The sequence below is a fragment of the Winogradskyella rapida genome (assembly GCF_042675845.1).
Taxonomy (GTDB): Bacteria; Bacteroidota; Bacteroidia; order Flavobacteriales; family Flavobacteriaceae; genus Winogradskyella; species Winogradskyella rapida.
Window position 1 is genome coordinate 1,999,466 of record NZ_JBHTKM010000063.1, and the last position, 115,343, is coordinate 2,114,808.

Genomic DNA, 115,343 nt, shown 5'->3' on the forward strand with positions numbered 1-115,343 from the left:
AAAATTCTCTTTCCCTTACTCTTTAGTTAACGGTGTAGATTATGAAGCTTTAGCTGAAGAGCGTGCCGATTCTAATACTACAGATGAAAGAATCTCTGAAATTGACCAAGAACGTTTTAAATGGTTAGAATTTTATAAGATTAAATTCAAAGCGGATTGGTACCAAGCCTTAACGAAAAAGTTAGTCTTACGTCCTAGTATAGAATTTGGATTCCTTGGCGCTTATAACAGTGACCGTGGTGTTATTCCTTTTGAGCGTTTCTTCTTAGGAGGTGATGGTCTAGCGAACTACTCTTTAGATGGAAGAGAAGTGGTACAATTACGTGGATATCCAAACCAATCGTTATCCGATGCAGATGGGGGATCTATTTACAACAAGTTTTCTTTAGAACTTCGTTACCCTATTACCTTAGGAGCACAGGCTAAGATTTATGCTTTATCATTTTTAGAAGCGGGGTCTTCAGTTAATGATTTTAAAGATTTCGATCCGTTTAAACTTCAAAGATCGGCAGGTTTTGGACTTAGAATCTTTATGCCAGCATTCGGTTTATTAGGAATTGATTTCGGTCATGCTTTTGATGAGTCACCTTACGGAACAGCCGTTAAAAATTGGGAAACTCACTTCATCATTGGACAACAATTTTAAGTTTGGCACGATATTTTCTAATATCAAAATAAGGATTTCATCAGTTTGTTAAAATTTTTAAGATTATATTTCGTTAAATTTGAAGATTAGTATTGCTAAGTAGATAATCCATTTAGTTTTACGGTTAAATTGTCTCAAACTATGAAAATACAAATGATGAAATTTAAAGTTCTTTTTTTACTCACCATATTAGGGTTAACTAGCTTTAGCGCATTTGCACAACGTGGCGTTAGAATTGGTTATATCGATACCGAATACATCTTACAAAATGTACCCGAGTATCAAGAAGCCTCATCACAGTTAGATAAAAAAGTACTGCAATGGAAGTCTGAAATTGAAAAAAAGCTCAAAGCGATTCAGCAGAAGAAAAATGAGCTCGACAATGAAAGTGTACTTCTTACAAAGGAATTATATGACGAACGTTTTGAAGATATTTCTTTTGAAGAGGCTGAGGTTTTAGACTACCAACAAAAACGTTTTGGGCCAGAAGGAGATTTAATGATTCAGAAACGCCAGCTTATTGAGCCAATCCAAGATCAAATTTTTGCAGCGGTACAAGAAATTGCCGATACCAAAAAATACGATTTTGTATTTGATAAGTCTGCAGATGTTGTGATGCTGTATTCAGCAGAACGCTACGATATCAGTGAGCAAGTTTTAAGAACGATTACCAGAAGCTCTAAACGTACACAGGCGAAGAACAAGAAAGAACGAAAAGCTTTAGAAGAGGAAGCTGTTGTTCCTGATGTGGATAGTGATAAAGATGAACGTCAACAAGCCTTAGACGCTCGTAAAGCGGAACGTGAAGCACAACTCGCCGCTAAACGTGCAGAGCGTGAAAAAGCAATTGAAGACCGTAAAAAAGCACAAGAAGCTTTAAGAGAAGAGCGAAGAAAAGAGGCCGAAGAACGTCGTGCTAAAGCAGAAGCCTTAAGAAATGGAACGGAAACTTCTGAAGACACAAGTACTAAAGATGGAGAGGTTGCTTCTAAAACGGTGCAAACGGATAGTATTTCTGGACCTGTGAAGCTTATAAAATCAGACAGTACAAAAGTAGAGGCGGTTGTTAAAAAGGATTCTGTGAAAACAGAGAAACCAAAAACCGCTGCAGAGTTAGCCGCAGAACAACGTGCTAAAAAATTAAAAGAGCGCGAAGCACGCCAAAAAGCCTTAGAAGAGCGTAAACAAAAAATAATTAATCAAAGATTACAAGCGCGTAAAGAACGCGAAGAACAAGTAAGAATAAACGATTCTATAGCGAAAGCTAAGAAAAACGAAGACAATAATTAATAACAAGTAATACATTAAAATCAATTTAAATCAAATGAAACATTTAAAATCTTTATTATTTGCAGCAGTACTTTTTATCGGAGCTACAAGTTTTAGCTCAGCGCAAAGCAGTGTTGCCCATATTAATAAGCAAGAGTTAATAAAATCGATGCCAGCTTATGCTCAAGCACAAGCTGAGATTGAAAAATTAGGGAAAACCTATGAAGCGCAAATACAATCTTCAATTAAAGAATTAGATACGAAGTTAAAGCAATACAATGCTGAGGCAGAATCTAAGACTGAAGAAGAAAACATGAAGCGTATGCAAGAAGTTGAAGGGATTAAGCAGAGCTTAGGTGAGTTTCAACAACAAGCACAAAAGGATTTACAGGAAAAAGAATTTAACCTTTTAAAGCCTATCGTTGCTAAAGCAGATAACGCAATTAAAGCCGTTGCTAAAGCACAAGGAATTAAGTACGTTGTGGATGCTGCAATGTTAATCGTTGCCGATGGTAAAGACCTTATGGCAGATGTTAAAAAACAATTAGGAATGTAATCCTGATTAAAATAAATATTTAGAAAGTCGCTTAATCTTAAGCGACTTTTTATTTTTGTACCCATGAGTAATAAGCAAGCTATAGGACTATTTGATTCGGGCATTGGTGGAACCTCCATCTTTAAGGAAATCCATGCCTTATTGCCTTATGAATCTTGTATTTACTTAGCCGATAGTAAAAATGCCCCTTATGGTAACCGCTCTAAAGAAGATATTCTTCGTTTAAGTATTAAAAACACGGAATACTTAATAGATCAGGGGTGTAAAATTATTGTTGTGGCTTGCAATACGGCAACCACCAATGCTATTGCGTATTTAAGAGCAACTTATAAGCTGCCTTTTATTGGCATTGAACCCGCTATTAAACCTGCGGCGCTAAACACCCAATCTAAAGCTATTGGAATCTTAGCCACCCAAGGGACCTTGAGCAGCCAGTTGTTTCATAAAACAACAGATCTCTACTCTAAAGGGATTAAAATTATTGAACAAGTTGGGGACGGCATTGTTTCTCTTATTGAAACGGGGAGGTTAGAGTCTGACGAAATGAAAGGCCTACTAGAAATCTATTTAAAGCCCATGTTAGAGGCGGATATAGATTATTTAGTCCTTGGCTGTACGCATTACCCATATTTAATTCCTATGCTCTCTAAAATGCTGCCTAGCCATATCAAGATTATAGATTCGGGTAGAGCCGTGGCCCAACAAACTAAAGCGGTATTGGCCCAAAACGACTTATTAACAACTAATACCCAGAAACCAAATATTCAGTTGTTTTCAAATAGTGATACCGCGGTTTTAGAGGCTATTGTTAAGCATCAGTTTAAAGTTTCTTATTTAGATTTTTAGTAAGGTTTTGCTGCTTTGTAACACTAAGGGCGTATGACGTTACTTTTTGTTTATAATGCGAACTCCGGAAAATGGAATGGCTTATTTGATATGGGCCATAAGATATGGAGCCCTTCAACCTATTCTTGCCAACTGTGTTCCTTAACGCATGGCGTGTTTACAGAGCATAAGCTTTGGAAACGTTTTAGATCGGAGAGCCCTGTAGACATGCAGTTTTACCATAAGGACGAGTTTGAGGCTAAATATCCAAATTTAGAGCTCAGTTATCCTATTATATTACGTTATGAAAACAACGCCCTTCAGCCGTTTTTAGAGACAGAGCGTTTAAATGCTATGGCTTCCTTAGAAGAATTGATAGCGAGCCTTGAAAAAGAGCTTAAATAAGCCGAGGTGAAAGGCTTACTCTTCTTTAAACCAACTCGAGTATTTTATATAGTTATTAGCAATACGATCAATTTCACCTGAGATTAAAGCTTCGCTGATATCTTTTACTTTTTTTGCCGGAACACCAGCATAAATACTTCCAGATTCTACATGGGTATTTTTAGTCACCACTGCGCCTGCGGCAATAATACTATTGCTCTCTACAACACAATCGTCCATAACAATACTCCCCATTCCAATAAGGACGTTATCTTTAATGGTACATCCATGGACTAAGGCATTATGACCAATAGAGACGTTATTCCCAATAGTGGTTGGTGATTTTTGGTAGGTCGCATGGATTACGGCGCCGTCTTGTATATTAACTTTATTGCCTATAATAATGCTGTGGACATCACCTCTAATCACGGCGTTAAACCAAATACTACATTGTTTACCTAAACTAACATCGCCTACAATAGTAGCGTTTTCGGCAACGTAGCAATCTTCTGGAATTTGTGGGTGTTTCCCTTGAACAGGTTTTATAAGTGGCATAATGGGTAGGTTTTAAATATACCCTTAAAGATAAAGCTTAAAACCCAATTTTATTTCAATTTTAAGCAAAAAAAAGAGTAGCGTAGGCTACTCTTTTTTTTAAATGCTATAATGAGAAAACTATACGTTTTCTGCGTCCCTTAAGCCTTGGATGTACTCAGCTTTCTGAACTTCTCTTCTTCTCTTTACAGAAGGTTTAGTGAAATAACGAGACTCTCTAAGGTTCTGCATAATTTGCACATTTCTGTGTTTACGCTTGTAACGCTTAAGTGCACGTTCTATATTTTCTCCTTCTTTAATTTCGATTTTAATCATTATATCGATATATTTTTGTTAACTAATTCTTGCAAATGGTCGGCAAATATACTCTAACTATTTGAAAATAAAAAATTAATTGAAACTTTTAAACATTTATTTTCAAAATTGCATATTTCACTACAACTAAAACTTAAAAGCGTCGTAGTGAAAGTACTATGCTTAGGGTATGGGCTTCGTTTTCAGAGTTTATCTAAATAATGAGGCCAAGCCTATACTTTACCCTAAATAGGTCTTTAAGATTTTACTTTTACTCGCATGTCTTAATCTACGAATCCCTTTTTCTCTAATTTGTCTTACACGTTCGCGCGTTAGGTCGTAAATACTTCCAATTTCTTCTAAAGTCATTGGAGGTTGATCGCCAATACCAAAGTTTAATCGGATGACATCACTCTCTTTTTGTGTTAAGGTTTCTAAGGCACGTTCAACTTCAACATTTAAAGATTCGCGCATTAAATCTCTATCTGGTCTTGGAGACTCTCCAGAACTTACAACATCATATAAACTAAAGGTTTCACCATCTTTTAACGGTGCATCCATAGATAAGTGACGTCCCGAATTCTTCATGGATTGCTTTACTTCTCGAACACTAAGGTCCAATTCTCCGGCAATTTCATCAGCGTTTGGTGGCCTTTGGTTAATTTGCTCTAAATGTGAAAAGGCCTTATTAATTTTATTAATAGTTCCAATTTTATTCAACGGCAAGCGCACAATACGCGACTGTTCTGCTAAGGCTTGTAAGATGGCTTGTCTAATCCACCATACGGCATAAGAAATAAATTTAAAACCTCTTGTTTCATCAAAACGTTTTGCCGCTTTAACTAATCCGGCGTTACCTTCATTAATTAAATCGGGTAATTTTAAACCTTGATTCTGATATTGCTTAGCAACGGAAACAACAAATCGTAAATTGGCTGTTGTTAATTTATCTAATGCAGCTTGATCACCTTTTTTAATAAGTTGTGCTAATTCCACTTCTTCATCAGCAGTTATCAACGGGATCTTACTTATATCTTGTAAATACTTATCTAAAGATTTGTCTTCCCTGTTGGTAACTTGCTTGGTGATTTTTAATTGCCTCATGTATTCTTTGAAATTTTGTGAACCTTCAATGTAACCTAATTATTAAGAATTCCAAAAAATTATGGATTTATTAACATTTTTTGAGAGAAATTTGTTATTTTTTGCAACCATCAATTGGTTTTAGTGGTATCCTGAGCTGTGGTTGTTTTCTTACTACCACCTAAAAGTCCGCCTAAAATATTGCTAACACCCTCTTTTACTTTGTCTTTCGTGGTTTGGTCTTCAGTGGTTTCTGTTGCCGTTGCCGTAGAATCTGTTTTAGTGGCCTCGCTATTTCCGTTGGTCAATCCACTTAATAAGTCCTTAACTTTGTCTTTTCCTTGATCAATTAATTTCTGTTTTTCAATTTCAATTAACTGTTTGGTTAAATTGGTAACACCAGAAGAAAGGTCGGTTTGCACGTTAGGGCTAGAAAAAGTTCCGCCTATATTAGCCGTGACAGGGATGCTTAGGTTGCTAACTTCACTATCGTCAATTTTTCCGATTAACTGATTTACATCACTCCCTAAATATTTCGCAGGTACCTGTAAAACGGCATTATAGTTCATGGTGTTACTGAAACTATGTGATCCTGAAATTTCAATAGGAATGTCTTTATAGCTTAATGTAAAAGGTTTTACGGCTACATTACCATTTTCGAAACTTAAATTGGCTACAATGTCTTTTAGGTTTAAAGCCTCAAGGTCTATAAAATTTAATTTGCTGTCTAAGCTAGTGAGTAATGGACTGTTGCTTGTGTCTATCTCATCGGTTAATATTTTTGCTAAAGCACTACCAGAAATTGTGCTTAAATCTGGTGAAAAGCTATCATCTAAATTACCGCTGATATCTATAGTAGAATTAAATTTACCTTGTAATACCTTGGCAATCGGAGCGAGTGCTTTAAGCATCTCTAAGTCTGAAAAAGATTGAGAAATATCAAAGTTTTCCATTCCTAGTTTAACATCAAAGGTTGGTTTCTCGCCCTTCGTAGAAACATTTCCAGTAATCCCTAATTGGCCATTAAAAATATCGGTGGTCATATTCTCTAAGCGCGCCGTTTGATCTTTAATCACTAATTGCCCTTTTACATTTTTTAGATTTAAGTTATCGTAGACCACTGTTTTTGCATTAGCCGAAATGGTACAATCTAAAAAGGCAGGAATTTTAAGGGCTTCCGCATTTGCCGAAGTCGTTGTGTTGCTATTTTCTGAAGTTTCTTGTGTGGTGGTCTCTTCCGTCATAAAATCGGATAACGCGAAGGTATTCGAATTTAAGCTGAAATTTCCTTTTAGGTTTTTATCGCTTAGCATAAAGCCAAGTAAGTTGTTGATGGTTCCGGTCGCTGAGAAATCACTATCTCCAGTATAGGCATCAAAACTATTAAGACTAACGGTTCCGGGTTTAAAGGTTAAGTTAGCAGTGTTAATTTGAATGGGATTTAAGATGTCTTCCGAAGAAAATACAAAATCAGAAAGTCCTATTTCACCGGTACTCTTAATACGTTGGTAAGCGTTGGTCTCAATGGCTTCCATGTCAAACGAGGTACTCATATTGGCTTTTAAAATTCCGCTGAGCTCATTCTCTAATTCTATAGGATAAGCTTGAGACAGGTGACCTAAGTTTAAAACACCTTCTAACTGGGCCGCAACAAGCATGTTTTTAGTGACATCTTTAAGGGAAGCTTTGGCCTTAAAAAGATCCTCATCGATCTGAAAATTAAATTTATCGATATTCACAAAGGTGTCATCAACATTCCCTGTGCTGTTTTTTATTGAAACGTCTATCCCAATATTTTTAACGCTCTTAGGAAGTTGTGGAAACTTAAAGGATGCATTTTCAGAAAGTAAATTAATATCTAAGGTCGGAATGGTTTCTTCAGAAACTAAACCTTTAACGATGCCGTTAACAGTAAAGTTTCCGGTAGTACTAACATCGGCAACATCTTTAGCGTAGGCTTCTGGGATAAGCGCAAGGAAATCTTTAAAGGTGGCGCCTGGGTTTTTAAAACTCAGGTCTATTTGTTGTCCGGCTTCAACCAATTGTATATAGCCGTCAAACTCTAAAGGTAGCGCATTGATGAAGGCTTTGTTTTCTTTAAATGTGTATTTCTGTTGGTCTAAATCTAAATCGATTAAGGCGTCTAGCTTTACGGTGTTATTGCTTAAATAAGCGGTGCTGTCCATTACAAAACTAACATGAGCCTCTGTTTCGGTATCGAGCTCTGATGTGTTTCCTGAAAAAATACCGGTTCCAAAGTGATTAATTTCAGTAAGGTAAAAAGCCATATTAGACGTGTCATCTATATAGGTGAAGGCACTATTGTTAAGTTCGTAATGCTCAATATCAAAACTAAAACTTGCCGTGCTTTCAGGTGCTGTTGTAGTTGCTTCAGGGGTTTCACTTTCTTTTACAATATCGTAATTCACGGCTCCGGTATTATTTGTTTTAATTACCAAAAGCAGTTCATTAGCAATAATTTCATTGACTTCTAGTGGAGTATCGGTACCATTTAATAACTGCATCATGCCCATTTCAAACGAAAGCGACTGTGCTGTAGCTAAGGTTTCACCTTCAAAAGGCGCGCGGTTTGTAATCTTTAAATTGTCTACGCTGACCGAGGCTTTAGGGAAACTACTTATAAGACTAAGACTGATGTCATCAAATGATAAATCGGCATTTAAGTTTTCATCGGCATAATTTTGCACAATGCTGTCTATTTTAGACTCTAAAACGAAGGGTATTGCAATAAGAATGGCTAAAAATAAGACGGCTATAATTCCAATGATTTTCAGTAGTTTTTTCATAAGGTCTATTAAGTTGGTGAATTTTCGTTTGTAATATATACGCAAATTTCTGTACAAAAGTTGCTTGTTTTACGAAGTTTAAGAAGATTTTAATGATTTATTCGCCCTAAAAAGTATTTCGTCTTTAATATATAAGGAAATAAAAGACTGTGCTCTTAAAGTAAATCTATTTCTTGATTTGTTCTAAGGCGGAAACGCTTGCGGAAAAGAAACACACCTAAATACAGAAACGGTGTGTCTAATATAGCGACAATCACTTTAAAAAGAAAGCCACTAACCAGCAGACCTTTGAAGTTGTCCCAATCAATAATACCAAAGCTACAGAGTAGCGTAACAATGGTTAGGGTGTCTATAAATTGAGAAAACCAAGTTGAAAAATTATTTCTAAGCCATAAGTGCTTGCCTTTGGTAAGGCGTTTCCAGAAATGATAAATCTGAATGTCTACAAATTGAGCAAACAAATAGGTGAGCATGCTTGCAAACACCGCAATGGTGGTGTTTCCAAAAACGGTATGAAATAATTCATTGTCTACATAAGACCATTCCGTTGCAGGGACCTGAGCCGCCACATAAATGATGAGTAATGAAAATAAAGACGCAAATATGCCGACCACCACAATATCATTAGCGCGCTTTTTACCATAGATTTCGCTGATCAGGTCTGTAATAAGAAAAGTGATTGGGTAGGGTAGAATCCCCACGGAGATTTCAAATAATTTAGTGCCAAAGATTTCTATGTCTAAAGGATACCAATAAAAGAATTTCTGAAAAATTAAATTTGAAACCACAAGAGACGTAATAAACAGACCAGCAAGTAGCAGATATATGCGTTGTGCTAAAAGTTTGTCTCTTAATGTCATTCAGATGCTTTTGGGGTGAGGTGTAAATATAAAGAATTTGTTTGAGCCAACGCGCCTTAAGACCAAGCGACTCATGCGGAGTTCTTATTCCTTGGGATTAAATTCTAGGGTTGGAGGGTTTATCTTATTGATAGCCTTGTGTGTAGGGTTTAAAGTAGGTTGTTCTTTTTAATAGGTTTTAAAAGCCTTGTTGTTATTTTTAATTTTTTATTTGAAAGAACAGTGCTGAAATCATTAGCATAATAGGTTTAGTTTTAGTTATTTTGTCCCTCCCGATTCGTCATAGAAACGGCATCCATTTATGAAGCCAAGCAAAACCATTCACATCGCATTAGGAAGTAACAAAGGGCAGAAATTGCAGTATTTGCAACAGGCCATTGATGCTGTTTTTGAGCATGTAGGTGTGGTGAAAAAGATTTCTTCAGTATATAAAACCCCAGCCTTAGGATTTGATGGTGATGATTTTTATAATGCTTGCATCACGGTTGAAACAGAATTAAAGCCCAAGAAGGTTTTAAAGGCTTTGCAATCTATTGAAACGGCTTTGGGGAGACAATCTAAAACAACGGAAGGGTATGCTTCTCGTGAAATTGATTTAGATATTTTGTTTTTTGAAGATGAAATCCTTCAAGAAAACACCTTAACGATTCCGCATGCCGAGTTACACAAGCGTAAATTTGTGTTGCAGCCGCTACGAGATATCACTACCGATTTTCAACATCCTGTGCTTCAAAAATCATTAGAGCAATTATGGGAAGAATGCGAGGATCCTTCGGTGATTGAAGTACTTAATGTTCAACTTGAGAATCCTATAGATTCGTTCCGTTTTAAACGCTATAATTATATTGCTATTGAAGGCAATATAGGGGCCGGTAAAACCAGTTTAACACATAAGATTGCGCAAGATTTTAATGCTAAAATTATTTTAGAACGCTTTGCAGATAATCCGTTTCTTCCAAAGTTTTATAAAGAACCAGAGCGTTATGCCTTTACTCTAGAGATGTCATTTTTAGCCGATCGTTATCAGCAGATCAGTGATGATTTATCGCAGCTCGATCTCTTTAAGGATTTTATGGTGAGTGATTATGATGTGTTTAAGTCTTTAATCTTTTCTAAAATTACCCTAGCTGAAGATGAGTTTAGGTTGTATAGAAAATTGTTTTACCAAGTATATAAAGATATTGCCAAGCCAGATTTGTATGTGTATCTATACCAAAACACAGAACGTTTACAGGCTAATATTAAAAAACGCGGACGTAATTACGAGAAGGATATTAAAGACGATTACTTGGAGAAAATTAATGCAGGTTATCTCGATTTCTTAAAGAGCCAGCCAGAGATGAACGTGAAAATTATTGATATCTCTGATAAGGATTTTGTAAAATCTCGTGAAGATTATTTATGGCTTTTGAATCAAATTAGTGAGGCGGCACTTGTACCTCAATCTTAATAATCACGTTAAGGTTAGACTTCGTTTTGATATAGGAGGGTTACTATTTGTCCTTTTTGATTTGTGGGAAGGCTTACCGTGAGTTGCTCTACATGCTTAACGTTTAAATGAAACGGCGGTTTTAACAGGTTAACTCCACTGTTTTGTTTTAGTCGAATTCCCAAACTTGAAATTTTATCTTTGTTCGCTTCAAACTCACCTTGAGGGATATGTTCGGTTAAGATAATATAAGGGTAGCGTTTTAATTTCTGAACAATTTTAAGGATTTCAGCATTAGATAAATGTTGAAGCACCTGCCGAATGATAATGCAATCGGCTTCAGGTAAATCATCCTCTACAATGTTTAAACAGCGGAATTCTAAATTTTTAGCTTTAAATACGGTTTTGTTTCTTTCAATTAAGCTTTCAACAATGTCAATACCAATATAAGTCTTGCTGTATGGTATAAGCTGTTTTCCAATATTAAAATCACCACAACCCAAGTCGCAAACTGTTAAGTTGTTATGGTGTGCTTTTAGAAAGGAGGTCACGGCCTCTATATAAGGTTTGGTAATGGCGGTGTGATGTGAGCCTTCTCCAGAATAAAAATCAAAGTCTTTGCCGCCCCAAAGGTGCTGCTCGTAAATCTGTTCCATGACAGCTTTAGTGGGCCAAGGTGTTTTCATTTCTTTTGTTTAACGTCTTGCTATTTTGAACAACCAACAACCAACAACTAAGAACTCACTTTTAACTTCGAAAACACATCCCAAATCACTACACCACAACTCACCGAGATATTCAAGGAATGTTTTGTACCGTATTGCGGAATCTCTATAACAACATCACTAGCGTCAACAACGTCTTGGGCAACACCTTTAACCTCGTTGCCAAACACAAAGGCATATTTGTTTTGCGCTTGCGGTTTAAACTGATCTAACATTGTTGCGTTTTCGGCTTGTTCAATGGCACAGATTTGAACCCCGTCTTGCTTTAATTTTTCAATGACCTCTAAAGTGTGTTCGGCATATTCCCAAGCTACGGTTTCAGTACTGCCTAAGGCGGTTTTTCTTATGTCGTTGTGCGGTGGTTGCGCCGTAATACCACAGAGGTAAATCTTTTCAATTAAAAAAGCGTCACTAGTTCTAAAAACCGATCCAATATTGTTTAAGCTTCTAATATTATCAAGTACAATAATAATTGGTGATTTTTTAGCAGTTTTAAATTCTGAAACTTCTAATCGGTCTAACTCTTCGTTTTTTAGTTTTCTTTTCAATTGAGCTTAATTTTTTAATTTAATTTTTGAAACAAGCCTAAAGTCTTCTTAAGGGGTAATGGTTAAAACTACCGTTTGGATTTTTTTAATCGCAACAGTAAGACTGTTTCCAATAGGGAGCTTTAGGGTTGTCATTTTTCATTTTACGAGGCCCTACAGTTTTAAAAACCTAAGAGGTCTGAAAAGTGAAATTATAAACATCTGTAAATAACTTCTAGTCTTTCGGTTTCAATAAGCCTTAAAATATAAGTAATTTAGCAAACTTGCAATGTTCAAATATTTACAAGACAAAAATATAACTTAAAACCAGATTACCATTGGCTAAATCCGCAAAAAAAGTAACCCCGTTAATGAAACAATATAATGCTATTAAGGTGAAATATCCTGATGCTTTATTGTTGTTTAGAGTCGGCGATTTTTACGAAACATTTGGTAGTGATGCTGTTAAAGCGTCTCAGATTTTAGACATTATTTTAACCAAGCGTGGCGCTGGTAGTGAGAATGAAACCGCGCTAGCAGGATTTCCGCACCACTCCTTGAATACCTACTTACCTAAATTGGTAAGAGCCGGAGAGCGTGTGGCGATTTGCGATCAGTTAGAAGATCCAAAGCAAACCAAAACAATTGTAAAACGTGGGGTAACCGAATTGGTAACGCCAGGTGTGGCTTTTAATGACGATATTTTACATTCTAAATCCAATAATTTCTTAGCGGCAGTTTATTTTGAAAAGGACTGCATCGGGATTTCATTTTTAGATATTTCTACAGGTGAATTTTTAACCTCTCAAGGGCAGGCCGAATATATCGATAAGTTATTGCAGAACTTTAGTCCAAGTGAGGTATTAATCTCCAAGAAAAGCAGGAAGCTGTTTTCAGAAACCTTCGGAAATGATTTTCATACCTTTTATCTAGAGGATTGGGTGTTTCAAGCCGATTATGCTCATGAAACCTTAACCAAACATTTCAATACAAAAACCTTAAAAGGCTTTGGGATAGAAGATTTATACGAAGGGATTATCGCTTCTGGTGTGGTTTTACATTATTTGGGGGAAACACGTCATAGTAAATTAGAGCATATTGCTACGGTTTCAAGAATTGCTACTGATGATTATGTGTGGATGGATAAATTTACTATCCGTAATTTAGAATTATACCATTCTACTAATGCCAATGCGGTCACCTTAATTAATGTTATAGATAAAACAATATCGGCTATGGGCGGCCGAACTTTAAAACGTTGGTTGGCCTTACCGCTAAAGCATGCCGAAAAAATTAAACAACGTCATGAGGTTGTAAAATATCTCTTAGATAATGAGACCGTTCTTCAAAAGATTCAAACGCAAATAAAACAAATTGGAGATATTGAGCGTCTTATTTCAAAAATAGCTACGGTTAAGGTTTCGCCACGAGAAGTCATTCAACTTAAAAATTCTTTAGACGCTATTGTGCCTATAAAAGCGGTGGCGGAAACTTGCGATAATGAGGCTTTAAAAGTTTTAGGTGATAATTTGCACCGTTGCGATTTGTTACGCGATAAAATTAAAGAAACCTTAAATGAAGAAGCACCGGTTAATGTGCTTAAGGGACATACAATTGCTGTTGGTTTTTCAGAAGAGTTAGATGAGTTAAGAGGCTTGTCGCAATCTGGGAAAACCTACTTGGATAATATGTTGAAACGCGAAAGCGAACGCACAGGGATTACCTCCCTTAAAATAGCGTCTAATAACGTTTTTGGGTATTATATAGAAGTCCGTAATTCGCATAAGGATAAGGTGCCTGAAGAATGGATTAGAAAGCAAACCTTAGTTAACGCCGAACGCTATATTACCGAAGAGCTTAAAGAATACGAAGCAAAGATTTTGGGAGCTGAGGAACGTATTTTAGCCATAGAGCAGCAATTGTTTAGTGAGTTGGTAACGTGGATGCATCAGTTTATTGTTTCCGTACAGCAAAACGCACAGTTAATAGGGCAGTTAGATTGTTTATGTGGATTTGCAAGCTTAGCTAAGAGTAATAAGTATGTATATCCGCAAATTGACGATAGTTACGATTTAGAAATTAAAGAAGGACGTCACCCGGTTATAGAAAAACAATTACCAATTGGGGAGCCTTATATTGCTAATGATGTGTTTTTAGATAGAGAAACACAGCAAATTATTATGATTACCGGACCAAACATGTCGGGTAAGTCGGCCATATTAAGACAAACGGCCTTAATTGTTTTATTAGCACAAATAGGAAGTTTTGTGCCTGCTGGCGAAGCGAGAATCGGTTTGGTTGATAAAATTTTTACGCGAGTTGGCGCTAGTGATAATATCTCCATGGGGGAGTCTACATTTATGGTAGAAATGAATGAGACGGCTTCTATTCTTAATAATATATCAGATCGTAGTTTAGTCTTATTAGATGAAATAGGAAGGGGAACCAGTACCTATGATGGTATTTCTATTGCTTGGGCTATTAGTGAGTATTTACACGAGCATCCTTCTAAACCTAAAACACTCTTTGCAACGCATTACCACGAGTTAAATGAAATGAGCGAAACCTTTGGTCGGATTAAAAACTTTAACGTGGCTGTAAAAGAATTAAAAGACAATGTGCTTTTTGTTCGGAAACTGGTTGAAGGCGGAAGTGAACATAGTTTTGGTATCCATGTTGCAAAAATGGCGGGTATGCCACAACAAGTTATTCGTCGTGCAAATAAAATTTTATCGAAATTAGAAAAATCGCATTCTAGTGAAGAACTTACGGATAAAGTGAAGGGCTTAAAGGACGATTTACAGTTGAGCTTTTTTAACCTTGACGACCCCTTACTCGTTGAAATTAAGGACGAAATCATTCATACGGACATCGATACTTTAACCCCTGTTGAAGCCTTAATGAAGCTCAATGAGATAAAGCGAATGTTGATGAAGAAAAAGCCAGTTTAAAATTTTTTTAATTTTTTTTCGAAAAAAGTTTGGTGGTATGTAAATAAAGTGTAAATTTGCACCCGCTTACAGGGCGAAACGTTCATTAAAATTGCGAAAGTAGCTCAGGGGTAGAGCATCACCTTGCCAAGGTGGAGGTCGTGGGTTCAAATCCCATCTTTCGCTCTGAATACAAAAATATACCAATTGATTGCATTAATTTGTAATTATAATGCTGAAGTGGTGGAATTGGTAGACACGTTGGACTTAAAATCCAATGTCCATTAGGACGTACGGGTTCAAGTCCCGTCTTCAGTACTAAAGCCTTTATCGAAAGATAGAGGCTTTTTTTAGTTTTATACTTTTCCTTATTCTTGAATGCATTTTAATTTGTCTAAGAAAAACTCTTTGTAATCAATAGTTTCTAAATCTTCACGATAATCTGTACCTTGTAATCTTATCGATTGAATTGTGGATTTTTTTAATCTACTTATATCATCTGAGGTTAAGATCCCTTTCAATGTAAAATCAGCACAATCAATATCTCCGTAATGATAGAAAGTGATAATATCGTCGTTATCTAAATAAATTTTTACATACGATTGACTGTTTTTGTAGGAACTAGCGCAACCTAAGTCTGCATTCAGACTGAAGTATATATAATTTTTATTACCATACTTTTTTAATTTTACCGATAAGTAGTAATCAAGGGTTATACTGTAATATGTAGTTTCAATGACCTTAATTTTTTCAGATTCAATTTCTTTTAATTTTAATAACCTGATTTGTTTTTCTTTTTCTAATTCTTTTCTAAGCTTTTCAGCTTTAAGTTTTCTTGCCTTCTCTCGTTCTAATTTTCGCGTTTTTTCAAAGTCCTTCATGAAGATTCTCATTTCATTTGTAACGTTTAAAAACTCAGATAAGACGAATCCCGTTGCTTTTTTTGATTTTATTTTATAATAATTGTAACCGACATAATCAATAACAATACATTTATCTTTCTTGTTAAAATTGGCAATGCTTTCTCCGTTTAATCCAGGTTTATTCAAAATAACTCCAGACTGAATAAAATATGAGTCTATTTTTAAGTTTTGACTGAAGGTTTGATATGTAGATAGCAACAATAAAAATATTAGTTTTGACATAAGGTTTGTGTTAATTTATCTATTGGTGTTATATATTATTTTAATCGAAGCTAAACAACTTACACAATATAAATCACCTTTTCGTCTTCCTCAATACTATCATTAAATCTAAACGGACGTTTTATGCCTGAAATATCTACGATAACCAACGGAAGAACAGTCTTGTTTTTACTGAATTGGGTTTTTACCCACTCGCGAGTGGCAATTTTTTTATCACTCGTTACCTCCACTTCCTTATAATTTAAGTCTTGCGCCTTTTGAATCCAAGGCTGAAGATCTACTTTTCCTGAGAATAGAGTTGATGCTGATACGGATTGTAATAAGTTAATGCTACCACCAATTTCTGTAATGGGAGAAATCACAATATATTTTTCTGGAATGTAAAAGGTGTCATTCACCAATTGCGAGGCTAATAGATTTATTTCATTGTTGACCGTTAAGGCTAAAAAGGTTCTAAAGTCCTTAGCTGAGGCTTCTTTTAGTGTGGCTTCGTCTAAAATATTACCATGCACACAATTAAAACCTTTGTGCTTTGCATTTTCACAGATGCCTTTATTCGCATCAATAAAAACGACCTTATTGTGCTCTGATAAATGTTTTCCTAATAATAAGGCAAGCGGATTGGCACCTAATATTAAATAGCCTTCTCTAGAGAATTGTTTAACTAGTTCGCCGCGTTTCTTAAGCCAGTTGGTAGACCAGGTTAATAAAACAGGAACGGATAATGTGGTAATGATGGCCATAAAGACGAGGATAGAGAAGATTTCCTGAGAGATAATTCCTTTTTGTAGTCCAATACCGGCAATAACAATTTCTACGGCTCCACGGCCGTTCATTCCTGTGCCCACAGCTAAGCCTTCGCGCCAACCATTGCGACTAGGAAGATAGAAGATAACGGTACCTAATATTTTACCAGCAAAAGCAACGCCTACAATAGCTAATAGTAATCCTAAATCGGTTTGAAAAACATCTAAGGTGACATGAAAACCTGCCGTAACAAAAAATATAGGAGCCATAAAACCAACAGAAACATCGTGGAAGACATGAGTAATATCTTTGGTGATTTGGTCCTTAAAGACCCCATCTTTAATAAAGACCCCAGCAATAAAGGCCCCTAAAATTCCATGAAGACCTACTAGTTCAGCAAGTTCAGAAAGTCCAAAGACAATGAGTAACAATAGCGTGAAATAGGTGGTGCGGTTTTCTATATTTTTTTTGGCCATCCATTGTCCAATTCGGGGCAGGATATAAAGTCCAAACGCGGTAGAAAAGCCAAAAAACAGAATGATTTTTCCTATAATTAATAAGATTTCAGACATGTTTACCGCACCGGCATCAATAAAACTTGAGAGTCCGGCAAATATGATTAAAGCTAGGGTATCCGAAATTAGCGCGCCCGCCATAAGGACGTAAGCAATACGGGTGTCTAATAGGTTTAAGTCCACAAGAATCCGGCTTTTAGTCGCTAATGAGGTTACCCCAACGGCAATTCCCACAAATAGGCCGGCCATGCTAGTACCTCCAGATAAAGTCACCACGTAATACCCTAAAGCAAAAGGAACCACAAAGCCACCTACAGCAGCGAGAAGTCCTGCCCATGAGGCTTTTCCGAGATCCTTGAAATTAATCTCCATACCAATGTAGGCCATGAGTAGAATAACACCTGCTTCTGCTAAAATAACAAGGGTGCTAGAGCTCTCTACAAATCCTAATAACGAAGGGCCAATGATTACCCCGATAAGGAGTTCCCCTAAGATTGCTGGGTAGCCAATGCGTTTAATTAAGGCGCCACCTCCCCATGCGGCGAGAAGCACAATGAATAAGTTTAAAATGTCAAATCCTTCCATAGTTGTCTCGTTTAGTTCTAGTGTGTTGTTATAAATATCGCAAAATTTTCTTACAATACCGCACGAAATCAGTGATTTAGTCCTCGGTTTTACGCGGAATAGGGACGGCTTTTGGGCTTTTCTAGGTTTTGGGAAAGGTTGAGGTTTTTGACTTTCATTATTAGGACTTGAGGAGCATTAGCGTATAGCGGCACTTCTGCTTATCGATAAGTATTAAGGGCTTGCTACTCTTTTTTTATGGGGATCGAAACTTTTCAAAATAGGGGTTAAATGAGTTTCTTGACTTGTGATTTTAGTTGATTATTACAACCCGTATTTTAAACCATAAAGCTTCGGAGTAGTTGGTATTGCTGAGAAAAATATGATATGAGGAGTTAAAACCATGGCTTCATTTCGCTCAATTTTAGTATAATTAGTATACATTTATACCCTTTACTGTTATTCTGGATATTTTGAATAATGATAAATTGATTAATTTAACATGATATTTTCAATCTGCTTTTCATGCTTCTTCTAAAGAATTTTAAAATTTATGTCTACGGTCTTTGTGTGGCACTGTGTTGTAGTTTAGCTTCTTACGCGCAAGAAATTCCACCTATTCAAATATTTACCCCTCAAGATTATAATGCTGAAGATCAAAATTGGGCCATTTCCCAGTCAGATAGCAACTTTATATATGTGGCTAATAATCGTGGGTTATTAGAGTATAATGGGGCTTTATGGAAACTGTATAATTCACCAAACGATGGGATTTTACGTTCGGTTAAGGTGGTTGGAGATCGCATTTATACCGGTGGGTATATGGATTTTGGGTATTGGACCAAAAACAATAAGGGCACTTTAGAATACAGCTCTTTAAGTGAGAATAAAAACTTTTCTATTCGCGAAGATGAGGAGTTTTGGGGCTTGCTGCATGTTGAAGGGTTTGTGTTGTTTCAGTCTTTTGAGCGTATTTATATCTATAATATACACGAAGATCGTTTTGATATTATCAATTCAGATTACCGCATCAACAAGATGTTTAAAGTTGGTGAAACGGTCTATTTTCAAAAAACAGAAGTCGGTATTTTTAAGATTGAAAATGGAAAGAAGATTTTAATCCTACCCGAGGATGCTATTTTAGGTTACGAGTTGGTTAATATTTTTCCATTAGCTCAAGGCTTATTGATGCAATCTAAGGAGCATGGATTTTATAAATATGAAAATAATTCGGTTTCCAAATGGGCGATTCCGTCAGATCCTTTGTTATCCACGTTGAGTGTTTACAGTAGTATTCGGTTGGCGGATGGTGGATTTTTATTAGGAACCATCGCTAATGGAATCATTCAATTGGATGCGTCAGGGGCTGAGGTTTTAGCGATAGATCAATGGAAAGGTTTAAGTAATAATACCGTACTGTCTGTATTTGAAGATGGTTATGGCAGTGTATGGCTAGGTTTAGATAACGGTATTAATTTGGTGAATTTAAAATCCCCGTTTCGCGTGTATACTGATAGTCAAGGGGTCTTGGGGACGGTTTATGCAGCAGCCAAAACCGATCGTTTTCTGTATTTAGGGACAAATCAAGGTTTGTTTTATCAGGCTATTGATTCTAATGTGCCTTTTAAAATGATAGACGGCACTAAAGGCCAAGTTTGGAGTTTGTCTATGGTTCAGGATGATTTGTTCTGCGGACATGACAAAGGAACATTTATTATTGAAAATACCACCGCAAAGCAGGTATCTGATATTATCGGTACTTGGGGTGTTAAACCCATAAAAGGACGACCTGATTTACTGATTCAAGGAAATTATAAGGGGTTAAATGTGTTAGAAAAGATTGATGGTACATGGCAATATAGAAATCGAGTTGAAGGATTTAATATCTCATCAAAGTATTTTGAATTACTCAACCCTCATGAGGTTTTTGTAAGTCATGAGCATAAAGGCGTCTATAAAATCACATTAGATGCAAACTATAGAACCGTAAAGTCTACACAAAAGATGCCCGTGGCACAAGGTGTGAAATCAGGAATGGTGAAATATAACAATGACATCTTATACAGTAATCGTTTAGGGGTTTATAAATACAAGCCTTCTGCTGATGCCTTTCAAAAAGATTCGGTCTTAAGCGCGCTATTTACAGGCGATAAATATATATCGGGCAAACTCTTTAATGATGTTGTGGGGAATAAGCTTTGGGGCTTTTCTAAAAGTGAGTTGGTTTTTGTAGAACCAGGTAAACTCTCCTCTGAACCCAAGGTTAATGTTATTGCGCTTTCTAGTGAGGTGCGTAAAAGTAAGTCGGGTTATGAAAATATCCTCTACCTAGGACCTAAAAACTACCTTATAGGAACCACGGATGGATTTCTTAAAATAGACTTGGATAAAGTCGAGGAGCGTCCCTTAGAAATGCATTTAAACAGTGTAAAATACGGGGCGTATCCTGATGAGATGTCGGCTTTAGATTTCTCTAATACAGAGCCTTTAAAGAATAAGGATAATAATGTGCGCTTCAATTATAGCGTTACGAACTATAACAAACTGTCAACGTCAAAATTCCAAAGTCGTTTATTGGGCTTTTATGACGATTGGAGTGATTGGTCTACAGAGTCTGAAGTATTTTATAAGAACCTCCCTTATGGCGAATACACCTTTCAAGCGCGTGCCCTCACCGATGGCGTGCTGTCTAAGAATATTGTTTCTTATGCCTTCAGTATTAAAAAACCATGGTATTTAACACCGTTGGCTATTGTGTTGTATGTTGTTTTCGTTTTACTGATTATCTATGTGCTATACTTCTATAATAGACGTCATTTTAAAAAGCAGCAACTGAAAATTATTGAAAAGAAAGAACGCGAGTTGGCTTTAGAACAATTAGAAAGTCAGCGTCAACTGATTCAGTTTAAAAATCAGAACTTACAGTTGGATATCGAAAATAAGAATAGAGAACTTGGTATGGCAACCATGAATTTGGTAAAGCGAAATGAGTTATTAGGGAATATAAAGGAACAGTTAGCCAACAGTAAAAGTATGCCTGAGGTTAATAATGTAATCAAGTTAATTAATAAGAGCATTAATAATACGGGAGATTGGCAATTGTTTGAAGAAGCTTTTAACAATGTGGACAAGGATTTTATGAAGAAAATTAAAGCCTTGCACCCTTCGATTACGGCGAGTGATTTACGACTCTGTGCCTACCTAAGATTAAACCTTTCTTCTAAGGAAATAGCTCCACTTCTTAACATTTCTCATAAAAGTGTTGAGGTGAAGCGCTATCGTTTGCGTAAAAAGTTAGAATTAGACCACGATCGCAGCTTATCGAGCTATATTATTGAGTTATAGCACCTATACATCCTCCTTTTTTACCTATACATTACCTATACAAACGCTGTTTTTAGCTGCTGTAGGTTAAAAGTCCTCATTTTAATTAGAGAGCTATAAATAATGTTGAAACCATAAAATAAAGGGGTATTTAATGTGATATCTCTATTTTAGACCGTACTTTTTTGTGCTGTATGTTTTTTGTAGTGTTTGGTTTTAAGATAACATTAAGAATTTGTTATAATTTGCATAGTCTAAACTAAGAACTATGAAAATAAAACTTTTCGCGCTCTTCGCTTTCATTTTAACAATGGCAGTAAACGGGCAAAATGTAGATGTATCTGGTACGGTAATTGAACAAGGTTCAGGACAGCCTTTACCGGGTGTAAACATTATCCTTAAGAACACTTCGAAAGGAACAACAACAGATTTCGATGGTAACTTCACTCTTACTGATTTACCAATCAATTCAATTTTAGTAATTTCTTATATTGGTTTTGTACCACAAGAAATTACAATTAAAGACAGTACGCCACTAGCGATTACTCTTGTAGAAGATACAGAGTCTTTAAGTGAGGTGGTGGTTATTGGTTATGGAACACAGAAAGTCACGAATGTCTCGGGGGCTATCTCTACTGTGAAATCCGAATCCATTGAGAAATTAAATCCAACCCGTGTGGAAGAAGCACTACAAGGAAATGCTTCAGGGGTATCCGTGGTGCAAAGTGGTTCTCCAGGAAGTAAGCCAACGGTATTAGTTCGTGGTATTCCTTCGTTCACAGGTACCGATCCTGTAGTTATTATAGATGGTGTGCCTCAAACCTTAGACGATTTAAACTCTATTAATTCGTCAGACATTCAATCTTTAAACATTCTAAAAGATGCCGCCTCTACAGCGATCTATGGTGTTAAAGGGGGAAATGGTGTAATTGTAGTGACTACCAAATCGGGTCGTAAAAATGAAAAAGTACAGTTTTCATTCAATACCTATTCAGGAATCCAGTCGGTAGATAGAAAGTTAGGCCTATTAAACGCATCAGAATATGCAGCCTTATTAAATGAAGGTAGTGTCGTTGCTGGTGGAGAGCTTATTTTTCCAGATCTTTCCGTTGTAGGTAAAGGTACAGATTGGCAAGATGAAATTTTTAAAGATGCTAGTATTACCTCTTATGCGCTTTCAGCACGTGGTGGTTCAGAAAAAATTAGCTATTTCTTATCAACAGGTTACCTTAGTCAAGGGGGTATTGTTGGGGGTGAAGATAAATCTAACTTTAACCGTTTAAACTTTACGGCGAACGTTGATTTTCAATTGACCTCTAAGTTGAAATTTATTTTAAACGCGAGTTATGCAAATATTAAAAGCCAATCTATTGCTGAAAATTCTTTCAACTCTATCTTAGGTAATGCGATTAACTTTGATCCTACAGTAACACCGTATAATACAGATCCAAATGATTTTGCGACTTATGGTTATAGTAACTTATTGTTGTCAGAAATTTTTAATCCTGTACAACGTTTAGAAAACACCTATAACGAAAGTAATGGGAATAAGTTATACGGGAAATTTGAATTACAATACGACATCCTTAAAAACTTAAAAGTTACATCTCGTTTTGGATATACCAAGTGGGATCAGGTAGGGAAAAGTTTTACGCCTTTAGCGTATTACGGACCTAATAACGTGTCTAGTGATTATAATCCTGATGGAACTGTAAAAACAGAAGAAGTTGTCAATTCAGACGGAACAACAAGTATAATTCCTTCATTTCATAATAGTGTAAGTGAAAATACGGTGTCTAACTTTAATTATACCTTCGAGAATTTCTTAAGCTACAACTTTAACTTTAATGAGATTCATAATTTCGATGTGGTTCTTGGGGTTTCAACAAGTAAGTCTACAGGGGAAGGATTTGGCGTAACACGTCAGGATGTACGTGATAATTCATGGGTTTGGGCTGATATTAGTGCGGCAACCGGAATTAATACGGCTTTAAACACAAATGCCTATACAGGATACAGTTATCAAGACTTAGAGCGTAGAAATATGTCTTACTTCAGTAGAATTAATTATGACTACCAAGGCAAGTACTTAGCGTCATTCTCTGCAAGACGTGATGGTTCAATGGCCTTTGGTGATGACAACAAATTTGCCAATTTCTATGCGGGTTCTTTAGGTTGGATTGTGACTAATGAAGACTTCTTTAATGTAGAAGCGATTAATTTCTTAAAAGTAAGAGGAAGTTACGGTACTGTTGGTAATGAAAATGTAGATCCGCAGTATGTTGGTATTACTGTAGGAGGTCCAAGTTACAATTCTACAGCCAATAGTAATGGTTATACCTTTGGAGATGAATTTGTTTCTGGAGCTACAGTAAACTCGTTTAGTAACCCTACGTTAAGTTGGGAAGAGCAAACCCAATACAACTTTGGTTTTGATATGACCTTCTTGGATAATCAATTCTCATTAACGGCAGATTACTTTAATAAGTCGGTTGAAGGTTTATTATTTACCGATGCCCCTCCGCTTTATGCCGGAACTTCAGAGCCTGTAACTTCTAATATAGGGAGTACAGAAAGTAAAGGGGTCGATTTAAGTTTAGGCTATACCAATTTTGGTGCTAAAGAATTTAAGATTAATACCTCTCTAACGTTTACAACGTCTAAAAACTTAGTTACAGAAACTAATAGTGATGGTACAGCCTTTGTAGCTGGGGGTTCTTATTTTAATGGACAACCACAAGATGCCACACGTTTTGAAAAAGGTTATACACCAGGTTATTTTTATGGCTACCAAACCAATGGCTTATTCCAAAACCAAGCCGAAATTGATGCCCATGCTACACAGTCTGGGGCACAGCCAGGAGATATTCGTTTTGTAGATGTCAACAATGATGGTGTTATTGATGACGCAGATAAAACTAAAATAGGTGATCCGTTCCCAACGTTTACCATTGGATGGAATTTAAGTTTAGAATACAAAAACTTTGATTTCAATATGTTTACTTATGCTTCTGTAGGTAATGATATCTTTAAAGCTTACGAGCGTAATGCACAGTTTACGAACAAAGACAGAAGTGTTTTAAATCGTTGGACAGGGGAAGGCACAACAAATGATGCCAATAACCCAAGATACACTTTTGAAGATACAAATAGTAATATTAGACCTTCTGATAGATATGTAGAAGATGGAAGCTTTATTAAAATTAAGAGTTTAACCTTAGGTTATACCTTACCAGAAGATTTAAATATTTTCTTTAGTCAAGTCCGTCTCTATGCACAAGCTAAAAATTTACTAACGCTTACCGAATACACAGGGTACGATCCTGAAATATCAGGTGGAATTTTAGATACCGGTATTGATCGTGGTGCTTATCCACAAGCGAGAACATTTTTATTAGGTCTAGACCTTAAATTTTAACATCCAAAAAATATAATAGTATGAAAAATATAAAAAACAGTATTGGATTAATCATCATACTTTCAATCTTTATGGGTTGTTCTGATGTTGTAGAATTTGATCCGCATGATGAATACGAAGTTACAGAATTAGATTATCTACAAACAGAGTCCGATTATAGAACGATGGCTGTTAGTTGTTATACACCAACACAATGGTTAAATGGCGTTATTGTCCTTGGAGATATTGCTTCAGATAATGCCGTTGCAGGTGGAGAAAATGCCTCAGATGTGGTGTCGTTACAACAAATTGATAACTACCTTATTTTAACCAATAACAGTACGCTTGAAGATTTATGGGAGTCGGCTTATGAAGGCGTAAATAGAACTAACTATTTAATTGATCATAAGGATGTTAACCTTTTAGGAAACGTAGTCGATTTTGATGGGAAAGAAGCCCTTTACGGAGAGGTTTACTTTTTAAGAGCCTTCTATTATTTTAACCTGGTTAAGATGTTTGGTGATGTGGTGTTATTCACAGACCATAAATTAGGACTTACAGATTTCGGTACGCTACAACGTTCTCCTAAAGAAGAGGTTTATGCACAAATGGAACTCGATTTACTTCAGGCTATAGAAGTCTTACCAACATCACAATCGCAAGAAGGTAGAATTACCAAATATGCAGCGCAAGCCTTATTAGGAAAAATATACCTATATCAAGAAAAATTTGATGAAGCGGTTCCTGTATTACAAGAGGTGGTTGATGGTCCTTTTAGTCTCGTACCTAATATGGACGATATCTTTTTACCAGAAGGTGAAAATGGAGTCGAATCTGTGTACGAAGTACAATATTCAAACGGGCAACCGTATTACAATTGGGCGGGGCAAACAAGAGGTCAAGGAAATTATGCCGTACAACAATGTGGTGTAAGAGGATTGAGTGGTACTGCTGAAATGCCATACAACTCGGGTTGGAGTACTAACTTACCAACTCAAGACCTTGCTAATGCCTATGAAGAAGGAGACCAAAGAAAAGAAGCCACCACGTTTGATGTAGAAGCTTATGCTAACAACAATCCAAGTTTAAATGTTACTTACCAAGTAGCGCCTTATAAAAACACAGGTTTATACAATAAAAAGTATTTACCTAGAAAAGGACAAACAAGCGGACAAGTGGAGCTTAACTACGATAATAACCAACGTACCATTCGTTATGCTGAAGTGTTGCTTATGGCGGCAGAAGCTAACTTAAGAGCATCTTCAACAAATCAAGCTTTAGCACAGACCTATTTAGATATGGTAAGAGATAGAGCTTTTGGTGATCAAGACCATAGAATTACTGCAACCGTTCAAGCCATCTGGGAAGAAAGACGTTTAGAACTTGGAATGGAAGGTGACCGATTCTTCGACTTAGTAAGAACAGGACAGGCCAACAGTATTTTAAGTAGTAGAGGTTATAACCCTGCGACTAACGGACTTTTCCCAATTCCTCAGAGAGAAATCGATATTTCTAATTTGACGCAAAACGATGGATACTAAAAAAATAAAACTCATGAAAATATTAAAACATACTTTAAGATTATGTCTTCTAATGCTGGTTTTATTTAGCTGTTCAGAAGATGATTCGAATACCGATTTTGTAGATAGCATTGAAGCCCCAACTAATGTTTCTGCTCATGTGGTCGTTACACAAGACAATACAGGTTTAGTCACCATTACACCATTAGGTGAGGGCTTAACAAGCTTTGAAGTCGATTTTGGTGATGGATCGGAAGGTTCAGAACAACTTCAAGCCGGTGCAGGCGTGAGTCATACTTACGAAGAAGGAACCTATGAAGCTTCGATTACAACTTATGCTTTAAACGGACTGTCAACAGTGGTAACACAAACCGTTGTGGTGGCTTTTCAGGCGCCAGAAAATTTAGTGGTTACTATAGAGAATGATGCCGCAATTTCTAAAACGGTTAATGTTCAGGCTTATGCCGATTTTGCAACTTTCTACGAAGTGTCTTTTGGAGAAGATCCTGATGCAGAACCAACCATTCTTAATAATGACCAAACGGCGTCTTACACTTATCAAGAAGCTGGGGTGTATACCATAACCGTGGTAGCCTTAAGTGCCGCGATTGAAACAATAAGTTATTCAGAAGAATTTGAGGTGACTGAAATTGTTCAGCCTTTAGTTTCTGCGCCAACACAGCCTTCTAGAGTAGCTACCGATGTCGTGTCTATTTTTAGTGATGCTTATACTGACATTGAAGGGGTAGATTTCTATCCAAACTGGGGACAAGCAACAACCTTTAATCTTTTCGATTTAGATGGCGATGCAATGCTTCAGTATACCAATATAAATTACCAAGGCATTGACTTTTCTGGAACGCCACAAGATGTTTCACAAATGGAATATATTCATATTGATGTTTGGACCTCAGGGGAGAGCGAAGCAAAACTGTCTCCTATAAGTTCTGGTCCTAATGAAACCGCTTACGATTTAGATTTAACAGCACAACAGTGGTCGTCTTTTGATATTCCTCTGTCGTATTTCACAGATCAAAATCCTTTAGTCGATTTTTCAACAATCATTCAATTTAAACTTGAAGGGAATCCTAGTGGTGAAACCTTATTTGTAGATAACTTATATTTCTATAGAGAAGGTGAAGCGCCTTCAGATGGTGTAACCCCAATTACTTTTGAAACCGAATTTGAGTTAAGTAGTTTTGATGGTGGTGCCATAGCACTAGTAGAAAATCCTGATACCAACGGAAATGCCTCTGCAACAGTGGCACAAATGATAAAAGGTGGCGGACAAACTTGGGCCGGATCTAAAATTACAATGCCTGCTCCTTTTAATGTTAACGGATCAATGGTGGTCACTGCAAAAGTATGGTCGCCAAGAGTAGGCTTAGAGTTGTTAATGAAAATGGAAGATGATGTGGCTTGGCCAGATGTAACCTCTACAGTAGAGATTACAGCAACCACCACAGTAGCGAATCAATGGGAGACTTTAACTTTTGATTTTTCAGGCATTGATACGGCTATCAATTGGTATAACCTCGTGTTGATAATGGATAACAATATCATGGGTGATGGTAGTGCAGATTACACCATTTATATCGATGATATTTCTACAGATCCAATGTTAGATTTCGAACCCGATTTTACCTTAAGTAGTTTTGATGGTGGCGCAATGTCAGTCATAGCAAATCCAGATCTTAATGGTAATCCTTCAGCAATGGTTGCTGAATTAGTAAAAGGAAATGGACAGTCTTGGGCAGGGTCTAAAATCACTGTGCCAAGTCCTTTTGAAGTTACAAGTGCTTCAGTAGTGACTCTAAAAGTATGGTCGCCAAGAACGGGCTTAAACTTATTATTAAAATTTGAAGATGATGTCGCTTGGCCAGACGTAACAGCAAGTGCAGAGGTTACAGCCACAACAACTGTAGCCAATCAGTGGGAGACGTTAACCTTCGATTTTTCAGGAATTGACACCGCTATAGATTGGTATAACCTAGTGTTAATTATGGATAACGAAATCGTTGGTGATGGGTCTTCAAACTACACCATTTACCTTGATGATATAACACTAAATTAAAACTTAAAGACATATGAAAAATATAAAATATACTTTAATGGGATGTCTAGGACTCTTATGGGTTCTTTGGGGATGCCAAGAAGATGATGCAGAATTTGGAGACATCGTAGCGCCAACTAATTTAGTGGTAACCGCTGATATTGTAGGGCAAGATGATGCTAATCCTTATGGCGATGGAAGTGGTATTGTTAATTTTATGGCCGTGGCAGATCATGCACTGAGCTATAGATTTATTATTGATGGGGTAGAAAATAACACTCTTTCAGGAAACTACGAAGCACTATTTACAGACCTTGGTGTTAATACTTACGATGTTACTGTAATTGCTTACGGTACAGGTGGAGCCTCTACATTAACCTCTGTTTCTGTAGAAGTCTTTGCAGACTATTCACCACCACAAGAATTATTAGATAAATTAATTGGTGATGGTAACAACGTATGGCGAATGAAAGCAGAATCAGCAGGACATTTTGGTCTTGGTCCTGTAGGCGGAACCGTAGTGTCAGAATGGTATGGTGCCGGAGCTTATGAAAAAGTAGGTGTAGGGATGTACGATGATCGTTTTATGTTTAATGCCGATGGAACTTTTACGCATATCACTAACAATACTAATGACGATCCAACAACAGATACATCAGGTACTATTTTTGGTCGTGGAGGTTTAGTTACTGAAATTGCTTCGGGAGGAACAGAAAACGGTGCTGATGTTGAAAATGTACCTTATAACGATTATACTGAAGAGTGGACGCTTATAGCCCCAGGAGGTGCAGAAACAATTAGTTTATCAGGAACGGCTTTTATCTCTTACTATACCGGTGGAAATCATAGATATGAAATCTTTGACCGTTCGGTTCCTAATGAGATTACTTTAAAAACAACGGATGGTAATGGCGATTTTGACTGGTGGTTTATTTTAACAACGGAAGAAGAAGCTGAAGAAGATTCCTTTACAACCATTTACGATAATTTAGTGTGGGCGGATGAGTTTGATACCAACGGTGCCCCTAATGCAGCTAACTGGACCTACGATCTTGGAACAGGAAGTAATGGTTGGGGTAACGGAGAAGCACAATCGTATACTGATAATGCAGAAAATGTTAGTGTTGAAGATGGTTTCTTAAAAATCACCGCGAAGGAAGCTAACGGAAGTTATACTTCTGCACGTCTTAAATCTGAAGGTTTATTTGAATTTACCTACGGTAGAGTTGAAGTTAGAGCTAAATTACCAGCCTCTATCGGAACTTGGCCTGCAATATGGATGTTAGGTGCCGATTACCAAACCAATACGTGGCCAGCCTCTGGAGAAATAGACATCATGGAGCAAAAAGGACAAGATAAAAATACGGTTCTAGCAACCGTACACCATCCTGCCGTTTCTCCAGGAGCAGGAGATTCAGGAAGTATAGCATTAACAAGTTCTACAACAGAATTTCATAACTATACGGTAGAGTGGACCCCTGATGAAATTATCTTTTTAGTTGATGATACCGTATTTCATACCGTAGAAAATTCAGCAGACTTACCCTTCGAACATGACTTTTTCCTCATCTTAAATGTGGCAATGGGCGGAACCCTAGGCGGTGATATCGACCCAACATTTACAGAAGATAGCATGGAGATTGATTATGTAAGAGTATATCAATAATAGAGTTATCGTTGTTTTGTAATAGTTAGTTTGGAAGTGGCCCAATGCATTAGAAATCCATTGGGCTACCTTTCACCATCTACACATATTTTTTTTAATAAAAAGGTAAGCCTTGCACGGAGACGCTAGTTTGCAATAGTGCCGCTTACTCTGGAATCAATAATTTAGTAAATGACTAAAAATCCCATTTATATCGGAACCCAAAAGGCTTCATTACAAAGTACTGAAGTTAAAGGTGAATTAGTACGTCTTGACCATCAAGAATTCTATAAAATATCAAATAGTGATCAAATGAGACCCTTTTTTATGAGTCTCGTGAGCAATTCTAACCATTGGATGTTTATCTCTAGTAATGGAGGCTTAAGTGCAGGACGAAAAAATTCAGAATATGCCTTATTCCCTTACTATACGGATGATAAGATTACCGAGTTTGCCGATGTTACTGGGCCAAAAACTATTTTTCAAGTTCACAAAGCAGATAAAACATTTTTATGGGAACCGTTTTCAGAGGCCTATAAAGGCGTGTATGCTATTAAAAGAAATTTGTACAAAAACACCTATGGAAATAAAGTTGTTTTTGAAGAAATTAATACGGATTTAGGCTTAAGCTTTAAATACGAATGGAATTCGAGTACGCGTTATGGGTTTGTAAAAAAATCGACCTTAACAAATACAACCTCAGAAAAGGTTGAGGTAACCCTTTTAGATGGTTTACAAAACATTGTGCCATTTGGTATTGGTGCTGATATGCAAAACCAATATAGCAATCTGGTCGATGCTTATAAGAAAAACGAATTACAAAAAGATACGGGTATTGGCATCTTTGCCTTAAGTGCTGTTATAGTAGATAAAGCAGAACCAAGTGAAGCCTTAAAAGCCAATATTGTTTGGTCTTTAGGTTTAGATCATCCGAAGTATCTCATCTCTTCACTTCAATTAAATAACTTTAGAAAAGGGTTAGAAATTGAACAGGAAGAAGATGTTAGAGCTGAAAAAGGCGCGTATTTCGTGTCTTCAGATTTAAGCTTAGACGCCGGAGCAGAACAGACTTGGATGTTTGTGGCTAACGTTAATCAAACGGCAGGTCATATCTGTGACATTTCAGAACAAATTAAAAACGATTCTCAACTTTGGACTACCGTACAAAAGGATATCGATGCTGGAACGCAAAACCTTATTGAAATTGCTGGTGCTGCAGATGGGGTACAACTTGGAGAAGATCAATTAAGAAATACAAGACATTTTGCAAACACGCTTTTTAATGTGATGCGTGGTGGTATTTTTGATGATAATTACACCATTGAAAAAGCCGATTTTATAACTTATATCAACAAAGCGAATACCATTGTTGCTAAAGATAAAGCCGAAATTTTACAGGCCTTACCAGAACTATTTACGGTTGAAGATCTTAAGGCGCTTGCAAAAAAGGATAGTAATTCTGATTTTAAAAGACTTTGCCTTGAATATTTACCCTTAAAATTTAGTAGAAGACATGGAGACCCAAGTCGTCCGTGGAATAAATTCTCAATCAATACCACTAATGAAATTGATGGTTCTAAAATTTTAGATTATCAAGGGAACTGGAGAGATATTTTTCAGAATTGGGAAGCCTTAGCGCATGCTTATCCTGAGTTTATAGAAGGTATGATTCATAAGTTTTTAAATGCCACTACTTTTGAAGGTTACAATCCTTACCGTGTTACTAAAGACGGATTTGATTGGGAGGTCATCGAAGAAGATGATCCTTGGTCTTACATTGGGTATTGGGGCGATCACCAAATCATCTATTTACTTAAATTCTTAGAGTTTATAGAAAAACATTATCCTTCAAGCTTAGCAGCATCTTTTAAAGACAACGTTTTTGTGTTTGCTAATGTGCCTTATAAGATTAAAAGTTATGAAGACACCTTAAAGAATCCAAAAGATACAATTGATTTTGACCACCGTTTAAATCAAGAAATTAATGAAGAACGCGCAAAACTAGGTGTTGATGGAGCGTTATTAAAAGACCAAAATAAGGCCATTTATAAGGTCAACTTAATAGAAAAACTATTAGTAACCGTATTAGCCAAAGTCTCTAACTTTATTCCAGAAGGCGGGATTTGGTTAAATACACAACGACCAGAATGGAACGATGCTAATAACGCGCTTGTTGGTAACGGGGTTTCTATGGTAACCTTATATTACTTAGAACGTTTTTTAAATTTCTTTGAAAACGTGGTTTCTAATGCTAGCCTAGATACGGTTGAAATTTCAGAAGAATTACATGTGTTTTTCACTGAAGTTGTTACAACCTTAGAGCGTCATAAAGCGGTGTTAAGTGCTGCTATTTCTAATGCGGACAGAAAAACAATTTTAGATGGTCTAGGGCAAGCAGGTAGTGTATACCGTATGGCCATTTATGCATCTGGTTTTAAAAATGAAAAACAATCCATTTCTAAAAGCGATTTATTAGACTTTTTTAGAATTACGAAACAATATTTAGAGCATACTATAAAGGCCAATAAGCGTTCAGATGATTTGTATCATGCGTATAATTTAATGACGGTTGAAAACGATAAGGAAGTCTCTATCTCTTATTTATCTGAAATGTTAGAAGGCCAAGTTGCCGTCTTAAGTTCTGGTTATTTAACGTCTGAGGAAGCCTTAGAAGTTTTAAATGCCTTAAAAGCAAGTGCTTTATTTAGAGCCGATCAGTACAGTTATATTCTGTATCCTAATAAACAGTTACCACGTTTTGTAGACCGAAATAATATTCCAGATACTGCGGTTAATGCCTCTCAATTATTACAAGAATTATTAAAATCGAATAACAAACAAATCATTGAAAAGGATGTTTTAGGACAGTATCATTTTAATGGTAATTTCAATAATGCTAACAGTTTAAAAGCGGCTTTAAATGAATTGCCGGAAGACTTTAAACCTTTAGTAGACCAGGAACGTGCTCAGCTTTTAGCTGTTTTTGAAAAGGTATTTAATCATAAATCCTTTACAGGACGTTCTGGAACTTTTTATGGCTATGAAGGTTTAGGATCAATCTATTGGCATATGGTGTCTAAGTTATTATTAGCCGTACAAGAAAATTGTATTAAGGCAATTAATACTAACGAAGATGAAGCGGTAATTGGTGGATTATTAGACCATTATTACGAAATAGGTGAAGGTATTGGAGTTCATAAATCTCCAGAATTATACGGGGCATTTCCAACGGATCCTTATTCGCATACGCCAGGCGGAAAAGGGGCACAGCAACCAGGAATGACAGGTCAGGTAAAAGAAGATGTATTATGTCGTTTTGGAGAATTAGGTGTTTTTGTTGAAGACGGAAAACTCTACTTCAATCCAAGACTATTAAGAAAGGACGAGTTTTTGAAATCGGCCTCAGAATTCACATATACGACGATTGATAAGGTTTCTAAAACGCTTCAATTAGAGAAAGGCACCCTTTGTTTTACCTATTGTCAAGTGCCAATTATTTATCAATTAGCTTCAGAAAATAAAATTGAAGTGGTCTTAAATGATGGAACGGTAACAAGCTTCAACGCTTTAAAACTGGATGAAAATAGTTCTGATCACATTTTTAAGCGTTCAGGAAAAGTAGATCATATTAAAGTGGCTATTCAAAAATAAAAATAGAGACATGAATTCAATTATAAAATCAGCGGTATTTATTTTAATATGGTGTCTTGCGTATTCATGTCAGAATACAAAAAAGGAAAAAAGCAATTCAAAACCTGTGGAGCAAGTACAGGTTTTGAGTGCTAAAGATATTTTAGGAAATCCGGAGTATGTGGCTATTTCTTATGGAGGGTATAGAACCAATACGCGGGAGGTGCAACCAACACTTGCCGAGTTAAAAGAAGATATGCGGCTTCTAAACGCTATGGGAATTAAGGTGCTCAGAACCTATAATGTGCATTTTGATCAGGCGGCCAATTTGCTAAAAGCGATATCAGAATTAAAAGCGGAAACTCCAGATTTTGAAATGTATGTGATGCTAGGCATTTGGATTGATTGCAAAAATGCCTTCGGAACGGGAGATGGAGAAGCAATTCATACGGAAGAGAGTGCACGTAATGCTGTTGAGGTTAATACAGCTGTAGCTTTAGCGAACCAATATCCAGATATTGTAAAAATTCTGGCGGTGGGGAACGAAGCCATGGTTACTTGGGCCACGAGCTACTATGTAACCCCTAATATTATATTAAAATGGGTGCAGCATCTTCAAAACTTAAAACAAACTGGCGATTTACCGTCGGATTTATGGATAACAAGTTCAGATGATTACTCTTCTTGGGGAGGTGGCGATGCGAGTTACCATACAGAAGATTTAGAGCAACTTGCTCATGCGGTAGATTATATTTCTATGCATACCTATCCGTATCATAACTCACATTACAATTCTGAATTCTGGAAAGTCCTTGAGGCAGAAGAATCGCTATCAGATCAAGAAAAAATCGATGCTGCGATGTTACGAGCTTTACATTTTGCACAAGCACAATACGATAGTGTATCCAATTATATGAAAAGTATAGGAGTAGAGAAACCTATTCATATTGGCGAAACTGGTTGGGCTTCCATTTCTAATGGGCATTATGGCGAAACAGGTTCACGCGCTACAGATGAGTATAAACAAGGCTTGTATTATAAACATCTGCGCCAATGGACCCAAAAGGCGAACATCAGTTGTTTTTATTTTGAAGCGTTTGATGAGCCGTGGAAAGATGCCAGCAATGCCTTAGGTTCAGAAAATCACTTCGGTTTAATAAATCTTGAAAATGAAGCTAAATATCCGCTTTGGACTTTGGTTGATGAAGGAGCCTTTAAAGGTTTAACACGAAATGGAAAGCCAATTACCAAAACCTTTAATGGCAATGTTGAAAGTTTAATGGAAACCGTTTTAGTGCCCAACACCGATTATCCGAAATAAACGTTTACAATCATGAAAAAAATAGCAATACTTATGGTCTTTTTTATGGCTTTTGTGTCGTGTAAAAATGAGACCAAAAAAGAGAGTCAGCTTGTAAAAGAAGCGGTTGTTAATACTTCGGTTGTTTCTGTTTCAGGACGTCGGCTCTTGGTCAATGATCAAGCCTATTTAATTAAAGGGATCTGTTACCATCCGGTGCCAAAAGGCAGTCCTAATAAAAGAGATTTTTCCACCTTAAGCCAAGATTTGGAGTTAATGGTTGAAGCCGGAATCAATACCATAAGAATGTATGCACCAATCGCAGACAAAAATGTTTTAGATCAAATTGAAAAAGCAGGCCTTAAAGTCATCATGGGCTTTGGCTACAAACAAGGTGGGCGTTACGATATCTATTCAGGCACATTCATTGACCTGGTAAATACATTCAAAAATCATAATGCCATATTAATGTGGGAATTGGGGAACGAGTATAACTATCATCCGGAGTGGTTTGATGGCGATATTAAAAATTGGTACAAGGCTATGAATGCTGCAGCAGCCTTAATACATCAAAATGATCCGTCACATCCGGTTACCACAGCGCATGGCGATTTGCCAAATGAACTCGCGCGATCTATGAGTCCTAATATTGATGTTTGGGGGATGAATGTCTACCGTTCTATCCGACCAGAAACCATTTTTGAACAGTGGAAAGACCTCAGTTCAAAACCAATGTATCTGTCAGAAACCGGTGCTGATAGTTATATGCAAATTGCAAATGAAGGGTATACGCAGGGCGTCAATGAAAAAGCGCAAGCCGATGCTACAGCTATCATTTTAGATAAAACCTTTAACAATCAGGAAATCTGTTCAGGGGTCACTTTATTTTCTTTTACCGATGGCTGGTGGAAAGCCGGAAACAACGCGGTGCAAGATACCGGAGGTACGGCACCAAACAGTACAGGTGTGCCTTTTGATGGCAGTCCTAATGAAGAATTTTGGGGTATTGTAGATATCGATAGAAACAAGAAAGAAGTTTTTACGGTGGTAAAAAATCACTATACAACAGTAGAACATAAGAATAATTAAATCACAGAAATATGAAACGAACAAAGATCAGCCTTGTGGCGCTCTTAATTCTAACGGTAGTGGGTTGTGCTCCTGAGAAAAAGGACGACACTTTAAATGTTGAAGTTTATGAAACTTCAGAAGGTGGAAATAAATTAACAAGAATTACTGAATTTACAGATGTAGATTCTGCGGCTGTCGTAACAATACGACCAGAGCAAACGTTTCAAACCATCACAGGATTTGGAGGGTCTTTTACAGAGTCTTCAGCTTATCTATTAAACAAATTAAGTAAAAAGAATAGAGACACTATTTTACAGGCTTATTTTGCTGAAGATGGAGCACGATATTCTTTAACAAGAACACATATTGCCTCTTGTGATTTTTCTCTAAATAACTATACCTATGCGCCTGTTGCTGGTGATATGGATTTAGAACATTTTAGTATTGATGAAGATCGTGAAGATCTCATCCCTATGATTAAAGATGCTCAAGCCATTTCAAAAGATGGGTTTCATATTATTGCGTCACCTTGGTCATCTCCACCATGGATGAAAGATAACAAGGCTTATGTAGGAGGGAAATTATTACCTGAATATTACGATACGTTTGCGCTATACTTTTCTAAATATTTAGACGCTTATAAAGCTGAAGGTATTGATATTTGGGGGTTAACACCAGAAAATGAACCTCACGGAAATGGTAATAACTGGGAAAGTATGCACTTTACGCCAGAAGAAGAAACAGACTTTGTACAAAATCATTTAGGTCCTAAGTTAGAAGCTGATGGTAAAGGGCATGTTAATATATTAGGTTACGATCAGAATAGAGGCGGTTTAAAAGAATGGGTTGATGAGATGTTTAAAGACGAAGCTTCATCAAAATATTTTGCTGGGACAGCGATCCATTGGTATGAAAGTACCTATGAAGTTTTTCCTGAAACCTTACAGTACGCGCACCAAAAAGCACCTGAGAAATATATAATAGAAACTGAAGGTTGTATTGATTCTGAAATTCCAATGTGGCAAGATGATGCTTGGTATTGGAAAAAAGAAGCGACCGATTGGGGTTACGATTGGGCGAAGCCAGAAAACAAATATTTACACCCAAAATATGCGCCAGTAAATCGCTATGCGAGAGATATTATTGGTTGTCTTAACAATTGGGTAGACGGTTGGGTTGACTGGAATATGGTTTTAGACCGCCAAGGTGGACCAAATTGGTTTGAGAATTGGTGTCTAGCGCCAGTCATTGTAGATCCAGATGCAGATGAGGTGTACTTTACGCCTTTGTATTATACCATGGCTCATTTTAGTAAATACATCAGACCAGGTGCTGAGGTAATTGGTGTTGAAAATGGCGCTGATGCTATTATTGTAACGGCAGCTCAGAATCCTGATGGGTCTATTGCTGTAGTGGTTTTCAATGAAGAAAAGAAGGCGCAGAATTTTAGCCTTACGCTAAACGACAAGCACATCAATTTAAAGATTGATGGTCAAGCCCTACAAACTATTGTCATTCCAAAAGCATAAGGCTTTCGGATAAAAATTAATGTGATAAAATAAAAGTTATGTCCATCGCATCCCAAAAAGTTCCCTTAGGTCAAAAAATTGCTTTTGGCGCCGGAATGCTTGCTAACCAAATGTTTCCTGCCGTTATCGGTATATTTATAGTTGTTTTGGTAAAAGACCTAGGGTTTCCTGGGTGGATGTGGGGCGTGGTGTCTTTGGCACCGAGAATTTTTGATGCCATTACAGACCCTATCATGGGGTACATTTCAGATAATACCAAATCCCGCTGGGGAAGACGCCGACAGTATGTATTTATTGGGGCCATAATTATGGGGATTTCCTTCATTATTATGTGGCAGTTATTCAGAGATAATTCTCTAAATTATAATTTTATCTACTTTTTATTGACCTCCTTTTTGTTCTATTTGGGGTTAACAATTTTTAGTGTGCCTTATGTGGCCATGGGTTATGAGATGAGTGATGATTTTCATGAGCGTACCAATATTATGGCGGTGGCACAGTGGATTGGTCAATGGGCTTGGGTTATAGCACCATGGTTTTGGGTAATTATGTACGATCCGGAGTGGTACCCTTCTGCAGATGTGGCCGTGAGAGAATTGGCGATTTGGGTTGGTGTTATCTTTGGGGTATGTGCTATGTTGCCGGCTATTTTTATAAAAAGTAAGTCTACAGTCAATGAAAATTATTCGCCACTAACTATGGCTACTATTGGTGGGAGCTTAAAAGAGATTGGAAATAATTTTGTGGAAGCCTTTCAATCGGTACCCTTTAAAAAACTTTGTTTTGCGACTTTCTTTGTGTTTAATGCCTTTAATACCGTAGCGAGTTTTACCTTTTTTATCATCGTCTATTATTTGTTTAATGGAGATGCCGGAGCGGCAGGGATTTGGCCAACCTTATTTGGAAGTGTTGGAGCTTTAGTCACGACGTTTATCGTTATTCCTATTGTGGCTAAACTCTCTAAAATGCTCGGGAAGAAAAATGCTTTTATGGTCACACAAGGAATTTCCGTTGTAGGCTATATTATGTTATGGTTTTTATTTGTGCCTGGAAAGCCCTATTTATTTTTATTTGCCCTTCCTTTTTTCTCCTTTGGTATCGGAGGTCTTTTTACGCTTATGATGTCTATGACCGCCGATGTCATTGATCTTGATGAGTTAAAAACAGGAAAACGTAGAGAAGGTGTTTTTGGAGCTATATATTGGTGGATGGTAAAATTTGGTTTTGGTATTGCCGGAGGATTAAGTGGCCTTATTTTAACCGTGGTTGGTTTTGATTCTGCAGTTGAAATACAAACCGAAAGTGCCCTTATTGGATTGCGTTTATTCTTTTCAGGCTTTCCTATTGCAGGGACCTTAGTGGCTATGTATATTATGCGTAACTACGATATTACAGAACAACGCGCAGGTGAAATTAGAGCGGCTTTAGATCAGCGTAAGAAAGCTTCAGCACCGAAATCTTAAATTTATTATTATAATTAAATGCTAAACCTGTTTATAGTTTAGCAGCGGGCTTATATATTGCGAAAAAAAGCGAAGAATTTTAGATTTTGAAATAATAAAATCGGTGAATAACTAGGTTTTAAAATTTTTAAAAGTAATTTTAAAGAGCGTATAACATATGCTCTTTTTTATTTCATTAAATAACAATATCAATGACAACACTTAAAGAATTAGCGGCGCTATTAAATATTTCGGTTTCTACAGTCTCAAAGGCTTTAAATGATAGTCATGAAATTAGTGAAAACACTAGGATTCGTGTTAAAGAACTCGCCACAAAACTCAATTATAAACCCAATAGAATTGCCCAGCAATTAAAGACCAATAAATCCAAAACAATTGGGGTTATTCTTCCAACGGTTACAAATCCATTTTTTGCTGAAGTTTTACACGGTATAGAAAAGACAGCTAACGCTAATGATTACGATATCATTGTATGTCTTTCTAATGAGACCTTACACAAGGAGCAACGCAGTTTAGAGTTATTGTCTAACGGTAGTGTGGATGGCTTTATCATTGCGGTGGCTAGAGAGAGCCAAGTAGAACAACAGACTGAACATATAAAAGCGACGCTTAAAACGGATACTCCCGTGTTAATGTTTGATAGAGTGGTTCATGATGTGGATTGTAACAAGGTTATTGTCGATGATTTTCAATCGGTTTATGCGGCTACAGAACATTTAATTGTTCATGATAAAAGAAAGCATATCTTATTGGTGAGTAATATTGAAGAGCTTAGTGTTGGAAAGCTTCGTATAGAAGGGTATACAAAAGCCTTAAACGATCATAAATTAGAAGCCCAAATTCTAAACTTAGATCATGCTGGTGATGGCGATGTAGAACGTAAGATTTATGATTATTTAGAGGCTCATCCTAATGTAGATGCTATTTTATCTATAGATCATATTACGGGTATTGTGGCCATTAATATGGCGAAGAAGTTAGGGCGTGCCATTCCATCAGATTTGTCTGTTGTTGGTTTTGGCTATGAGCATACTCAAGTATTATCGAGTCCGAAAATATCGATCATTCATCAAAAAGCCTTTAAAATGGGCGAAATATCGACCAAATTATTAATCGATAATATTAAGGATAAGACTTTAAAATCGAGAACCGTGGTAGTTCCTAGTGAACTAAACCTTAGTGAATCTGTAGAGGTTCATCCTCAATTTTAAGCATAAAAAAAGCCTGATTCACATCAGGCTTTTTTTTTATGGTCAAGGTCAATTATAGGCCTTTTGTTTTATTCATCGCATCGCTTCCTGCTTGTTTAGCATCTTCAACGGCTTTGTTACCTGCAGCTTTCACTTTGTCAGCAGCATCGCTACTCGCTTTCTTTGCGTCTTCAACAGCTGTGTTAGCCGCGTCTTTAACGTCATCAGCCATTGTTTCTGCACCTTCTTCAATACTCTCAGCAGCATCGCTTGCAGCCGCTTCAGCATCTTCTAAAGCTTCACTTGATGCTTCTCCGGCATCGTCAACAGCGTCTTCAATAGATTCACTAGCCTCTTCCATTGCATCTTCTGCTTCATCCATTGCATCTTCTGCCTCGTTCATTGCATCTTCAATCTTATCTTCTGTTTTTTCTTTAGTATCTCTACAAGATGTAAATGATAATCCTAAAACAGCAACTAGAGCTAAACTTAATACAACTTTTTTCATTTTAATAGTTTTAATGTTAATTTATGTTAAGGTACGAAAATATTTTTAATGGAGAACTCCATAAAATTTTTAATGTATTTCGCGTACAGCTTTGATATATACGTTGATGCTATTGCCTTTGGATCATTGCAAGTTCAAATTTTTACTGTAAATTACAGAAGTCTATAAATCCAAGTAAATTTTTGTAGTGGTCCCGACCACCTTCACAGAAGGACCATAATAAATATTAAGACCCTTTTTAATTATGACTTTAAAATTTAAATATTTCTCACTCATTGCTATTTTATGTTGGTCGCTTTCTGGCTTCACTCAGAATCACAGAAACGAGAAAAAAATACTAAAAGCAGTTGACAAACATGTAGAGAACACTATTTCTTTATTGAAGACTTCCGTGTCTATAAATAGTGGTACTATGAATTTTGAAGGCGTAAAAGCTGTAGGCCAGTTGTTTCAAAAAGAGTTTGATGCCTTGGGATTCACAACAACATTAACCTCGGGAGAGGCTTATGGTAGAGCAGGACATCTCATTGCTAAAACCACAGGCAAAAAAGGACCAAAGGTCTTACTTATAGGCCATTTAGATACGGTTTTTGAGTTAGAGAGTCCGTTTCAAGCGTATACCATGCAAAATGACTCCATCATGAAAGGCCCAGGTGTTGCTGATATGAAAGGTGGTGATGTTATTATTATTTTGGCTATGCAGGCCTTAAGAGATGCGGGACTATTAGACGATATGTCTATTGAGATTATCATGACTGGTGATGAAGAAAGAAGTGGACGACCGCTGTATTTATCAAAAAAGGACCTTATTGATGCCGCCAAACGTTCCGATATTGCTATCGGTTTTGAAAATGGGGATAATAATCCAAAAACGATTGTGGTGTCTCGTAGAGGATCTACAGATTGGAAGCTTACCGTAAAAGGTAAACCCGCGCACTCTTCGCAAGTTTTTACCGAAACCGTAGGCGTTGGTGCTATTTTTGAAACGTCTCGAATCTTAAATGCTTTTTATGAACAATTGTCTACCGAAAAAGATCTAACCTTTAATCCTGGATTTATTTTAGGTGGAACAGATATTAAAGGCAATGCTACTGGGACTGGGGGAGAAGCGCTAGGGAAAACCAATGTGGTAGCGCAAGAAGCCGTCGTTCGTGGCGATTTAAGAGCCGTTTCCCTAAAACAATTAGCGCATGCGAAGCGTGTGATGCAAGAAATCGTTTCAGAACATTACCCGCAAACCTCTGCTGAATTAATCTTTTCCGATGGAGGTTATCCGCCATTGAGTTTAACTGAAGGGAATCAAAAATTACTAAGCTATTACAATACGGTAAGTGAAGATTTAGGGTTTGGAAGTGTTGAGCCTGTAAATCCTAGAAAAGCAGGCGCTGCTGATATTTCTTTTACCTCAGGATATGTAGATATGGCTATTGATGGCTTAGGCCTTACAGGTGGTGGTGGCGATCATACCATTAATGAAACCGGAAACCTAAATACTATTGCTACACAAGCTAAAATAACAGCGGTGCTCTTATACCGATTGGTGCATTCTAAATTTTAAGATTTTGAAGCTTTAAAATAAGCCATAATTTTATGTACAGCGCCACGATGGCTACGGATATAGGTTTGCGTAATATCGCCTTGATTTTGCCTTACAGTGTCGTTGTTAATTAAGTTTTCAAGCGTATTTGTAAATTCCTCAGGCGTAGCAACGCTCGTCACACCACCCAATGTAATAAGGGCTTTAGCTTCAGGGAATTTTTCGTAATTCTTACCAATAATAATAGGCATACCAAAAACGGCAGGTTCTAAAATATTATGTAATCCCGTAGCCCCAGCGCCACCACCAACGTAAGCGATGTCTGCGTAGCTATAGGCCTTACTTAAATAGCCTATGGTATCTAAAATAAAGACTTGATACTGCTCTAAATGGTCGGCGGATTCCAATTCAGAGTAGCTTATGGTTTTAACCTTCAGTTGTGCTTTTAATGAAGCGATATAACTCGGTTTTATATTGTGAGGCGCAATAATATATTTAACATCAGATGCGGTAGACTGGTTGATGAAATTGAGATATAATTTATCATCTTCAGGCCAAACACTTCCAAAAGTAACACAGCGGTTTTGAGCTTTAAAAGTGTCTATAAAATCAATCCTATTGTCTATATCTAATTGGTTAGAAACACGATCAAACCGGGTGTCTCCAGAAACAGAAGTGGCAGTATAACCGATGTTATGGAGCAAGGCTTTAGAATTTTCATCTTGCGTAAAGATATGGTTGAAGGCAAATAATGCCGATTTCATATAGGCGCCATACCATTTGAAAAATGCTTGATTGTCTCTGAATACGGCTGAAATTAAAACCGCTTTTAATTTGCGTTTTTTTAATTCGTGTAAAAAATTGGGCCATATTTCATACTTTACAAATACGGTATAATTAGGATGAATCAGGTCTAAAAATGTCTTAGCATTGCTTGGGGTGTCTAAAGGCATGTAAACAACAACATCTGCAATTTTAGCGTCCTTTCTTACCTCATAGCCCGAAGGAGAGAAAAAGGAAAGAACCACCTTGTAATGTGGGTATTGCTGCTTTAAAGCTTCAAACACCGGAAGGCCTTGCTCATACTCGCCTAATGAAGCGCAATGGAACCAAAAGGTTTGATCGGTAGATGAAATGGCTTGTTTAAGTTTTGAAAAAGTCTGTTTTCTTCCCTTAACGCCCTGATTTAATTTAGAATTGAATAGAGCAGCACATTTTATAACCCAACTGGCGATATAAATTCCTATGGAATAGAATAGTTTCAAAAAAAAAGATTTGTGCTAAAATACATTTCTTTCAATTAATTACATTGCCATAGCGCTTACAATTTCGTATTTTCGCTTAGAGCTTTTTGCTCATCTATTTAAGATTATAAATGTAAGCTTTACAATGAAAAAAATACAAATGGTTGACCTTCAAAGTCAATATGCCAAAATTAAAGATATAGTAGATCCATCGATTCAAGAGGTCATGGATAGCGCCACTTTTATTAACGGACCCAAAGTTCACGAATTTCAGAAAAATCTTGAAGATTATTTAGGGGTTAAGCATGTTATTCCTTGTGCTAACGGTACCGATGCTTTGCAAATTGCCATGATGGGCTTAGGTTTAAAGCCAGGTGATGAGGTGATCACTGCAGATTTTACATTTGCCGCTACGGTAGAGGTGATTGCGTTATTACAATTAACACCCGTTTTAGTTGATGTAGATCCGGTGACTTTTAACATTGATGTAGAAGCCATCAAAAAAGCGATTACACCAAAAACAAAAGCTATAGTACCAGTACACTTGTTTGGATTGCCAGCAAATATGGATGCTATTATGGATTTGGCTAAAGAGCATAATTTATTTGTTATTGAAGATAATGCCCAAGGTATTGGTGCGGAATATACACATCGTGATGGTTCTAAAACTAAAACAGGTGCTATTGGTCATGCGGCATCCACATCGTTCTTCCCTTCTAAAAACTTAGGATGTTATGGTGATGGTGGTGCTATTTTTACTAACGACGACGATTTAGCGCATACCATTAGAGGTATTGTAAATCACGGGATGTATGAGCGTTACCACCACGATGTGGTTGGCGTAAACTCACGTTTAGATTCTATCCAAGCGGCGGTTTTAAATGCGAAATTACCACATTTAGATACCTATAATGCGGCACGTCGTCGTACAGCTCGAAAATATAATGAAGCCTTTAAAAATCATAAGAATATAATTATTCCAACAGGTTTAACGACCTGCGAAGGCATTTGTGATACTTGCGATTGCCATGTGTTTCATCAATATACCTTAAACCTTGTTGATGTGGATAGGGATGCTTTAGTAGCGCACTTGCAAGAGAAAAATATTCCTTGTGGGGTCTATTACCCAATTCCTTTACACCGTCAAAAAGCCTATAAAGATGAGCGTTATAACGAAGCCGATTTCAAGGTGACGAATGCTTTGGTAACGTCTGTAATCTCATTACCAATGCATACAGAATTAGACGATGAACAAATTACTTTTATTACCGATACGGTTTTAAATTTTATCAATTTATAGGACACGTTTAATACCGTCATGATGTAACGATCATGGCGGTTTAACAGACTTAGGAATTTTACATTGAACGAACGCAATAAAGAAAAAAACATGAAAATTTTAGTTACAGGTGGTTTAGGTTTTATAGGATCGCATACCGTTGTAGAATTACAAAATGAAGGCTATGAGGTTGTTATTATAGATAATTTATCTAATTCTACAATTGAAGTTTTAGATGGTATCACCGCAATTACCAATAAAAAACCACTTTTTGAGAAATTGGATTTAAAGGTGAAGGCAGATGTTCAGGATTTTTTTAAGCGTCATACGGATATTCAAGGGATCATTCACTTTGCGGCCAATAAAGCGGTAGGAGAGAGTGTTGCTGAGCCTTTAATGTATTATGAAAATAACATTAGCACTTTAATTTATCTGCTTCAGGAACTAAAGGACTTAGAGAAGAAGAATTTTATTTTTAGTTCGTCTTGTACGGTTTATGGGCAAGCTGATGAATTGCCTATTACTGAAAATGCACCGGTTAAACCAGCCGAGTCTCCATACGGTAATACGAAGCAAATAGGGGAGGAAATTATTAGAGATACCTGCCGTGTTAATGGCGATATTAAAGCGATTGCTTTACGTTATTTTAACCCTATTGGTGCTCATGAATCTACCGAGATTGGAGAGCTTCCTATTGGAGTGCCTCAGAATTTAGTGCCTTATATTACACAAACAGCTATTGGAATGCGCGAGCAACTTTCTGTTTTTGGTGGTGATTACCCAACCTCAGATGGAACTTGTGTAAGAGATTATATTCATGTAGTGGATTTAGCGAAGGCCCATGTGGTAGCGCTACAACGCTTGTTGGATGTTAAAAATGACTCTAATTACGAATTCTTTAACCTAGGGACCGGAACAGGAAGTACGGTTTTAGAAGCTGTACAATCCTTTGAACGTGTTTCTGGAAAGGCCTTAAATTATAAGATTGTAGACCGAAGAGAAGGTGATGTTACTGCGGCCTATGCAGAAACGTCTAAAGCCAATAGCGTGTTAGGTTGGAAAACGGAATTAACATTAGATGACGCTATGGATGCGGCATGGAAATGGGAGCAAAAAATAAGAAGTAAATAAGACTTTCAACGGCTTTCCTTTTAAAATAGAAGAAAACCCATTGTGGCGACTTAACGTTAATAATTAAAAAATCTTAATTATTGAATGTGTAATGCAGCTCAGGGTTAACTAAGAATATGCTAAGGGTTATGGCGTCTCATTTTTGATGTCATAATCCAATAGCTTGTTAATCAGTATTTAACATTGATTTCTTGGAGTTGGTCATCTAAATCCGTTACTTTGTACGGAATGATAATTGAACAACATGAAATTGATTAGTATTAAAAGAGAGACCAAAACAGAAGGTCGATTCACCAGAAAAATGGGCGCATTACAAACTAATGTGACTTACATCAAGAAACAATTTTTAAGTATTCCTTACAAAACGCTTCACAAATATCGTGAAACGTACTACGGCGAAGTTAAAGACTGCGAAGACTGCCTATTAGCGCGTTAATCTAACGCTTTTTCTTTTTTCTTATTGGTAAACACACCACTGAATAGAAGCATAATCATCCCTGTTGTTACCGATAAATCGGCAACATTGAAGATTCCGGTTCTAAAGACACCTCCTAAATTAATGTAGAAGAAATCCGTTACTTGGCCAAATACAATACGGTCAAATACATTGGCAATACCACCTCCTACAATACAACAAAAGGCAATAAGACTCAGTTGGTCTAAGGATTTAGTTTTAAGAATGTAATAGACAACATACCCTAATACAAGGGTGGGTAAAATAAGAAGAAACAACAATCTTAGTGTTGGATTCATATCACTACCCATGCCTAAAAAGGCCCCTTTGTTTTCAACCCAAATAAGCTGAAAATAGTCTTTAATGACGTTGATTTGCCCTTTGCTACCTCTTATCATCGTGGTTCTCACAATGACCTTTGAGATTTGATCAATAGCAATATTGAAGATAATCAGTAGCGTTATAAAAAGATTCCTATTCAAAGTTTTAGGGTTTAGGCGTTTGTATCTAAGGTTGCAGAAACGGTTTCTGCTTCGCGATTTATTTTCTTAACCAAACCTTGTAGTACTTTACCAGGCCCTACTTCTGTAAATAAGCTAGCTCCATCATTAATCATTTGTTGTACAGATTGTGTCCAACGCACGGGAGCTGTAAGTTGTGAAATTAAATTAGCTTTTATTTCATTTTCATCTGTAATTGCAGATGCAGTAACATTTTGGTAAATAGGACAGTTTGGTTTACTGAACGTTGTGTTCTCTATAGCTGCTGCTAATTCTTCACGAGCAGGCTCCATTAAAGGCGAGTGAAACGCACCACCAACAGGAAGCACAAGTGCACGGCGAGCGCCAGCTTCTTTTAAAGCCTCACAAGCTTTATTAATAGCTTCTACTTCTCCAGAAATCACTAATTGACCTGGGCAGTTATAATTGGCTGCAACCACTACACCGTCGATAGTTTTACAAACCTCCTCAACTACGGCATCTTCCAATCCTAAAACGGCAGCCATTGTACTTGGTTGTAATTCACAAGCTTTTTGCATCGCAATAGCACGTTGAGAAACTAGCTTTAATCCATCTTCAAACGTTAAGGCTCCTGACGCTACTAAAGCTGAAAATTCACCTAATGAATGTCCGGCAACCATATCCGGTTTAAAGCTGTCGCCTAAAGTCTTCGCTAAAATCACCGAATGTAAAAATACCGCTGGTTGCGTAACTTTGGTTTCCTTTAAGTCCTCCTTAGAACCTTCAAACATGATGTCTGTAATATGGAAGCCTAAGATTGAATTGGCTTTTTCAAATAATTCTTGTGCTAATGGAGAGTTTTCATAAAGATCTAGACCCATTCCTGTAAATTGAGCTCCTTGACCTGGAAATATATATGCGTTCATTGTTATCTAAATTTATGATGCGAAAATAATAATAATTTATTTAAACAACTCCTATATAAACCGGCATTCATAGCTTTAATTTTTAACTATTGAAACGAAGAAATAAACGGGCGATTCTGTGGTGTAATTTGGATACGTAGAGCTTTGTTTTCGTTTTATTTCTGAAGGACTTCAGGAAAATTAAAGCCTTAAGTAGGTCGCTATGCTTGGTTTTAAAAGGAAGAACCTAAAGGGGTGTCAGGTATTTATAAAACGCTAAGGGTTTTATGTTGAAAAACTAGCGTTCACGATGTAGCAAATCTTTCTTAGGTAAATAATCTAAAGCGAGCGATGCCTTCTTATTAAATCTTATTTGTCCTTGTAAGAACAACTAGGAATGAAAACTGAGTTGCACGAGGATGATAACTTGAGCTGTGACAAGAACAACAGCAAGCGCTATAAATACCCCTATTAATAGAGAATTTTTTTTCAAAAGTAAGTAGGTTAAAGATTCTAAAACAATAATAAGGCATTGTTTAAACTCTTAAAAAAAAATGTCGTGAAGTGTGGGGTTTTGTCCGAGAAGAGTTTAAAAACCGATACCGTTCATCGTTTAATATAACCTAAGAACCTTAAAAAAGAGGATAAGTTAGTCGCTTATAGAGCGTTGTAAGCGTCCTTAAAAGCCGTCTTATAGGTGTTGGAGATAGGGATTTCATGCTCTGCAATATGGATTACAGCTCCTTTAACGCTGTCTATTTTGGTGAGTTTAACGGCGTAAGAGCGATGAACACGGCAGACGTCTGTAAGTTTATTGGCGGTTATAAAAGCATCAATAGAATCTCTTTTTAAATACTTTTTAATGCTGGTGTGTATTTCTATATACTTGTCTGAAGAGGAAATAAAAAGAAGTTCTTCTTCTTTAACCTTATGCAATTCATGACCTATTTTAATGGTGAAATAACTATGGTTAATGGCGTATCTGTTTAGGACGATATTTATTGTAGAAAAAATATTCGCTTCATTAAATGGCTTTAATAAATAACCATCTGGAGTAAGTTTTGAGGCTTCTTTTACGGTGGTGGCATCTGCAAAAGAGGTGAGAAATATAAAAGGGATCTGTAACTGCTCATTGATATATTTTGCAATCTCAAAACCTTGGTTGCTCCCATGCATATTGATATCTAAAATAGCAAGGTCTGGTGGGTTAGTTTCAAGAGCTTTAATGGCGCTTTCTGCATTGAAGGCAATAGCTGTAACATCATAGCCTAAATCTTCTAAAATACTATTCAGCTGTTCCGAGATGAAAACATCATCATCTGCAATTAAAATTTTGGATTTAATGTTATCGGGCATGAAAGGTGATTTTTAGGTCGAATCCGTCGGAATTATTAATGTCTAGCTTACCAAGTAATTGTCTAGTGGAAAGTGCATAAATTAACTTTAATCCAAATGATTGACTCGATTCAATAGTGGTACCTTCCGGTAAGCCACAACCATTATCCGTATATCGAAATGCAATGTCTTGCTCTAATTTTTCAATAGAGATATTTACTTGTTTTTGGTGAGGTTTAGACCAAGCGTATTTTATACTGTTAGCAATTAACTCATGTAAAATAAGGCCTAAAGTTTGGGCTTGCTCAACGTCTAACCAAAGTTGAGTGCCGTGAACGGTAAAGGTATCGTCATCAGTCTTTATAGGTTCTAACAAGAGCTTTACAATGTCGTTAAAATAGTCTTTAACGTCAATTTGTTTATAATTTCCTTTAAGATACATTTTTTGATGTGCGAGCTGCATGGCATCAATTCGGGTTTTACTATCTATCAAGGCTTTTTTAGCAATGTTATTCTCTGTGTTTTTAGATTTTAAATATAAGACAGAAGAGACCACTTGCATATTGTTTTTAACACGATGGTGTACCTCTTTTAATAAGATTTCTTTATCGTTTAAGGCGTTCTCTATAACGCGATTCTTTTTTGATAATACGGCTGCAATTTTCTTTTTTTGATGGTAAAAATAGGTGACGCATATAACGAGAAGAATAAGTATAATAATGCTAGAAAGGGCCGTGTAGTTTCTTAACCTGTTTCGCTCTTCTTTTTTATCATATTGATATTGAAGTAGTGTTATTTCATTGGCTTTATTGATACTATCGGCAAGGGACTTCTTCTGATAAATGTCTTGCATTTCTAGACGGATAATATCCCTTATCCCTTCCTCATTTCTTATTTGATTATTGTAGTTATTGTAGGCTTTGTAATAGGTGAGTGCTTTTGTTAAATCGCCTCGTGATTCATAAGCTAAAGCTAAACCTTCACTTGCTAGTTTTAGAGGTTGCAAATGGTGATTGTCTTTGGCTGTGCGGTAAGCTTTTTGGTAATACCTATAGCTCTCATTGTGCCGATTAAGTTTATGATCTGTTTTCGCTGCTATGATATAGGCTTTATCTAAGTCTTCTTTAATTTTTAAATTCTCAAGCTGTGTAATAGCGAGTGTAATATTGGCTTTGGCTTCTTTTAAATGGTTCTGCTGTAAATACACCTCGGCTAAATTGGTTCTTACTTTGGCTTCAAGTAAGGATGCTTCAGTAGTTAAAGCCACACGAAGGGCTTCCTTATAATTTTGTAAGGCCCGATCGAGATCATTAAGTTCTAAATTTAATTCTCCCAATTTGTTTAAAGACCTAATAAGTCGGTTGTTATTGTTAAGTCTTTTTGCGTAAGAAATGGCCGTTAAATAATGCTTTTGCGCAGTGCTGTACTCTTTTATAGAAAGATTAATATTTCCTAAGTTCTCATAGATCGACGATTTAAATCCGCCAAACTTGTGTGTCGTACAAAAATGCAAGGCCTCTTGAAAAGTGGCTATACTTAATTTATATTGGCCTTGGGCTTCATAAATTTCTCCAATATTAATTTTAGCACGGGCGTATTCTACATTGAGTTGGTGTTTATTGGCATAGTCCAAACACTTAAAATGATACTCTAAAGCGAGGTCAGAGTTACCTTGACTGTTTTTTAAATTCCCGAGGTCGCCGTATAGTGTTGCGACCCCTTCATACATCTGGTTGGCAAGGGCTAAGTCTAAACCTTCTTTTAAAATGTGCTCTGCCCGATCAATTTGGCCTAACATTAAATAGGAATGGCCCAAAAAATGATGGGCTTGTGCAATTTTATCGTATTGGGCTGTTGTTTTAGCTAAATCTAAATACTCCCCGCTAATTTTTAAACCTTGATTGAAATCTAAATAAACCGTTTTCCAACAACAATAACGATAAGCACTAAGCCTGTCGTCTACCGGAAGTTTATGGTTTGAAGCAATTTGGTAGGCCGAATCTATAAGCTGTTGTTTCTTAACAGGGACTTGACTGAATCCTTTTAGCGACCAACAGAGGGCTAATAAAATATAGATGAGTTTCATGGATTCAGGCGTTTTAATTAGCGCAATTTAAAAATTAGTAGTTGCGGCTTCTGCACAACGCTCACCATCCATCGCTGCAGAAATAATACCGCCAGCATAACCGCCACCTTCACCACAAGGATATAAGTTGGTGATTTCAGGATGTTCTAAACTGTCTGTCCTCGGAATATTAACAGGAGAAGAGGTTCTCGATTCTACACCTATAATATTAGCCTCTTCCGTATAATAGCCTTTCATTTTTTCACCAAAAGCTTTAAATCCTTTTCGTAAGGAGCCGCCAATTATTTTAGGTAATAAGGAATGTAATGGGGCCGATTTTAATCCGGGTTGGTAAGAGGTTTCATTTAAAGAATTAGACAATCGACCTTCAACGAAATCTGTAAGTCTTTGTCCGGGTGCAGACTGGCGTCGTCCACCAGATGTAAAGGCTAAGCGCTCTAAGTCTTTTTGGTATTCTAAGGCTTTTAACGGCCCAAAATGCTCGTATTTATGCAGGTCTCTTTCGGCTTTAATTTCAGTAACAATACCAGAATTGGCAAATTTATTGTTTCGTTTTGAAGGAGACATCCCATTCACAACCACTTCGCCATTGGATGTAGCGGCTGGCACGATAAATCCGCCAGGACACATACAGAAGGAATACACCCCTCTGTCATTAACTTGTTGTACCAAACTGTACGAAGCTGCAGGTAGGAGTTCATCGCGTTTCTCACCTTTACAGTGGTATTGAATACCGTCTATGATTTCTTGAGGATGTTCTACACGAACGCCCATAGCAAAGGATTTTGCTTCGAGTTTAATGTTTTTATCATTCAGTAAATAAAAAATATCTCTTGCCGAATGCCCTGTTGCCAAAATTACTTTTTCGGTATCTAATTCCGTACCATCAAGAAGTTGAAGGGCTACAATTTTCTGATCTTTAATGCTGAAATTAGTCACGCGGGTTTCAAAATGAACTTCACCACCGTAACGGATGATGGTTTCTCTTATATTCTGAACCACTTTAGGTAATTTATTCGTGCCAATATGCGGGTGAGCATCCACTAAAATTTGATCCGTAGCTCCATGATAAACTAAGTTTTCAAAAATTCGTCTCACATCACCTCGTTTTAAACTTCTTGTGTAGAGTTTACCATCACTATAGGTTCCTGCTCCGCCTTCGCCAAAACAATAATTAGAATCTTCGTTTACAAAATGATCCTGATTAATCGCTTTTAAATCTCTACGACGATCTTGTACATTTTTACCTCGCTCTAAAACAATAGGTTTATAACCGAGTTCTATACAACGTAAAGCAGCATACATTCCCGCAGGACCAAATCCAATAATATGTACTGGCTTGGCTTTAGAAACGTCTTGGTAATTAAATTGGTATTCAGAATTTTCAGGAAGCGATTCATTGATATAAACTTCAACCTTATAGTTAAACATAATTTGTCGTTTACGTGCATCAATAGATTTTCTTAAAATCTTGATTCCCGTTATTTCAGAAGGTTTCATACCTAGATCGAAAGCCGCTTTTTGGAGTAAGCCATCGGCTTGTCGTTCTTGGTTTAAATTGATGCGTAGTTGTAAAGCTTTTATCATGTTGCAAAATTAAATAAAAGAAACGTTATCAAAACCTTTTAATGAGCAATAAGTTGAGCTGTGGATTATTAAGTTTTTTCCATAAAAAAACCACGTTGTTAAAACGCGGTTTTTTTTTAAGAATGATTTCGAAATATTTAAGGTTTCGATTTAGGTTGATCTCTATTCATTTCTGTGATGTCTATCTCAGAAGGTTCGTAATTTAAAAAGTGTTTAGTAAAATGATCTGCTCGTAACCAAAATGAATACTCCGTCATGCTACCAAAACTGTGACGTTGTCCCGGCATAAGCATAAAATCGAAACGTTTATGAGCTTTTATTAAAGCATTAGCCATACGTATCGTTCCACCAGGGTGTACATTATTATCGACATCTCCAGTAATAAGCATTAAATGTCCTTTTAAATGCGAAGCTAAAGATTGGTTATTATCTATAAGATACTTGTACTTTACGTTACCATCATCATCCATTTCTTCTTGAACACCATGATGTGTTTCACTCCACCAACTGTTGTAGATATTGTTATCATGATTTCCGGCTGAAGACACAGCGGCTTTAAAGAAATCAGGATATACGAGCATTGCTGCTGTAGACATAAATCCACCTCCAGAGTGCCCATAGATTCCCACTTTATTAATATCAATAAAGTCATGTTGGTCGGCTAATTGTTCGGCAACATGTCTTTTATCGGCCAATCCGTAATCTCTTAAATTACCATATCCGTAGTTGTGGTACCATTTAGAACGGTCTGGATGCCCACCACGGTTTCCGGTTGTAACCACGATAAATCCAACTTGTGCCATACGATCTAAACGATCCATACGCACAGAGAATGATTTATTTACGGCTTCCGTTTGAGGTCCTGGGTAAACGTATTCTAAAAGCGGATAAGATTTGGTTTCATCAAAATCGAAAGGTTTATACATCACCCCATAAATATCCGTAATTCCGTCGTCGGCCTTTACTTTAAAGGTTTCAGGGAATTGGTAGCCAGCAGCCATAAGTTGTGATAAATCGGCCTCTTCTAATTCCATAATAAGTTTTCCGGTATTAGATCTTAATTCCGATTTAGGAACCGTATTCACTCTAGAATAATTACTGACGAAATAGGCATTAGAGTCGGCCATATTTGTACTCGTATTATAATCTCCAGGATTCAGAGCTTTTAAGCCTGTTCCATTTAAGTTTATCTTATATAAGTGTTCATAGTACGGATCTTGATCTTTAGGAATACCATGAGCCGTGAAATATAAGGTTCTGCTTTTTTCATCAACACCAATAGCACGTTCTACGTGATAGGATCCTGAAGTAATTTGGTTTTTAAGACGCCCTTCGGTATCATATAAATAATAATGTGCCCAACCCGAACGCTCAGCCCAATGTAACATTTCGGTCTCGTTGTTTAGTAAAACTAAAGGACGCGATTCTATATACGTATTAAAACGTTCTTCAATAAGCACTTTTGTGGCTCCAGTATTAATGTCTGCTACACAAATGTCGAATTTCTTACGATCTCTACTAATAGTATTGTAATAGATTTTACCTTTTTTAGATAAGAGAAGTGAAGGAGCAAAGTCGTCATCATAGCTCGATTTTAAACGAGGTTCACGGTAAACCTGAATGCTTTGTTGCTTCACGGTATCTAATTGTACTTGGATACTGCTTTTAGATGGAATATCAAAAACATGAAGTTCTGTTTTGTAATATTCATCTTCTCCTGGCATATGGTATTTATAAGTTTCTAAAGTAGGGCGTTTGCTAGAGGTGGTATTTATAACCCAAAGATCTTTTATGTGTCTAGAATCGGTTCTTTGGAAAACAAACTTTTTAGAGTCGTGAGACCAAATGCCACGTACGGCTTTACGCTTGTCCTTGTTTTTTACTTTGTCTTCATTGGTTTCTCCACGACCGCTACCTCCAAAACTGTAGTTTTCTTCACCATCTTGTGTCCATTGGTTTTCTACAATGGTAGAATCCTTTTCATTTTTAACGGCTTTTAAAAAGTTAGCCTTATCCATCCAATACAAGTTGTGATGCTTTGAGAATAAAACAATCGAACTATCTGGAGCAATGTTGGCCCATTTTTTCCAATGTTCTTTTTCCTTCTTTTTATGATCTAAAACCGTTAAGCCATTACCGCCTAATTGGTACTCAAAGTGGTAAACTTTATTTTCTTTTTTAGGCTTTTTCTTTTTTCGCTTTTTAGTTGAAGTTGTATCGGTTTCCTTTTCGGCATCCTCATCTGAAGGTTTGGCATCTACTTTTTCTGTAGAGGTCACATAGAAACGAATAGCGGTTTCGTTGTTTACAAATTCGAAATCAAATTTTGGTAAATGCTGAGCATCATACGGGTCTTTAGTGATTTCTGTAAGCCATTGTGCCATTTTTTCGTTGTCGAAAAGTGTTTTTTTACTACGCTTATCTGCATCTACGATATAATATTGAGAGCCTTCTGAAGTTTTATATTGGTACCAAAATCGGTTTCCATTTTTAAGCCAATGAGGACGTACTGAAGTTGAGTGTACAAGTTTGGCTAAGTTGGTCGGCGAGAATTTTGCTGCCGCTCTGTAGTTAGGTGTTGGGGTGGGGTTTTTAATGTCACTATTTTGAGCGTTTATAACACAAAGAAATAAACTAAAAAACAGGAGACTTAGTGATTTTTGCATGCTTTATAAAATTGTTTAAGAGGTCTAGATTTTAATTCTGACTAAATTACTTTGAATATTATAAAATTAGGAGATATTTAACATTAGCCTAACGAATTCTTTGGCTTAGTACTGTGCTTATAAGACGATATTAGTATCTTTAAATTTCTAAAAAGACAATAACATTGCGTTGGTTTAAAAAAGATCCCCTTCAGATTATCGGTTTTCGAAGTTACGGAACCGATACCCATTTTTATGCTAGAGGTCGTGCTCTAGAAGATGAATCTATTGATTTAGAAGATCAACATATTTGGCACCTTATTGTGAATACCTGGAAGCGTTTTGAAACGGATGAAATTAAAGGTGTAGGCTTAGATTTAAAATTACCTGATAACAGTATTATTAAGGTTACAACCGATGATAGTGGTTATTTTATTGCGCAAGAAAACATCAAAGGCTTAAAGGCTTTAGCCAATGATGAAGGGTGGTTGTCCTTTGAATTATCTTATAACGATGCAAGCATTAAGCGTACCATTCAGAATCGTAATCGATTTCCTTCTGAAATCTTAATTCCGTCGCCAAAGGCCGATTTTGGTGTGGCCAGTGATATTGACGATACCATATTACATACGGGTGTGGTGTCTGTTTTAAAGTGGCGTGTTATTTATAATTCTATTTTTAGGCATGCCAAACATAGAATTCCTTTAGAAGGCTCTGCGGAATTTTACCATAAACTACATCGAGGAGCTTCGGGTAAGAATGCGAATCCTATTTTTTACGTCAGTCATAGCCCTTGGAATTTATACCGTTATTTAGAACTTTTTTTACGACAGAATAATTTTCCGAAAGGCCCTATATTATTGCGAAGTTTAGGGAATTTACTTCGTAAAAAACCTCAAGATGAAAAGCCGCAAAAACAAAAGGAGATTTTAAACCTCCTGAAAACTTATCCTAATTTACCGTTTATTTTAATTGGCGATAGTGGTGAACACGATCCCGATATCTACATGGAAATAGCAGAAGAATTTCCAGACCGCATTTTAGCCATCTATCTGCGAAGTGTAAAACATAAAAAGAAGATGATTCGGGTAAAAGGACTGATAGAAAACTATAAAACCACTCAGGTTTTAATGGTAGAAGATAGTAAGGAAGCTATAGCCCACGCTAAAGCGCATGGGTTTATAGCTTAAACTATTTTATAGGTGAGCCCATTAGATCAAATGGACTGTGGTATAATGAAAAGTAATGATCTTAAAATCTGAAGCGTTTTAGAATAAACCATTGATTTCAGCATCAATTCTATTGATAATGCCACCTAAATCTTCCGGATTAGCCACAAAGTCTAAATTATCTACATCAATAATTAAAAGATTGCCTTTGTTGTATTTAGAAATCCAAGCTTCATAACGCTCATTAAGTCGACTTAAATAATCGATACTAATAGAATTTTCATAATCACGACCACGTTTTTGAATCTGATTAACCAAATTAGGAATAGAACTACGTAAATAGATAAGTAAATCTGGACCTTTTACATAAGATTCCATAAGTTCGAAAAGAGAAGAATAATTTTCAAAATCACGGTTGGTCATTAAGCCCATAGCATGTAAGTTAGGGGCAAAAATATGCGCATCTTCATAGATGGTTCTATCTTGAATAATGTCTTTTCCGCTTTCGTGAATGATGTTTACTTGTCTAAATCTGCTATTTAAAAAGTAAACCTGCAGATTAAAACTCCATCGTTCCATCTGATTGTAAAAATCATCTAAATACGGATTGTCAACGACATCTTCCAACTGTGCTTCCCATTTAAAATGTTTAGCGAGTAATTTTGTGAGCGTTGTTTTTCCAGCTCCTATATTTCCTGCAATAGCAACATGCATAACTTAATTGATTTTTAGTTGGTAATGACGTAGTACGTTTTCGTGGTAAAGATACAAGGTTTCATTGGTTACCAAAAACTGTTTTATTAACAAATTAGGTTGTTCCAAAGGGTATATACTGTTGTCGTTTTTTTTAAGAATATATAATTTGTCTTTAGATTTTAAAACCAAATGGGCCTCGCTAAAAGCTAAGCGTTCATAATTAAGATTCGGGAGTTTATGAATAAGACTTCCGAAGTAATTATAGACATAAAGAAAACGCTCTGTAAGGAGGTAACAGTAGTTGTAGTCGCTCTTAAGGTCTAAGACATTAGAGGGAATAGGTACGGTTTTAAGCTTTGTTTTTTGAGCTTTATAATCATAGAGTTCTAAATAATTATAATCTTGATTAAACAACCAAAGGGTGTTATGGTAGCCCATAGAAACGAACGATACATTACGGTAAGGTTGTGTAAGATTAAAGTCGATTTTAGAAATTTCGGCCAAGCGATTATCTAAAATAACAACCGTATTAAAATCCTTATAAAAAAGATTCATTTTTAAAGGATTAAAGGTGTTGGCGGAAGTGATTTCACCAAGCTGAAAATTGGAATACGTAATGGTTGTGTCCTTTGTTTTTTTATGAAATGAATTGTTATCCGTACTGTAATAAAGTGTTTTAAAATTATCGACCCCAAAAATGGTTTTTGCTTGAAGTTGGGTTGAATCTATAAGACTTGCTGAAAATGTGTTTTGATCTTTAGATTGTGAAAAGCCGAATACGCTAAAAAAAATAAAAATATAAAACAGCTTCTTCATGGCTTTTGGTCTTGTAAGGATGAAAAATACAAAATTTGAATGATTCTTTAAGATATCAGTCTCGGCTTTCTTAGGATGAAGCTATGATGTGCTCAAAAAAAAACACCTTAACCAATGAAGGATAAGGTGTTTGAAATTAAAAATGAAGGGATTTTTTTAAAAACTTACTGTTTAATAACCTTGAAGTTTTTAGTGGCTTTACCAGAGTTTACAGTAACAATGTAAATTCCAGAGGCCAAATTAGAAAAGTCAACACTTGTTGATGTAGCGTTTATGGTTTTAGTGAGTACAGCTTTACCTAGCAAGTTGTTTACGGTAACCGTTTCAATAGGTTCATGGTAGTTTAAGTTTAAAACCTCATTCACCGGGTTTGGGTGAAAACTAAATTGTGATTCATCAAAATCTTGAACACCTAAAGTTGAGGCATCGTAAGCTGAAATTCTGAACTTACCGAATTGTAAAGCCCATCCCCATACTCTAATATAAACCGTTTCACCTGGTGTTTTATCTGTAAATAGAACGCCCGCTAATTGATCACCTCCAATAACAAACTGGTCATTACAGTAAGCTGTTGTTGTGTTTGGTGGTGGTAAGTTGTAATAATAAGGTTCTAAGGTTTCAGCACCACAAGATCCTGTATACATTTCCATTACCGTATCACTAATATTGGTTTCGGTAGGCTCAAGGCGTGTTTCTACAGTAAAGTTTCCAGACGCTGGTACAACAACTGTAAACCAAACATCTCTACCACGTGTTGTAAAGTCTAACGTTCCACAACTTGGGTAGTTAGATTCGTATGCATCTACAGTTGCAGAAGTATTGGTAGCAATGATATAATTGTCTTCAAAACTCTGTCCTACAGTAAGTGCAATTGGTGTAGCACAGCTGTCGTTTGTTGGAGCAGGTGGTGATTTATAAGCACATAATTCGAAATAAATAGCTTGTGAAGATTGTGATGATGTTACACCGATATAATACGTTTCTTCAGCATTTAAATTAGCCAATACAATATCTTGACACTGTACGGTTGGTGAAGGGTAATCTTCGGATAATGCATTTAAGTATCCTGGTGTTCCGCTGTAAATTCCAATATAAGTTGGTGTAGATCCATTAACTAAGGTGGTTTTAAAAGTGTATTCTGCAGTTTCTGATGGTGTAAATTTATACCAAACATCAGGGTTAGATGTACTACAGATGGTTTCGCTACTATAGGTTGCACTTGTCGTATATCCTAAAGAAGGGTATTCACAAACTTCAAAAGTAGACTCTTCTAAGCGGTCTGCATTTAAAGGTTCATCATTAATTGGAGCTTCAGGGAAAGGATAAACACAAAGTCTATACTGAGTGTTTTCAAAAGCACCTCTTAAGTGAATATAATAGGTTTCACCACTGTTTAAAGTCATATTAGAGTAACGTGTAGAACAGCCTGAAGTAGTCGTTAAGTTACCTGGTGTTCCTGTAAAAATGGCAATTCTTACATCGTAAGTACTTCCGTTTAAGGCTTCGGTTTCAATAGCGTAAGTTTGGGTTTCGGTTGGTGTAAAAGAATACCATACATCAATCCATTCGTCATACTCTGAGCTTAAACATGTAAATTCTTCAGATTTGGTAAAACCAGCAAAGTTTCCAGTTTTTTCATTTTCACAATTAAAATTTACAGAAGCATTAATTGGAGTGGCATCAATAGCTTCATCAGTTTGCGCGCTTACAAAATAGCCTAGCGAAAGCGCAACGATTAAAAGTAACTTTTTAGTCATATGAGATGTGATTTTTGTTCAAACAAAATTCAAAAAATAGAATTGTAAATTGTTATATTAAGATTCCATTAACTTATCGTTAACCTATAAGAGCTTTGTAAAGTGTGTATTAGTAAATATGTTTACGCTAAATTAAGCTAGTTAATGAATTAACAAGGCTTATGAAGGTCTAAAATTTAAATTTATAAATCATGAGAAAAAACTACTTACTGCTTCTTTTTGCAATGCTTTGCTTAAGTGCAGGTGCTCAAACGGTCTTAATTGATGACGTTACTTTAGGGGTGTCTTCTAATTCTTACCAAGAATCTCCTATAGATGCTGATGATAATTATTCTTATTCGCAAAATATCTATTTGCAGTCAGAAATAAATCAAGCCGGTACGATTTCTAAAATTACATTTTATACCAACGGAAGTTTAGAAAACTCCAACGATCTTGTGGTGTATATGGCAGAAACGACTAACGATGTGCTAGAGTCGACCTCTGGATGGTTACCTTTAGAAGACTTAACCCAAGTTTATGCTGGGACAGTAAGTGTATTTAATAATGAGGTGAGTATTATTTTAGATACGCCTTTTGCTTATTCTAATACGGCAAATTTAATGATTGCTGTAGATGAAAACCAAGACGGAAGTGATACGAACGATTTTATAAGCCATAATTTAGGATATTCTGCAGCTTACGGTAGAGTCTTACATTACGGTAATAATACGACCAATCCAGATCCGGCTGCACCACCAACAGGAGTTTTAGATTATTACAGAGCTAATATAGAGCTCGATTTTAATACAATTTCATGTTTACCACCGAGTGCTATTGAAATTACAGATCTCACGGCGTCTTCTCTAAATGTAAATTGGACGTCTGCCGCAACATCATGGGATTATGTGGTGCAAATTGCAGGAACTGAGAATCCTGATGCTGCAACCGCCGTAGAAACCGCGTCTAATGCTATTGAAATTACAGGTTTAACTTCTAATACGGCTTATGAATTATATCTAAGAGCAGATTGCGACACTGATGGGGTTAGTGATTGGGTAGGGCCACTTTATTTTAGAACTGACTGTGGTGTTATTGCTGATTTTAGTGAGAATTTTGATGCCATGCCAGACGATTTAGAAACACCTTACTGTTGGTCTACCATTGCAACATCTACCGGAACCGCACCATCTATAAAAGTGAATGCAAGTAGTTCACAATCGTATTCTCCAGAAAATTATTACGAAATGGTGTTAAGCGCCGATGATACGGTTTATTTAATTTCTCCAGAGAGCACTACGATTGCCGATGGAACACAACGTGTGGAATTTGCTGCCAAAGTAAACTCTACCAGTTCAGGAGATACGACGTTTAAGGTCGGTTTAATGTCAGATCCTACGGACGCTTCAACCTTTTTAGAATTAAGTTCTTATTTATTGAGTAATTCTTCTGAAAATACGAATAACTACGCGCTTTATGCGGTAAATATCCCTTATGACGCTACAAGAACCTATTTGGCTTTTCATCCTGAAACCACATCAACTTATAACAAAACCGTTTATTTAGATGATATTGTCCTTACTGAACAACCAACGTGTTTTGAGTTATTAGATGTTACAGCTTCTAATATTAGTGCTACCGCTTTTGATCTTAATTTAACCTTAGATACGCAACTGCAAACCGAATGGGAAATTGTGGTAAAGCAAACTGATTTAAACTTTAATCCGGCTTTAGAAACAGCTCTAGTGAGTAATAGTTTAACAACAAGTATAACGGTAGACTCTGATGGCGATGCTTTAATCCCTAACAGTCCATACCGTGTTTTTGTCCGTGCCCAATGTGAGGCTACCGGAAGTGAAGGCTCGGGGTATAGTGCTTGGTTTGGACCTTATGATACAAGAACTGGTTGTGCGCCATTAGCCGCTAATTTTGTTGAAGGTTTTGAAGGCTATGAGGATGGCGATTTTCCGTTCTGTTGGAATAAAATTACAGCGTCTACAGGTTCTGAATACGCTGAGATAAACAATTCTTCATCGTATTCAAATACGGGAGAAAATGCTATAATTTTCAATCCTGGAAATGACGCTAATGCAACAATGCTTTTAATCTTACCAGAATTTCCTGCTGTTAATGATGGGACACGTCGATTAGAGTTTTTTGCAAAACAGAATTCTAGCGCTGCTCCATATGCAGATTTAATAGTCGGGACAATGAGTGACCCAACAGATGCGTCTACCTTTGAAGCGGTTTCTACAGTTTCAATAACCGCAGGAGGATTTAGTTCTGACTTTTTAGAATATGGCGTTAACCTTCCAATGCATGCCGATGCTGATGCCTATGTGGCGATTAAGCATGGTGTGGGTGATGCGGCTAACAGAACCATTTATATTGACGATGTGGCCATTGTAAACCAACCAACCTGTTTAGAGGTGATTGATGTTGAAGTGACTAACATATCTACAATGACTGCTGATGCAACTTGGACTTTAAATACCGGACAAACTGATTGGCAGTACTTGGTGCAAGCTTCAGGAACAGAAAATCTTGATGCAGCAACACCTGTTGATGTGACGTCAAACACTATTACTATTTCAGATTTAGACAGTAATACGGCTTATGAATTATTTGTAAGAGCAAATTGTGGAACAGAAGGATTTAGTGTGTGGTCAGATCCTGTATACTTTAGAACTAGCTGTGGTGCTATTGCTGATTTTAGTGAGAATTTTGATGCGATGCCAGACGATTTAGAAACGCCTTACTGTTGGACTACCATTGCAACGTCTACCGGAACCGCACCATCTATAAAAGTTAATGAGAGTAGTTCACAATCGTATTCGCCAGATAACTATTACGAAATGGCTTTAAGTGCAGATGATACCGTTTATTTAATTTCTCCAGAGAGCACAACGATTGCTGATGGAACGCAACGTGTAGAATTTGCAGCCAAAGTGAACTCTACGACTTCAGGAGAAACAACCTTTAAAGTAGGTTTAATGTCAGACCCTACAGATGCGTCTACCTTTTTAGAATTAAGTTCTTATTTGTTGAGTAATTCTTCTGAAAACACTAATAATTACGCGCTTTATGCGGTAAATATTCCTTATGACGCTACAAGAACCTATTTGGCTTTTCATCCTGAAACCACATCAACCTATAACAAAACCGTGTATTTAGATGATATTGTGCTTACGGCTCAACCAACGTGTTTTGAGGTGTTAGATGTTACAGCTTCTAATATTAGTGCTACGGCTTTTGATCTTAATTTAACCTTAGACTATCAAACCCAGACGGAATGGGAAATTATTGTAAAGCAAACCGAATTAAACTTTAATCCGGCTTTAGAAACAGCATTAGTGAGTAATAGTTTAACAACAAGTATTACGGTAGACTCTGATGGTAATGCCTTAATCCCTAATAGCCCATACCGTGTTTTTGTACGTGCGCAATGTGAAGCTACAGGAAGTGAAGGCTCGGGGTACAGTGCTTGGTTTGGACCTTATGATACAAGAACGGGTTGTGCAGCATTTACAGCGAACTTTACAGAAGATTTTGAAGACTATGAGGATGGCGATTTTCCATTCTGCTGGAATAAAATTACAGACTCTACAGGCTCTGAATTGGCAGAGGTAAACAGCTCTTCATCTTATGCGAATACAGGAGAAAATGCTATAATTTTTAACCCTGGAAATGATGCCAATGCAACAATGTTGTTAATCTTACCTGAATTCCCTGGAATTAACGATGGATCTCATAGACTTGAGTTCTTTGCAAAACAGAGTTCTGCTTATGCGCCCTTTGCCGATTTAATTATCGGGACCATGAGTGACCCAGAAGATGCGTCTACGTTTGAAGCCATTTCAACCGTATCTATTACTTCTGGTGGTGGTTATAATGTAGAGTTTTTAGAATATGCTATAGATCTTCCATTACATGCTGAAGGTGATGCTTATGTTGCGATTAAGCATGCTGTAGGAGAAGCGTCAAATAGAACAATATATATTGATGATGTTACTATTACTGATGTGAGTTTAGGCGTGAATGATTTTGATCTTAATTCTTCATTAGTACTTTATCCAAATCCTGTAACTCATACTTTAAATATTGAAGGAGATCATATTGAAACCCTTACTATAATGGATATTAACGGGAAGCGCATAATGACACAGGCGACGTCAACCAACCGTGTGGATGTTTCAAATTTAGAATCTGGAATGTACTTTTTAAAGGTTACAGATACTAAAGGAAATAGTGTTATTAAAAAGTTTGTTAAGGCGTAAGGATAAATAGCAAATCAATCCGTTCTTAACCTAAAAGCAGCTAATTTATTAGCTGCTTTTTTAATTTTATTTAGTTTGAATTATTGTCAATCCGAAATTCTAATCCGGCACCGCGATAACTTTTTATGGAAATGGAAGGATCGGCTTTTAAATGTTTTCGTATTCTAGAAATAAATACATCCATACTTCGGCCTGAAAAGAAATTACTATGGCCCCAAACCTTCGCTAAAATTTCTTCTCGCGGTATTAAGGTATTCTTATTTTTAAACAAGAAATAAATGAGTTGTGCCTCTTTTTCTGTGATTTTAGAGGTGGTCTCTGCAAGGGTTAAAGTAAGATTAACAACGTCTAATTGAAAGTTAGAAATGGTAATAAGACTTTCGTTTTCGGTATCTAGACTAATTGTTTTTTGCTGTGTGGTTCGTTTTATAATATTATTAATCCGCAGAATAAGTTCTTCAACCTCAAAAGGTTTGGTAATGTAGTCATCGGCGCCCAAACTGAGCCCTTTTATGCGGTCTTCTTTGGTCTTTCTGGCCGTAACAAATAGAAAAGGAGTTTCATGGTTAATTTTCGAAATCTTTCTAGAGAGTTGAAAACCGTCCATTAAAGGCATCATTACGTCTATGATACAGATATCATAGGTATGCATTTTAAATAATTCTAAAGCCTCTGTGCCATCTTTGGCCCATATGACTTCAAACTTATTCAGTTCTAAATATTTTTTTAGGGCAGCACCAAAATCAATGTCATCATCAGCCAGTAAGATTCTCTTTTCCATGATTAGTAGGGATTTTCAAAAAGAACGTTGAGCCTTGTTTTTCTTTGCTTTCAACATCTATAATTCCATGGTGAGCTTTTATAATCTGACTGCAATAATAAAGTCCTAAACCTAAGCCTTTATAATCATGCTTGTTCTTTTCACTCAACCTATAGAATTTATCAAATATAAGTTTTTTATTCTTTTTTGAAATTCCGATGCCATTATCCGATATAGTTATCACACTGTAGGCCTCTATAGTCTTTAATTCAACCTTAATCACAGTGCCTTCAAACTTAACGGCATTATTTAAAATATTGATAATTGCCGTACTGATAAAAAACTTATCAATTAAAATAGGAGTATCGGAAGGTTCTAAGACTCGTAAAAGCTGAATTCTTTGGGGTAAGGTTAATGAAAAATCATCACAAACTTCATCTATAAATTCAGAAAGCAATACGGGTTCTAACTGAAGATTAATATGGTTGTAACCTAAGCTGTTGTCTACAACCTGATCAATAAGGTTTTGAAGCCGTTTATTTTGTCTGTTAATAGTAGCAATAGCTTCATCTGAAATGGCTTTATCATCTTTAGCGTATTTGTTAGTTAAGGTTTTTGTGGCAATAGATAAGGTGGCCAAAGGCGTTTTAAGCTCGTGAGTAATATTATTAATAAAATCGGTTTTAATCTCCGAGATCCGTTTAATCTTTAAGAGATTTCTAATGGAGTAGGTGACTAAGGTGATGATAAATACAAAGAGTAAAAAAGCAACAAATAAAAGCAGGAGTAGTTTTTTTAGCATGATGCTATCCCAGTCAATTATTTTCATGTAGAGGCTTGCTCTGTAGGTAATAACTACGGTTTCTAGATGTCCACTGGCATTGGTAAAACCTTTATCAAAAGACCAGTTCCATGCGTTAATTAAATAGCCTTCGTCTACAGGGAAATCGGTTCCTAATAAAAAGAGATCAGGGTCTTCGTTTTCGGCTAAAATCGTTTCCGTTTCGCCATTTTCATAGGTAAATAGTATTAAGGATGCAGACCGCTTAAACAGAACATTTTCATGTAAGCCGAAGTGTTCAGCACCTTCTTTAAAATAGTCTAAGAAACCATTATTACTTTCCTTAGCAGCATTTTTTAAGGTTTGTATAAGTGCTTTTTTATTAATTTGGCCTTTGCGGTACTCGGGGATTTTATCTACAAATTCAGTGCGGTAAGCCCAGGAGATGGAGTCTACATAAGGGTTTTGTACAATGCTACCTATTGTCATTCTAGATTCTACGGCAAAATTATTTTTCCTTAGATCATAGGTATTAAAAATTAAATACCCTTGCATGGCCGTTAGGGCTATTAATGTAAAAATAGCTCCAGCAATCAGTGTTTTAGATTTTATTTGCATAGCGACAATGTACCATAAATGCGTAAACTGTGTAAAAGCAGCCTTAGGTGTTAACTTATTATTAACCGTAGTCAAAAGGCACTATGGTTTTTTAAATGTCGAAGATACCTAAAATATTACAGAGAAGTTTCCTATGGTTTAATCCGTAAGTTTATACCCAAAGCCACGGACATTAATAATCTGTAGGGTGTTATCTTTAGAAAGTTTTTTACGGAGTTTGCTAATAAAAACATCCATACTTCGGGCAGAGAAAAAATCGTCTGTACCCCAAAGTTTGTTTAAAATCACAGAACGCTCTAAAACGCGATTCTTGTTTTTTATCAGATGAAACAAGAGGTGCGCTTCTCTATGGGTGAGTTGAACATGGTCATCCTCTTTAAATTTAAGATGCTGTTTAGGAAAATCTAATGTGTAATTGCCAATAGTTATGACTTCTGAATGTGTTTGAGTTTTTGTTCGACTTACCAGATTATAAACCCTAACAATTAGCTCTTCAATACTAAATGGCTTTTTCAAATAATCGTTTCCACCAATTGAGAAGCCTTCAACCACATCTGTAGTTTGCGACTTGGCAGTTAAAAATATGATGGGAATAGTAGCGTCTATAGCTCTAATTTCTTTAGCTAATGTAAACCCATCTTTTTTGGGCATCATTACGTCTAAAACTAAAATTTCTGGGGATTCAGATTTATATTTTTCAAAAGCTTTATCACCGTTTTCGCAAAGAATGACTTCAAAATCTCGTGTTTCTAGACTTTCTTTGAGTATTTGTCCTAATGCCGCTTCATCTTCGGCTAATAACAATTTGATTTTATCAGCCATTTGGAAGAGAGATTTTAAAAATGGTTAAATTTTCATGCAGTTCTAAGTTTATAGACCCATTGTGATTGTCAATAATAGTTTTGCTGTAATATAAACCAATACCAAAGCCTTTTACATCATGTGTATTACCTTTCGGTACGCGATAGAATTTATCGAAAATTTGAGTTCTATGGTCTTGTGTTAAACTATTGCCGTTATCTGAAATTAAAATATCAAAATTAGTGTTTCGTGTTATTAATTTAATAGAAATTATATCACCTCCATACTTTACAGCATTATCTAAAATGTTATTTAAGGCATTTTCAATATGAAAAATATCGGCATTAACGATTACACTTTCAAGCTGAATATTGCAGTTGAATTGCTTATCCGGAAATTGAATCCTATACTTTTCAATTAAGGCCTCAAGTAAACTAGTGATATTAAAAGGTTCTTTATTTAACTCTAAATTATCACTGTCTAACGTGGCGGTTTCTAATAGTTTTTCTACCATGACATTCAACTTTCCTAATTGCTCAGTAGACATGTTAAGGTATGTTTTAGTTTTAGCTTTATCGTTAATAGCATTAAAATTACTAATACTTTCTAATGCGGCACTAATTGTGGCAATTGGGGTTTTAAACTCGTGAGTAATATTACTGATAAGGTCATTTTTAACTTCGGCGAGTTGCTTTTGGTGTTTAATGATTTTTAAAAGATAGAATAGACAACTGATTACGACTAAAACTAACAGTGTTGAAATAAGAATCCCTCCGAGAATACGATGAAGAATAGCTTTAGTGGTGTTGGTAAATAAAATGGTTAAAAAGGTGCCTTTTGGAAGGAATCTAGATTTTGTGTCTGTTTGCAAATAATCATCAGACATATGGCTAGGGTCAAATTCAGGTAAGCATCCGTTTACGCTAAAATAATCAACGTCACGTTGGATGTCCTTATAATCCAAATAAAAGTCGACATTGATGCTTTTGCGTTCTAATTCTTCAGCTATTAATTCTTCAACAGCCTTAACATCAAGTGTGTCATTTTTTATTGAAACCATCACTTTAGAGGTTAGAAATTCGGCATTTTTTAAATCAACGTCTTTATCGTCGGTTTTTAAACTATCTATTTTTAATTTAAGTTGATCTATTGATACGGGACTGTGTGTTTTATCATGAGCTTCAGACATTGAATCTGCCTTATGCCCTCTAAATATTGTTATCCCTTCAATCGAATTGGTATCTATAGAATCGAGGTTGGTAAACTCTTTTTTAGATTCATCAATGGTTTTAAAAAATTTTTCAAGTTCACTACCGTCTTCAAAAGCATTTTTTTGTTGGTCGCCTTCAAGAATAAAGCCAAAAGTGGTGCGTTCTGCCAAAGCAGTATAATAATCATCTACCGCTTTATCTAAACTAATTTGCACGTCATTAATCAGCTGTTGTTTGTTGGTCTGGTAGTTTTTATAGTTCCAATAGACTTGTATACCAATCGTAGCCATAATTACAGCAATGATGGTATATAAAATCCATTGGTATCTTTTATCATTCATGTTTCATGTGTTTGTATTGTTTTTTACAGTCGCATGGTACATCCATATAATTATTTCATTGGTATCAAAATCTAGATATGGATGTTTCAAATGTATAACCTTATTATTTAGTAAAAGTTATCGGTTAACACACGTTAACACTAGTTAACCTAAAAGATAGTTCTTAGGGCTCATATTTGTAACGTATTAATTATAAAACTATAAAAAATGAAATCAAATATTCGTGACTGTTTTAGTCTAAAAAAAGTGTGCACTTGTTTAGTGTTATTAATTACTGTTGTTGGGTATAGTCAGTCTAAAGTTGAGGAAAATGCACTAAAAATTGATGGGATTAGTATTGAAGTTACAATTGATTCAGTTGAAGATCTCGAATCTATTTTTAAACCAGAAGATATAGATGAGCTATTTAAAATGATAGCTAATAATGAAGAATTGAGTTTTACTTTAAACTGTAGTTTTTCAGAGGTTAAGAATAATTTAAAAGGTAACATGATCTATTCTGTTGTTGGGCGTGCCAATGAAAAAGCAAAATTTCTAAAGAATATTGAAAAAATAAAGGCCACTGCATTGAAATTTTATAATCTTAAAAACAGAACATAATGACAACAATTACTAGAATTCTAATTTTAATGTTAATAGCTGTTGTGTCACCTATTGGCGCACAAGATTTTCAAGGTATAGCAACTTACAAAACCCATCGCGATTTTGATATTAAAATGGATAGCACCAAAATGAATGATGCTATGCAGAAGCAAATGATGGAAATGATGAAAAAACAGTTTCAAAAAACATACCTGTTAACTTTTGATAGATCATCTTCAGTTTACAAGCAAGAGATTGAGTTAAGTAAACCACAGGTTGGTGGTGGTTTTCAGGTGTCTTTTGGAAGTAGCGGTTCGGATGTGTTTTATAAAAATGTAAAACATAAAACTTATGTTGACCAAAAGGAAACTATGGGTAAAAAGTTCCTAATTAAAGATTCTATTGCTCCCATTCAATGGCAATTACAATCCGATACTAAGCATATTGGGGAGTACATCTGTTTTAAAGCAACATATACGAAACAGGTTCCTAAAGTGAATTTAAACTTTAATAGTAAACCAAATATCGGAGATGAAAATGAGGAAGAGAAAGAACCAGAAATGGAAGAACGAATTATAACAGCTTGGTACACACCACAGATTCCTGTGAGTAATGGTCCTGCCAAATACCAAGGGCTTCCTGGTTTAATTTTAGAAATACACGATGGAAAACTAACTGTTATCTGTAGTAAAATTGTCATTAATCCTGAAGAAAAAGTAGGGATTGAAGTACCTACTAAAGGTAAGGAGGTCTCGCAAACGGAATATGATGATATTATGGAAAATAAAACCAAAGAAATGATGGAACGTTACGCTCCAAGTAGAGGATCCAAAGATGGTGCGATTCAAATTTCAATAGGTGGTTAATTTTATTAACATAAGTTTAACAGAGTTGCGTTTAACTTTTCTTCCTTTCGAGAGTCTTACGTTGCGTGAGATTAACCAAATTCAATGTTGAGTTTGACTATACTAATAAAGATGAAGAAATTACCGCTAAAGATTGCATTATTATTTACTGTATTTATGGCTAGTACGAGCCTATTTGCACAAGATTTCCAAGGAAAGGCCTATTACATGTCTAAAACCACTGTAGATTTAGATCAGTTTGGAGGTCAGGATATGAGTGCTGAACGTAAAAAGCAAATTCAAGAACGAATGAAAAGCTTTTTAGAAAAAGAATACACGCTAACCTTTACAAAATCGGAATCTATTTATAAAGAAGAAGAAAAGTTAGAAGCTCCTGGAGCTGGTGGCGGACGTCGTGGATTTGGCGGAAGTTTTACAGGCGGACCTAAATATAAAAACGTTCAAACTAAAGAGGTTATTCAGAATCAAGAGTTTTTTGGAAAGCAGTTTTTAATTAAAGACGACTTGAAAAACCTCGAATGGGTGATGGGAACAGAAACCAAAAAAATTGGTCAATATACATGTTTTAAAGCCACGGCAACCATCGTACCAACAGGTGTAGATTTTAGAAGTTTTAGAGGCCCTAGAGGTGGTGGTGATAAAGATAAAAAGAAGGATTCTACCGCAACAGCACCTAAAACTATAGATGTTGTAGCATGGTATTCACCTCAAATTCCTGTAAACCAAGGACCCGATGATTATTGGGGATTACCAGGATTAATTTTAGAAGTTAATGCAGACCGTACAACTATCTTATGTACTAAAATAGTTTTAAATCCTGCTGAAAAAGAAACCATTGATAAACCTAAAAAAGGTGAGGAAGTGACTCAGGCAGAATATACTGAAATCACAACCAAAAAAATGGAAGAAATGCGCGAAATGTATGGTGGTCGTAATGGTCGCGGTGGCGGACGTGGCAGAAACTAATACGAGATAAACATCATTCCTGTGAGGAGCCACATTGTATTTCAGCTCTAAACCTAACCAACCTAAGCCAAAACATAATATGAAAAATATTTTAACACTACTATTTTCAATAGTGGTTATGAGTTCTTTTGCCCAAGTAAAAATGCAAGGAATCGTAAGAGATAGTATTGGAGAACCTTTAGAATTAGCCAATATTATTGCTATTAATAAAACATCAAATGCATTAGAATCTTACGCTATTACAGATGCTAATGGAAAATATATGATCTCCTTAGGAGAAAATGGAAGCTATAGTATTCAAGTGAGTTATATCGGTTTAAAATCGGTAGACGCTTTAGTAGAAACCCAAGAGGCAGATATTACAAAAGATTTTGAAATGTTCGCCGATAATATGCTAGATGCGGTAGAGTTAACTTACGAGATGCCTGTTACGGTAAAAGGGGATACCTTAATTTATAATGCCGATTCCTTTAAAAGTGGTACCGAACGTAAGCTTGAGGATGTTCTTAAAAAATTACCTGGAGTAGAAATTACTTCTGAAGGTAAAATTGAAGTAGAAGGAAAAGAGGTAACCAAACTTATGGTGAATGGTAAGGATTTCTTTGATGGCGATTCTAAATTAGCAACTAAAAATATTCCTTCTAATGCCGTAGATAAAATTCAAGTACTGCGTAATTATGCTGAGGTAGGTCAATTAAGTGGTGTGCAAAACAACCAAGACAATGTGGCCATTAACATTAAACTTAAAGAAGGAAAGGAAAACTTTTGGTTTGGTGATGTCACGGTAGGTAGTGGTGTAGCACCATCTCCTAATGACGAATTATACCTTGTGCAGCCTAAGCTATTTTATTACAGTCCAAAATACAGTATTAATGTTATTGGCGATTTAAATAACACCGGTGAGGTGGCTTTAACAGGTCGTGATATTAGAAACTTTGGAGGTGGTTTTAGAAGCCCAAGTGCTAATAGTGGTACCAGCCTTAATCTTGGTGATAACGGTTTAGGTGGGTTAACCAATGTAGGCGATTCTCAATCGATACAGTCTAAACTTGCCGCGGTTAACTTTAGTTATGCGCCTAATGAAGCCTTAGATTTAAGTGGGTTTTTAATTTATAATGCCAACCGTTTAAATACAAGAGAAGAAAGCTTTGTACGTTATACCAATCCAGAACTTGGAATACCAGATGAAGAAACAGTACAAACAGGTAGAGAAGCGACCAATCAAGGATTAGCGAAGTTAAGTGCAAGCTATAAACCTAATGCCAGTAATCAATTAAACTATGATGTTTTAGGTCGAATTTCTAGTGACTCAGAAACACAAAATGAATTTTCTTCTGTAGTAGGAAACACTAACCAGATCGATGAGGCTAAGCCATTTAGCATCAATCAAAATTTAAACTACTATTACACCTTAAACGAAACTAATATTTTTGCTTTAGAAGCACAGCATTTAATAAAAGATGAAGATCCTTTTTATAATGTTGTAGGTTTAAAAGACGAAGATACTTTTGAAAGTACAGCAACGAGTTTAGGTTTAGATACAGACCAATCGTATTACAACTTAAATCAAGAGCGTCGTATAAAATCTAACCAGTTAGATGCAAAGTTAGACTACTATAACATCTTGAATTCTAAGAGTAACATTAACCTTACTTTGGGGACAATTTTAAGTAAGCAGACCTTTAACTCTAATATTTTTCAGTTTTTAGATGATGGTTCTTACTTTGATCCAACGGCGAGTTTAACGGATGAAGAAGGAGAAGTTTTAATGAATGAAAATGATACGGAATATAACTTCAGTGATATTTACCTTGGTTTTCATTACCGTTTAAAAACAGGGAAGTTTACCATTACACCTGGGTTTTCTGTCCATGCCTACGGAAATAAAAACACGCAGTTTGGAACCACTTACGAAGATAATTTCTTTAGAGTCCTTCCCGATTTCGAAACGCAAATTCAATTCAAGAAGAGTGAGAGTTTAACGTTCAGTTATAAAATGAAAAATGCCTTTACGGATGTTACCAATTTAGCTGAAGGTTTAGTTTTAAATAATTATAACAGTTTACAGTATGGTGAGTCGGAGTTACAAAACTCTTTATCTCATAATTTAAGCTTACGTTATTTCAGCTTTAACTTATTTAACTATACCAATGTTTTTGCCATATTGAATTATAATAAAAACATCGATCAAATCCGTTCTTACACTAATTTTGATAATGTAATTAGAACCAATACCTTTTTCAACTCTAATTTCGCAGATGAAAGTGTAACGGCTATAGGACGTATACAAAGAACATACGGAAAGCTACGTGCAAGTTTACGTGCTAACTTCAATTATAGTAAGAGCAACCAATTTGTAGAAGATGTAAGGTCTGTAAACGAAACATTCTCTCAGAGCTATACTCCAGAATTAAGGACTAATTTTAGAGAAGCGCCGAATGTGAGCTTAAAATATCAGTTTAGTATTTCAGATACCAAACAAGGAGAGGATAACGATACGCAGTTTATTACCAACGCACCATCTGTAGAGTTTGATGCTTATATCTGGAAAGCATTAACTTTTAGAACCGACTATTCATACACAAGTCAGAGTAGTAATGTAGGAGATACGCAATCGTATCAGACCTGGAATGCGAGTTTAGCGTACAGAAAAAATGATGATGCAAAATGGGAATACCAATTGCAAGCCACCAACTTATTAAATATAGATTCTGAAGTAAATAACGGATCGAGTAATATTTCGGTTTATAGTTCTGAAACCTTTATTTTACCAAGATTTATAACGTTTAGATTGACATATACGCTTTAATAAAAGCCATCAAACTAGAGAAGAGACCTAAGACTGAAGTTTTGTTTTTACTACTTGAAGGTCGTTAGGGGAATTCACAAGTTTGCAGGTAAGAAAAGAGAAAGCCTTGTATTCATATTAATGAATGCAAGGCTTTTTTTATGTATTAGTTTTTAATAATTCGTTTAGTTATTTCTCCATTTTCAGATTGAATATTAATAAAATAACTTCCGCTAGAAAAAGATTCTAAATTAAGTGATGTTTGTTTTGCGTTTATATTTTTAAGCATTAAAGTTTGTCCAAGCATATTGTTAACTTTAATTTGTTTTATAACATTTTCAGATGTTATAAAAATAGTGGAATTTGTAGGGTTGGGATGCATGGAGAGTAAGCCCTTGTCTAAATCCGCGATACTTAAACTTTCGCTAAACGAAGTCACACTTGTATTCGTTATGATAGGTAAATTGAAATCAAAATAAATTTCAGCAGTATTCTCAAATACGGTATTTATATCATATCCGGCAGTCGGTTTAATTTTAAATTGTAAAAAGCCATGGCTATTTGGTTCGTCATTTGTACTATCTGCGAGGTTTATATTTCTAAATTCCCATTCTAGATCTTGGTCTGTTTTTTTTAGCTGATAAGAATGACTTGAACTAAGCATTATTAAAGTAGAAGCGTCAAGATTATCCGATAAGTAATCTTTAATTACCACATGTTTTGCACTTGCAGTTCCTGTATTTTGAAATCTTATGGTGTAGTAGAGATAATCCTCTGTGGTAAAATCTTCATAGATAATAGAACCTGCGTGAGCTTCTAATTTGTCATTTGGGTCAAAAGAGCCTACAACCACTGTTTCAAGAACAAAATCATTATCATTTAAATTAATGTCACTAATGGCATCAGAAGTGATGTTTGCCGTAAACGTTAGTATGTCATCAATATTTACCTCTGGAGGTGGATTGGTATTTAAAATAATGTTAATCGTTCTCGTCTCAAACGAAGCAAGATCTGTAAAAGGAATAGTTAATGTATTTCCTGTTTGTGTCGTGTTTTCATCAGAGGAGCTGACAAATGTTGTATTGGCATCAAAGGTATAGGTTATTACGCCAGCCGATATAGTTGAACTTCCTTGGTTTTTTAATGTGATGAGCTGATTGGTATCAAACCCAGGATTTGGAGAATTTATAGGCGTAATGCTAAGGGATAAATCATCATAATCTGTAATGATATCAATAGGAATATTATAAGATGTAATTTCACCAGGTATCACATGCTGACCTTCTATTGTTGCAGACTCTACGGAATAATAACTTGAGAAATTGGAATCTATGACATATTCAAAATCATAATTGTTGTTGATGTCATTTTCAAAAATATAATGGTGACCCGTGTTATTTTCAAGAATTACCTCATCTCCATAATTTACAGTGTAACTTAAATAACCATAAGGGAAATCGACTTCATCATCATCTCTAACATCATTACCATTGGCATCTACAAAAACATTATGCGTAAAACCCGTACAATCAACGGTATCAAAAAAATTGGTATCGGTCGTTTCTGTCATTTCAATAAATCCAGCCGAGGAGTTATAGTTGGTAACCATGAGCATATACACTTCACCAGGTTGAACATCGGTCAACATAACATCTTCAATTGCAACACTACTATAACTACAATCTACAACATTCAAAGCACTTAAATCTGTTGGGTCACAAGTGACATCTTCAAACGGTCCCCAAACAATAAAATCAACATCTAATAGCTCACCACTACCATCCATGTTAGTAAATTGAGAAATTTGAAAATTAAGATCACCAGCAGTGGCTATTGGTATGTAAAACCATGTTGGTCTTGGTTGTGAGTTAAGGCAACTATAGTTTGGTCCAGTTTCAGCATAAATATCTGTGCCTACTGTATTAGGGAAAACAACACCAAAAGAGCCACATAATGATGTGGCATCGGCACAGTTGTTTTGAGCATTGGAATTAGAGAATGAAAATAGTAGCACTAATAACGTAAGGATGAGAGTTGGTTTTTTCATAATGATTGATTGTAGTATTTGTAGTTAAGATGTGAAAAAGCAAAAAGAGTTGCGTTGAAAATCTTACTAAATTTAAAAGCCCTCGGTTTTTTGTAATGAAAAGTGAAGATTTTCTAAGGGACTTTTGTTAGTCTCTTAGAACGTGAACTCACCTGTTATTCATGCATTTTAATTTCTGAGTTAGAACCTTCAAGCATGTTAAGTTCTTCTCCTTAAGGGCCTCATAATTCTACAATCAACATTCCGAGTATTTGTAGCATACGTTTACCACCATTTGTACTTTAAGCCTATAACATGTCTGGTCGTTGTAAATCCATATTGTCGTCGGTAGAATCTAGATGATGAACAATATTGTCTACTCCTCTTGAATATTCAGAGCTATCTTTCTTAACAAAGTTGGCATCAAAATCTATAGCGCTTCCATTATCGAGAGAAACGGTTGATGCAGTACTGCTATGTATTGTGCTCGTAATGTTAGGGTCTAGTCATATTTTATTTGTGTCATGAGTTGGAACTACATTTTTAGAACCATGAACAATATGCCTATAGAAAAAAGAATTGGAAAAATAAATTGGGGGGGATTTAGTAATGCGTTTCATTTTTAAATACAAAACACGTCGAGATATGGAGGCCCTATTTATATTTTATAAAATGAAAATCCCTCGTTACTATAGTTAGTATTGAGGGATGTAATGATGTTAAGACGTTTTAAAAATTAGTTTTTTTCTTTTTGATCTTGAACATAGGCTTTAGATTTTTTGGTAACATCTTCTAAAGTGCCTTCAAATCTTTTTTTTATACTTACTTTTTTTCCGTTTTCAATTTTGGTTATTGTAACCGTTGCTTTTGCTAAATTTTCAATGCTTTCTCCTTCCTCTTCTGTTTCTATAAAGATGGATTCTCTAACTTCAATAGTATTATTGGTTGATGCCAAAGCTGTTTCTGTACTGTGACCGCCTAAAATAGGAGCAATCACCAAACCGATTAAACAGGTTAATTTAATTAGAATATTCATAGATGGTCCTGAAGTATCTTTAAAGGGATCACCAACCGTATCACCAGTTACGGCCGCTTTATGGGCGTCAGAGCCTTTAAACGTCATTTCGCCATTGATTTCTACGCCAGCTTCAAAAGATTTTTTAGCATTATCCCAGGCCCCTCCGGCGTTGTTTTGAAAGATGGCCCATAATACACCAGAAACGGTTACGCCGGCCATATAACCGCCTAACATTTCAGCAATAAGTAATCTATTCATTCCAAAAAGAAGGGGCGCAAACGCAATGATTAAAGGAAATCCGATGGTCAATAACCCAGGAAGCATCATCTCCTTTAAAGAAGCTTTAGTTGAGATGGCTACACATTTATCGTATTCTGGGGTTCCCGTACCTTCCATAATACCCGGTATATCTCTAAACTGTCGTCGCACTTCGTGTACCATTTCCATCGCTGCTTTACCAACGGCATTCATAGCTAAAGCTGAAAAGACAACCGGTATCATACCGCCAACAAATAACATTGCTAATACAGGGGCTTTAAAAATATTAATGCCATCAATCCCGGTGAATGTCACATAAGCGGCAAATAGTGCTAAGGATGTTAAGGCTGCAGACGCAATAGCGAAGCCTTTTCCGGTAGCTGCTGTGGTATTTCCTACGGAATCTAAGATGTCCGTGCGTTCCCTTACAATAGGATCTTGTTCACTCATTTCTGCAATACCTCCAGCATTATCAGATATAGGGCCAAAGGCATCAATAGCCAATTGCATGGCGGTGGTGGCCATCATGGCAGAGGCCGCTAAAGCCACACCGTAAAATCCGGCAAACTCATAAGAGGCCCAAATAGCGCCGGCAAATAATAATACCGACGGAAATGTAGAGATCATTCCGGTAGCTAAACCTGCAATAATATTGGTTCCGGCTCCAGTTGAGGATTGTTGTACAATTTTTAAAATAGGATTTTTACCCAAACCGGTATAGTATTCCGTAACGGAAGAGATTACTGCTCCTACAAACAGTCCAACCAAAGTGGCGTAAAAGACGCGCATGGCAGAGATTTCTACTAAACCTTCACCAAAAAAATGCATTTGCATCTTGTTAGGCAACATCCAATTTACAAGTAAAAAGCAAGAGATAGCTACAAGTATGATGGAGGTCCAATTTCCAATATTTAAAGCCGCCATAACTTGGGCTTCCTTGGCGTCGTTAGATTTTATTTTTACCAACAGGGTTCCTAGGATTGAAATAATGATACCCACCCCAGCAATAGCCATAGGTAAAAGAATAGGGCCAATACCACCGAAGGCATCATTTATGGCACCACCCATATCTTTGATGATATAATTTCCGAGCACCATGGCCGCCAAAACAGTGGCAACATAAGAGCCAAATAAATCGGCCCCCATTCCGGCAACATCACCAACATTATCGCCTACGTTATCGGCAATAGTAGCTGGGTTACGCGGATCATCTTCAGGAATGCCGGCTTCAACTTTTCCAACTAAATCGGCACCCACATCAGCGGCTTTGGTATATATACCGCCCCCAACTCTTGCGAATAGGGCAATGGATTCAGCACCTAAAGAAAAGCCCGCTAAGGTTTCTAAAACCACCGTCATGTCTAAGTTATTGGTCCAAGTACTGTCCATAAAAAACCAAAAGAAGAAAATAAAGAAACTCGTCAGTCCTAATACGGCCAAACCGGCAACACCAAGTCCCATAACGGTTCCGCCGCCAAAAGAAATGTTTAGCGCATTTGGTAAACTGCTACGTGCGGCTTGGGTGGTTCTTACATTGGTTTTGGTGGCTATTTTCATTCCTATGTTTCCTGCAAAAGCAGAAAATACCGCCCCGAAGATAAAGGCTACAATTATAAGCCAATGGGTGGTAGGGACTATAATAGAGACGAGCGCCAAAAGTAGGGCAACGATAACGACAAATACAGCAAGGAGTTTGTATTCTGCATTTAAAAATGCCAAGGCGCCTTCGTAGATATGGTCCGATATTTCTTTCATCTTACCATCCCCGGTGGCTTGTTTCATGACCCAAGATTTTTTTATAAGCATATAAATTAGGCCCAATAGTGCTAAGACTATAGGCATATAAATCATTGTTACTTCCATAGTATAATAGTTTAATAAGTGTGAGTTACTAGCCTAGTAAAAGTAATGAAAATGAAATATATTTTTACGAAAAAAGCAATATCAATTAGATGATATTGCTTTTTTAATAATGTATGCCGATAAAAATACGGATTCTTAATCCGAAATCTTAGATGGTAAACGTGTTTTTGGCTTTATGCTCACTCTCGTTATAACGTGTAACACATTCGTGGAAGATCTTAATTGCTTCAGCAGCATCACCCCATCCACCAGTATCAACTTTTTTCTTCTCTAAGTCTTTATATACTTTGAAGAAATGTTCGATTTCTTTTAATCGGTGTGGATTTAAATCGCTAATGTCTTTGTTATTGCTCCAAATAGGATCTGAAACAGGAACACAAATAATTTTTTCATCTGGCCCTTTTTCATCCGTCATATGGAAAACACCAATAGGTCTAACTTCCATAACAACCATTGGGTAAGTTGGCTGGTGTCCTAAAACTAAAACATCTAAAGGATCGCTATCTAAGGCTAATGTTTCTGGAATAAAACCATAGTCTCCAGGATACATCATTGACGAAAAAAGCATACGGTCAAACCTAATTTTGTTTAGTTTGAAATCATATTCATATTTATTACGACTTCCTTTAGGTATTTCAATTAATACATCGAAAGTTAATTCTTCTGATTTTGACATGTTTTAAATTGTATTTGGGAGTTCTAACATTCTTAGAACCATTATTATATTCGCTATAAAATATTTAAGTGCAGCAAAGATAATATATTGTTGGAGTTAAGCAATTAAATATGTTTGACTTTACGTATATCGTGGCTTTAGCATGACTTTTAATTGTTTTAGGCTTTTTTATCAGAAGAGTTAAGAGGCTCCTGTTTTAACATCTACCTCTTCAAACTGGTGAGCCATGTTAAAACAATGTTTTAATTATAGGGGCATGTTTTTGTTGTTCATATTGTTTCACTAATTTCGTTATATCTGTAATGTTGGGATGTATTATGCGACATTTAAAATCAGGGATTTCACTATGGATATAAACTTAGTTAACGTTATCAATCAGCACAAGGCTTCTATAAAAGTGTCCTTGACCTTAAAAGAGGAATCACAACAGTTCACCAAACTCTTGTTTAAAGCATTTTATGATTGCGATACAGATGCCCATAAGGCGTTGCAAGACCTAGAGCATCTTTTTGTTAAGATTAGAAATAGGGCTTGTCCTGAGATTAAAGACAAACCTTGTAAGCGCTGGGAGGATTTTAAAGATAAGATTCCGGACTTGTATGCCAGCTTAAAAATGGATGCTGAAGCGATTTATAACAACGACCCCGCATCGCAGTCTATTGAAGAAATTTACTTGGCCTACCCTGGTTTTTTTGCAATTTCTATCTATCGTATGGCCCGTGTGTTTTATCAACTTAACTTGCCTTTAATTCCAAGATTAATGACGGAATATGCACATTCGGTTACAGGGATTGATATTCACCCAGGCGCGCAGATAGGCGCTTCATTTTTTATTGACCATGGAACCGGTGTTGTTATTGGTGAGACGACCACTATTAAGGATAGTGTGAAAATTTATCAAGGGGTTACTTTAGGAGCATTAACCGTTAAAAAACAATATCAAAATACTAAACGTCATCCTACCATTGAAGACCATGTGACCATCTACGCCAATGCTACCATTTTAGGTGGCGATACCGTGATTGGTACAGGGAGTGTAATTGGTGGTAATACTTGGCTTACCAAATCGGTACCAAATCATTCCGTAGTGACACACAACCATCAGATTGAAATTTTTTCAAAAATTAAAAAAGCAGATGAATAAGACACTTATAGATCAAATAGGAAATACACCTTTGGTAAAGTCAATGGCTTTAAATACCAATCCGAATGTGAATTTATACTTTAAATTAGAAGGTAATAATCCCGGCGGAAGTGTTAAGGATCGAGCGGCTTATAATATGATTAAAACAGCGCTAGAGACCAATCAAATTAATAAGGATTCTAAATTAATTGAAGCCACGAGTGGTAATACAGGGATTGCTTTAGCTATGATTGCAAGTTTATATAAGCTGAATATAGAATTGGTAATGCCCGATACGGCGACTAAAGAACGTGTGCAAACCATGCGCGCTTATGGGGCGAAAGTGACCCTGCATCCCGATGGTATTGAAGGCGCTAGAGATTATGCCATTCAAAAAGTTGAAGAGGAAGGTTATTTTTCTTTCAATCAATTTTCTAATCCTTATAACTGGCAAGCGCACTATAAAACCACGGGTCCTGAAATTTGGAGAGATACCGAAGGAACAATTACCCATTTTGTATCTTCAATGGGAACAACCGGAACCATTATGGGAACGTCAACCTTCTTAAAGGAACAAAGTGAAGATGTCCAAATTGTAGGGGTACAGCCTACAGATGGTTCTAAAATTCCAGGAATTAGAAAATGGCCTGAGGCTTATTTACCTAAAATATTTGATGCCTCTAAAGTAGACCAAACCATAGAAGTGAGCAGAGAAGAAGCCGTAGAAATGACCCGCCGATTAGCTAGAGAAGAAGGTATCTTAGCCGGAATGAGTAGTGGTGGGGCAACCACGGCGGCTTTAAAATTAGCGCAAACTTTAGAGCGTGGAACTATTGTTTGTATTATTTGCGATCGCGGCGATCGGTATTTATCGTCAGATTTGTTTGCATAATAGTCGAAGTTTATAAGACATAAAAAAAGTGATTTACAGACTGTAAATTGCTTTTTTTATGAAATGTGTTTTATAGAATTAGAAATAAAATCCGAAACTCCCGGTAATTCCAAATGGTCTTGCATCTGGACGGTCTAGATAATTTCCTCTAAAATTAAAATCGAGACGTAAGATCTTAAAGATATTAGCCACACCAAAACTATATTCGTAATACATTCTTGTATTGGGTGCAATCAGTGGGATTTCCATTGGGTTCCCTGTTTGGTTTAAAATTTTGTTTTCATCCGATAACTCACCCCAAACACCTCTTAATCCTAAAATGGCTCTTAAGTTATATTTTTTTAAGAACGGAATTCTTGAAAAAATACGGCCATTAAAGTTGTGTTCTAAATGCACTGAACTGTAGGTATCGGTGACAAATTCGTAATAATCTAATTGCGTAAACGTATTATAGATTGAAAAATACGATTGGTTTCCGGGGACCACGCTAAGCAATGCTAATGGTACTTCTCCATAGGTTTTACCAACTTCTACTGAAGTGACTAATCTTCCAAAACCACCAACTTGCCACGGTTGAATGTAGGAGAGTTGTAATTTGGTATAATCGAAATCACTCTCAAACCAGTCTTGATCTCCACGACTCACTTGTGCAAAAAGGCGTGCAAAATTATCATTCTTATTTTTACGCTCTACGCCAAAACCGGTCATTTGTCGTTTAGGGAAATACCCTAAAGATAATCGGGTTTCAAATTGTTGTACTTCAGAAGCCACACCAGAAGGCTCATCAGGATCGTTATAGTCTAAACTGAAGGTCGGCGAGGCAGAACTTAAAGTTCTAAAACTTCCATCAACGCGGACTTCAAAATTCCGTAACGGTTCTATAGAAGCTCCAAAATTGGTAAGTGTAATATTTGAGAGCTTATCATTAGTCCCTGTTCCAATAACGGCAGAAGAGGCTAAACTACGGCCTAAAACATCGGAAGAGCTGGTTAAACTGGCGCCAATTTGTTCAATATCGCGTCGGTTTCCACCAAAAACGGTCAGACGGCTGCGTTTATCTAAAAGCCATTTTCCGGAGATCCCGTATTTAAATTTATCATCATTAAAGCCATAAGCTAAAAAGCCTTCTACACGCCATAAATCATTGGGGCCAAAATAAGTTCTTCCACCGGTTCGTATACGTACCCCTTCAACTTCGTTATAGCCAAAGGTTGAAAATATAGGTCCGTAATCTAAATTTACACTCGGGAATTCGATATAGCCAGAGGCTAAAATGCTTCCTAAATTGTAAAGACGTTTAAATTTCTTAACCGTTTTTAGGGTGTCTAGCATTTTATAAACCCCTTTTTCATCTTTGTTGAGGGCTTCTAAGCGATTGTTTGTCCAAAACTCATCTTCACGGTTATACACATCTTGATCATAATTATAGACTACCTCGTCGTACGATTTTGGATCTTTGGGGATGTCAAATTTATAATTGTCATAGATGGTGGTTCGTTTGCCGTAAACCCCTCGAGATTTTTCTTTTTTATTGACCGCAAAATCCGATAAGAAGTAATCGCGCTTAATAAGAAATACCGAATCGTTTAAGACCTCAAATTCTTGTTCAATGTAAATTTCTTTAACCCAGTTAATGTTGGCACTTTTAGAAGCTTGAAGGTTAATTTCTTTAATGGCATAGGTAGAGTCATTCACCCAAAAGTCCCCTTTAAACGTGAGTTCATTTTTTCGTCTGGGATAGTAAATGATATTATAACACCATTTGTCATCGATATAGGCACTATCAGATAAGACATAATTATAGGTCTGAACACCGGTTCGACTTAAAGGACTGACAAAACTTTTGTCAAAAAACTTCAGGTAGTTATTGTACACATTGTATTCTGAATATAAATCATCTATAAAATCGATAATGATTTGATTGTTGCTAAAGCCTGAATTTTTATTTCCAACGAGTTCTTCATGGCGTTTATCAATAAGATTATCACCAGAGATTTTCTTTACCGATTCATTTAAAAATATAGGGAGGTAAGTTTTACCGGTTACATTAGAGGTATCCACTTCATTAAAAACAAATTCCATACCCTTAAAGAGCTTACTTTTAATTAAAGCGCTGTCTATGGTATTGAGGTCAAATTCAACCTTTTCGTACTGATCGTATTGGTATTGGTTAAATTGGCTGAGACCGTTTTCCCTTTTGCGTTCCCATATTTTTTGAAGAATTCTAATGGCGGGATTTTCAGAGGCCTTTTTAGATTGTTTCCCGGTAACAATGACCACTTCATCTAAAGAAGAGGCTTCTTCTTTTAAGGTAAAAGAAAGGTCGTAGTTAACCCGTTTAAGTAATTGAACCTCTAAGGCTTCAAACCCAACAAAAGAAACGATTAAGGTTGACCAGTTATTATCAGATTCTAAATAAAACCGACCATCTTCATTGGTAATGGTGCCTTCTGTAGAGCCTTTAAATAAGACGTTGGCAAAGGGAACAGGAACTTTATTTTCATCGTAAACATAGCCACTGACTTTAGTCTGTGCTAAAGCCGATAAAAATCCGAAAACAACGAAGGTGATAAATAATTTTAGTCTCATATTTAAATAAAAAAACTTCATTAATGCTCCTACTAAACAAAAGTTTGAGGGTCACTAATGAAGTTTATTAAACGCAGAAATCTGCAATTTATTTGTACATAACCTTTTTTACTGCTTTTACGACATCGTTACTATTCGGTAACCACTCTTCTAATAAAACAGGAGAATAAGGTGCAGGAGTATCTGCAGTGTTTATTTTTACAATTGGAGCATCTAAATAATCAAACGCTTCCGATTGTACTAAATATGTAATTTCTGTAGCAACGTTTCCAAAAGGCCAAGCTTCTTCTAAGATCACAAGACGATTTGTTTTCTTAACAGATTTTAAAATTGCAGCTCTATCCATAGGGCGTACCGTTCTTAAATCTATAATTTCACAAGAAATACCTTCTTCAGCTAAAGTGTCTGCAGCCTTGTAAGCTTCTTTGATAATTTTCCCGAAAGAAACAATTGTAACATCAGTTCCTTCACGTTTAATATCAGCAACTCCAATAGGCACAGTGTATTCACCTTCTGGCACTTCACCTTTATCACCATACATTTGCTCACTTTCCATAAAAATAACCGGATCGTCATCTCTAATGGCAGCTTTTAATAAGCCTTTAGCATCGTAAGGGTTAGAAGGAACAATAACTTTTAAACCTGGTGTGTTAGCAAACCAATTTTCTAAAGCTTGTGAGTGTGTAGCTCCTAATTGACCTGCAGATGCAGTAGGTCCTCTAAAAACGATAGGACATTTAAATTGCCCTCCAGACATTTGTCTAATCTTAGCGGCGTTATTGATAATTTGGTCAATTCCAACTAAAGAGAAGTTAAACGTCATGTATTCTACAATAGGACGGTTTCCTGTCATTGTAGATCCAATAGCGATACCAGCAAAACCAAGTTCTGCAATAGGGGTATCAATTACACGTTTTGCTCCAAATTCGTCTAACATCCCTTTTGATGCTTTGTAAGCACCATTATATTCTGCTACTTCTTCGCCCATAAGATAAACACTCTCATCTCTGCGCATTTCTTCGCTCATGGCTTCGCAAATAGCTTCTCTAAATTGAATTGTCTTCATTTTCTTATTTTTAATCGTGTAGCAAAAATAATAATTCTTGTCTATATAATACCACTAAATGTGTATCGAATAATGAAAAAAAATGTAACTTTATTTACAAATAAATTATTAAAATTCTATGAATGGTAAGAATTGCGTTTTTCTGTGTTTAATAGGACTCATTTCTCATTTTGTTTTGGCTCAAGAAACAATTTTGTGTCCCTTACAGTCGGACATCGTTTTAATTGATGATGCCAACAATAATCCGACAATCTCCTATAATACTGATGAGACCATTTCTTTAACATTTCCGGATCAATATATAACGGATATTTTTGCCAATTATAGCATTTATGATTTTTACCAAACCTTTCCGGAGTCTAATGGGGTGTTATTAAAGTACTATACGATAGGTCATGGTAATAAAGATCTGATTAATGAAATCTATGAGTCGGTACCACAAGATGTTATTCATATTGAAAATGATTATCCATCAGCGCCCATCAATAGTGCTATTATTAGTTTAGTAGATGGTAAAACGTATAGGGTTATCAAGACTTGTAGTAATAATCCTGAAGTTGGTCAGTATTGTCCGTCCACGGAAGTTGTTGTACCGGAGTCTCTAGACATCACTATTACGTTTAGTTATGATGATTTAAATGATTTGCTGACAATTGAAACAGCAGATACCACTTCGCCTTGTGGTAATTTTTTTTCGGTGGATTATAAAGGGCTTCAAAACGGCCTTCAGTTATGGTATTCCAATCCTGGTGTAACTTCAGCATCTTATTCCACCCAAGCGTGTCATAGTTTTGAAGAAAAACTATATCAAGTACTAGGGGTTGAATGTAGTGGTTTTAATATTGGTGGTTTAGCAATTTATAGCGAAGTAGATACTGGTCATTTGGTTTTAGAAAGGGAGACAGCGGTGTTTTCTTCAGATTTGCTAGTTTTAGAAGAGTATAATCTGTCAATAGCTGAGAATCATTTAGAGGAAATTGATCTTTTTGAAATTAAAGGGAATCCGTATTTGCAAGTCCGTAACCTAAATGATCAATCTTTAAAGGTTTGTGTCTATAACACAGCAGGAAAACAAATTATGACAGCAGATTACTTAGAAGAAAACAACCTCAATATTTCAAATCTATCTACAGGGTTATATTTTATTCAACTAATTAACCTAGATAATCAGCAGAAAATCTTTAAATTTTTGAAAAATTGATAGTTTTAACGAATAAAAATGATTTTATGAAAATTTTATTATGCGTGCATAATAAAAATTCGAATAATTATTTTTATATTCGTCAGGAATAAATAGACGTTTAAAATAAATCATTTCTATATGAAAATATTAGTATGTATTAGCCATGTGCCAGATACAACCTCAAAAATTAACTTTACAGATGGAGATACTAAGTTTGACACTAATGGTGTACAATTTGTAATTAACCCCAACGACGAATTCGGTCTTACACGTGCCATGTGGTTTAAAGAAAAACAAGGCGCTAGTGTAGATGTAGTGAATGTTGGTGGTCCAGAAACAGAACCGACCTTAAGAAAAGCTTTAGCTATCGGGGCTGATTCAGCGATTAGAGTTAACACCGAAGCCACAGATGGTTTTGCTGTAGCAAAACAATTGGCAAAAGTAGTTAATGATGGCGGTTATGATTTGGTTATTGCAGGTAGAGAATCTATCGATTACAATGGCGCTATGGTGCCAGGAATGTTAGCCGCTATGGTTGACGCTAATTTTGTAACCAACTGTATTAGTTTAGAAGTTGAAGGCTCTGATGCCACTGCTGTAAGAGAAATAGATGGTGGTAAGGAAACTGTAAAAACGGCATTACCTTTAGTTATTGGTGGACAAAAAGGACTGGTAGAAGAAAGTGACCTACGTATTCCTAATATGAGAGGGATTATGATGGCGCGTAAAAAACCTTTAAATGTGGTTGAACCAACGGATGTAAGTGCAGAAACTAAAGCTGTACGTTTTGAAAAACCAGCTCCAAAAGGAGCCGTGAAATTAGTAGACGCGGATAATTTAGATGCCTTAGTGACTTTACTTCATACCGAAGCTAAAGTGATTTAGTGAAATTACAGGATTCCGAACTTATCTCGGGATCTCATGAGTTAAAGGAAGTAGTAATAAGTTCCTGAATTACGTTCAGGAAGAATTTTATAATTAAAAATTTATGTCAATTCTAGTATATACAGAATCCGAAAACGGAAAATTAAAAAAAGCAGCATTAGAAGTGGTGTCTTACGCAAAAGCTATTGCAGACCAAATGGGGACTTCAGTTACCGCCCTTGCTGTTAATTCAGAAAACGTTGAAACGCTTGGAAATTACGGCGCTTCTAAAGTTCTTCTAGTGAATAACGAGGCTTTAAAAGAATTTAATGCCAAAACATATAGTGCCACTTTACAACAAGCGGCAAAAAATGAAGGCGCCCAAGTGGTGGTCTTAAGCTCTAGTGCAAATAGTAAATATTTGGCACCTCTTTTAGCCGTAGGTTTAGAAGCGGGCTATGTGTCAAATGTGGTTGAAGCACCCTCTAGCGTATCACCATTTACCGTAAAGCACTCTGCGTTTACTAACAAAGCCTTTGCGAACACTGAAATTAATACTGAGGTTAAGATTGTAGGGCTTTCCAATAATTCTTTTGGACTTGTAGAAGCTGATGGTAGTGCTACGGTAGAAGATTTTTCTCCTAGTTTACCGGATTCTGGAGTCGCTGTAACTTCTGTAGATAAAGCCACAGATAAAGTGAGTATTGCTGATGCAGAAATTGTAGTTTCAGGAGGAAGAGGGCTTAAAGGCCCAGAAAATTGGGGTATGATTGAAGACTTAGCTGAAGTGTTAGGAGCGGCAACAGCATGTTCTAAACCGGTTTCAGATTTAGGTTGGAGACCTCATAGCGAGCACGTAGGGCAAACCGGAAAACCAGTAGCCTCTAACCTTTATATTGCAGTAGGGATTTCAGGAGCTATTCAGCATTTAGCCGGAATTAATGCTTCTAAAGTAAAAGTGGTAATTAACACGGATCCGGAAGCCCCATTTTTTAAAGCGGCAGACTACGGTGTTGTAGGAGATGCATTTGAGGTTGTACCTAAATTGGTCGAAAAATTAAAAGCTTTTAAAGCTGCAAACGCATAATTTTATTACCTTGTAATATGCAATACCTTGCGTAAATGATTAAGGAGGTATTAATTAAGGGCTGTTTAAATTTAGATTTCTCTGCTTTAGGGTCATTTTACTTAAAGGATCGGGAAAATTTATCCAAATGTGTAAAAAGCAGTTGGTAAAGTCCAAATTTAAACAGTTCTTTGTGTTTTATAAATTATGAGTTTAGTTCGTTTAAATATTAAAGGCATTTCATACAGTCAAACCCAGAATGGTGCCTACGCTTTAATTCTTAATGAGGTTGATGGTGACCGAAAATTGCCAATAGTTATCGGTGCTTTTGAAGCCCAATCTATCGCTATTGCTTTAGAAAAAGAAATCCGTCCGCCACGTCCTCTTACTCACGATTTATTTAAAAACTTTGCAGACCGTTTTGATATTACGGTCAAACAAGTCATTATACATAAATTGGTGGATGGCGTTTTTTACTCGAGTCTTATTTGCGAACGCGATAAAATCGAAGAAATTATCGATGCCAGAACAAGCGATGCCATTGCCTTAGCATTACGTTTTCAAGCCCCAATATTTACTTACAAAAATATTTTAGACAAAGCCGGAATCTATCTTAAAGTCAACCCTAAAAAGGAAGACGAACAAGATCAAGATAGCATTCTTGTAGATGATCTTATTGTAGAAGAAATTGAAACCGCATCTGCTGAGCAAGAAGGTTTTAAAAATAAATCTCTTGAAGAGTTAAATCAACTCTTAGAAGAAGCCGTAAATAATGAAGATTACGAAAAGGCTGCCCATATTAGAGACGAAATATCTAAACGCTAATTAACATCTTATTATTTATGAATTATTTTTTCAAGGCATTTATTGCTTTATTTCTTGGACTTTCATCAATAACAGCACAAGAACTTGAAAAAACATGGGAGTTGAACCCTACGGAAAGTGAGTATCACACGTTAGAATTTCTGGAAGGTGAATTTAAATTTTCTTCTCACGAGGGAGCAAATCTAGATGGCGATTACATGTTTCAAAATAACCTTTTGGTACTCTACCAAAATGATTCTCTGAATTCCATTCAGCGTTATAAAATCACAGAGTTAACCGATTCTACCTTAGTGTTAAAAGGTAAAGCCAAAAGTTTTAACCTCGTTTCTAATGTTGAAGACAACGCCGAGGAAAATGCACTTGTGGCGCAAACAGAAATTATACCCAATCAAGGGTTTTCTTTTACAAGCTTATGGCGTGGGGCATTAGGGATGGTATCTTTAATTTTTATCGCCTTTTTATTCAGTAGTAATCGTAAAGCCATCAATTGGAAAACCGTTGGCTTAGGCTTATTATTTCAACTTATTATTGCTGTAGGGGTATTAAAAATAGCCTTTATAAAAACAGCTTTTGAATTCATAGGTCAAGGCTTTATCGAAGTGCTTAAGTTCACCCAAGCAGGAAGTGAATTCCTTTTTGGAGGGATGTTAGATATTGAATCTTTCGGCTTTATTTTTGCATTTCAAGTCTTACCAACCATTATATTCTTTTCAGCTTTAACCTCAGTGTTATTTTATTTAGGTTTAATTCAGAAAGTTGTAAAAGGTATGGGATGGCTACTGTCTAAAGTACTAGGAATTTCTGGTGCTGAAAGTTTAAGTGTGGCCGGAAATATCTTCTTAGGACAAACTGAAGCACCTTTATTGATTAAAGCGTATTTAGAACGCATGAATAAGTCTGAAATCCTTCTCGTTATGATTGGAGGGATGGCCACTGTTGCAGGAGCTGTATTAGCTGCTTATATCGGGTTTTTAGGTGGTGATGATATCGAATTGCAATTATTTTATGCAAAACACTTATTAGCCGCTTCTGTTATGGCTGCTCCGGGTGCCATTGTAATTTCAAAAATATTATTTCCTCAAACCGAAGACGTCAATACAGATGTTACAGTATCACAAGAAAAAATTGGTTCTAATATTTTAGAAGCTATAGCCAACGGAACTACTGAAGGTTTAAAATTAGCCGTCAATGTTGGGGCGATGTTATTAGTCTTTGTTGCTTTTATTGCAATGATTAATGGAATCCTAGGAGGTATAGCGGGATTTGATGGCATTACAAGTGATGCTTTAAATCTCGATTGGAAATTTACTTCTCTAAACACTATAATTGCTGAAAATACACCATACGAAAGTCTTTCTTTAGAATTTCTTTTAGGCTATTTATTTGCGCCTTTAATGTGGCTTATTGGTGTCGCTTCAGAGGATATGGCCTTAATGGGACAACTATTAGGTATTAAGTTAGCCGCGAGTGAGTTTATAGGTTATATTCAATTAGCAGATTTAAAAAATGCAGCGAGCGCTACTCATCTTACTTATGAGAAGTCAATTATCATGGCAACATACATGCTTTGTGGTTTTGCTAATTTTGCCTCTATCGGTATTCAAATTGGAGGTATTGGTTCTTTAGCTCCAGGACAACGTACACAACTCTCTAAATTTGGAATGAAAGCCTTAATAGGAGGGACAATTGCCTCTTTAATTTCAGCAACTATTGCTGGGATGATTATTGGCTAGTCAATTGCTGAGAAATCCAAAATTTGAAATTTTATAGTTAATAACTAATCATAGATACTCAAGCATCAAAATATAATATTTGATGCTTTTTTTTTATTTTCGCCTAACGTCATGCTGAAGTAATTTTCAGTATTCAATGACATGCATATTTCAGTTTAACTTAAAGAAATTCCCACTGTTGTGGGGAATATTATGAAACAATACCACGACTTAGTAAAACACGTTTTAGAAGAAGGGAATGAAAAAGGAGACCGTACAGGAACCGGAACAAAAAGTGTTTTTGGGTATCAGATGCGTTTCGATTTAAGTGAAGGTTTCCCTATGGTAACCACTAAAAAACTACATCTTAAATCTATTATTTACGAACTGCTTTGGTTTCTTAAAGGCGACACAAATATTAATTACCTTAATGAAAACGGGGTACGCATATGGAATGAATGGGCAGATGAAAATGGCGATTTAGGTCCGGTGTATGGCCATCAGTGGCGCAATTGGGCGAATGAAGAAATTGACCAAATAAAAGAGGTTATTGAGGCTTTAAAAAACAATCCAAACAGTCGTAGAATGTTAGTTTCGGCTTGGAATCCTTCAGTGTTGCCAGACACCTCAAAATCGTTTTCTGAAAATGTAGCAAACGGAAAAGCAGCGTTACCACCATGCCATGCCTTCTTTCAGTTTTATGTGGCTAATGGTAAATTATCTTGCCAATTATACCAGCGTAGTGCGGATATCTTTTTAGGAGTCCCTTTTAATATAGCCTCTTATGCTTTATTTACCATGATGATGGCGCAAGTTTGTGGTTACGAAGCCGGAGATTTTATTCATACGTTTGGTGATGCTCATATTTATAACAATCATAAAGAGCAACTAGAATTACAGTTGTCTAGAGATCTAAGGCCTCTGCCAAAAATGATTTTAAATCCTGAAATTAAAGATATTTTCGATTTTAAATTTGAGGACTTTACCTTGGTCGATTACAATCCGCATCCACACATTAAAGGGAAAGTGGCAATCTAATACCTTGAGGAAAAGCTAAGCTTTAGGTGTTCTGAAGTAGGGGTTCTGAAGTTGTAATTTCGAAGTCATACGAGAAGCGCTTCAGACAAAATAAGAGAATGCATCCGTACAAAAGCACAGCATAGCGATTACGACATGTTGAGTTTAGGTTGAAGTCTAAAAGGGCTGTGACTTAAAACAAAAAAACAGTTCCATCAGGAGATAATAGCCTCATGACGGTACGGTATTTAAGCTAAATAAAAAGCATCTTGATAAAGCATCAAGATGCTTTTTATTTGTTTTATAATCGGGTTTTAGACGTTAAGAACGCCGTTTTCTGCATCGGCATAGGCATTCCAAGCAAATCCATCGGCTTCTTCATCATTGATGTAAGCGTGGCCGTCCACAAGATATCTAAATTCATAAGAGGCTTCACTCGGTAAATTTACGGTGCCTTTAAAAGATCCGTTTTTTAATTTCTTTAAAGTTGTAGCTTCACTATCCCACGCGTTAAAGCTTCCTACAACGGCGATACTTTGAGCGTCTTCTGCAGGAACAGAAAAGGTGACCTTACAAACTGGTTTCGATTTTAAATATTGTTTCTTGATGGCCATAATATTAGATTTTGAATAATTAATTATAAACAAAAATATAAAAGTGGCATCGATATTAATATCTTTAAGTGTCTAAAAACTAAAGATTTATTGTTTTGTTAATATTGTAATCCTTTTAATTTCAAGGCTGTAAAATAAAGGTCTATATTTTGCTAATAAGTAAATTTAGTGGGGCTTATTGGTTTGATAATCAATCGGATGTTGGTTGTTGTTGAAAAACTTTAAAATTTTGGGTTGGCCTAATCATATTAATCAAAATAAAGTATCTTTATCTTATTAAATTACAATTATGTTTGGCAGTAAAAAACAAGTTTCTACAATAGATAAAGAGCAATTAGAACTCATTGAGAATGCTCAAAAACGAATAAAACAGAAAAAGCGTTTGTATATTCATTTCGTGATTTTTGTAATTGGTGCGGTATTTCTAATCGTAGCGAATACCGTTTTAGGTATCGGGGAGACTTTTGCTCCGGCAGGTATAGATTGGTTTGTCTATGCTATTTTTGCCTGGTTGTTTTTCTTCGTATATCATTTTATTAGTGTTTTTATTACGCATAAATTTATGGGTAAAGATTGGGAAAAGCAGCAATTAGAAAAGTTGGTACACCAGCAAGAAGCCCGAATTACAAAACTAAAAGAAGGGTTAACTAAAGAAGAACTGAAAATTGCGAAAGCTCAGGTTAAAGATGAAGCCAAAACCATTGGAACTAAAGCTGTAAAAAAGACTTCAGAATTAACCATTATTGTCGCGGAAGGTGAGGATAATGCCATTGGTAAGGACAATGACCTTATTTGGCATTTAAGTGACGATCTTAAGCGGTTTAAGGCCTTAACAAACGGGCATCATATTATTATGGGGCGAAAAACGTTTGAAAGTTTTCCGAAGCCACTACCTAACAGAACCCATATTGTTATTACAAGACAAAAAGATTACAAAGCGCCGGCAGGTGTTATTATTGTAAATTCTTTAGAGGATGCTTTAGATGCGGCACGCTATGATAAGCAACCCTTTGTTATTGGCGGAGGAGAAATTTATAAACAAGCATTACCTTTAGTAGATAAACTAGAAATTACAAGAGTTCATGCCACTTTTGATAATGCCGATACTTTCTTTCCTAAGATCGATCTTTCTCAATGGAAAGAAGTGAATAGAACACGTCATGAGGCCGATGAAAAACATGCTTATGCCTTCTCATTTATTACCTATAAGCGTCAATAAAAGATCTTGTATTGAAGACTAAAAAAAATCCCCTAATCAATTAAAGTGATTAGGGGATTTTTTAGGTCTATGGTCATCTAATGTTTAGATGCCAAAGGCTTCTTTAACTTGGTCTACATAATTTAAAAGCTCCCAAGTAAATAATTCTACCTCTACAGTTTTAGGTTCACCGTTAGGTTGGTGAAACGTTTTGGTTACATTTTGTGGTTGTCTTCCCATATGACCATAAGCAGCTGTTTCGCTATACATAGGCTGACGTAATTTTAGACGTTCTTCTATAGCTGCAGGACGCATATCAAAAAGTTGTTCAACCTTTTTGGCGATATCCCCATCGGTTAAATCTGGAAGTTTACAAGTTCCGTAGGTATCTATAAAAATTCCCATAGGTTTGGCAACACCAATAGCGTAAGAGACTTGCACTAGGACTTGATCACATAATCCCGCTGCTACTAAATTTTTAGCGATATGACGGGTCGCATACGCGGCACTACGGTCTACCTTACTTGGATCTTTTCCTGAAAATGCACCACCACCATGAGCACCTTTTCCACCGTAAGTATCTACAATAATCTTACGTCCGGTTAAACCGGTATCTCCATGAGGACCTCCAATAACAAATTTCCCTGTAGGGTTAATATGGTAAGTAATGTCGTCGTTAAATAAGGCTTGGATATGTGCTGGTAATTTAGCAATAACTCTTGGGATTAAAATCTCTTTGATATCGCTATAAATCTTAGCTAACATGGCATCGTCAGAATCAAATTCATCATGCTGTGTAGAGACTACAATAGCATCAATACGTTGTGGCACGTTATCATCGCTATATTCAATAGTCACCTGACTTTTAGAATCGGGTCTTAAATAGGTGATGTCTTCATTCTCACGACGTAATTCAGCCAATTCCTTTAAGATACGATGCGATAAATCTAAAGCTAACGGCATAAAGTTTTCCGTTTCGTTAGTGGCATATCCAAACATCATTCCTTGGTCACCAGCACCTTGTTCTTCTTTAGAAGCTCTATCAACACCTTGGTTAATTTCTTCAGATTGCTCATGTATCGCAGAAAGAACACCACAAGAATTGCCATCAAACATATAAGCACTTTTTGTGTATCCTATTTTGTTAATGGTATCTCTTGCAATTTTCTGTACATCTAAATAGGTTTTAGACTTCACTTCACCTGCAAGTATAACTTGGCCTGTAGTGACTAAAGTTTCGCAGGCCACCTTAGATTCAGGATCAAAAGCTAAAAAATGGTCTATTAAAGCGTCACTTATTTGGTCAGCAACTTTATCGGGGTGTCCTTCAGAAACACTTTCTGAAGTGAATAAATATGGCATAAATCTAATGATTAAAATATAATAATTCAGTTATGAAAAACCGTTCGATTACAGGGTCGCTAGAGAAGTAGAAAACTTACTGCTTTAGCATTTTTTATTCTGAAGTGATTTCAGAATCTGTTCTTAATGAACAGGTACTGAAAAGGTTTCAGCACTAGAGGTTGCAATCAGACAAATTTTTCCTCTTTTAATTTCACGGCAAAAGTACGTATTAAAATTTATACAGAAGACCTTATTATCTAAAGAAAACCTTAAAAAAACGAAATTGAGAAGGCTTTAGCTTTTTAAGATGATTAAAATTGTCTTAGATTTACACTATGCTTTCAAAGAAAACAAAATACGGAATTAAAGCCTTAGTGCACTTAGCAAGGCAGGAAGATCGGATGCCGGTGCAGATCTCTACGATCTCTAAATCGGAAAATATTTCCCAAAAATTTTTAGAAAGTATCTTGTTAACCTTGAAAAAAAACGGACTCTTAGGCTCTAAAAAAGGTAAAGGAGGTGGGTATTACCTTCTTAAAAACCCTAAAGAGATTCCTATGACTACCGTTATGCGTCTGCTTGAAGGTCCCATTGCTATGGTGCCTTGTGTAAGCCTTAATTTTTATGAAAAGTGTGCCGATTGTCCGGATGAAGATACCTGCGCCGTAAATAAAATTATGCTTAAAGTTCGTGATAACACCCTCGAAATCTTCAGAAATACAAGCTTAGCAGATTTATCCAATTCTAAAGTGACATTGTAAGTATAGCCTAGGCTAACTGCGGCTAACCCTATGGGAGTTAGGACATTTCTAAAGCCTTCATTTATATTTTTTTCTTAAAAGAACGACCTAAGTAAAAAATAATATCTATGTTTGTATTATCCTAGTAAGTCTATAGGGTAATAGATTTTTGAATTAATTAGATATTATGAATAGTATATTTCATGCTCATTCTCACTTAAAAAAGGTTGAAAATGAGTCCGATACAAATCAAGAGAAAATGAAGCGAAGTGTGGCTAAAACCATCAGTTGGCGCATTGTAGGAACCTTAGATACTGTTATTATTTCATATTTAATAACCGGAACTCTAGCCTTGGCTGTTTCTATAGGAGGAGTAGAATTAGTAACTAAAATGTTGCTTTACTTTTTTCATGAACGCACTTGGAATAACATAAAATGGGGAAAATGATAGATATAGATATTAACGTTTGGAATAAAAAATTACGCGATAAAACGCCAATAGAAATCGCAAAATGGGCCTTAGGCTTGTCTGAAAATAGAATTGTAACCACCAGTTTTGGGATTTACTCTTCCGTTTTATTAAGCACCATGTCTAAACTAGACAAGGACATTAGAGTGGTGTGGTGCGATACACTTTATAACCAACCGAGCACTTATGCGCATGCTTCGGAATTAATTGATACCTATAAACTGAATATCAAAAAGTACCAGAGTTTATATACTAAGGAAGAAATTGATAACACTATTGGTTTGCCAAGTCTTGAAGATGATAATCACGAATTATTTTCTGAAGCTGTAAAATTAGAACCCTTCAGGCGCGCGCTAAAAGAACAAAATCCAGACGTATGGTTTACTAATATTAGAATTAGACAAACCGAGTTTAGAGACAAAAAAGATATTTTAAGTTATAGTAAAGACGGCATTTTAAAAGTGAGTCCGTTTTACTATTGGAGTGATGCCGACTTAGATCAATATATCGCCGAAAATAATTTGGCGAAAAACGACCAGTATTTTGATCCAATAAAAGCACTCCTTAACCGAGAATGTGGCATACATTTTCAATAAACCTAGCACCGATGCAAAGTTTTAGAACCGAATTAGAAAATCCTGTAGTTGAAAAGGATATCCTTGAATTAGCACGAAAAATTGAGCTATTTAAAGAGGGTAAGATAGACGAAGAAAAGTTTCGTAGCCTGCGTTTAGCACGTGGTGTTTACGGACAACGACAAGAAGGCGTACAGATGATAAGAATTAAGCTGCCTTATGGTAAAGTGCGCAGTCATCAATTACGTCGTATTGCAGAAGTTTCTGATGAGTATTCTAGAAGCCGTTTGCATATTACAACGCGTCAAGACATTCAAATTCATTATGTAGATCTAAACAGAACCCCAGAACTCTGGGCGGAGTTAGAGCGCGATAATGTGACCTTAAGAGAAGCCTGTGGAAATACGGTAAGAAATGTAACGGCGAGTGAAACCGCGGGGATTGATGTCAATGAGCCTTTCGATGTGTCGCCGTATGCCGATGCCTTGTTTAAATTCTTTTTAAGAAACCCAATCTGTCAAGAAATGGGTCGGAAATTTAAAGTGTCTTTTTCCGCTTCAGATGAAGATACAGGCTTGTCTTACATGCACGATTTAGGGTTTATTGCCAAAATTGAAAATGGTGTAAAAGGTTTTAAAGTGATGTTAGGTGGAGGCTTAGGGTCGCAACCAAGACATGCCGATTTGTTTTACGAGTTTTTAGCGGCCGATAAAATTATTCCTTTAATGGAAGGTGTTTTACGTGTTTTTGACCGCTATGGCGAACGAAAAAGTAGAGCCAAAGCCCGCATGAAATTCTTATTAAAAGATATCGGATTAGAGGCCTTTAAAGGTTTGGTAGAAGAAGAACAAACTGCCATTGAATTTAAAACAGTGCCTATTGATACGTCTAATTATGAGGCATCACAACCTGTAGATACCGATTTTCCAGCGGTCAACATTACAAATGAAGCGGCTTACAAATTATGGAAGTCGACCAACGTTATTCCGCAAAAACAAAACGGATATGTGGCTATTGGTATTAAAGTTCTTTTAGGAGATTTTTATACGGATAAGGCCCGATTATTAGCCGATTTGGTAGAACAGTATGCGGCAGGGGAAATAAGATTAAGCTTGCGTCAGAATATTTTAATTCCTTATGTAAAAGAAGAAGGACTTCCATTTTTCTATTCTGAATTAGAGAAACTTGGTTTTGTAGAAGCGGGTTATAATAAAGCCGTAGATATCACAGCTTGCCCCGGAACCGATACGTGTAACTTGGGGATAGCCAGTAGTACAGGAATTGCAGAAGAGTTAGAGCGCGTTATTAAAGCGGAATATCCTCAATATTTAGAAAACGGGGACTTAGTGATTAAAATTAGCGGCTGTATGAATGCCTGTGGTCAACATAATATGGCCAATATTGGTTTTCAAGGGATGTCCATAAGAACCAAAGATAAATTAGTGGCACCAGCATTACAGGTGCTTTTAGGAGGTGGAAACTTAGGTGATGGTAAGGCTTTTTTTGCAGATAAAGTGGTTAAAATTCCAAGTCGAAGAGGTCCTGAAGCCCTGCGTAGAATCTTAGATGATTATGAAGCGCATGCCAATGGAGTTCCATTTGTAGACTATTATAAAGCGCAAGGAGAAAAATACTTTTACCAACTCTTAACTGATCTTTCGCGTATAGATAATCTTACCCAAGACGATTTTATTGATTGGGGAACCGAGGAAGCTTATGTTAAAGCGATAGGTATTGGGGAATGTGCCGGAGTGGTTATCGATTTAATAGCGACTTTGTTTTTGGAAAGTGACGAAAAAATTGAAGAGGCCAAAACCGCTTATGCTAATAAGGTGTATTCGGGAGCTATTTATGAGGCCTATCGTTCTATGGTGAATTCAGCAAAAGCCATTTTACTTTCAGAAAATATAAAGACCAATACCCAAGCGGGAATCATCAAACAGTTTGATGAGTATTTTGTTGAAACCAAGCAGATTGATTTAGGAACTTCGTTTTCAGAACTAATCTATCAAATAAAGGCGTATCCGCCTTCAGAAGCATTTGCGAGTAATTATATTAAAACAGCACAACAGTTCTTAGAAACTGTGAGAGCGTTTAGAGCGCGTCAGGTGGCTGAAAAAAACTAAAACTATGACACCAAAATTAACCATAGTCGGAGCCGGACCGGGAGATGTAGATCTTATTACCGTTAAGGCTATTAAAGCCATTAAGGCTGCTGATGTAATTTTATATGACGCCCTTGTTAATAACGAGTTGTTAAGCTATGCGTCTCCAAATGCAGAATTAATTTTTGTGGGGAAACGTCGCGGATGTTACGCCTATCAGCAAAATCAAATTAACGAGCTTATTATTGAGCGCGCGTTACGCTGCGGTCATGTGGTACGTTTAAAGGGAGGCGATCCTTTTATTTTTGGTCGTGGTGCCGAAGAATTAGAGTTTGCTAAAGATTATGCTATTGAGGTCGCTGTAGTGCCAGGAATTTCATCTTGTGCAGCCGTACCGGCGTACCAAGGTATTCCGTTAACCAAAAGGCATGCTTCCGAAAGTTTTTGGGTGATAACAGGAACGACAAAGTCGCATCAAATTTCAGGAGATATCGCTTTGGCAGCAAAGTCTACCGCTACGGTGGTGATCTTAATGGGAATGAGTAAACTCTCAGAAATTGTTCAAATATTTACGGCGGAAGGGAAATCTGAAACCGCCATAGCGATTATTCAAAATGGGACACGAGTAAATGAAAAAGTAGGCATAGGGAAAATAGCAACAATTGAAGCGATAGTTGAAGAAAAGCAATTGGCCAATCCGGCAATCATCATAATTGGTGAAGTGGTGAATCAACGGGTGGATCTCTCGGCGATTTATAAGGAAGCAGATGTTATAAAACAGACCACTCAAAATAGAATAGCCTCATAATGGAACGTAACAATTTATATCCCATTTTTTTAAAAGCAAGCCAACTTAAAGTCCTCATTATAGGAGGTGGCTATGTGGCAGAGGAAAAACTCACTTTTTTATTAAAGTCGAGTCCTGATGCTTCGGTAACCATGGTGGCGCCTATGTTTAGAGAAGGAACCCTTGCTATTGCGGGTACAGGAGATGTTCAGACCATCACAGATACCTATAACAGTCATTACTTAAAAGGGCATCATATTGTCATTGCGACTACTGATGTACCAGAGGTTAATATCGAAATTTATAAAGATTGTAGAGCGCAAGATAAATTAATCAATGTAGCGGATAACCCACCCTACTGCGATTTCTATATGGGAGGAATTGTCACTAAAGGCCATGTTAAAGTGGCAATTTCGACCAATGGAAAATCCCCAACTACCGCAAAGCGATTACGTCAATTTTTTGAAGACGTTATCCCTGAAAATATTGACGATTTAGTAAAGAATCTCAATATATATAGAAAAACAATTAAAGGTGACTTTGAACAGAAAGTCGAAAAATTAAATGAATTCACTAAAGGTTTAGTAGAGAAATTATAGATTATGATTAAAACAGATATACTTATCATAGGCGCAGGACCAACAGGTTTATTTACCGTATTTGAAGCGGGATTATTAAAAATGAAATGTCATTTAATTGATGCACTGCCACAAGCAGGTGGTCAATGTTCAGAATTGTATCCTAAAAAACCCATTTATGATATTCCAGGATTTCCAGAAATATTAGCGGGAGATCTAACCTCTAATTTATTAGAACAAGGAAAACAGTTTCAACCTGGATTTACTTTAGGAGAACGTGCTGAAACAATTGAAAAATTAGAAGATGGTAGCTTTATTGTTACTACTAATAAAGGAACCCAACACCACGCGCCAGTCATTGCTATTGCTGGTGGTTTAGGAAGTTTTGAGCCGCGGAAACCGGTTTTAGAGGCTATTGAAAATTACGAAGATAAAGGCTTAGCGTATTTTATTAAAGACCCTGAAGTGTATCGCGATAAAAAAGTGGTTATTGCGGGAGGAGGAGATTCTGCATTAGATTGGAGTATTTTCTTAGCCGATGTGGCGTCAGAAGTGACTTTAGTACACCGACGTAATGAGTTTAGAGGTGCTTTAGATTCTGTAGAACGTGTACAGGAACTTAAATTGTTGAATAAAATAAATATCATCACCCCAGCTGAAATTACAGCTTTGCATGGTGAAAATCAATTAGAAGGAGTTTCTATAACTAAAGATGGTGAAACGCAAATCCTAGAAGCGGATGCTTTTATTCCGTTATTTGGACTGTCTCCAAAATTAGGGCCTATTGGTAATTGGGGATTAGAGATTGAAAAAAATGCCATTAAAGTCGATACTTTAGATTACCAAACTAATATTCCTGGCATTTACGCCATTGGTGACGTTAATACTTATGAAGGGAAATTAAAACTTATTCTTTGTGGTTTTCATGAAGCTACGCTAATGTGTCAATCAGCTTATAAACGATTGAACCCAGGAAAGAAATTTGTTTTAAAATATACCACTGTAAGTGGAATTAATGGCTTTGATGGGTCTAGAAAAGAATCGCCTAAAGCGGTAGTGAAAGCCATTATGTAAGGTTTTATAAAGGAGGTAGCTTTTTAGCACCTTAATTTTTAGACGAGGATAATATTGCGCAATTTTTTGCCAATGTTACCCTCGTTTTAATTAGATAACTATTTCTTAGATTTTAATTAACAAAGGGCTGTTTTTTAAATTCGATATTTGTAATGTATTAATACCAATAGAGACTATAGCACTTTATTTTGGTAAAACTTAAAATGATGAAATTGATAAATAAATATAAGTCAGATTTTAGATTTGTGTTACAACTTTTGTTGTTAACGGCTATTTCACTGCTTGCCACATTATTTGTATAGCAGACTTTGTGTGGTCTACAGGTCAAAATTGTAATTATTGATTACTTTAGCGGCTTAATCCTTAGCAATGCGAAATTTTTTTAGTGCCGTTTTAATAGTCTTGTCCTTAGTGAGTTTTGGACAAGAAAAAAAACAGTACGGTTATGTTGACTTTAATTATTTCGGCGGAAATATAGCACTGCACAACAACGACATTCTTCATCTTATTACTGGGCATCCTGAAGGGGTTTTGCTAAGTTATAACCAACAAACCTTTGGCGAGAAAGTTTGGCAACAGCGCTATAATTATCCAGATTATGGGGCGTCATTTATGTACCAGGATTTTAAGAACAATACCTTAGGTAAAAGTTATGGCCTTTACGCGCATTATAATTTTTACTTTTTTAAACGGCATATGATGCTGCGTTTGGCTCAAGGATTAGCCTACAATACCAATCCTTACGATAAGATTAGTAATCCTAAGAATATAGCCTTTGGTTCTGATGTTTTAAGCTCTACCTATCTGATGCTTAATTATAAAAAAGATCGCATTTTTAAACACTTTGGTTTACAGGCCGGCCTTTCTCTTGTTCATTATTCCAACGCTAATGTAAGAGCACCTAATACAAGTGTGAATACTGTAGCCTTCAATGTGGGGATGACTTACCAAATTCATCAAAATACGCCTGATTATATAAAAAATGAAGACGAAGAGATATTTACAGAACCGGTAAAGTATAATGTGGTCTTTCGTTCAGGTATTAATGAGAGTGACGTTATTGGTAGCGGACAATTTCCCTTCTATGTTGTCTCCGCTTATGCCGATAAACGTTTAAGCGCTTTAAGTGCAATTCAGTTTGGTGCCGATGTGTTTTTCTCTCAATTTCTGAAAGAATTGATCTACTACCAATCGGTATCGTTCCCTGAAGAAAATGTTCAAGGAGATGAAGATTATAAGCGTGTCGGACTTTTTGCAGGACATGAGTTGTTTATCAATAAAATGTCCGTCGTTACCCAATTGGGATATTACGTATACTACCCTTATGATTTTGAAGGCCGGACCTATTTTAGAGTGGGCTTAAAACGTTATTTTGGTCAACGTGTTTTTGGAGCCATTACTTTAAAGTCTCATGGGGCAAAGGCAGAAGCTGTAGAATTTGGAATCGGTTTAAGATTATGAAAAAACTTATCTACATATTAGGAATTGTGTTGTGCTTTGCTTGTAATAGTGAGGAGGTAAACGATTGCTTTCAAACTTCTGGTGATTTGGTGCAACAGGAAATTATGGTACCGAGTTTTGAAGGTATTATAGTGCATAGAGATGTTGAAGTTGTTATAAAACAAGCCGAAAATTATAAAGTTACCGTAGAAACCGGTGAGAATCTAATGCCCGATATTAAGGTTGAGGTGGTGGATAATCAATTGATATTAACGGATAATAATACCTGTAATTACTTTAGGGCTTACGGTTTAACAAAAGTGTTTGTTGAAGCTCCAGATTTAAAAACCATAAGATCTTCAACACAGTATGATATTTCTTCAGATGGTCTCTTGCAATATGAAGCGTTGAATTTGATTTCTGAAAGTTATAATGTTGAAAGTGAATTTACCATAGGCGATTTTAGATTGGAAATTAATTCAGAAGAACTCCATATTATCTCCAATAATTTAGCCTTCTTTTATATGGAAGGAACTGTTGAAAATTTGGATATCGGTTTTTTTTCCGGCGCAGGTCGTTTTGAAGGCGCTAATTTAGTAGCCCAACAGGTTAACGTTTACCATCGTGGAAGTAATGATATGGTTGTAAATCCGCAGTTGTCCTTAACAGGGCAAATAAAAGGAACCGGGCATTTAATTGCTGTAAACCAACCTTTAGCGGTTGATGTAGAACGTTTTTACACCGGTCAGTTATTTATAGAGTAGGGCCTAATCCTTAGCGCTATGACTTAGTTAAATCTTGAAATAAACTTTCTAAAGTAGCATTCTTCTGATTCAGTTGTAATATTTTCAACTCATTATCATGGGCAAAATCAAAGACATGAGAACGCATGTCTTCTTTTGTGTTAAAGGTAATTTCATAAACAAAGCCATAGGTATTGGTTACAGACTTTACTTTTGGCAATCTTAATAAAAAAGCATCTTCCACTCTAAAATCAAACTCTACAATGACCACTTGTTCTTGACCATCTCTAAGATCTTTTAAATATTTGTCGGCAACAACTTCACCTTTATTTATAATAATCACACGGTCGCACATAGCTTCAACCTCTTGCATAATATGCGTAGATAAGAAAACCGTTTTCTCCTTCCCAATCGTTCTAATTAAGTTTCTAATGTCTATAAGTTGGTTAGGATCTAACCCTGTTGTGGGTTCATCTAAAATTAAAACTTCAGGGTCGTGCAATAAGGCATTGGCCAAACCAACGCGTTGACGGTAACCTTTAGAAAGCTGTGCAATTTTTTTATGAGCTTCAGGCTCTAATCCTGTTAGTTTAATAACTTCGTCTATTCTAGATTTTGGAGCACCATACACATTGGCGTTAAAGTTTAAATACTCCTTAACGTAAAGTTCGGTGTAAAGCGGATTGTGTTCTGGGAGGTAACCAACGCTTGCTTGAACCTCTTTTTTAGCCGTGTTAACATCAAAACCATTAACCGTAGCAGTACCTTCAGAGGCCTGTATATAGGTGGTTAAGATTTTCATCATGGTAGATTTTCCAGCACCATTTGGTCCTAAAAAACCAACAATTTCAGCATCTTTGACCTTGAAAGAGACCTCGTTAAGTGCTTTCTGATCTTTGTAGAATTTCGTGATGTTTGAGACTTCAATAGACATAGAAATAGAATTTATTCAAAAGTAGTTATTTCCGAATATTGTAATGCAATTATTGTTAAATCTTTAAAATATTAAATTTATTCAGAAAAAAACAATACAACAATTTTGATTTGTAAAAATAATAATTACATTAGCCTTATAATTAAAATTGCCCACCTAAGTGGACCCTTAAGATGAACATATCTAGAGCATATTATAACTGGTTTTATTTCTTTTTTAGCTAAAGGAACGAGACTGAGTATGTTTTATTTAAAATATAGTATTTAAAGTCTCGATCTAATCGAGACTTTTTTTGTTTAAAACCTTTTTGAAGTGAAAGCCTCCTAAATTTTTTAAGCCTGTAGAATTAAAAAAAATAATTGTGAAAAAACCAATCGCCATACAAGGAGTAAAAGGATCATTTCATCATGAAGTGGTTTGTAACTATTTTGATAATCAGTCTGATGTTGTGGAGTGTATGACCTTTGATACGGTGATTAAAACGTTATTGGATGAGGCTTCTGATGAAATTGTAATGGCTTTAGAAAACTCTATTGCAGGATCTATTATTCCAAATTATGCTTTAATTGATAACAACCATTTAAGTATTGTTGGGGAGTACTATTTAGATATTCAGCACCAATTAATGGCGCTTAATAATCAGGCTATAGAAGATATTAAAGAAGTGCATTCGCACCCAATGGCCTTATTACAATGTAAGGCTTTTTTTAAAGCGTATCCGCATATAAAATTGGTTGAAGCTAAAGATACCGCAGAGGTTGCAAGACAAATTTCGGAGCAACAATTAAAAGGAATTGCCGCTATAGCGAGTAAAACGGCAGCAGCGCTTTACGGCTTAAATATTTTAGCGCAGAGTATCCAAACCATAAAAGAAAATGAAACACGCTTTGTTATTGTAAAGCGGGTTCAGGATAATAATAACCAAGCGCTTATTAATAAAGCGTCCTTTAAGTTTGAATTAGAACACAAACGTGGCAGTTTAGCTAGCTTACTCAATGTATTAAGTGATTGCCAACTGAACCTCACTAAAATTCAATCTTTACCAAAAATTGATACACCATGGAAGTATGCGTTTTTTGTGGATGTGACTTTTGACGCGTATAAAAATTACGAAAAAGCGAAGTCCATAATGACCATTATGGCTGAGAATTTTAAAGTATTAGGAGAATATAAAAATGCAAAACGATGATTGAAGTTGCAAAACGTTTACAAAAAGTTGAAGAATACTACTTTTCTAAAAAGCTAAAAGAAGTTGCATTTTTAAAATCGCAAGGGAAGCCTATAATTAATTTGGGTATTGGAAGTCCAGATTTAGAGCCTCCATTTAAAGCTTCAATGATGCTTCAAGATAGTTTAATGGAGCCTGAAGCGCATCAGTATCAGAGTTATCAAGGCTTGCCAGAATTAAGAGATGCTATTGCTAGTTTTTATAATAAGCATTTTCAAGTGCACTTAAGTGGGCAAACGGAGGTCTTACCTTTAATGGGAAGTAAAGAGGGGATTATGCATATCTCTATGGCATTTTTAAATAAAGGAGATAAGGTTTTAATTCCTAATCCAGGCTATCCAACTTATGCGGCAGTAACAAAATTGTTAGAAGCAAAACCGGTCATGTATGATTTAAAAGCCGACCGTAATTGGGAACCCGATTTTAGTGCTTTAGAACGTTTAGATCTTAGCCGTGTTAAAATTATGTGGATAAATTATCCGCATATGCCAACTGGAGCTAATGCAACGAATAAGTTTTATGATAAGGTGATTGCCTTTGGTAAACGTCACGATATTTTAATTGTAAACGATAATCCTTACAGTTTTATACTTAATGACAAGCCTAATAGCATTATGAGGTACAGAGATGCTAAAGACGTTTGTTTAGAGTTAAACTCCTTAAGTAAAACCTTTAATATGGCCGGGTGGCGTGTTGGGATGTTAGTGGGGAAATACGATTTTGTAAATGCGGTATTACGAGTAAAAAGTAATATGGATTCTGGAATGTTCTTCGGAATACAAAAAGGGGCTATTGAGGCTTTAAAATGTTCTGATATCTGGTTTAAAAGTTTAAATAGTGTTTATCAAAGACGAAGAGCTTTGGTCTATAAATTGGCACAAGCTTTAAATTGTACCTATGATGACGAAGCTACGGGAATGTTTGTGTGGGCAAAATTGCCACCTCATATAAAATCTGAAGAATTTACAGATTTAGTCTTAAAAGAACATTCCTTATTTATAACACCAGGAACCGTATTTGGAAGCAATGGAGAAGGTTATGTGCGGTTTTCATTATGTGCGGAAGAAGACCTTATTGAAGAGGCTATTGCAAGAGTATAAGGACCTAAAGGTCGTGTGGCCTTAGGACGAAACAAAGAGAAAAAAAAGTGAAAAATATATTTATAATAGGAACTGGTTTAATTGGAGGAAGTTTTGCCTTAGATATAAAAGCATTACACCCTGATTGTAAGGTTTTCGGAATTGATACAACTGAAGCACATCTTGATGAAGCTTTAGCTTTAGGAATCATCGATGAGAAAGCAGATTTTGAGGCGTTGCATAAAGCAGATGTCGTTATAATTGCTATTCCTGTAGATGCAACCTTAAAAGTTTTACCAGAAGTTTTAGATCGGGTTTCAGATGATGCCATCGTTTTTGATGCGGGCTCTACCAAAGAAGATATTTGTGCGGTGGTAAAATCGCACCCTAAGCGTCGTAATTATTTAGCGGTGCATCCTATAGCAGGTACAGAGCATTCTGGCCCTAAAGCGGCCATAAAAGACTTGTATAAACACAAGACCAATATTATTTGTGAAGTAGAAGAGACGGCCTTTAAGTTGCAAGAGAAAGCCTTAAAGTTGTTTTCAGATTTGGGTATGCGTATTCGTTATATGAATCCTAAGGCTCACGATAAGCATATTGCTTATGTGTCGCATTTATCGCATATCAGTGCGTTTATGTTAGGTAAAACCGTTATTGATAAAGAGCGTAATGAACGCGATATTTTTGATATGGCTGGTAGTGGATTTGCAAGTACGGTGCGTTTAGCAAAAAGTTCCCCTGCGATGTGGTCGCCAATTTTTAACCAAAATAAAACCAATGTGGTTGAAGCTTTAGATGAATATATTAATAATTTAAAGCATTTTAAAGAACTTATGGAAGCCCAAGATTTTAACGAGGTTTTTAATGAGATGGAAAAAACAAATTATATTAAAGAGATATTAAAAGGAATTCAATAGTAATTAGATTAAAAAAAGCAAAAATGGAAAACACGAAAGAAATGAGAACATGGTTAGATGATATGAAGTTAAATCATCCCTTGGTTATTGCCGGGCCATGCAGTGCGGAAACAGAAGAGCAAGTCTTAAAAATAGCTCATGAGCTAAAAGATACAGATGTTAATTACTATAGAGCAGGAATTTGGAAACCAAGAACACGTCCAGGAAACTTTGAAGGTGTTGGAGCCTTAGGTTTAAAGTGGTTGCAAAAGGTAAAGGCAGAAACAGGATTAAAAACAGCAACGGAAGTGGCTAATAGAAATCATGTAGAGCTTGCTTTAGAACACGATGTAGATTTATTGTGGATTGGTGCCCGTTCTACTGTAAGTCCTTTTATTATGCAAGAAATTGCTGATGCTTTAAAAGGAACTGATAAGGTGGTTTTAGTTAAAAATCCTGTAAATCCAGACTTAGCCTTATGGTTAGGAGGTATTGAAAGATTACACAGTGCCGGAATCAAAAATTTAGGTGCTATTCACAGAGGGTTTTCAACCTACGAAAAATCAAAATATAGAAATATTCCAGAATGGCAATTGGCTATTGAATTTCAGAATAGGTTCCCAGACTTACCTTTAATTAATGACCCATCGCATATTACCGGAAAGCGCGATATGATTTTAGATGTTTCTCAAACGGCCTTAGATCTTAATTTTGATGGCTTAATGATAGAAACGCATTTCGATCCGGATAACGCTTGGAGTGATGCTGCACAGCAAGTAACGCCTAAGAGCCTCGTGCAGATTATGAACGACTTAAAGATTAGAAAAGAGTCAGATCCGGAAGCTGAGTACAATTCAGAATTAAATAATCTTAGAGCACAGATTGATGTGGTCGATAATCAGATTATTGATTTGTTAGGAAAACGTATGAAAGTTGCTGACGGTATTGGAAAACTTAAAAAGCAGAAAAACGTTGCGGTTTTACAAAACAAACGTTGGAATGAGATTCTAGGAAATATGGTTCTAGAAGGCGAATCTAGAGGCTTAAGCGAAGAATTTGTTTTACGTATGTTTAAAGCTATTCACCAAGAATCCATAAACCACCAAGAGAAAATCGTAAAAGATTAACTCAAGATTTTTTAATTTAAAGAAGGGTTCGCAAATTTTGCGAGCCTTTTTTTTACGATATTAAAACAATATTATTCATCTTTGTAGTAATGACAGGAACAGTATATAAATCTACGGGCAGTTGGTACACTGTAAAAACTTTAAATGGTAAATTCTATGAATGTAGAATTAAAGGCCGTTTCAGATTGGAGGGTATTAAAAGTACCAACCCAATTGCTGTTGGTGATAAAGTCGCCTTTTCTCTAGAGACTAAGAATAATACAGAAACAGGCGTCATTAATCGTATTGAAGAACGTAAAAACTATATTGTTCGTAAGTCGGTTAACCTATCTAAGCAAACCCATATTATTGCGTCTAATATTGATCAGGTGTTTTTATTGGTTACTATAGATAGTCCACCAACATCGACCAGTTTTATAGATCGTTTTTTGGTTACTGCAGAAGCGTATTCTATTAAAACCGTCTTGTTGTTTAATAAAGTAGATACCTACTCTGAGGAGACGTTATTTGAAGTGAAATACTTGGCGAGTATATACCGTGCTATTGGCTACGAGTGCGTTGGTATTTCTGCAGCTACAGGGAAAAATATAGATAAGGTAAAAACCTTAATGGAAGGTAAGGTCAGTATGTTTGCTGGGCATTCTGGCGTTGGGAAATCAACTTTAGTCAATGCTATAGAGCCAACTTTAGATTTAAAAACCAAAGCCATTTCAGAACAACATAAACAAGGGCAGCATACTACAACCTTTGCAGAGATGTTCGATTTAGGGTTTGATGCCAAAATTATAGATACTCCGGGGATTAAAGGTTTTGGTGTTGTAGATATGGAGAAAGAAGAGGTTGGGGATTATTTTCCTGAGTTTTTCGCCCTTAAACAAGACTGTAAGTTTAATAATTGTATTCATCTTAATGAGCCTAAATGTGCCGTAAAGGATGCTTTAGAAAACGATGAAATCTCCTATTCAAGATACCGTAGTTACCTTCAAATTTTAGAAGGTGAAGATGAGCATTACCGAACCGATAATTGGGATGAGGCCTAGTATAGCCTAACACAGTGTTCCCCGTAAGAAAAACTTGTTTTATTTATGAAAATAGTGATACAGAGAGTTTCTGAAGCTTCAGTAGTTATTAACACCAAAGAAGTAGCGGCCATACAAAACGGACTTTTGGTACTTCTTGGTATTGAAAATGAAGATACCCAAGACGATATCGATTGGTTGTGTAATAAAATCATTAATCTTCGTGTCTTTCCAGATGAGAATGCTGTGATGAATAAATCACTTAAAGCAGTCGATGGCGATGTTATTGTGGTGAGTCAGTTTACGCTACATGCGAGCACGAAAAAAGGCAACCGTCCAAGTTATATAAAAGCAGCCAAACCCGATGTAGCCATTCCTCTATACGAGGCTTTTGTTAAAACACTTCAAAATGGATTAGAAAAACCTGTACAAACCGGAGCGTTTGGTGCCGATATGAAAGTGCATTTGGTTAATGATGGTCCGGTAACACTTATTATAGATTCTAAGCATAGGGTGTAGCTAAACTATTTCGGAGCTTCAGTGATAAGGCAGTATAAGAAAGATTTATTAAGATTCTTTTTAGATTATCGCTTGTCCATTTAAATTTTTTACGGATAATTTGAGAGTTGTAATAACATTCTTATATTGTGCTTCTAAATCCGTCAAAATCAACTCATGCCTACTATCCGCTTAAAGTCCCAATCGCTTTTCCTATTTTTAATATTTATATCTTATTTCGCTTTTTCGCAGTCCGAGAGTGTTTATAACGCTTCAGCGGTGTCTTTAGACTTAATTGAAGACGCTAATGCTATAGTGCGTTATGATAAGCAATTAATAGAAATTAATGCCATTGATGAAATGGTGGTTCACACCAAACGTATTGTCACAGTTTTTAATAAATACGGTGATTCTCATGCAAATTCTTTAGAGTTTTATAGCGATAACGCAAGCATTAAAAGTATTGAAGCTAGAATTTATGACAGTAGAGGGGAAGAAATTAAGAAAATTAAAAAAAATGACTTTATAGATAATAGTGCTGTAAGTGGTGGAACCTTGTATTCTGATAGTCGTATAAAATATTACGATTATACGCCGGTAAGTTACCCGTATACTATTGAGTATAATTCTGAAGTTAAGCATTCAAGTACTGCTTTTATTCCGCAATGGCGCCCAATTGATGGTTATTATTTAGGGATTGAATATGCGGAATATCAGATTGAGAATAATTCCCAAATTCCACTACGTTTAAAGAAGCAAAATTTTGAAGGTAATAAAGTAGATGAGGTGTCTGAATTTCATTATAAAATAGAAGATTTACCAGCAATTGACTACGAAGCTTATAGTCCGTCTTTAGTCACATTTACACCCAACATAAAACCAGCCCTTACAAAGTTTAATATGAATGGCGTAGAAGGGGTGAATAACAACTGGAAAGATTTTGGAAAATGGGTTTATGGAGAGCTTTTAAGCGGAACGGATGAGTTACCTCAAGAAGCTATTGATGATGTTAAAAAACTTACAGAAGGTGTAGAAGATAAAGTAGAACGCGCCAAATTGGTCTATAAATATATGCAAGACAGAACCCGTTATATCAGTGTTCAGATTGGTATTGGAGGGTGGAAACCAATGATGGCCGATGATGTTAATGACCTTGGTTATGGCGATTGTAAAGGGTTAACCAATTATACCAAAGCCTTATTAGAAGCTGTAGATGTACCGGCCTATTATACCTTAGTATACGGGAGTCGTGATATCTTAAACATTGATCGTGAATTTTCATCAGCTCAAGGAAACCATGCGATACTTTGTGTGCCTAATGGCGAAGAAAATATCTTTTTAGAATGTACCAGCCAAACTAATCCTTTTGGATTTTCAGCAGGATGGACCGATGATAGAGATGTGCTATTAGTAAAGCCTGAAGGTGGAGAAATTGTACGAACTAAAGCCTACGATGCGGATGATAGTGTACAGCATACCGCTGCAACTATAGACTTAGATAGCCAAGGCGGATTTACAGCACAGGTGGCTATTACTTCTACCGGTTATCAATACGGTAGACACGAGGGGATAGGAGAAAAATCAGTGAGAGATCAGCACATCTATTATAAAGAATATTGGGGTGATATTAACAACCTTAGTATAGATGCCATTAATATCAGTAATGATAAAACCAACGTGGTATATACTGAAGACTTAAATCTATCGGCTAGTAATTATGCCTCTATAAGTGGAACGCGCCTTATTTTACAACCTAATTTTTTTAATAAAGTTACGGGGATTCCACCGCGTTATAGAGAACGCACTTTAGAATTTGAAATTGATCGTTCATTTAAAGATACAGACGAGTTTATCATTCAATTGCCAGAAGGGTTAAAAGTAGAAGCTATGACGGACTCTAAAGAAGTAACAAGCAAATTTGGGACCTACAGTTTTAAACTTGAAATTTTAGATGCCAATAGACTAAAGTACACAAGAACCTTCTCTTTATTAAAAGGAAAGTACCAAAAAGACGATTATAAAGCCTTTAGAGATTTTAGAAAACAGATTGTGAAACTCGATAAAAGTAAAATAGTACTGACTAAAGCCTAAACCCAAACAAAACACAAATCCAAAAAACCAACCAAACAAAACAACATGAAGCAAGTATTAACGGCCCTGATATTTATAATGAGCTTAACCTATAGCAATGCTCAAGATTATGATTTTGGCAAAATTTCTAAAGCAGAACTACAAGAAAAATTTCATCCTAAAGATTCAGCGGCACCTGCAGCTATTTTATATCGTAAAGAAGAGATTCGCTTTTTCTATTCCAATAATGAAGGGTTTATACAAGAGCGTGAGATGCATATGCGTATTAAGGTTTATAATAAAGATGGATTTGATTGGGCAACTAAAAAAGTCTATTTGTATCAAGGGACGAATCAGCGTGAACAAATTACAGGGATAAAAGGTTTTAGTTATAACCTTGTTAATGGAAAAATTGAAAAGGAAAAGCTAAAAAGTGATGGTAAATTTGAAGAAGATTATAACGACTACACAAAAATAAGTTCTTTTACTATGCCTAGCGTTAAGGAAGGGACTGTTATAGAATATAAGTATAAAGTATCATCGCCAAGAATTAGTATTGATGATATTCTTTTTCAGTTTTCAGTACCTGTTAACAAATTAGAAGTAACTGTGGGTACACCAGAATATTATGTGTATAACAAGCAGCTTAATCTAAGAGCTAAGTTTGTACCTCAAATAGAGGAGACCTTTAAAAATACGAAAGTTCCATTTGAATACAGGATTAATATTTTAGCTATAAATGAAGACAATATTCCAGCGATTAGAGAAGAGGCTTTTTCGGGGAGCATCAGCAATTATAGAAGTAAAATGGCTTTAGAGCTTACGGCGACTTTAAATAACATGAAACAATTAACCCGATCTTATACGACGAGCTGGGAAGATGTATCTAAAACCATTTATGAAAGCGATCATTTTGGGGGACAATTGGGGAAATTCAGCATTTATAAAGAGGACTTAGATAAGGCACTTGCAGGGATAGAAGGTGATTTTGAAAAGGCTTTTGCTGTGGAGAAATTGGTGAAGTCTAAAGTGAAATGGAATGAAGGCTATGGTAAATACACCTCAAAAGGGGTAAGAGGCGCTTATAAAGAAGGTGAAGGTAATAGTGCAGATATTAACCTTATGATGGTTTCTATGTTACGATCTCAAGGTGTAAATGCCAATCCGGTATTAGTAAGTACAAGAAATAATGGTATTCCACTATTTCCTACGCGAGAAGGTTTTAATTATGTTATTTGTAGTGTGCAAAGTGGTGACGCCCAATTATTGTTAGATGCTACTGAAGAGTACAGCACGGAAAACGTGTTACCAACACGTGTATTAAATTGGCAAGGACGCTTAATTGAAAATAATAAAGTGTCTCGCTGGATTCCTTTACAGCCTAAAAAAATGTCGGTATCGGCAGCAATGCTTAATGTTTCTATTAACGACGATTTTTCTATTTCAGGAAAACTATCTAAGCAACTTACAAATTACAATGCGTATTTCTACAGAAATAGATATGCGAAAATTACGAGTGAAGACCATATGAAGTCTTTAGAAAAGGATAAAGGAGATATTGAGATTAATGAACTTACGTTTAATAATGCCGATGACGTATCAAAGCCGGTTAAAATAAGTTATGAATACGAACTTTCTGATGGTATTGATGAAGTAGGTGATAAGCTATATTTTTCACCATTATTCTTCTTAGCCACCAAAGAGAATCCGTTTAAATTAGATGAACGTGAGTATCCTGTAGATTTCGTGATTCCTAATTCAGACAAATACATGGTCAATATTATGTTGCCAGAAGGTTATAAGGTAGAGTCCTTACCAAATTCTGAAGCTGTAGCGTTTAAAGATGCTAATGTTAAGTTTTCTTACCTCGTAAAACAAAATGGAAATTTTATTCAGCTTAAAGCCCAATTAGATATCGTTAATCCTTTAATTTTGCCTTCAGACTACAAAGATTTTAAAGCCTTTTATGGTAAAATTGTAGAAAAGCAAGCAGAACAAATTGTATTAACTAAAGTTTAAAATGGATATTAAAAACGCACAAAAGGAAGTTGATGATTGGATTAAGGCTCATGGAGTAAGATACTTTAATGAGCTTACCAATATGGCACAACTCACGGAAGAAGTTGGGGAAGTGGCTAGGATTATTGCGAGACGTTACGGTGAGCAAAGCGAAAAAGAAAGCGATAAAGACAAAGATCTAGGAGAGGAACTTTCTGATGTTTTATTTGTGGTTTTATGCTTAGCCAACCAAACCGGAATTGATTTACAAGCGGCTTTTGATAAAAAATTAGATTTAAAAACCAAACGAGATCATAACAGACATCATAATAATGATAAATTAAAGTAGTTTTGTAGCTTCAATTTATTATTACAATTTACTATGGACATCAGTATCCAAAAATCAAAGCTAAAGAACCATCAAACCGTTCAAATTACAGGATCTAAAAGCGAGTCTAATCGTCTTTTATTGCTTCAAGCCTTATATCCTCAAATTCGTATTGAAAACTTATCGAATTCAGACGACTCTGAGGTCATGCAAAAAGCTTTGATTTCTGAAGACACATGTATTGATATTCATCATGCCGGAACCGCAATGCGATTTTTAACGGCTTACTTTTCAATTCAGAAGGGAAGAGAAACCGTTATTACAGGATCTCAAAGGATGAAAGAGCGTCCAATACAAATATTAGTCGAGGCTTTAAAAACCTTAGGTGCTGATATTAGTTATCTTGAAAATGAAGGTGTGCCGCCATTAAAAATTATTGGTAAAGAGCTAACAAAAAGTAAAGTGGCCCTAGAAGCTAATGTAAGTAGTCAGTACATTTCGGCTTTAATGCTTATCGCTTCAAAATTAGAAAATGGCTTAGAGTTAACCTTAAATGGTAAGATTACTTCTGTACCTTATATTAATATGACCTTGAGTTTATTAAATAGTATAGGAATAGAAACGACCTTTAAAGATCAGGTGATAACCGTGCAACCGGCACCAAAAACCATTGCAGAACAAACCTTAACGGTAGAGTCAGATTGGTCTTCGGCATCTTATTTTTATAGCCTTATTGCCTTAAGTGATGTGGGGAC

General features: G+C 36.1%; 88 protein-coding genes and 2 tRNA genes (2 of these 90 running past the window's edge). 58 read left to right on the forward strand and 32 right to left on the reverse strand.

Features of this window, described 5'->3' with window-relative positions; genetic code table 11:
- The 5 genes from bamA to ACFQ13_RS15945 all read left to right on the forward strand — a co-directional run.
- Window positions 1-646, forward strand: partial view of an outer membrane protein assembly factor BamA gene (bamA, locus tag ACFQ13_RS15925; RefSeq protein ID WP_386119102.1) — the final stretch only. 1,916 nt of this gene lie to the left of the window's left edge; the window shows 646 of its 2,562 coding nt (coding positions 1,917-2,562); its start codon lies beyond the left edge, outside the window; it ends in the stop codon at window positions 644-646.
- Window positions 647-787: 141 nt separating this feature from the next.
- The gene (locus tag ACFQ13_RS15930) at window positions 788-1,936 is read left to right on the forward strand and encodes an OmpH family outer membrane protein (RefSeq protein WP_386119104.1); all 1,149 of its coding nucleotides are present in this window, start codon (window positions 788-790) and stop codon (window positions 1,934-1,936) included.
- 34 nt (window positions 1,937-1,970) lie between these two features.
- Entirely contained in the window at window positions 1,971-2,471 is a 501-nt protein-coding gene (locus tag ACFQ13_RS15935; protein ID WP_114308478.1) for an OmpH family outer membrane protein, read from the forward strand.
- 63 nt (window positions 2,472-2,534) lie between these two features.
- A complete protein-coding gene (gene murI / locus ACFQ13_RS15940) occupies window positions 2,535-3,317 on the forward strand; it encodes a glutamate racemase (RefSeq protein WP_386119106.1) in 783 nt (260 codons plus the stop codon).
- A 33-nt stretch (window positions 3,318-3,350) separates the two neighbouring features.
- Entirely contained in the window at window positions 3,351-3,701 is a 351-nt protein-coding gene (locus ACFQ13_RS15945; protein WP_386119108.1) for a GTPase, read from the forward strand.
- A gap of 15 nt (window positions 3,702-3,716) precedes the next feature.
- Here the strand turns inward: ACFQ13_RS15945 and ACFQ13_RS15950 are convergent, their stop codons facing one another.
- From ACFQ13_RS15950 to ACFQ13_RS15970, 5 genes are all read right to left on the reverse strand, one after another.
- The gene (locus tag ACFQ13_RS15950; RefSeq protein WP_386119110.1) at window positions 3,717-4,235 is read right to left on the reverse strand and encodes a gamma carbonic anhydrase family protein; all 519 of its coding nucleotides are present in this window, start codon (window positions 4,233-4,235) and stop codon (window positions 3,717-3,719) included.
- A gap of 120 nt (window positions 4,236-4,355) precedes the next feature.
- Window positions 4,356-4,550 (reverse strand): 30S ribosomal protein S21, encoded by a 195-nt coding sequence (gene rpsU / locus ACFQ13_RS15955; protein ID WP_114308482.1) that lies wholly within the window; start codon window positions 4,548-4,550, stop codon window positions 4,356-4,358.
- Window positions 4,551-4,769: 219 nt separating this feature from the next.
- Window positions 4,770-5,633 (reverse strand): sigma-70 family RNA polymerase sigma factor, encoded by an 864-nt coding sequence (locus tag ACFQ13_RS15960; RefSeq protein WP_114308483.1) that lies wholly within the window; start codon window positions 5,631-5,633, stop codon window positions 4,770-4,772.
- 110 nt (window positions 5,634-5,743) lie between these two features.
- Complete coding sequence (locus ACFQ13_RS15965; protein ID WP_386119112.1) at window positions 5,744-8,419, reverse strand: AsmA-like C-terminal region-containing protein; 2,676 nt, start codon at window positions 8,417-8,419, stop codon at window positions 5,744-5,746.
- A 155-nt stretch (window positions 8,420-8,574) separates the two neighbouring features.
- On the reverse strand, window positions 8,575-9,279 hold the full coding sequence (locus ACFQ13_RS15970) for a queuosine precursor transporter (RefSeq protein WP_386119114.1): 705 nt from the start codon (window positions 9,277-9,279) through the stop codon (window positions 8,575-8,577).
- A 301-nt stretch (window positions 9,280-9,580) separates the two neighbouring features.
- Between ACFQ13_RS15970 and folK the strand changes: the two genes are divergently transcribed.
- Window positions 9,581-10,729, forward strand: a complete 1,149-nt coding sequence (gene folK, locus ACFQ13_RS15975) for a 2-amino-4-hydroxy-6-hydroxymethyldihydropteridine diphosphokinase (RefSeq protein WP_386119115.1) — start codon at window positions 9,581-9,583, stop codon at window positions 10,727-10,729.
- A gap of 14 nt (window positions 10,730-10,743) precedes the next feature.
- Here folK and ACFQ13_RS15980 read toward each other — a convergent pair whose 3' ends face one another.
- Window positions 10,744-11,394 carry a class I SAM-dependent methyltransferase gene (locus ACFQ13_RS15980; RefSeq protein ID WP_386119117.1) on the reverse strand — a complete coding sequence of 217 codons (651 nt, stop codon included), beginning with the start codon at window positions 11,392-11,394 and terminating at the stop codon, window positions 10,744-10,746.
- A 47-nt stretch (window positions 11,395-11,441) separates the two neighbouring features.
- Window positions 11,442-11,981, reverse strand: a complete 540-nt coding sequence (locus ACFQ13_RS15985) for an RNA methyltransferase (protein WP_386119119.1) — start codon at window positions 11,979-11,981, stop codon at window positions 11,442-11,444.
- Window positions 11,982-12,298: 317 nt separating this feature from the next.
- Between ACFQ13_RS15985 and mutS the strand changes: the two genes are divergently transcribed.
- The 3 genes from mutS to ACFQ13_RS16000 all read left to right on the forward strand — a co-directional run bounded on the left by mutS (window position 12,299) and on the right by ACFQ13_RS16000 (window position 15,208).
- Window positions 12,299-14,911: a DNA mismatch repair protein MutS gene (mutS, locus tag ACFQ13_RS15990; RefSeq protein ID WP_386119120.1), complete on the forward strand. Its 2,613-nt coding sequence runs from the start codon at window positions 12,299-12,301 to the stop codon at window positions 14,909-14,911.
- A gap of 93 nt (window positions 14,912-15,004) precedes the next feature.
- Window positions 15,005-15,076, forward strand: a tRNA-Gly gene (locus ACFQ13_RS15995).
- Window positions 15,077-15,124: 48 nt separating this feature from the next.
- Window positions 15,125-15,208, forward strand: a tRNA-Leu gene (locus ACFQ13_RS16000).
- A gap of 50 nt (window positions 15,209-15,258) precedes the next feature.
- Here the strand turns inward: ACFQ13_RS16000 and ACFQ13_RS16005 are convergent.
- Window positions 15,259-16,035 carry a hypothetical protein gene (locus ACFQ13_RS16005; RefSeq protein WP_386119122.1) on the reverse strand — a complete coding sequence of 259 codons (777 nt, stop codon included), beginning with the start codon at window positions 16,033-16,035 and terminating at the stop codon, window positions 15,259-15,261.
- A 59-nt stretch (window positions 16,036-16,094) separates the two neighbouring features.
- Window positions 16,095-17,882: a cation:proton antiporter gene (locus tag ACFQ13_RS16010; RefSeq protein ID WP_386119124.1), complete on the reverse strand. Its 1,788-nt coding sequence runs from the start codon at window positions 17,880-17,882 to the stop codon at window positions 16,095-16,097.
- 504 nt (window positions 17,883-18,386) lie between these two features.
- Here ACFQ13_RS16010 and ACFQ13_RS16015 point away from each other — a divergent pair.
- The 11 genes from ACFQ13_RS16015 (at window position 18,387) to ACFQ13_RS16065 (ending at window position 40,004) form a co-directional block, all read left to right on the forward strand.
- Complete coding sequence (locus tag ACFQ13_RS16015) at window positions 18,387-21,206, forward strand: helix-turn-helix and ligand-binding sensor domain-containing protein (RefSeq protein ID WP_386119126.1); 2,820 nt, start codon at window positions 18,387-18,389, stop codon at window positions 21,204-21,206.
- Between the two features lie 247 nt (window positions 21,207-21,453).
- Entirely contained in the window at window positions 21,454-24,603 is a 3,150-nt protein-coding gene (locus ACFQ13_RS16020) for a SusC/RagA family TonB-linked outer membrane protein (RefSeq protein ID WP_386119127.1), read from the forward strand.
- Window positions 24,604-24,623: 20 nt separating this feature from the next.
- Window positions 24,624-26,123, forward strand: coding sequence for a RagB/SusD family nutrient uptake outer membrane protein (locus ACFQ13_RS16025; RefSeq protein ID WP_386119129.1), 1,500 nt, complete (start codon window positions 24,624-24,626; stop codon window positions 26,121-26,123).
- Window positions 26,124-26,136: 13 nt separating this feature from the next.
- Window positions 26,137-28,176 carry a hypothetical protein gene (locus ACFQ13_RS16030; RefSeq protein WP_386119131.1) on the forward strand — a complete coding sequence of 680 codons (2,040 nt, stop codon included), beginning with the start codon at window positions 26,137-26,139 and terminating at the stop codon, window positions 28,174-28,176.
- Between the two features lie 13 nt (window positions 28,177-28,189).
- Window positions 28,190-29,821 (forward strand): glycoside hydrolase family 16 protein, encoded by a 1,632-nt coding sequence (locus tag ACFQ13_RS16035; RefSeq protein WP_386119133.1) that lies wholly within the window; start codon window positions 28,190-28,192, stop codon window positions 29,819-29,821.
- A 171-nt stretch (window positions 29,822-29,992) separates the two neighbouring features.
- Window positions 29,993-33,451 carry a hypothetical protein gene (locus tag ACFQ13_RS16040; protein WP_386119135.1) on the forward strand — a complete coding sequence of 1,153 codons (3,459 nt, stop codon included), beginning with the start codon at window positions 29,993-29,995 and terminating at the stop codon, window positions 33,449-33,451.
- A gap of 10 nt (window positions 33,452-33,461) precedes the next feature.
- Window positions 33,462-34,751, forward strand: a complete 1,290-nt coding sequence (locus tag ACFQ13_RS16045; RefSeq protein WP_386119137.1) for a glycosyl hydrolase family 17 protein — start codon at window positions 33,462-33,464, stop codon at window positions 34,749-34,751.
- A 12-nt stretch (window positions 34,752-34,763) separates the two neighbouring features.
- A complete protein-coding gene (locus tag ACFQ13_RS16050) occupies window positions 34,764-35,819 on the forward strand; it encodes a glycoside hydrolase family 2 TIM barrel-domain containing protein (protein WP_386119138.1) in 1,056 nt (351 codons plus the stop codon).
- Between the two features lie 11 nt (window positions 35,820-35,830).
- Window positions 35,831-37,330 (forward strand): glycoside hydrolase family 30 protein, encoded by a 1,500-nt coding sequence (locus tag ACFQ13_RS16055; protein ID WP_386119140.1) that lies wholly within the window; start codon window positions 35,831-35,833, stop codon window positions 37,328-37,330.
- Between the two features lie 38 nt (window positions 37,331-37,368).
- A complete protein-coding gene (locus ACFQ13_RS16060) occupies window positions 37,369-38,793 on the forward strand; it encodes an MFS transporter (RefSeq protein WP_386119142.1) in 1,425 nt (474 codons plus the stop codon).
- A gap of 191 nt (window positions 38,794-38,984) precedes the next feature.
- Window positions 38,985-40,004: a LacI family DNA-binding transcriptional regulator gene (locus ACFQ13_RS16065; RefSeq protein ID WP_114308501.1), complete on the forward strand. Its 1,020-nt coding sequence runs from the start codon at window positions 38,985-38,987 to the stop codon at window positions 40,002-40,004.
- Between the two features lie 52 nt (window positions 40,005-40,056).
- Here the strand turns inward: ACFQ13_RS16065 and ACFQ13_RS16070 are convergent, their stop codons facing one another.
- Window positions 40,057-40,491 carry a hypothetical protein gene (locus ACFQ13_RS16070; RefSeq protein ID WP_386119144.1) on the reverse strand — a complete coding sequence of 145 codons (435 nt, stop codon included), beginning with the start codon at window positions 40,489-40,491 and terminating at the stop codon, window positions 40,057-40,059.
- 244 nt (window positions 40,492-40,735) lie between these two features.
- On the opposite strand from ACFQ13_RS16070, the gene ACFQ13_RS16075 reads away from it, so the two are divergent.
- Complete coding sequence (locus ACFQ13_RS16075; RefSeq protein WP_386119146.1) at window positions 40,736-42,049, forward strand: M20/M25/M40 family metallo-hydrolase; 1,314 nt, start codon at window positions 40,736-40,738, stop codon at window positions 42,047-42,049.
- On the opposite strand, the gene ACFQ13_RS16080 is transcribed toward ACFQ13_RS16075, so the two are convergent.
- Entirely contained in the window at window positions 42,046-43,293 is a 1,248-nt protein-coding gene (locus ACFQ13_RS16080; RefSeq protein ID WP_386119148.1) for a 3-deoxy-D-manno-octulosonic acid transferase, read from the reverse strand. The two genes, ACFQ13_RS16075 and ACFQ13_RS16080, sit on opposite strands and share 4 nt — an antisense overlap.
- Window positions 43,294-43,417: 124 nt before the next feature.
- Between ACFQ13_RS16080 and ACFQ13_RS16085 the strand changes: the two genes are divergently transcribed.
- From ACFQ13_RS16085 to ACFQ13_RS16095, 3 genes are all read left to right on the forward strand, one after another.
- Window positions 43,418-44,572: a DegT/DnrJ/EryC1/StrS family aminotransferase gene (locus ACFQ13_RS16085; protein ID WP_386119150.1), complete on the forward strand. Its 1,155-nt coding sequence runs from the start codon at window positions 43,418-43,420 to the stop codon at window positions 44,570-44,572.
- 90 nt (window positions 44,573-44,662) lie between these two features.
- On the forward strand, window positions 44,663-45,682 hold the full coding sequence (galE, locus tag ACFQ13_RS16090) for a UDP-glucose 4-epimerase GalE (RefSeq protein ID WP_386119152.1): 1,020 nt from the start codon (window positions 44,663-44,665) through the stop codon (window positions 45,680-45,682).
- A gap of 244 nt (window positions 45,683-45,926) precedes the next feature.
- Window positions 45,927-46,118 (forward strand): hypothetical protein, encoded by a 192-nt coding sequence (locus tag ACFQ13_RS16095; RefSeq protein ID WP_114308506.1) that lies wholly within the window; start codon window positions 45,927-45,929, stop codon window positions 46,116-46,118.
- Here the strand turns inward: ACFQ13_RS16095 and lspA are convergent.
- The 6 genes from lspA to ACFQ13_RS16125 all read right to left on the reverse strand — a co-directional run bounded on the left by lspA (window position 46,115) and on the right by ACFQ13_RS16125 (window position 55,176).
- Window positions 46,115-46,618: a signal peptidase II gene (gene lspA / locus ACFQ13_RS16100; protein WP_386119154.1), complete on the reverse strand. Its 504-nt coding sequence runs from the start codon at window positions 46,616-46,618 to the stop codon at window positions 46,115-46,117. The two genes, ACFQ13_RS16095 and lspA, sit on opposite strands and share 4 nt — an antisense overlap.
- 11 nt (window positions 46,619-46,629) lie before the next feature.
- On the reverse strand, window positions 46,630-47,523 hold the full coding sequence (gene fabD / locus ACFQ13_RS16105; RefSeq protein ID WP_386119156.1) for an ACP S-malonyltransferase: 894 nt from the start codon (window positions 47,521-47,523) through the stop codon (window positions 46,630-46,632).
- Window positions 47,524-48,159: 636 nt separating this feature from the next.
- Entirely contained in the window at window positions 48,160-48,858 is a 699-nt protein-coding gene (locus ACFQ13_RS16110; RefSeq protein WP_386119158.1) for a LytR/AlgR family response regulator transcription factor, read from the reverse strand.
- On the reverse strand, window positions 48,848-50,923 hold the full coding sequence (locus ACFQ13_RS16115; protein ID WP_386119160.1) for a tetratricopeptide repeat-containing sensor histidine kinase: 2,076 nt from the start codon (window positions 50,921-50,923) through the stop codon (window positions 48,848-48,850). Before ACFQ13_RS16115 ends, ACFQ13_RS16110 begins: the two co-directional genes overlap by 11 nt.
- Before the next feature lie 27 nt (window positions 50,924-50,950).
- The gene (locus ACFQ13_RS16120) at window positions 50,951-52,510 is read right to left on the reverse strand and encodes an NAD(P)/FAD-dependent oxidoreductase (protein WP_386119163.1); all 1,560 of its coding nucleotides are present in this window, start codon (window positions 52,508-52,510) and stop codon (window positions 50,951-50,953) included.
- Between the two features lie 137 nt (window positions 52,511-52,647).
- Window positions 52,648-55,176 carry a S9 family peptidase gene (locus tag ACFQ13_RS16125; protein WP_386119165.1) on the reverse strand — a complete coding sequence of 843 codons (2,529 nt, stop codon included), beginning with the start codon at window positions 55,174-55,176 and terminating at the stop codon, window positions 52,648-52,650.
- 164 nt (window positions 55,177-55,340) lie between these two features.
- Here ACFQ13_RS16125 and ACFQ13_RS16130 point away from each other — a divergent pair, with 164 nt between their 5' ends.
- Window positions 55,341-56,345 carry an App1 family protein gene (locus ACFQ13_RS16130; protein ID WP_386119167.1) on the forward strand — a complete coding sequence of 335 codons (1,005 nt, stop codon included), beginning with the start codon at window positions 55,341-55,343 and terminating at the stop codon, window positions 56,343-56,345.
- A gap of 78 nt (window positions 56,346-56,423) precedes the next feature.
- On the opposite strand, the gene ACFQ13_RS16135 is transcribed toward ACFQ13_RS16130, so the two are convergent.
- From ACFQ13_RS16135 to ACFQ13_RS16145, 3 genes are all read right to left on the reverse strand, one after another.
- The gene (locus ACFQ13_RS16135; RefSeq protein WP_114308514.1) at window positions 56,424-57,038 is read right to left on the reverse strand and encodes a deoxynucleoside kinase; all 615 of its coding nucleotides are present in this window, start codon (window positions 57,036-57,038) and stop codon (window positions 56,424-56,426) included.
- Window positions 57,039-57,041: 3 nt separating this feature from the next.
- On the reverse strand, window positions 57,042-57,836 hold the full coding sequence (locus ACFQ13_RS16140; RefSeq protein WP_386119169.1) for a hypothetical protein: 795 nt from the start codon (window positions 57,834-57,836) through the stop codon (window positions 57,042-57,044).
- Between the two features lie 164 nt (window positions 57,837-58,000).
- A complete protein-coding gene (locus tag ACFQ13_RS16145; protein ID WP_386119171.1) occupies window positions 58,001-59,593 on the reverse strand; it encodes a T9SS type A sorting domain-containing protein in 1,593 nt (530 codons plus the stop codon).
- 191 nt (window positions 59,594-59,784) lie between these two features.
- Between ACFQ13_RS16145 and ACFQ13_RS16150 the strand changes: the two genes are divergently transcribed.
- On the forward strand, window positions 59,785-63,849 hold the full coding sequence (locus ACFQ13_RS16150; RefSeq protein ID WP_386119173.1) for a choice-of-anchor J domain-containing protein: 4,065 nt from the start codon (window positions 59,785-59,787) through the stop codon (window positions 63,847-63,849).
- A 70-nt stretch (window positions 63,850-63,919) separates the two neighbouring features.
- Here ACFQ13_RS16150 and ACFQ13_RS16155 read toward each other — a convergent pair whose 3' ends face one another.
- The 4 genes from ACFQ13_RS16155 to ACFQ13_RS16170 form a co-directional block, all read right to left on the reverse strand.
- The gene (locus ACFQ13_RS16155; protein ID WP_386119175.1) at window positions 63,920-64,630 is read right to left on the reverse strand and encodes a response regulator transcription factor; all 711 of its coding nucleotides are present in this window, start codon (window positions 64,628-64,630) and stop codon (window positions 63,920-63,922) included.
- Entirely contained in the window at window positions 64,605-66,083 is a 1,479-nt protein-coding gene (locus ACFQ13_RS16160) for a sensor histidine kinase (protein ID WP_386119177.1), read from the reverse strand. The genes ACFQ13_RS16155 and ACFQ13_RS16160 overlap by 26 nt, the downstream gene beginning before the upstream one ends.
- Before the next feature lie 63 nt (window positions 66,084-66,146).
- Window positions 66,147-66,830: a response regulator transcription factor gene (locus ACFQ13_RS16165; protein WP_386119179.1), complete on the reverse strand. Its 684-nt coding sequence runs from the start codon at window positions 66,828-66,830 to the stop codon at window positions 66,147-66,149.
- Window positions 66,823-68,361, reverse strand: a complete 1,539-nt coding sequence (locus ACFQ13_RS16170) for a sensor histidine kinase (protein ID WP_386119180.1) — start codon at window positions 68,359-68,361, stop codon at window positions 66,823-66,825. The genes ACFQ13_RS16165 and ACFQ13_RS16170 overlap by 8 nt, the downstream gene beginning before the upstream one ends.
- A 207-nt stretch (window positions 68,362-68,568) precedes the next feature.
- On the opposite strand from ACFQ13_RS16170, the gene ACFQ13_RS16175 reads away from it, so the two are divergent.
- The 4 genes from ACFQ13_RS16175 (at window position 68,569) to ACFQ13_RS16190 (ending at window position 73,584) form a co-directional block, all read left to right on the forward strand.
- The gene (locus ACFQ13_RS16175) at window positions 68,569-68,961 is read left to right on the forward strand and encodes a hypothetical protein (protein WP_386119182.1); all 393 of its coding nucleotides are present in this window, start codon (window positions 68,569-68,571) and stop codon (window positions 68,959-68,961) included.
- Window positions 68,961-69,809, forward strand: coding sequence for a GLPGLI family protein (locus ACFQ13_RS16180; RefSeq protein WP_386119183.1), 849 nt, complete (start codon window positions 68,961-68,963; stop codon window positions 69,807-69,809). The genes ACFQ13_RS16175 and ACFQ13_RS16180 overlap by 1 nt, the downstream gene beginning before the upstream one ends.
- 111 nt (window positions 69,810-69,920) lie before the next feature.
- Complete coding sequence (locus ACFQ13_RS16185; RefSeq protein ID WP_386119186.1) at window positions 69,921-70,775, forward strand: GLPGLI family protein; 855 nt, start codon at window positions 69,921-69,923, stop codon at window positions 70,773-70,775.
- Between the two features lie 79 nt (window positions 70,776-70,854).
- Window positions 70,855-73,584 (forward strand): carboxypeptidase regulatory-like domain-containing protein, encoded by a 2,730-nt coding sequence (locus tag ACFQ13_RS16190; RefSeq protein WP_386119188.1) that lies wholly within the window; start codon window positions 70,855-70,857, stop codon window positions 73,582-73,584.
- Window positions 73,585-73,729: 145 nt separating this feature from the next.
- Here the strand turns inward: ACFQ13_RS16190 and ACFQ13_RS16195 are convergent, their stop codons facing one another.
- The 3 genes from ACFQ13_RS16195 to ACFQ13_RS16205 form a co-directional block, all read right to left on the reverse strand.
- Entirely contained in the window at window positions 73,730-75,610 is a 1,881-nt protein-coding gene (locus tag ACFQ13_RS16195) for a DUF7619 domain-containing protein (RefSeq protein ID WP_386119190.1), read from the reverse strand.
- A gap of 715 nt (window positions 75,611-76,325) precedes the next feature.
- Complete coding sequence (locus ACFQ13_RS16200; RefSeq protein ID WP_386119192.1) at window positions 76,326-78,728, reverse strand: sodium-translocating pyrophosphatase; 2,403 nt, start codon at window positions 78,726-78,728, stop codon at window positions 76,326-76,328.
- Window positions 78,729-78,876: 148 nt separating this feature from the next.
- Window positions 78,877-79,404: an inorganic diphosphatase gene (locus tag ACFQ13_RS16205; protein WP_386119194.1), complete on the reverse strand. Its 528-nt coding sequence runs from the start codon at window positions 79,402-79,404 to the stop codon at window positions 78,877-78,879.
- A gap of 346 nt (window positions 79,405-79,750) precedes the next feature.
- On the opposite strand from ACFQ13_RS16205, the gene epsC reads away from it, so the two are divergent.
- Window positions 79,751-80,548, forward strand: a complete 798-nt coding sequence (gene epsC / locus ACFQ13_RS16210; protein ID WP_386119196.1) for a serine O-acetyltransferase EpsC — start codon at window positions 79,751-79,753, stop codon at window positions 80,546-80,548.
- Entirely contained in the window at window positions 80,541-81,419 is an 879-nt protein-coding gene (gene cysM, locus ACFQ13_RS16215; RefSeq protein WP_386119199.1) for a cysteine synthase CysM, read from the forward strand. Before epsC ends, cysM begins: the two co-directional genes overlap by 8 nt.
- A 78-nt stretch (window positions 81,420-81,497) precedes the next feature.
- Here the strand turns inward: cysM and ACFQ13_RS16220 are convergent, their stop codons facing one another.
- Both ACFQ13_RS16220 and ACFQ13_RS16225 read right to left on the reverse strand, forming a co-directional pair.
- Window positions 81,498-84,008: a DUF5686 and carboxypeptidase-like regulatory domain-containing protein gene (locus ACFQ13_RS16220; RefSeq protein WP_386119201.1), complete on the reverse strand. Its 2,511-nt coding sequence runs from the start codon at window positions 84,006-84,008 to the stop codon at window positions 81,498-81,500.
- Window positions 84,009-84,096: 88 nt separating this feature from the next.
- Window positions 84,097-85,074: a pyruvate dehydrogenase complex E1 component subunit beta gene (locus ACFQ13_RS16225; RefSeq protein WP_114308531.1), complete on the reverse strand. Its 978-nt coding sequence runs from the start codon at window positions 85,072-85,074 to the stop codon at window positions 84,097-84,099.
- 118 nt (window positions 85,075-85,192) lie between these two features.
- Here ACFQ13_RS16225 and ACFQ13_RS16230 point away from each other — a divergent pair, with 118 nt between their 5' ends.
- The 6 genes from ACFQ13_RS16230 to ACFQ13_RS16255 all read left to right on the forward strand — a co-directional run bounded on the left by ACFQ13_RS16230 (window position 85,193) and on the right by ACFQ13_RS16255 (window position 91,762).
- Window positions 85,193-86,275 (forward strand): T9SS type A sorting domain-containing protein, encoded by a 1,083-nt coding sequence (locus tag ACFQ13_RS16230; RefSeq protein WP_386119202.1) that lies wholly within the window; start codon window positions 85,193-85,195, stop codon window positions 86,273-86,275.
- Window positions 86,276-86,395: 120 nt separating this feature from the next.
- Window positions 86,396-87,142 (forward strand): electron transfer flavoprotein subunit beta/FixA family protein, encoded by a 747-nt coding sequence (locus ACFQ13_RS16235; RefSeq protein ID WP_386119204.1) that lies wholly within the window; start codon window positions 86,396-86,398, stop codon window positions 87,140-87,142.
- 103 nt (window positions 87,143-87,245) lie between these two features.
- Window positions 87,246-88,208, forward strand: coding sequence for an electron transfer flavoprotein subunit alpha/FixB family protein (locus tag ACFQ13_RS16240; RefSeq protein WP_386119206.1), 963 nt, complete (start codon window positions 87,246-87,248; stop codon window positions 88,206-88,208).
- A 186-nt stretch (window positions 88,209-88,394) separates the two neighbouring features.
- Window positions 88,395-89,012: a bifunctional nuclease family protein gene (locus tag ACFQ13_RS16245; RefSeq protein ID WP_386119208.1), complete on the forward strand. Its 618-nt coding sequence runs from the start codon at window positions 88,395-88,397 to the stop codon at window positions 89,010-89,012.
- Between the two features lie 17 nt (window positions 89,013-89,029).
- Window positions 89,030-90,745: a NupC/NupG family nucleoside CNT transporter gene (locus ACFQ13_RS16250; RefSeq protein WP_386119210.1), complete on the forward strand. Its 1,716-nt coding sequence runs from the start codon at window positions 89,030-89,032 to the stop codon at window positions 90,743-90,745.
- Window positions 90,746-90,937: 192 nt separating this feature from the next.
- Window positions 90,938-91,762, forward strand: coding sequence for a thymidylate synthase (locus ACFQ13_RS16255; RefSeq protein WP_386119212.1), 825 nt, complete (start codon window positions 90,938-90,940; stop codon window positions 91,760-91,762).
- Between the two features lie 293 nt (window positions 91,763-92,055).
- Here the strand turns inward: ACFQ13_RS16255 and ACFQ13_RS16260 are convergent, their stop codons facing one another.
- On the reverse strand, window positions 92,056-92,355 hold the full coding sequence (locus tag ACFQ13_RS16260) for an isoamylase early set domain-containing protein (RefSeq protein ID WP_386119213.1): 300 nt from the start codon (window positions 92,353-92,355) through the stop codon (window positions 92,056-92,058).
- Window positions 92,356-92,644: 289 nt separating this feature from the next.
- Between ACFQ13_RS16260 and ACFQ13_RS16265 the strand changes: the two genes are divergently transcribed.
- Window positions 92,645-93,574, forward strand: coding sequence for a dihydrofolate reductase (locus tag ACFQ13_RS16265; protein ID WP_386119215.1), 930 nt, complete (start codon window positions 92,645-92,647; stop codon window positions 93,572-93,574).
- A gap of 84 nt (window positions 93,575-93,658) precedes the next feature.
- Here the strand turns inward: ACFQ13_RS16265 and metK are convergent, their stop codons facing one another.
- Complete coding sequence (metK, locus tag ACFQ13_RS16270) at window positions 93,659-94,915, reverse strand: methionine adenosyltransferase (protein ID WP_386119218.1); 1,257 nt, start codon at window positions 94,913-94,915, stop codon at window positions 93,659-93,661.
- Window positions 94,916-95,232: 317 nt separating this feature from the next.
- On the opposite strand from metK, the gene ACFQ13_RS16275 reads away from it, so the two are divergent.
- The 9 genes from ACFQ13_RS16275 (at window position 95,233) to ACFQ13_RS16315 (ending at window position 103,429) form a co-directional block, all read left to right on the forward strand.
- The gene (locus tag ACFQ13_RS16275) at window positions 95,233-95,658 is read left to right on the forward strand and encodes an RrF2 family transcriptional regulator (RefSeq protein ID WP_114308541.1); all 426 of its coding nucleotides are present in this window, start codon (window positions 95,233-95,235) and stop codon (window positions 95,656-95,658) included.
- Window positions 95,659-95,896: 238 nt separating this feature from the next.
- Window positions 95,897-96,085, forward strand: coding sequence for a DUF2061 domain-containing protein (locus tag ACFQ13_RS16280; RefSeq protein WP_245935375.1), 189 nt, complete (start codon window positions 95,897-95,899; stop codon window positions 96,083-96,085).
- On the forward strand, window positions 96,082-96,702 hold the full coding sequence (locus tag ACFQ13_RS16285) for a phosphoadenosine phosphosulfate reductase domain-containing protein (RefSeq protein WP_386119221.1): 621 nt from the start codon (window positions 96,082-96,084) through the stop codon (window positions 96,700-96,702). Before ACFQ13_RS16280 ends, ACFQ13_RS16285 begins: the two co-directional genes overlap by 4 nt.
- A gap of 11 nt (window positions 96,703-96,713) precedes the next feature.
- Entirely contained in the window at window positions 96,714-98,807 is a 2,094-nt protein-coding gene (locus ACFQ13_RS16290) for a HEPN domain-containing protein (RefSeq protein ID WP_386119224.1), read from the forward strand.
- A gap of 4 nt (window positions 98,808-98,811) precedes the next feature.
- Window positions 98,812-99,594: a uroporphyrinogen-III C-methyltransferase gene (gene cobA / locus ACFQ13_RS16295; protein WP_386119225.1), complete on the forward strand. Its 783-nt coding sequence runs from the start codon at window positions 98,812-98,814 to the stop codon at window positions 99,592-99,594.
- Window positions 99,594-100,172: a precorrin-2 dehydrogenase/sirohydrochlorin ferrochelatase family protein gene (locus ACFQ13_RS16300; RefSeq protein ID WP_386119227.1), complete on the forward strand. Its 579-nt coding sequence runs from the start codon at window positions 99,594-99,596 to the stop codon at window positions 100,170-100,172. The genes cobA and ACFQ13_RS16300 overlap by 1 nt, the downstream gene beginning before the upstream one ends.
- Before the next feature lie 3 nt (window positions 100,173-100,175).
- Window positions 100,176-101,225: an NAD(P)/FAD-dependent oxidoreductase gene (locus ACFQ13_RS16305; RefSeq protein WP_386119229.1), complete on the forward strand. Its 1,050-nt coding sequence runs from the start codon at window positions 100,176-100,178 to the stop codon at window positions 101,223-101,225.
- Window positions 101,226-101,594: 369 nt separating this feature from the next.
- Window positions 101,595-102,686 carry an acyloxyacyl hydrolase gene (locus ACFQ13_RS16310; protein WP_386119231.1) on the forward strand — a complete coding sequence of 364 codons (1,092 nt, stop codon included), beginning with the start codon at window positions 101,595-101,597 and terminating at the stop codon, window positions 102,684-102,686.
- On the forward strand, window positions 102,683-103,429 hold the full coding sequence (locus tag ACFQ13_RS16315; protein WP_386119234.1) for a head GIN domain-containing protein: 747 nt from the start codon (window positions 102,683-102,685) through the stop codon (window positions 103,427-103,429). Before ACFQ13_RS16310 ends, ACFQ13_RS16315 begins: the two co-directional genes overlap by 4 nt.
- Window positions 103,430-103,445: 16 nt before the next feature.
- Here the strand turns inward: ACFQ13_RS16315 and gldA are convergent, their stop codons facing one another.
- Window positions 103,446-104,342 (reverse strand): gliding motility-associated ABC transporter ATP-binding subunit GldA, encoded by an 897-nt coding sequence (gldA, locus tag ACFQ13_RS16320; RefSeq protein WP_386119236.1) that lies wholly within the window; start codon window positions 104,340-104,342, stop codon window positions 103,446-103,448.
- Between the two features lie 361 nt (window positions 104,343-104,703).
- On the opposite strand from gldA, the gene ACFQ13_RS16325 reads away from it, so the two are divergent.
- From ACFQ13_RS16325 to ACFQ13_RS16370, 10 genes are all read left to right on the forward strand, one after another.
- Entirely contained in the window at window positions 104,704-105,531 is an 828-nt protein-coding gene (locus tag ACFQ13_RS16325; protein ID WP_386119238.1) for a prephenate dehydratase, read from the forward strand.
- A complete protein-coding gene (locus ACFQ13_RS16330) occupies window positions 105,528-106,670 on the forward strand; it encodes a pyridoxal phosphate-dependent aminotransferase (RefSeq protein ID WP_386119239.1) in 1,143 nt (380 codons plus the stop codon). Before ACFQ13_RS16325 ends, ACFQ13_RS16330 begins: the two co-directional genes overlap by 4 nt.
- Window positions 106,671-106,717: 47 nt before the next feature.
- Complete coding sequence (locus ACFQ13_RS16335; RefSeq protein ID WP_386119241.1) at window positions 106,718-107,569, forward strand: prephenate dehydrogenase; 852 nt, start codon at window positions 106,718-106,720, stop codon at window positions 107,567-107,569.
- A gap of 23 nt (window positions 107,570-107,592) precedes the next feature.
- Window positions 107,593-108,675, forward strand: a complete 1,083-nt coding sequence (locus ACFQ13_RS16340) for a bifunctional 3-deoxy-7-phosphoheptulonate synthase/chorismate mutase type II (RefSeq protein WP_114308551.1) — start codon at window positions 107,593-107,595, stop codon at window positions 108,673-108,675.
- A gap of 89 nt (window positions 108,676-108,764) precedes the next feature.
- Window positions 108,765-109,715 (forward strand): ribosome small subunit-dependent GTPase A, encoded by a 951-nt coding sequence (gene rsgA, locus ACFQ13_RS16345; RefSeq protein ID WP_386119244.1) that lies wholly within the window; start codon window positions 108,765-108,767, stop codon window positions 109,713-109,715.
- A 45-nt stretch (window positions 109,716-109,760) separates the two neighbouring features.
- Window positions 109,761-110,213: a D-aminoacyl-tRNA deacylase gene (dtd, locus tag ACFQ13_RS16350; RefSeq protein ID WP_386119246.1), complete on the forward strand. Its 453-nt coding sequence runs from the start codon at window positions 109,761-109,763 to the stop codon at window positions 110,211-110,213.
- Window positions 110,214-110,471: 258 nt separating this feature from the next.
- Window positions 110,472-112,283, forward strand: coding sequence for a DUF3857 domain-containing protein (locus ACFQ13_RS16355; protein ID WP_386119248.1), 1,812 nt, complete (start codon window positions 110,472-110,474; stop codon window positions 112,281-112,283).
- A 45-nt stretch (window positions 112,284-112,328) separates the two neighbouring features.
- A complete protein-coding gene (locus ACFQ13_RS16360) occupies window positions 112,329-114,281 on the forward strand; it encodes a transglutaminase domain-containing protein (RefSeq protein WP_386119250.1) in 1,953 nt (650 codons plus the stop codon).
- A 1-nt stretch (window position 114,282) separates the two neighbouring features.
- Window positions 114,283-114,609 carry a nucleotide pyrophosphohydrolase gene (locus ACFQ13_RS16365; RefSeq protein WP_386119252.1) on the forward strand — a complete coding sequence of 109 codons (327 nt, stop codon included), beginning with the start codon at window positions 114,283-114,285 and terminating at the stop codon, window positions 114,607-114,609.
- Between the two features lie 33 nt (window positions 114,610-114,642).
- Window positions 114,643-115,343: the 5' portion of a 3-phosphoshikimate 1-carboxyvinyltransferase gene (locus ACFQ13_RS16370; RefSeq protein WP_386119254.1), read on the forward strand. It continues 535 nt past the right edge of the window; only the first 701 of its 1,236 coding nucleotides appear in the window; its start codon is at window positions 114,643-114,645; its stop codon lies beyond the right edge, outside the window.

What these genes read in the sequence shown, in the direction of transcription:
- ACFQ13_RS15930 (WP_386119104.1), top strand. Translation starts at nt 788, where the DNA reads ATGAAAATACAAATGATGAAATTTAAAGTTCTTTTTTTACTCACCATA.
- ACFQ13_RS15935 (WP_114308478.1), top strand. Translation starts at nt 1,971, where the DNA reads ATGAAACATTTAAAATCTTTATTATTTGCAGCAGTACTTTTTATCGGA.
- murI (WP_386119106.1), top strand. Translation starts at nt 2,535, where the DNA reads ATGAGTAATAAGCAAGCTATAGGACTATTTGATTCGGGCATTGGTGGA.
- ACFQ13_RS15945 (WP_386119108.1), top strand. Translation starts at nt 3,351, where the DNA reads ATGACGTTACTTTTTGTTTATAATGCGAACTCCGGAAAATGGAATGGC.
- ACFQ13_RS15950 (WP_386119110.1), bottom strand. Translation starts at nt 4,235, where the DNA reads ATGCCACTTATAAAACCTGTTCAAGGGAAACACCCACAAATTCCAGAA.
- rpsU (WP_114308482.1), bottom strand. Translation starts at nt 4,550, where the DNA reads ATGATTAAAATCGAAATTAAAGAAGGAGAAAATATAGAACGTGCACTT.
- ACFQ13_RS15960 (WP_114308483.1), bottom strand. Translation starts at nt 5,633, where the DNA reads ATGAGGCAATTAAAAATCACCAAGCAAGTTACCAACAGGGAAGACAAA.
- ACFQ13_RS15965 (WP_386119112.1), bottom strand. Translation starts at nt 8,419, where the DNA reads ATGAAAAAACTACTGAAAATCATTGGAATTATAGCCGTCTTATTTTTA.
- ACFQ13_RS15970 (WP_386119114.1), bottom strand. Translation starts at nt 9,279, where the DNA reads ATGACATTAAGAGACAAACTTTTAGCACAACGCATATATCTGCTACTT.
- folK (WP_386119115.1), top strand. Translation starts at nt 9,581, where the DNA reads ATGAAGCCAAGCAAAACCATTCACATCGCATTAGGAAGTAACAAAGGG.
- ACFQ13_RS15980 (WP_386119117.1), bottom strand. Translation starts at nt 11,394, where the DNA reads ATGAAAACACCTTGGCCCACTAAAGCTGTCATGGAACAGATTTACGAG.
- ACFQ13_RS16005 (WP_386119122.1), bottom strand. Translation starts at nt 16,035, where the DNA reads ATGTCAAAACTAATATTTTTATTGTTGCTATCTACATATCAAACCTTC.
- ACFQ13_RS16010 (WP_386119124.1), bottom strand. Translation starts at nt 17,882, where the DNA reads ATGGAAGGATTTGACATTTTAAACTTATTCATTGTGCTTCTCGCCGCA.
- ACFQ13_RS16015 (WP_386119126.1), top strand. Translation starts at nt 18,387, where the DNA reads ATGCTTCTTCTAAAGAATTTTAAAATTTATGTCTACGGTCTTTGTGTG.
- ACFQ13_RS16020 (WP_386119127.1), top strand. Translation starts at nt 21,454, where the DNA reads ATGAAAATAAAACTTTTCGCGCTCTTCGCTTTCATTTTAACAATGGCA.
- ACFQ13_RS16025 (WP_386119129.1), top strand. Translation starts at nt 24,624, where the DNA reads ATGAAAAATATAAAAAACAGTATTGGATTAATCATCATACTTTCAATC.
- ACFQ13_RS16030 (WP_386119131.1), top strand. Translation starts at nt 26,137, where the DNA reads ATGAAAATATTAAAACATACTTTAAGATTATGTCTTCTAATGCTGGTT.
- ACFQ13_RS16035 (WP_386119133.1), top strand. Translation starts at nt 28,190, where the DNA reads ATGAAAAATATAAAATATACTTTAATGGGATGTCTAGGACTCTTATGG.
- ACFQ13_RS16040 (WP_386119135.1), top strand. Translation starts at nt 29,993, where the DNA reads ATGACTAAAAATCCCATTTATATCGGAACCCAAAAGGCTTCATTACAA.
- ACFQ13_RS16045 (WP_386119137.1), top strand. Translation starts at nt 33,462, where the DNA reads ATGAATTCAATTATAAAATCAGCGGTATTTATTTTAATATGGTGTCTT.
- ACFQ13_RS16050 (WP_386119138.1), top strand. Translation starts at nt 34,764, where the DNA reads ATGAAAAAAATAGCAATACTTATGGTCTTTTTTATGGCTTTTGTGTCG.
- ACFQ13_RS16055 (WP_386119140.1), top strand. Translation starts at nt 35,831, where the DNA reads ATGAAACGAACAAAGATCAGCCTTGTGGCGCTCTTAATTCTAACGGTA.
- ACFQ13_RS16060 (WP_386119142.1), top strand. Translation starts at nt 37,369, where the DNA reads ATGTCCATCGCATCCCAAAAAGTTCCCTTAGGTCAAAAAATTGCTTTT.
- ACFQ13_RS16065 (WP_114308501.1), top strand. Translation starts at nt 38,985, where the DNA reads ATGACAACACTTAAAGAATTAGCGGCGCTATTAAATATTTCGGTTTCT.
- ACFQ13_RS16070 (WP_386119144.1), bottom strand. Translation starts at nt 40,491, where the DNA reads ATGAAAAAAGTTGTATTAAGTTTAGCTCTAGTTGCTGTTTTAGGATTA.
- ACFQ13_RS16075 (WP_386119146.1), top strand. Translation starts at nt 40,736, where the DNA reads ATGACTTTAAAATTTAAATATTTCTCACTCATTGCTATTTTATGTTGG.
- ACFQ13_RS16085 (WP_386119150.1), top strand. Translation starts at nt 43,418, where the DNA reads ATGAAAAAAATACAAATGGTTGACCTTCAAAGTCAATATGCCAAAATT.
- galE (WP_386119152.1), top strand. Translation starts at nt 44,663, where the DNA reads ATGAAAATTTTAGTTACAGGTGGTTTAGGTTTTATAGGATCGCATACC.
- ACFQ13_RS16095 (WP_114308506.1), top strand. Translation starts at nt 45,927, where the DNA reads ATGAAATTGATTAGTATTAAAAGAGAGACCAAAACAGAAGGTCGATTC.
- fabD (WP_386119156.1), bottom strand. Translation starts at nt 47,523, where the DNA reads ATGAACGCATATATATTTCCAGGTCAAGGAGCTCAATTTACAGGAATG.
- ACFQ13_RS16110 (WP_386119158.1), bottom strand. Translation starts at nt 48,858, where the DNA reads ATGCCCGATAACATTAAATCCAAAATTTTAATTGCAGATGATGATGTT.
- ACFQ13_RS16115 (WP_386119160.1), bottom strand. Translation starts at nt 50,923, where the DNA reads ATGAAACTCATCTATATTTTATTAGCCCTCTGTTGGTCGCTAAAAGGA.
- ACFQ13_RS16120 (WP_386119163.1), bottom strand. Translation starts at nt 52,510, where the DNA reads ATGATAAAAGCTTTACAACTACGCATCAATTTAAACCAAGAACGACAA.
- ACFQ13_RS16125 (WP_386119165.1), bottom strand. Translation starts at nt 55,176, where the DNA reads ATGCAAAAATCACTAAGTCTCCTGTTTTTTAGTTTATTTCTTTGTGTT.
- ACFQ13_RS16135 (WP_114308514.1), bottom strand. Translation starts at nt 57,038, where the DNA reads ATGCATGTTGCTATTGCAGGAAATATAGGAGCTGGAAAAACAACGCTC.
- ACFQ13_RS16140 (WP_386119169.1), bottom strand. Translation starts at nt 57,836, where the DNA reads ATGAAGAAGCTGTTTTATATTTTTATTTTTTTTAGCGTATTCGGCTTT.
- ACFQ13_RS16145 (WP_386119171.1), bottom strand. Translation starts at nt 59,593, where the DNA reads ATGACTAAAAAGTTACTTTTAATCGTTGCGCTTTCGCTAGGCTATTTT.
- ACFQ13_RS16150 (WP_386119173.1), top strand. Translation starts at nt 59,785, where the DNA reads ATGAGAAAAAACTACTTACTGCTTCTTTTTGCAATGCTTTGCTTAAGT.
- ACFQ13_RS16155 (WP_386119175.1), bottom strand. Translation starts at nt 64,630, where the DNA reads ATGGAAAAGAGAATCTTACTGGCTGATGATGACATTGATTTTGGTGCT.
- ACFQ13_RS16165 (WP_386119179.1), bottom strand. Translation starts at nt 66,830, where the DNA reads ATGGCTGATAAAATCAAATTGTTATTAGCCGAAGATGAAGCGGCATTA.
- ACFQ13_RS16170 (WP_386119180.1), bottom strand. Translation starts at nt 68,361, where the DNA reads ATGAATGATAAAAGATACCAATGGATTTTATATACCATCATTGCTGTA.
- ACFQ13_RS16175 (WP_386119182.1), top strand. Translation starts at nt 68,569, where the DNA reads ATGAAATCAAATATTCGTGACTGTTTTAGTCTAAAAAAAGTGTGCACT.
- ACFQ13_RS16180 (WP_386119183.1), top strand. Translation starts at nt 68,961, where the DNA reads ATGACAACAATTACTAGAATTCTAATTTTAATGTTAATAGCTGTTGTG.
- ACFQ13_RS16185 (WP_386119186.1), top strand. Translation starts at nt 69,921, where the DNA reads ATGAAGAAATTACCGCTAAAGATTGCATTATTATTTACTGTATTTATG.
- ACFQ13_RS16190 (WP_386119188.1), top strand. Translation starts at nt 70,855, where the DNA reads ATGAAAAATATTTTAACACTACTATTTTCAATAGTGGTTATGAGTTCT.
- ACFQ13_RS16195 (WP_386119190.1), bottom strand. Translation starts at nt 75,610, where the DNA reads ATGAAAAAACCAACTCTCATCCTTACGTTATTAGTGCTACTATTTTCA.
- ACFQ13_RS16200 (WP_386119192.1), bottom strand. Translation starts at nt 78,728, where the DNA reads ATGGAAGTAACAATGATTTATATGCCTATAGTCTTAGCACTATTGGGC.
- ACFQ13_RS16205 (WP_386119194.1), bottom strand. Translation starts at nt 79,404, where the DNA reads ATGTCAAAATCAGAAGAATTAACTTTCGATGTATTAATTGAAATACCT.
- epsC (WP_386119196.1), top strand. Translation starts at nt 79,751, where the DNA reads ATGGATATAAACTTAGTTAACGTTATCAATCAGCACAAGGCTTCTATA.
- cysM (WP_386119199.1), top strand. Translation starts at nt 80,541, where the DNA reads ATGAATAAGACACTTATAGATCAAATAGGAAATACACCTTTGGTAAAG.
- ACFQ13_RS16220 (WP_386119201.1), bottom strand. Translation starts at nt 84,008, where the DNA reads ATGAGACTAAAATTATTTATCACCTTCGTTGTTTTCGGATTTTTATCG.
- ACFQ13_RS16225 (WP_114308531.1), bottom strand. Translation starts at nt 85,074, where the DNA reads ATGAAGACAATTCAATTTAGAGAAGCTATTTGCGAAGCCATGAGCGAA.
- ACFQ13_RS16230 (WP_386119202.1), top strand. Translation starts at nt 85,193, where the DNA reads ATGAATGGTAAGAATTGCGTTTTTCTGTGTTTAATAGGACTCATTTCT.
- ACFQ13_RS16235 (WP_386119204.1), top strand. Translation starts at nt 86,396, where the DNA reads ATGAAAATATTAGTATGTATTAGCCATGTGCCAGATACAACCTCAAAA.
- ACFQ13_RS16240 (WP_386119206.1), top strand. Translation starts at nt 87,246, where the DNA reads ATGTCAATTCTAGTATATACAGAATCCGAAAACGGAAAATTAAAAAAA.
- ACFQ13_RS16245 (WP_386119208.1), top strand. Translation starts at nt 88,395, where the DNA reads ATGAGTTTAGTTCGTTTAAATATTAAAGGCATTTCATACAGTCAAACC.
- ACFQ13_RS16250 (WP_386119210.1), top strand. Translation starts at nt 89,030, where the DNA reads ATGAATTATTTTTTCAAGGCATTTATTGCTTTATTTCTTGGACTTTCA.
- ACFQ13_RS16255 (WP_386119212.1), top strand. Translation starts at nt 90,938, where the DNA reads ATGAAACAATACCACGACTTAGTAAAACACGTTTTAGAAGAAGGGAAT.
- ACFQ13_RS16260 (WP_386119213.1), bottom strand. Translation starts at nt 92,355, where the DNA reads ATGGCCATCAAGAAACAATATTTAAAATCGAAACCAGTTTGTAAGGTC.
- ACFQ13_RS16265 (WP_386119215.1), top strand. Translation starts at nt 92,645, where the DNA reads ATGTTTGGCAGTAAAAAACAAGTTTCTACAATAGATAAAGAGCAATTA.
- metK (WP_386119218.1), bottom strand. Translation starts at nt 94,915, where the DNA reads ATGCCATATTTATTCACTTCAGAAAGTGTTTCTGAAGGACACCCCGAT.
- ACFQ13_RS16275 (WP_114308541.1), top strand. Translation starts at nt 95,233, where the DNA reads ATGCTTTCAAAGAAAACAAAATACGGAATTAAAGCCTTAGTGCACTTA.
- ACFQ13_RS16280 (WP_245935375.1), top strand. Translation starts at nt 95,897, where the DNA reads ATGAAGCGAAGTGTGGCTAAAACCATCAGTTGGCGCATTGTAGGAACC.
- ACFQ13_RS16285 (WP_386119221.1), top strand. Translation starts at nt 96,082, where the DNA reads ATGATAGATATAGATATTAACGTTTGGAATAAAAAATTACGCGATAAA.
- ACFQ13_RS16290 (WP_386119224.1), top strand. Translation starts at nt 96,714, where the DNA reads ATGCAAAGTTTTAGAACCGAATTAGAAAATCCTGTAGTTGAAAAGGAT.
- cobA (WP_386119225.1), top strand. Translation starts at nt 98,812, where the DNA reads ATGACACCAAAATTAACCATAGTCGGAGCCGGACCGGGAGATGTAGAT.
- ACFQ13_RS16300 (WP_386119227.1), top strand. Translation starts at nt 99,594, where the DNA reads ATGGAACGTAACAATTTATATCCCATTTTTTTAAAAGCAAGCCAACTT.
- ACFQ13_RS16305 (WP_386119229.1), top strand. Translation starts at nt 100,176, where the DNA reads ATGATTAAAACAGATATACTTATCATAGGCGCAGGACCAACAGGTTTA.
- ACFQ13_RS16310 (WP_386119231.1), top strand. Translation starts at nt 101,595, where the DNA reads ATGCGAAATTTTTTTAGTGCCGTTTTAATAGTCTTGTCCTTAGTGAGT.
- ACFQ13_RS16315 (WP_386119234.1), top strand. Translation starts at nt 102,683, where the DNA reads ATGAAAAAACTTATCTACATATTAGGAATTGTGTTGTGCTTTGCTTGT.
- gldA (WP_386119236.1), bottom strand. Translation starts at nt 104,342, where the DNA reads ATGTCTATTGAAGTCTCAAACATCACGAAATTCTACAAAGATCAGAAA.
- ACFQ13_RS16330 (WP_386119239.1), top strand. Translation starts at nt 105,528, where the DNA reads ATGATTGAAGTTGCAAAACGTTTACAAAAAGTTGAAGAATACTACTTT.
- ACFQ13_RS16340 (WP_114308551.1), top strand. Translation starts at nt 107,593, where the DNA reads ATGGAAAACACGAAAGAAATGAGAACATGGTTAGATGATATGAAGTTA.
- rsgA (WP_386119244.1), top strand. Translation starts at nt 108,765, where the DNA reads ATGACAGGAACAGTATATAAATCTACGGGCAGTTGGTACACTGTAAAA.
- dtd (WP_386119246.1), top strand. Translation starts at nt 109,761, where the DNA reads ATGAAAATAGTGATACAGAGAGTTTCTGAAGCTTCAGTAGTTATTAAC.
- ACFQ13_RS16360 (WP_386119250.1), top strand. Translation starts at nt 112,329, where the DNA reads ATGAAGCAAGTATTAACGGCCCTGATATTTATAATGAGCTTAACCTAT.
- ACFQ13_RS16365 (WP_386119252.1), top strand. Translation starts at nt 114,283, where the DNA reads ATGGATATTAAAAACGCACAAAAGGAAGTTGATGATTGGATTAAGGCT.